The sequence below is a fragment of the Paenibacillus andongensis genome, assembly GCF_025369935.1.
In the GTDB taxonomy this organism is placed as follows: domain Bacteria; phylum Bacillota; class Bacilli; order Paenibacillales; family NBRC-103111; genus Paenibacillus_E; species Paenibacillus_E andongensis.
Genome location: NZ_CP104467.1, coordinates 428,186 through 543,528, shown reverse-complemented (window position 1 = coordinate 543,528; position 115,343 = coordinate 428,186). Strand labels below are relative to the sequence as shown.

At 47.4% G+C, this 115,343-nt stretch carries 97 protein-coding genes, 3 pseudogenes and 1 riboswitch (1 of these 101 cut by a window edge); of the genes and pseudogenes, 16 read left to right on the top strand and 84 right to left on the bottom strand.

Annotated features, from left to right (window positions below; all coding sequences use genetic code 11):
• On the top strand, nucleotides 1-1,226 hold the 3' portion of the coding sequence (locus tag NYR53_RS02530) for a copper amine oxidase N-terminal domain-containing protein (protein WP_261303786.1). Its footprint begins 376 nt before the window's first position; 1,226 of the gene's 1,602 nt are visible here — the last part of the coding sequence; the start codon falls outside the window, past its left edge; the stop codon is at nucleotides 1,224-1,226.
• A 65-nt stretch (nucleotides 1,227-1,291) separates the two neighbouring features.
• Here NYR53_RS02530 and NYR53_RS02525 read toward each other — a convergent pair whose 3' ends face one another.
• Nucleotides 1,292-2,647, bottom strand: a complete 1,356-nt coding sequence (locus tag NYR53_RS02525; RefSeq protein WP_261303785.1) for an 8-oxoguanine deaminase — start codon at nucleotides 2,645-2,647, stop codon at nucleotides 1,292-1,294.
• 62 nt (nucleotides 2,648-2,709) lie between these two features.
• Nucleotides 2,710-2,806, bottom strand: a riboswitch (purine riboswitch).
• Between the two features lie 227 nt (nucleotides 2,807-3,033).
• Between NYR53_RS02525 and NYR53_RS02520 the strand changes: the two genes are divergently transcribed.
• Both NYR53_RS02520 and NYR53_RS02515 read left to right on the top strand, forming a co-directional pair.
• Nucleotides 3,034-3,234, top strand: a complete 201-nt coding sequence (locus NYR53_RS02520; RefSeq protein WP_029196201.1) for a cold-shock protein — start codon at nucleotides 3,034-3,036, stop codon at nucleotides 3,232-3,234.
• 65 nt (nucleotides 3,235-3,299) lie between these two features.
• A complete protein-coding gene (locus NYR53_RS02515) occupies nucleotides 3,300-3,500 on the top strand; it encodes a cold-shock protein (RefSeq protein WP_261303784.1) in 201 nt (66 codons plus the stop codon).
• Between the two features lie 75 nt (nucleotides 3,501-3,575).
• On the opposite strand, the gene NYR53_RS02510 is transcribed toward NYR53_RS02515, so the two are convergent.
• The 16 genes and pseudogenes from NYR53_RS02510 to NYR53_RS02435 all read right to left on the bottom strand — a co-directional run bounded on the left by NYR53_RS02510 (nucleotide 3,576) and on the right by NYR53_RS02435 (nucleotide 19,208).
• Entirely contained in the window at nucleotides 3,576-4,424 is an 849-nt protein-coding gene (locus NYR53_RS02510) for an SDR family oxidoreductase (protein ID WP_261303783.1), read from the bottom strand.
• Nucleotides 4,400-5,496: pseudogene (gene uxuA, locus NYR53_RS02505) on the bottom strand (mannonate dehydratase). Before uxuA ends, NYR53_RS02510 begins: the two are co-directional and overlap by 25 nt.
• Complete coding sequence (locus NYR53_RS02500) at nucleotides 5,493-6,524, bottom strand: zinc-binding alcohol dehydrogenase family protein (protein ID WP_437180122.1); 1,032 nt, start codon at nucleotides 6,522-6,524, stop codon at nucleotides 5,493-5,495. The pseudogene uxuA and the gene NYR53_RS02500 overlap by 4 nt, the downstream one beginning before the upstream one ends.
• A 31-nt stretch (nucleotides 6,525-6,555) precedes the next feature.
• The gene (locus tag NYR53_RS02495; protein ID WP_261303781.1) at nucleotides 6,556-8,400 is read right to left on the bottom strand and encodes a TRAP transporter large permease; all 1,845 of its coding nucleotides are present in this window, start codon (nucleotides 8,398-8,400) and stop codon (nucleotides 6,556-6,558) included.
• A gap of 105 nt (nucleotides 8,401-8,505) precedes the next feature.
• Complete coding sequence (locus NYR53_RS02490; protein WP_261303780.1) at nucleotides 8,506-9,534, bottom strand: TRAP transporter substrate-binding protein; 1,029 nt, start codon at nucleotides 9,532-9,534, stop codon at nucleotides 8,506-8,508.
• Between the two features lie 227 nt (nucleotides 9,535-9,761).
• The gene (locus tag NYR53_RS02485) at nucleotides 9,762-10,457 is read right to left on the bottom strand and encodes a GntR family transcriptional regulator (RefSeq protein WP_261303779.1); all 696 of its coding nucleotides are present in this window, start codon (nucleotides 10,455-10,457) and stop codon (nucleotides 9,762-9,764) included.
• Nucleotides 10,458-10,621: 164 nt separating this feature from the next.
• The gene (locus NYR53_RS02480; protein WP_261303778.1) at nucleotides 10,622-11,002 is read right to left on the bottom strand and encodes a YflT domain-containing protein; all 381 of its coding nucleotides are present in this window, start codon (nucleotides 11,000-11,002) and stop codon (nucleotides 10,622-10,624) included.
• A 57-nt stretch (nucleotides 11,003-11,059) separates the two neighbouring features.
• Nucleotides 11,060-11,224 (bottom strand): DUF1328 domain-containing protein, encoded by a 165-nt coding sequence (locus NYR53_RS02475; RefSeq protein WP_082562263.1) that lies wholly within the window; start codon nucleotides 11,222-11,224, stop codon nucleotides 11,060-11,062.
• A gap of 110 nt (nucleotides 11,225-11,334) precedes the next feature.
• Complete coding sequence (locus tag NYR53_RS02470) at nucleotides 11,335-11,901, bottom strand: DUF1003 domain-containing protein (protein ID WP_261303777.1); 567 nt, start codon at nucleotides 11,899-11,901, stop codon at nucleotides 11,335-11,337.
• A 698-nt stretch (nucleotides 11,902-12,599) separates the two neighbouring features.
• Nucleotides 12,600-13,490: a CheR family methyltransferase gene (locus tag NYR53_RS02465; RefSeq protein WP_261306253.1), complete on the bottom strand. Its 891-nt coding sequence runs from the start codon at nucleotides 13,488-13,490 to the stop codon at nucleotides 12,600-12,602.
• Nucleotides 13,460-16,243 (bottom strand): CHASE3 domain-containing protein, encoded by a 2,784-nt coding sequence (locus NYR53_RS02460; protein WP_261303776.1) that lies wholly within the window; start codon nucleotides 16,241-16,243, stop codon nucleotides 13,460-13,462. The genes NYR53_RS02465 and NYR53_RS02460 overlap by 31 nt, the downstream gene beginning before the upstream one ends.
• Before the next feature lie 100 nt (nucleotides 16,244-16,343).
• A complete protein-coding gene (locus NYR53_RS02455; protein WP_261303775.1) occupies nucleotides 16,344-17,153 on the bottom strand; it encodes a PPK2 family polyphosphate kinase in 810 nt (269 codons plus the stop codon).
• A gap of 12 nt (nucleotides 17,154-17,165) precedes the next feature.
• The gene (locus tag NYR53_RS02450; RefSeq protein WP_261303774.1) at nucleotides 17,166-17,933 is read right to left on the bottom strand and encodes a sigma-70 family RNA polymerase sigma factor; all 768 of its coding nucleotides are present in this window, start codon (nucleotides 17,931-17,933) and stop codon (nucleotides 17,166-17,168) included.
• A complete protein-coding gene (gene rsbW / locus NYR53_RS02445; protein WP_261303773.1) occupies nucleotides 17,930-18,388 on the bottom strand; it encodes an anti-sigma B factor RsbW in 459 nt (152 codons plus the stop codon). The genes NYR53_RS02450 and rsbW (NYR53_RS02445) overlap by 4 nt, the downstream gene beginning before the upstream one ends.
• Nucleotides 18,385-18,756 carry an STAS domain-containing protein gene (locus tag NYR53_RS02440; protein ID WP_261303772.1) on the bottom strand — a complete coding sequence of 124 codons (372 nt, stop codon included), beginning with the start codon at nucleotides 18,754-18,756 and terminating at the stop codon, nucleotides 18,385-18,387. The genes rsbW (NYR53_RS02445) and NYR53_RS02440 overlap by 4 nt, the downstream gene beginning before the upstream one ends.
• Before the next feature lie 14 nt (nucleotides 18,757-18,770).
• Nucleotides 18,771-19,208 (bottom strand): DUF948 domain-containing protein, encoded by a 438-nt coding sequence (locus NYR53_RS02435; protein ID WP_261303771.1) that lies wholly within the window; start codon nucleotides 19,206-19,208, stop codon nucleotides 18,771-18,773.
• A 144-nt stretch (nucleotides 19,209-19,352) separates the two neighbouring features.
• Between NYR53_RS02435 and NYR53_RS02430 the strand changes: the two genes are divergently transcribed.
• Nucleotides 19,353-19,811: a Dps family protein gene (locus NYR53_RS02430; RefSeq protein ID WP_261303770.1), complete on the top strand. Its 459-nt coding sequence runs from the start codon at nucleotides 19,353-19,355 to the stop codon at nucleotides 19,809-19,811.
• A gap of 32 nt (nucleotides 19,812-19,843) precedes the next feature.
• Here the strand turns inward: NYR53_RS02430 and rsbW (NYR53_RS02425) are convergent, their stop codons facing one another.
• From rsbW (NYR53_RS02425) to NYR53_RS02395, 7 genes are all read right to left on the bottom strand, one after another.
• Nucleotides 19,844-20,278 (bottom strand): anti-sigma B factor RsbW, encoded by a 435-nt coding sequence (rsbW, locus tag NYR53_RS02425; RefSeq protein WP_261303769.1) that lies wholly within the window; start codon nucleotides 20,276-20,278, stop codon nucleotides 19,844-19,846.
• A complete protein-coding gene (locus tag NYR53_RS02420) occupies nucleotides 20,275-20,607 on the bottom strand; it encodes an STAS domain-containing protein (RefSeq protein ID WP_261303768.1) in 333 nt (110 codons plus the stop codon). Before NYR53_RS02420 ends, rsbW (NYR53_RS02425) begins: the two co-directional genes overlap by 4 nt.
• 130 nt (nucleotides 20,608-20,737) lie before the next feature.
• Nucleotides 20,738-21,436 carry a hypothetical protein gene (locus tag NYR53_RS02415; protein ID WP_261303767.1) on the bottom strand — a complete coding sequence of 233 codons (699 nt, stop codon included), beginning with the start codon at nucleotides 21,434-21,436 and terminating at the stop codon, nucleotides 20,738-20,740.
• Nucleotides 21,437-21,464: 28 nt separating this feature from the next.
• On the bottom strand, nucleotides 21,465-22,619 hold the full coding sequence (gene glgD / locus NYR53_RS02410; protein ID WP_261303766.1) for a glucose-1-phosphate adenylyltransferase subunit GlgD: 1,155 nt from the start codon (nucleotides 22,617-22,619) through the stop codon (nucleotides 21,465-21,467).
• A 14-nt stretch (nucleotides 22,620-22,633) separates the two neighbouring features.
• The gene (locus tag NYR53_RS02405; RefSeq protein WP_261303765.1) at nucleotides 22,634-23,818 is read right to left on the bottom strand and encodes a glucose-1-phosphate adenylyltransferase; all 1,185 of its coding nucleotides are present in this window, start codon (nucleotides 23,816-23,818) and stop codon (nucleotides 22,634-22,636) included.
• Nucleotides 23,819-23,825: 7 nt separating this feature from the next.
• Nucleotides 23,826-25,730, bottom strand: coding sequence for a 1,4-alpha-glucan branching protein GlgB (glgB, locus tag NYR53_RS02400; RefSeq protein WP_261303764.1), 1,905 nt, complete (start codon nucleotides 25,728-25,730; stop codon nucleotides 23,826-23,828).
• 176 nt (nucleotides 25,731-25,906) lie between these two features.
• On the bottom strand, nucleotides 25,907-27,040 hold the full coding sequence (locus NYR53_RS02395) for a PP2C family protein-serine/threonine phosphatase (protein WP_261303763.1): 1,134 nt from the start codon (nucleotides 27,038-27,040) through the stop codon (nucleotides 25,907-25,909).
• Nucleotides 27,041-27,305: 265 nt separating this feature from the next.
• On the opposite strand from NYR53_RS02395, the gene NYR53_RS02390 reads away from it, so the two are divergent.
• Together NYR53_RS02390 and NYR53_RS02385 are read left to right on the top strand one after the other, a co-directional pair.
• Entirely contained in the window at nucleotides 27,306-27,722 is a 417-nt protein-coding gene (locus tag NYR53_RS02390) for a YtxH domain-containing protein (RefSeq protein WP_261303762.1), read from the top strand.
• 69 nt (nucleotides 27,723-27,791) lie between these two features.
• On the top strand, nucleotides 27,792-28,205 hold the full coding sequence (locus tag NYR53_RS02385; RefSeq protein ID WP_261303761.1) for a hypothetical protein: 414 nt from the start codon (nucleotides 27,792-27,794) through the stop codon (nucleotides 28,203-28,205).
• Nucleotides 28,206-28,465: 260 nt separating this feature from the next.
• Here NYR53_RS02385 and NYR53_RS02380 read toward each other — a convergent pair whose 3' ends face one another.
• The 11 genes and pseudogenes from NYR53_RS02380 to tnpB form a co-directional block, all read right to left on the bottom strand.
• On the bottom strand, nucleotides 28,466-29,845 hold the full coding sequence (locus NYR53_RS02380; protein ID WP_261306252.1) for a PrsW family glutamic-type intramembrane protease: 1,380 nt from the start codon (nucleotides 29,843-29,845) through the stop codon (nucleotides 28,466-28,468).
• A 129-nt stretch (nucleotides 29,846-29,974) separates the two neighbouring features.
• Nucleotides 29,975-30,220 (bottom strand): annotated as a pseudogene (locus NYR53_RS02375) (cyclic nucleotide-binding domain-containing protein); the annotation flags it as partial.
• A 167-nt stretch (nucleotides 30,221-30,387) separates the two neighbouring features.
• Complete coding sequence (locus tag NYR53_RS02370) at nucleotides 30,388-30,996, bottom strand: hypothetical protein (RefSeq protein WP_261303760.1); 609 nt, start codon at nucleotides 30,994-30,996, stop codon at nucleotides 30,388-30,390.
• Nucleotides 30,997-31,291: 295 nt separating this feature from the next.
• The gene (gene dgoD, locus NYR53_RS02365; RefSeq protein WP_261303759.1) at nucleotides 31,292-32,440 is read right to left on the bottom strand and encodes a galactonate dehydratase; all 1,149 of its coding nucleotides are present in this window, start codon (nucleotides 32,438-32,440) and stop codon (nucleotides 31,292-31,294) included.
• Between the two features lie 81 nt (nucleotides 32,441-32,521).
• Nucleotides 32,522-34,138 (bottom strand): response regulator, encoded by a 1,617-nt coding sequence (locus NYR53_RS02360; RefSeq protein ID WP_261303758.1) that lies wholly within the window; start codon nucleotides 34,136-34,138, stop codon nucleotides 32,522-32,524.
• Nucleotides 34,135-35,889: a sensor histidine kinase gene (locus tag NYR53_RS02355; protein ID WP_261303757.1), complete on the bottom strand. Its 1,755-nt coding sequence runs from the start codon at nucleotides 35,887-35,889 to the stop codon at nucleotides 34,135-34,137. Before NYR53_RS02355 ends, NYR53_RS02360 begins: the two co-directional genes overlap by 4 nt.
• A gap of 114 nt (nucleotides 35,890-36,003) precedes the next feature.
• Nucleotides 36,004-36,819 carry a carbohydrate ABC transporter permease gene (locus tag NYR53_RS02350; protein ID WP_261303756.1) on the bottom strand — a complete coding sequence of 272 codons (816 nt, stop codon included), beginning with the start codon at nucleotides 36,817-36,819 and terminating at the stop codon, nucleotides 36,004-36,006.
• Entirely contained in the window at nucleotides 36,816-37,700 is an 885-nt protein-coding gene (locus NYR53_RS02345) for a carbohydrate ABC transporter permease (RefSeq protein WP_261303755.1), read from the bottom strand. Before NYR53_RS02345 ends, NYR53_RS02350 begins: the two co-directional genes overlap by 4 nt.
• A gap of 97 nt (nucleotides 37,701-37,797) precedes the next feature.
• Nucleotides 37,798-39,144, bottom strand: coding sequence for an ABC transporter substrate-binding protein (locus NYR53_RS02340; RefSeq protein ID WP_261303754.1), 1,347 nt, complete (start codon nucleotides 39,142-39,144; stop codon nucleotides 37,798-37,800).
• 525 nt (nucleotides 39,145-39,669) lie between these two features.
• The gene (fumC, locus tag NYR53_RS02335; RefSeq protein WP_261303753.1) at nucleotides 39,670-41,061 is read right to left on the bottom strand and encodes a class II fumarate hydratase; all 1,392 of its coding nucleotides are present in this window, start codon (nucleotides 41,059-41,061) and stop codon (nucleotides 39,670-39,672) included.
• A gap of 168 nt (nucleotides 41,062-41,229) precedes the next feature.
• Nucleotides 41,230-42,333, bottom strand: a complete 1,104-nt coding sequence (gene tnpB, locus NYR53_RS02330) for an IS200/IS605 family element RNA-guided endonuclease TnpB (RefSeq protein ID WP_261303752.1) — start codon at nucleotides 42,331-42,333, stop codon at nucleotides 41,230-41,232.
• Nucleotides 42,334-42,645: 312 nt separating this feature from the next.
• On the opposite strand from tnpB, the gene NYR53_RS02325 reads away from it, so the two are divergent.
• Nucleotides 42,646-43,038 (top strand): acyl-CoA thioesterase, encoded by a 393-nt coding sequence (locus NYR53_RS02325; protein ID WP_171644438.1) that lies wholly within the window; start codon nucleotides 42,646-42,648, stop codon nucleotides 43,036-43,038.
• Nucleotides 43,039-43,051: 13 nt separating this feature from the next.
• Here NYR53_RS02325 and NYR53_RS02320 read toward each other — a convergent pair whose 3' ends face one another.
• Nucleotides 43,052-43,621 carry a pyridoxamine 5'-phosphate oxidase family protein gene (locus NYR53_RS02320; RefSeq protein WP_261303751.1) on the bottom strand — a complete coding sequence of 190 codons (570 nt, stop codon included), beginning with the start codon at nucleotides 43,619-43,621 and terminating at the stop codon, nucleotides 43,052-43,054.
• A 296-nt stretch (nucleotides 43,622-43,917) separates the two neighbouring features.
• Here NYR53_RS02320 and NYR53_RS02315 point away from each other — a divergent pair, with 296 nt between their 5' ends.
• Nucleotides 43,918-44,085: a hypothetical protein gene (locus NYR53_RS02315; RefSeq protein WP_156410927.1), complete on the top strand. Its 168-nt coding sequence runs from the start codon at nucleotides 43,918-43,920 to the stop codon at nucleotides 44,083-44,085.
• A 357-nt stretch (nucleotides 44,086-44,442) separates the two neighbouring features.
• The gene (locus tag NYR53_RS02310) at nucleotides 44,443-45,051 is read left to right on the top strand and encodes a DUF3298 and DUF4163 domain-containing protein (RefSeq protein ID WP_437180157.1); all 609 of its coding nucleotides are present in this window, start codon (nucleotides 44,443-44,445) and stop codon (nucleotides 45,049-45,051) included.
• A 2-nt stretch (nucleotides 45,052-45,053) separates the two neighbouring features.
• Here NYR53_RS02310 and NYR53_RS02305 read toward each other — a convergent pair whose 3' ends face one another.
• Nucleotides 45,054-46,058, bottom strand: a complete 1,005-nt coding sequence (locus NYR53_RS02305; protein WP_261303749.1) for a TRM11 family SAM-dependent methyltransferase — start codon at nucleotides 46,056-46,058, stop codon at nucleotides 45,054-45,056.
• A gap of 61 nt (nucleotides 46,059-46,119) precedes the next feature.
• On the bottom strand, nucleotides 46,120-47,022 hold the full coding sequence (locus tag NYR53_RS02300) for a LysR family transcriptional regulator (RefSeq protein WP_261303748.1): 903 nt from the start codon (nucleotides 47,020-47,022) through the stop codon (nucleotides 46,120-46,122).
• 127 nt (nucleotides 47,023-47,149) lie between these two features.
• On the opposite strand from NYR53_RS02300, the gene NYR53_RS02295 reads away from it, so the two are divergent.
• The 3 genes from NYR53_RS02295 (at nucleotide 47,150) to NYR53_RS02285 (ending at nucleotide 49,701) form a co-directional block, all read left to right on the top strand.
• Nucleotides 47,150-48,220: a branched-chain amino acid aminotransferase gene (locus NYR53_RS02295; protein WP_261303747.1), complete on the top strand. Its 1,071-nt coding sequence runs from the start codon at nucleotides 47,150-47,152 to the stop codon at nucleotides 48,218-48,220.
• Between the two features lie 294 nt (nucleotides 48,221-48,514).
• Nucleotides 48,515-48,829 (top strand): transposase, encoded by a 315-nt coding sequence (locus NYR53_RS02290; protein WP_261300801.1) that lies wholly within the window; start codon nucleotides 48,515-48,517, stop codon nucleotides 48,827-48,829.
• A gap of 11 nt (nucleotides 48,830-48,840) precedes the next feature.
• On the top strand, nucleotides 48,841-49,701 hold the full coding sequence (locus NYR53_RS02285; RefSeq protein ID WP_261306251.1) for an IS3 family transposase: 861 nt from the start codon (nucleotides 48,841-48,843) through the stop codon (nucleotides 49,699-49,701).
• 194 nt (nucleotides 49,702-49,895) lie between these two features.
• Here the strand turns inward: NYR53_RS02285 and NYR53_RS02280 are convergent, their stop codons facing one another.
• The 4 genes from NYR53_RS02280 to NYR53_RS02265 form a co-directional block, all read right to left on the bottom strand.
• On the bottom strand, nucleotides 49,896-50,330 hold the full coding sequence (locus tag NYR53_RS02280; RefSeq protein WP_261303746.1) for a YkvA family protein: 435 nt from the start codon (nucleotides 50,328-50,330) through the stop codon (nucleotides 49,896-49,898).
• Between the two features lie 337 nt (nucleotides 50,331-50,667).
• Nucleotides 50,668-51,288, bottom strand: a complete 621-nt coding sequence (locus NYR53_RS02275) for a LysE/ArgO family amino acid transporter (protein WP_261303745.1) — start codon at nucleotides 51,286-51,288, stop codon at nucleotides 50,668-50,670.
• A 5-nt stretch (nucleotides 51,289-51,293) separates the two neighbouring features.
• Nucleotides 51,294-52,169 carry an N-carbamoylputrescine amidase gene (aguB, locus tag NYR53_RS02270; RefSeq protein ID WP_261303744.1) on the bottom strand — a complete coding sequence of 292 codons (876 nt, stop codon included), beginning with the start codon at nucleotides 52,167-52,169 and terminating at the stop codon, nucleotides 51,294-51,296.
• A gap of 5 nt (nucleotides 52,170-52,174) precedes the next feature.
• Entirely contained in the window at nucleotides 52,175-53,209 is a 1,035-nt protein-coding gene (locus NYR53_RS02265; protein ID WP_261303743.1) for an agmatine deiminase family protein, read from the bottom strand.
• Nucleotides 53,210-53,450: 241 nt separating this feature from the next.
• On the opposite strand from NYR53_RS02265, the gene NYR53_RS02260 reads away from it, so the two are divergent.
• Entirely contained in the window at nucleotides 53,451-54,086 is a 636-nt protein-coding gene (locus tag NYR53_RS02260) for an FMN-dependent NADH-azoreductase (RefSeq protein ID WP_261303742.1), read from the top strand.
• Nucleotides 54,087-55,060: 974 nt separating this feature from the next.
• Here the strand turns inward: NYR53_RS02260 and NYR53_RS02255 are convergent.
• Both NYR53_RS02255 and NYR53_RS02250 read right to left on the bottom strand, forming a co-directional pair.
• A complete protein-coding gene (locus NYR53_RS02255) occupies nucleotides 55,061-55,798 on the bottom strand; it encodes a metallophosphoesterase family protein (protein ID WP_261306250.1) in 738 nt (245 codons plus the stop codon).
• 20 nt (nucleotides 55,799-55,818) lie between these two features.
• Complete coding sequence (locus NYR53_RS02250; protein WP_261303741.1) at nucleotides 55,819-57,111, bottom strand: hypothetical protein; 1,293 nt, start codon at nucleotides 57,109-57,111, stop codon at nucleotides 55,819-55,821.
• 11 nt (nucleotides 57,112-57,122) lie between these two features.
• Between NYR53_RS02250 and NYR53_RS02245 the strand changes: the two genes are divergently transcribed.
• A complete protein-coding gene (locus tag NYR53_RS02245) occupies nucleotides 57,123-57,404 on the top strand; it encodes a hypothetical protein (RefSeq protein WP_261303740.1) in 282 nt (93 codons plus the stop codon).
• Nucleotides 57,405-57,945: 541 nt separating this feature from the next.
• Nucleotides 57,946-59,160, top strand: a complete 1,215-nt coding sequence (gene hmpA / locus NYR53_RS02240) for an NO-inducible flavohemoprotein (protein ID WP_261303739.1) — start codon at nucleotides 57,946-57,948, stop codon at nucleotides 59,158-59,160.
• A 28-nt stretch (nucleotides 59,161-59,188) separates the two neighbouring features.
• On the opposite strand, the gene NYR53_RS02235 is transcribed toward hmpA, so the two are convergent.
• The 3 genes from NYR53_RS02235 to NYR53_RS02225 form a co-directional block, all read right to left on the bottom strand.
• Nucleotides 59,189-59,692, bottom strand: a complete 504-nt coding sequence (locus tag NYR53_RS02235; RefSeq protein ID WP_261303738.1) for a Crp/Fnr family transcriptional regulator — start codon at nucleotides 59,690-59,692, stop codon at nucleotides 59,189-59,191.
• 473 nt (nucleotides 59,693-60,165) lie between these two features.
• Nucleotides 60,166-60,660 carry a hypothetical protein gene (locus tag NYR53_RS02230; protein WP_261303737.1) on the bottom strand — a complete coding sequence of 165 codons (495 nt, stop codon included), beginning with the start codon at nucleotides 60,658-60,660 and terminating at the stop codon, nucleotides 60,166-60,168.
• Between the two features lie 99 nt (nucleotides 60,661-60,759).
• Nucleotides 60,760-62,019 carry an ROK family protein gene (locus NYR53_RS02225; protein WP_367618611.1) on the bottom strand — a complete coding sequence of 420 codons (1,260 nt, stop codon included), beginning with the start codon at nucleotides 62,017-62,019 and terminating at the stop codon, nucleotides 60,760-60,762.
• A 93-nt stretch (nucleotides 62,020-62,112) separates the two neighbouring features.
• On the opposite strand from NYR53_RS02225, the gene xylA reads away from it, so the two are divergent.
• On the top strand, nucleotides 62,113-63,432 hold the full coding sequence (xylA, locus tag NYR53_RS02220) for a xylose isomerase (protein WP_261303736.1): 1,320 nt from the start codon (nucleotides 62,113-62,115) through the stop codon (nucleotides 63,430-63,432).
• 298 nt (nucleotides 63,433-63,730) lie between these two features.
• On the opposite strand, the gene NYR53_RS02215 is transcribed toward xylA, so the two are convergent.
• The 37 genes and pseudogenes from NYR53_RS02215 to NYR53_RS02035 form a co-directional block, all read right to left on the bottom strand.
• Nucleotides 63,731-65,986 (bottom strand): glycoside hydrolase family 88/105 protein, encoded by a 2,256-nt coding sequence (locus NYR53_RS02215; RefSeq protein WP_261303735.1) that lies wholly within the window; start codon nucleotides 65,984-65,986, stop codon nucleotides 63,731-63,733.
• 14 nt (nucleotides 65,987-66,000) lie between these two features.
• Nucleotides 66,001-67,737: a prenyltransferase/squalene oxidase repeat-containing protein gene (locus NYR53_RS02210; RefSeq protein ID WP_261306248.1), complete on the bottom strand. Its 1,737-nt coding sequence runs from the start codon at nucleotides 67,735-67,737 to the stop codon at nucleotides 66,001-66,003.
• A gap of 12 nt (nucleotides 67,738-67,749) precedes the next feature.
• Nucleotides 67,750-68,697 carry a sugar phosphate isomerase/epimerase family protein gene (locus tag NYR53_RS02205; protein ID WP_261303734.1) on the bottom strand — a complete coding sequence of 316 codons (948 nt, stop codon included), beginning with the start codon at nucleotides 68,695-68,697 and terminating at the stop codon, nucleotides 67,750-67,752.
• A 112-nt stretch (nucleotides 68,698-68,809) separates the two neighbouring features.
• On the bottom strand, nucleotides 68,810-69,832 hold the full coding sequence (locus NYR53_RS02200; protein WP_261303733.1) for a Gfo/Idh/MocA family protein: 1,023 nt from the start codon (nucleotides 69,830-69,832) through the stop codon (nucleotides 68,810-68,812).
• A gap of 27 nt (nucleotides 69,833-69,859) precedes the next feature.
• Nucleotides 69,860-70,939 carry a Gfo/Idh/MocA family protein gene (locus NYR53_RS02195; protein ID WP_261303732.1) on the bottom strand — a complete coding sequence of 360 codons (1,080 nt, stop codon included), beginning with the start codon at nucleotides 70,937-70,939 and terminating at the stop codon, nucleotides 69,860-69,862.
• Between the two features lie 128 nt (nucleotides 70,940-71,067).
• Nucleotides 71,068-72,747 (bottom strand): type 2 periplasmic-binding domain-containing protein, encoded by a 1,680-nt coding sequence (locus tag NYR53_RS02190; RefSeq protein ID WP_261303731.1) that lies wholly within the window; start codon nucleotides 72,745-72,747, stop codon nucleotides 71,068-71,070.
• A 57-nt stretch (nucleotides 72,748-72,804) separates the two neighbouring features.
• Entirely contained in the window at nucleotides 72,805-73,677 is an 873-nt protein-coding gene (locus tag NYR53_RS02185) for a carbohydrate ABC transporter permease (protein WP_261303730.1), read from the bottom strand.
• Nucleotides 73,678-73,697: 20 nt separating this feature from the next.
• Entirely contained in the window at nucleotides 73,698-74,552 is an 855-nt protein-coding gene (locus NYR53_RS02180) for an ABC transporter permease (protein ID WP_261306247.1), read from the bottom strand.
• A 694-nt stretch (nucleotides 74,553-75,246) separates the two neighbouring features.
• A complete protein-coding gene (locus tag NYR53_RS02175; RefSeq protein ID WP_261303729.1) occupies nucleotides 75,247-78,012 on the bottom strand; it encodes an alpha-mannosidase in 2,766 nt (921 codons plus the stop codon).
• Between the two features lie 26 nt (nucleotides 78,013-78,038).
• Complete coding sequence (locus tag NYR53_RS02170; RefSeq protein ID WP_261303728.1) at nucleotides 78,039-79,088, bottom strand: family 20 glycosylhydrolase; 1,050 nt, start codon at nucleotides 79,086-79,088, stop codon at nucleotides 78,039-78,041.
• 36 nt (nucleotides 79,089-79,124) lie between these two features.
• Nucleotides 79,125-80,078, bottom strand: coding sequence for a carbohydrate ABC transporter permease (locus NYR53_RS02165; RefSeq protein ID WP_261303727.1), 954 nt, complete (start codon nucleotides 80,076-80,078; stop codon nucleotides 79,125-79,127).
• 15 nt (nucleotides 80,079-80,093) lie between these two features.
• The gene (locus tag NYR53_RS02160) at nucleotides 80,094-80,999 is read right to left on the bottom strand and encodes a carbohydrate ABC transporter permease (protein ID WP_437180119.1); all 906 of its coding nucleotides are present in this window, start codon (nucleotides 80,997-80,999) and stop codon (nucleotides 80,094-80,096) included.
• Nucleotides 80,992-83,592, bottom strand: a complete 2,601-nt coding sequence (locus NYR53_RS02155) for a DUF5696 domain-containing protein (protein ID WP_261303725.1) — start codon at nucleotides 83,590-83,592, stop codon at nucleotides 80,992-80,994. Before NYR53_RS02155 ends, NYR53_RS02160 begins: the two co-directional genes overlap by 8 nt.
• A gap of 76 nt (nucleotides 83,593-83,668) precedes the next feature.
• Entirely contained in the window at nucleotides 83,669-85,732 is a 2,064-nt protein-coding gene (locus tag NYR53_RS02150) for a YIP1 family protein (RefSeq protein WP_261303724.1), read from the bottom strand.
• Between the two features lie 15 nt (nucleotides 85,733-85,747).
• Nucleotides 85,748-86,620 carry a carbohydrate ABC transporter permease gene (locus tag NYR53_RS02145; RefSeq protein WP_261306246.1) on the bottom strand — a complete coding sequence of 291 codons (873 nt, stop codon included), beginning with the start codon at nucleotides 86,618-86,620 and terminating at the stop codon, nucleotides 85,748-85,750.
• A 5-nt stretch (nucleotides 86,621-86,625) separates the two neighbouring features.
• Nucleotides 86,626-87,549 carry a carbohydrate ABC transporter permease gene (locus NYR53_RS02140; RefSeq protein WP_261306245.1) on the bottom strand — a complete coding sequence of 308 codons (924 nt, stop codon included), beginning with the start codon at nucleotides 87,547-87,549 and terminating at the stop codon, nucleotides 86,626-86,628.
• Nucleotides 87,550-87,615: 66 nt separating this feature from the next.
• Entirely contained in the window at nucleotides 87,616-90,567 is a 2,952-nt protein-coding gene (locus tag NYR53_RS02135; protein ID WP_261303723.1) for an extracellular solute-binding protein, read from the bottom strand.
• 73 nt (nucleotides 90,568-90,640) lie between these two features.
• Complete coding sequence (locus NYR53_RS02130) at nucleotides 90,641-92,032, bottom strand: ABC transporter substrate-binding protein (RefSeq protein WP_261303722.1); 1,392 nt, start codon at nucleotides 92,030-92,032, stop codon at nucleotides 90,641-90,643.
• A gap of 424 nt (nucleotides 92,033-92,456) precedes the next feature.
• Complete coding sequence (locus NYR53_RS02125) at nucleotides 92,457-93,575, bottom strand: GntR family transcriptional regulator (protein ID WP_261303721.1); 1,119 nt, start codon at nucleotides 93,573-93,575, stop codon at nucleotides 92,457-92,459.
• A 123-nt stretch (nucleotides 93,576-93,698) separates the two neighbouring features.
• Nucleotides 93,699-96,335 (bottom strand): transglutaminase domain-containing protein, encoded by a 2,637-nt coding sequence (locus NYR53_RS02120; RefSeq protein ID WP_261303720.1) that lies wholly within the window; start codon nucleotides 96,333-96,335, stop codon nucleotides 93,699-93,701.
• A gap of 477 nt (nucleotides 96,336-96,812) precedes the next feature.
• Nucleotides 96,813-98,042 carry a serine hydrolase domain-containing protein gene (locus tag NYR53_RS02115; RefSeq protein WP_261306244.1) on the bottom strand — a complete coding sequence of 410 codons (1,230 nt, stop codon included), beginning with the start codon at nucleotides 98,040-98,042 and terminating at the stop codon, nucleotides 96,813-96,815.
• Between the two features lie 89 nt (nucleotides 98,043-98,131).
• Nucleotides 98,132-99,358 (bottom strand): MFS transporter, encoded by a 1,227-nt coding sequence (locus NYR53_RS02110; RefSeq protein WP_261306243.1) that lies wholly within the window; start codon nucleotides 99,356-99,358, stop codon nucleotides 98,132-98,134.
• 122 nt (nucleotides 99,359-99,480) lie between these two features.
• Nucleotides 99,481-100,158, bottom strand: a complete 678-nt coding sequence (locus tag NYR53_RS02105; protein WP_261303719.1) for a pentapeptide repeat-containing protein — start codon at nucleotides 100,156-100,158, stop codon at nucleotides 99,481-99,483.
• 113 nt (nucleotides 100,159-100,271) lie between these two features.
• Nucleotides 100,272-100,937 (bottom strand): TetR/AcrR family transcriptional regulator, encoded by a 666-nt coding sequence (locus tag NYR53_RS02100; RefSeq protein ID WP_261303718.1) that lies wholly within the window; start codon nucleotides 100,935-100,937, stop codon nucleotides 100,272-100,274.
• Nucleotides 100,938-101,156: 219 nt separating this feature from the next.
• Nucleotides 101,157-102,176 (bottom strand): LacI family DNA-binding transcriptional regulator, encoded by a 1,020-nt coding sequence (locus tag NYR53_RS02095; RefSeq protein ID WP_261303717.1) that lies wholly within the window; start codon nucleotides 102,174-102,176, stop codon nucleotides 101,157-101,159.
• Between the two features lie 76 nt (nucleotides 102,177-102,252).
• Complete coding sequence (iolB, locus tag NYR53_RS02090) at nucleotides 102,253-103,077, bottom strand: 5-deoxy-glucuronate isomerase (RefSeq protein ID WP_261303716.1); 825 nt, start codon at nucleotides 103,075-103,077, stop codon at nucleotides 102,253-102,255.
• Between the two features lie 17 nt (nucleotides 103,078-103,094).
• The gene (iolG, locus tag NYR53_RS02085; RefSeq protein ID WP_261303715.1) at nucleotides 103,095-104,138 is read right to left on the bottom strand and encodes an inositol 2-dehydrogenase; all 1,044 of its coding nucleotides are present in this window, start codon (nucleotides 104,136-104,138) and stop codon (nucleotides 103,095-103,097) included.
• The gene (fba, locus tag NYR53_RS02080; protein ID WP_261303714.1) at nucleotides 104,135-105,007 is read right to left on the bottom strand and encodes a class II fructose-1,6-bisphosphate aldolase; all 873 of its coding nucleotides are present in this window, start codon (nucleotides 105,005-105,007) and stop codon (nucleotides 104,135-104,137) included. Before fba ends, iolG begins: the two co-directional genes overlap by 4 nt.
• A gap of 27 nt (nucleotides 105,008-105,034) precedes the next feature.
• Nucleotides 105,035-106,480 carry a CoA-acylating methylmalonate-semialdehyde dehydrogenase gene (locus NYR53_RS02075; RefSeq protein ID WP_261303713.1) on the bottom strand — a complete coding sequence of 482 codons (1,446 nt, stop codon included), beginning with the start codon at nucleotides 106,478-106,480 and terminating at the stop codon, nucleotides 105,035-105,037.
• A 31-nt stretch (nucleotides 106,481-106,511) separates the two neighbouring features.
• Nucleotides 106,512-107,522 (bottom strand): 5-dehydro-2-deoxygluconokinase, encoded by a 1,011-nt coding sequence (gene iolC / locus NYR53_RS02070; protein ID WP_261303712.1) that lies wholly within the window; start codon nucleotides 107,520-107,522, stop codon nucleotides 106,512-106,514.
• A gap of 7 nt (nucleotides 107,523-107,529) precedes the next feature.
• Complete coding sequence (gene iolE / locus NYR53_RS02065) at nucleotides 107,530-108,438, bottom strand: myo-inosose-2 dehydratase (protein WP_261303711.1); 909 nt, start codon at nucleotides 108,436-108,438, stop codon at nucleotides 107,530-107,532.
• Nucleotides 108,439-108,461: 23 nt separating this feature from the next.
• Complete coding sequence (gene iolD / locus NYR53_RS02060) at nucleotides 108,462-110,327, bottom strand: 3D-(3,5/4)-trihydroxycyclohexane-1,2-dione acylhydrolase (decyclizing) (RefSeq protein ID WP_261303710.1); 1,866 nt, start codon at nucleotides 110,325-110,327, stop codon at nucleotides 108,462-108,464.
• 161 nt (nucleotides 110,328-110,488) lie between these two features.
• The gene (locus tag NYR53_RS02055; RefSeq protein ID WP_261303709.1) at nucleotides 110,489-112,045 is read right to left on the bottom strand and encodes a response regulator transcription factor; all 1,557 of its coding nucleotides are present in this window, start codon (nucleotides 112,043-112,045) and stop codon (nucleotides 110,489-110,491) included.
• On the bottom strand, nucleotides 112,042-113,844 hold the full coding sequence (locus tag NYR53_RS02050; RefSeq protein WP_261303708.1) for a sensor histidine kinase: 1,803 nt from the start codon (nucleotides 113,842-113,844) through the stop codon (nucleotides 112,042-112,044). The genes NYR53_RS02055 and NYR53_RS02050 overlap by 4 nt, the downstream gene beginning before the upstream one ends.
• Before the next feature lie 155 nt (nucleotides 113,845-113,999).
• Nucleotides 114,000-114,215, bottom strand: a complete 216-nt coding sequence (locus NYR53_RS02045) for a YiaA/YiaB family inner membrane protein (protein WP_261306242.1) — start codon at nucleotides 114,213-114,215, stop codon at nucleotides 114,000-114,002.
• Nucleotides 114,216-114,257: 42 nt separating this feature from the next.
• Nucleotides 114,258-114,458 (bottom strand): annotated as a pseudogene (locus NYR53_RS02040) (YiaA/YiaB family inner membrane protein); the annotation flags it as partial.
• A 417-nt stretch (nucleotides 114,459-114,875) separates the two neighbouring features.
• The gene (locus NYR53_RS02035; protein WP_261303707.1) at nucleotides 114,876-115,337 is read right to left on the bottom strand and encodes a hypothetical protein; all 462 of its coding nucleotides are present in this window, start codon (nucleotides 115,335-115,337) and stop codon (nucleotides 114,876-114,878) included.
• Nucleotides 115,338-115,343 lie beyond the last annotated feature (6 nt).

Here is a 115,343-nt window from a genome sequence, read left to right as displayed (position 1 = left end):
CGCTTTTCTTTGACCTGATGGCGGCGCAATCTGGCTTAGCTGGCTCATCTTCTGCAGCGCTATCTTCCGATATGCAGCAGCAGCTTCTCAAGAAAGTAGAAGAATTGTTACCTTCATTGCTCAAATTCTTCTTAACCAATGCTCCTAATCCGGAACATTTCGCTGTTTCTTCCGTGTCCGAGCCTGTGAATAGTGAAACTCTATCTATGCAAAAGGCCCACATAGAGATTAAAGGCAATGAACTCGTAGGCCTTCTGAAAACATTCCTAACGAACATTCTCGCTGATGAAAAGGGTATGAAGGAATTAATTGGTCAGCTCTATGATGTATTGGTTCCTGTTATTAAAGAACAGATGAAAGCTTTCCCCGCTAAAGGTGGGTCAAGTTCTGAATTGCCAGACCTTATGATGGCTTACCTTGATAACAAGACGTTAGCTGTTGAGTTTGTTTACACAACCGTTCAGCAATTTCTTCGGAAAGCTCTCGACGATTGGGATACGAATATGCAGAAGACACTTTCCTCCGTATCCGACTCCCAAGTGAAGGCCTTACTGAGTGATAAAACCATGCTCAAGACAGACTTCTTCATCGATAACGATAAACAGATTCGCAAAGTTAATGCAGAGCTTACACTTCCCCTCACAGAGGTTAGTGCCGGAGTCAGTGGGCTTAAATTTACTTACACCAGTGAAATATGGAATATCAATAAGCCTGTTACAGCTAGTGTCATTGATACCTCTGGCGGAGTATTGAACCTAAGTGAGGTAGCGGCCAATAACGATTCCTTTCTTACCTATTTCAACAAAGATTCTAAGTTCTATTCGTTTCTGAGAGATGATTTGAAAATAGCCAAAAAAGACATTCACTTGCTCATGAGTCAGGGCAGCGATGACGACTATGAATTTGATTCCTCCCATCCTTTTATCAATGAGGATCAAGTGTCCATGGTGCCCGTTCGATTCCTTTCGGAGAGGCTTGGCGCGCAAGTGAAGTGGAACGCAGCATCAAAGGAAATCACAGTGAAAGACGAACTTAACGACAAGACGATTATTCTGACACTTAATAGTAAAACAACGAGCGTTAACGGATCTCCTGTTCAATTGGACAGTGCTCCGATCCTGAAGAATGGCGCCACTTTCGTTCCGCTTCGTTTTATCGCCGAGCAGCTTGGCTGTAAGGTTAGTTTCGATACTAAATCAGGCAGTGTAACCATTACTAGAGAATAGCCTGCTTTTAAGCCAAAAAGCTCGCCCTCATTCGGTCTATAAGACCGGTGTGGAGCGAGCTTTATTCATTGCCGGATGAATCTTTCGAACGAATCCTGACATTCTCTCGCTAATTGCTCATCGTCAGCTCCAACCAGTCTGCCGTTCTCGACGACAACCTTTCCATTCACAATCGTATAATCCACCGGACGTTTGAGTCCTACTGTACCTAGCCATGACTTCGGATCCGTCAGAGTCCCTACAGCGTCAATTTGATCTACACGCACCATGAACAAGTCAGCTGCCTTGCCAATCTCCAACGACCCGATGTCGCTTCTTCCTAGTATTGCAGCACCTCCTCTGGTTGCTACCTTCAAAAGATCATATCCAGTCGGAGCTTGACTGCTTGACTGAAGCCTGTGCAAGAGATACGAGACTCGGAGCTCCTCTAGCAGGTTCGAGCCATCGTTTGAGGCGCTCCCGTCAACGGCTAAGCCCACTGGAATCCCCATCGCAAGCATTTCGGGAACTCTGGCTATGCCGGACGAAAGCTTCATGTTCGAAATCGGGCAATGCGCGATTCCTGTTTGGGTATGTGCCAGCAGCTTCATTTCGTCATCGTTAAAATGTATCCCATGCGCATACCACACATCGGGGCCTAACCAGCCCAGACTTTCCATGTAGGCCAAAGGCCGCATGCCGAAACGTTCGAGCGTGTAGGCTTCCTCGTTGTTCGTCTCAGCTAGATGCGTGTGCAGCCGCACACCCTTGGACCTGGCGAGCTTCGCCGATTCCAGCATGATATCCGCGGATACGCTGAACGGTGAACACGGAGCGAGCACGACCTGCCGCATGGAGCCTGCGCCGGCATCGTGGTAGAGATCAATTAGCCTCTCACTATCGGCTAGTATCGTATCTATGTCTTGAACAACGCTCATGGGAGGCAGCCCTCCCTGATCCTTGCCAAGCGTCATGGATCCTCTCGAAGCAACGAAACGGATACCAAGGCGCTCCGCGGCTTCGAACTGTTTATCTATAAAATGGGCACTATTTTGCTGAGGGAACACATAATGATGGTCGAAAACCGTCGTACAGCCATTCTTCATCAGATCAGCGATCCCTGTAAGCGAGCTATGGTACACAGCGTCCGGTGTAATCCCTTTCCAAATTTCGTAGAGATAACGCAGCCAGTCGAATAACTCCAGCTTCTGCACCTGCGGCAGATTGCGCGTGAACGTCTGATACAAATGATGATGCACGTTAATGAGACCGGGGTATACGAACATTTGAGACGCATCAATCACCTGGTCTGCCTCATACAGGTCCTTCCCTATCTTCACGATCCGATTGTCTTCAATCAGGATATTCGCCTGTTTCAGCACACGATCCTCCGCATCCACCGTTACAATTGCTTTTGCACCACGAATCATCAATGAACTCATTCCATCTTCCTCCTCAACGTAAATGAGGAAACCAAAAAAAATCCTAACAACAAACACAATATATATGCATATATTGTGTTCGTAGTTAGGATTTAGGTTCCCAGTAGAGCCCCCGAACCGAATTATCGAGGTTATACGAACTATGAAGTTGTGTCTTACGACTTACAATTAGCCCCAGTATAGAGCAGAGAATGGCGGTAAGTCAACATTTATTGCTGCTACGACTTTGTGATAAATGTTTCGTTACATGAATTTTTAGTAAAAATGGAATAAGCTCCCCTATAAATGGATATATTATCAAAGCTGCGTTAACAAGCTATCGGGACCTATGTGGTCTTCGGAAACAGGAGCGCAGGCACAAATTATTGTTGGAGGTTTTTGTATACATGGAAACAGGCACGGTTAAATGGTTTAATGCAGAAAAAGGTTTTGGTTTCATTGAAATGGAAGGCGGCAAAGATGTCTTCGTTCACTTCAGCGCTATTACTGGGGAAGGCTTCAAAAGCTTGGATGAAGGCCAAAGCGTACAGTTTGAAGTTGTTCAAGGTAACCGCGGACCGCAAGCTGAAAATGTAGTCAAGCTGTAGTCCTTCACCACATATTGCTTTAACTGCTTGCGAGTCTGAGTCTACTATGACAAGGAGGAGTTCGATTGTACTTTTCAAAGAAATCGTTGGAACCTGTCCCCGAGGAGCAAACCAGCATCTGGACCTGCAGCACCGAACAGTGCTCATGCTGGATGAGAGATAATTTTTCATTCGCTGAGAGTCCTGCATGTCCAATTTGCAATTCATCCATGGTCAAGGATTTAAAGATGCTCCCAACCTTATCGAACACAAGCAGCAGGCGATGAATGCAAGAAGGTAGCCATTGATTTCACGAGAAACCCTTGCGTCTCCGAATGGAGGCGTTAAGGGTTTTTGTTTCCTCATACGCCAGAATAAGACATAAACCCGCCATCTACAGGAATCGTGATTCCAGTAACAAAGCCTGACATATTTTCGTCTGCTAACCAAATTAAGGTTCCGAGGAGGTCCTCGGAATGGCCGAATCTCCTCATAGGTGTATGAGATAATATCTTTTGTGATCTTTCTGTTAGGGAGCCGTCTTCATTGGTTAACAAACGTTTGTTTTGCTCGGTCAGGAAAAAACCTGGAGCAATCGCATTCACTCTGATACCTGCCTCCGCCATATGCACGGCCAGCCATTGGGTGAAATTTTCAATACCCGCCTTGGCCGAACTGTATGCAGGAACCTTCGTCATCGGGCTTGGCGCACTCATGGAAGACATGTTTATGACAATGGCCCCTTTTTTGCCCAGCATCTTTCTCGTAAACACCTGTGTCGGGATAAGCGTACCCAAGATGTTTAGGTTAAACACATAGTTGAAACCTTCTTCCGTCAAATCAAAAAAGGTTGTTATTTCTTTATTTGTGAGATCATCCTTTTTAAACGTTTCGTTCGTTGTGATTCCTTTCGGATGATTTCCGCCCGCACCATTGATTAGGATATCGCATGCTCCGAACGTTTCGGAGACGATCTTCTCCGCATCTTTGACGTTGTCAGCATTAAGAACATCGCAAGTGACAGCTATTGCTTCACCGCCCATGTTTCTGATCTTGTCAGCGACAGCTTCTCCCTTTTCTGCCGTCCGATTCAGGATGGCCACCTTTACCCCTTGCCTTCCAAGCTCTACAGCCATTGCTCCGCAAAGGACTCCGCCTCCGCCAGTAACAACTGCTATTTTACCTTTTAAATTTTCATTAATCGATAACATGTGCTTCCTCCCGTCTAGACCGCTCCAAAGAATCCCAGATTCCCCACAAATACATGATTCCAAGTGCTCTGTCATATAACCCATAGCCCGGTCTGCATGCTTCGTCGAAAATATGTCTTCCATGATCCGGTCGTGCATACCCCGTAAAGCCAATTTCATGATAAGCTTTCACAATTTCGCAAATGTCTACGGTCCCGTCCTGCGCTCGGTGGGAGGTTTCGATGAAATCCCCATTCTCGTAAACTCTTACATTCCTTATATGCGCAAAAGGAATGCGGTCTCCGAATTCTCTAACCATCGCAGGTATTTTGTTGGCCGGGTTTGCTCCCAAAGAACCGCTGCAAAGCGTAAGGCCGTTATATGGGCTATCTACCATTCTCAGCAATCTTCGAAAATTATCGGCGCTCGTCATGATTCTCGGCAATCCAAAAATAGACCACGGCGGATCATCCGGGTGAATCGCCATTTTGATATCATATTCTTCAGCCACTGGAATGATTTGCTCCAAGAAATACTGGAGATTCTCCCACAACTTCTCTTCATCTATCCCTTTATATGCTTCAAACAGTTCTGAAAGATACTTCAATCTTTCCGGTTCCCAACCAGGCATCGTGAAATTTGGATTTCCGGCAATTTTAGAAACGAGCTCCATGGGGTCCATATCGTCTACCTTGGCCTTTTCAAAGAAAAGAGCCGTTGAACCGTCCTCTAGTTCCTTGTACAGATCCGTCCGCACCCAATCAAACACAGGCATGAAATTATAGCAAATCACCTTCACACCAACTTGAGCTAGATTTCTTATCGTTTGTTTATAATTTTCAATGTAACGGTCTCTCGTAGGAAGCCCTTGCTTAATATCCTCATGGATATTTACGCTCTCTACGACCTCAATATGAAAGCCATACTGGTCGGCCTGCTTCTTCACTTCGTGAATTCTCTCCACAGGCCACAATTCTCCCGCAGGGAGATCGTGCAGAGCCCATACAAGGCCTTCAACGCCTGGAATCTGCTTAATGTGCCGCGGGGGAATGGGGTCGTTACCCTCCCCGTACCAACGGAATACCATTCTCACTTCTGCATCCCTCCGACTTCCAGAACTACTTTACGTACCTCATTCGGACTTGTTTCAATTAGTTTAATCGCTTGATGAATATCCTCTAACGCAAAGCGGTGCGTCACGAAAGAATTGACCTTCATATTGCCACTGTTAAACCACTCGATGACCTCAGCAAACTTATCCGACTGCAAACGGGAGCCCACAACGGTCAGTTCTTTCTTAGTAATGTGAAACTGAGCAATTTGGGAAGGTGCATCACTGAAGCCGAGCACTACAACTCTTCCTGCAACGGAGGTCATTTCAACAGCTTGCTCAAATGTCTTGACTGTACAAACCGCATCGATCGTTACATTAGGACCCACACCGTCCGTAATACGTTCGATTTCAACATTAATATTGTCCTTCAGGGGATTTAAGACATAATCGGCGCCAAGTGACCTAGCGTAGTCCAGCTTATCGTCGCTTAAATCCGAAATCATGCAGACAGCCCCTTTAATCTTCGCCACTTGCAATGCGCACAATCCGATCGGGCCGGCCCCCATAATAAACACGAAATCTCCAGCTTTAACATCGCCGCGCCAATTGGCCTGAGCACCGATGGTGAACGGCTCAACCAGAACCGCTTCATGCCAATCGAGACGGCTGTCTACTTTATGGACGATCTTCTCTGGAAGAACAATATACTCCTGGTAAGCCCCATCTTTGTGAACCCCGTATACTTCAAGCTGTGTGCATACATTTTTACGGCCGGACCTGCAAGCGTAGCAGGTTCCGCACCATTGGATGGGTTCCATAACGACCTTATCGCCAACCGCTAATCGTTTCACATCCGAGCCAATTTCAGCGATTTCTCCCACCATTTCGTGACCGATCACGCGTGGATATGTCGCTACCGGCGACGTACCATGATAAATATGCATATCGGAGCCACAAATGCCGACCAAACGAACTTGAATCAGCACTTCGTCTCCCCGGTTTATGCCGGGCATTTCCTTCTCAATAATTTCGATCTTTCCCGGAGTTACGACTTGTATGGCTTTCAATGCTGCTCACTCCACTCTCTATATCTAATTTCTAATTTAGATGCATTATTTTAGGTACAACGAGACTAAACCATGGTATGAAAGCTGCCAGAAGCAAGCCGATGAACAACACAATCAGGTACGGCACCATAGCTCGGGAAGTGTCTTCCACTTTTGTGCCGCTTACCGAACAAGCAATATAAAGTCCTATACCTATCGGCGGGGAGAAAGCTCCAAGTCCCATGGCAATGATCAATACGATACCATACTGCAAGGGATCAATACCGAATTGCGGCGCAAGCGGAACCAGAAGTGGAGCAAAGACTAACAGGGCAGGTATGCCTTCCAGCAAAGCCCCCATAATAATTAAGATAATGACAGTAGCTAACATGAAAATCAGGCTCGAATGCCCAGCCAAACTGACCATAAATTGGGCAATTTTTTGCGGCAGACTTGCCGCCGTTAAAGTCCAGGAAAAAGCGCTGGCGGCACTCGTAATGAAAAGAAGCATGCCAGCTTTCACAGATGTGTCCACCATGATTTCCCAGAGCTTCTTCCAGGTCAGTTCTTTATAAAACAAACCCGCCGCTAGCAAAGAGTAAACAACGGCGAAGCTAGAAACCTCAGTTGGCGTAGCAATGCCTGTGACGATCCCGCCGATCAATAAAACAGGAACCAGCAAGGCCGGAATAGCAATCACCCCACGCTTGCCGACCTCAGACAGAGGCACACCTCTCGTTCCCGGATATTTTTTAGCCAAACGTGCTTTGATATAAATCGCTACCATTAAACAAATGGCAATCATCGCAGCTGGCAAAAGCCCAGCCATAAACAGAGAACCTACAGAAATTGTCGTGATGGATCCCACAATCAGCATTGGCAGACTTGGAGGGATCGTTTCCCCCATAACCGTAGCGGAGGCCAGAACGGCAGCACCTTCGTTTGGTTCATATCCGTTATCTTTCAGCATCGGGTTCAAAGTTGAACCTACAGCTGCCACATCGGCTGCCTTGGAGCCGGAAAGACCAGCAAAAATATACATCGTAACGACCATAGATTGAAGCAGCCCGCCACGAATCCTCCCAACGATAGAGACAACAAAATCAGCCAGCCGTTTGCCTAATCCTCCTTCCGTCATGATATATCCAGCCATCATGAAAAATGGAATGGCCAATAAGACGAAATTAAGGACACCATTTTGCATAGTCATTGGAATCTGTGTCAGACTTCCTCTACCTGAAAGATATAGGTACATCATGGAAACAACAGAAAGCACGAAGCCAACGGGTACTCCAAGGGCGAGTTGTACGGCAAAGGATCCAAACACGATCCAATTTACGAGAGCAGAGTTTCCAAATGGTCCCCCTAAATGATTGATTAGTATCAATATTCCCAGCAAAACCAGTACGACGATAGCGCTTATAAGTACAGGAGGACGTTTCAAGCGCCATAATCTTTGCAAAGCGTAAACAGCGATTAAAGCCATCCCCACCGTTAGGGGAATAACAAACCAACCCATACGGAGGTCCAGAACTGCCGTATGTTCATTCCAACGCATTTTGATGACTGCAATAGAAAAGTAGGCACCTAGCACGGATCCTGTAAACACCACCCATTCGACAAACGCATCAATGGTCGGCCTCCATGCCTTCGGTAAACGGTCAATTACAGAGTGAACTGCAATGTACTCGTTGCGGGTATAGGCTAGAGCTCCACCCAAAAAAGCTACGGCCGTGAGAGCCAACTGCCCCAGCTCGTCAGCCCAAAGAACCGGTGCATGAAATACTTCCCTAGCAATGATGTTGCCGAAAATAATCACGAGTTCGCCAATAACGGCGAAGCCTACCAAGATACCTAGCACGGTGTCCAACCACCGTTTGAACGAGTTTTCTTTCATAAGTACTTTACACCGCCTGTTAAGAGAAGTTGCCAAGTTGACTTAGGCTCTGTTCCTTTGTGAAACCGAATGTCATGAAGGCAACTTCTCAATCATTTTGTTTGATTACTTTGTATCGACAATTTGCTGATACTGACCTGGAATCCACTTGAGGGACTTTTCTAATTGTTCTGGCAAGCCCTGCATCTTATCTAAAAATGCTTGGCGATCAACGTTAACAAATTTCATGCCCTTCTTCTCAAGATCCGTGCGGAATTGAGTTTCTCCATCTTTGACCACACTTATTTCGTAAGTAGTAGCTTCCTTCAGTGCATCATCGACAACTTTTTTCAGATCCGCTGACAAGCTGCTGTAAAATTTGTCACTGACAGTAATTAAATAAGGTCCATATACATGCTGCGTATCCATCACGTACTTTTGAACTTGGAAAAAGCTAGACGTAGAGATGATAGCCAATGGGTTCTCTTGTCCGCCAACAACCCCTTGCTGGAGCGCAGTGTAAAGCTCGGAAAGGTTCAACGCCGTCGGAATTGCCCCTAGCTTTTTCCATGTTTCCACATAGGTTGTCTGCGTTGGAACTCTTAGCTTATAACCTTGCAGATCGGCAGGCGTCTTAATCTCTTTATTTGCGGTTAGATATCGAGGCCCCCGCGCCCAGACCCCAACGAGACGAACACCTTTATCCTTAACAAAAGCTTCATTTAACTGTTGCCCGATAGGTCCGTTATAGACTTTAAGCATATGGTCCGTGTCGCGGAACGCGAATGGCATGGTCAATGCTCCAAACCCAGGCTCAAAAATGTTAACCGGTCCATCTCCGGATATTTCCATCTCCAGACTGCCGCTTTGCTGGGCGTTTATCATATCTTGGTCGCTTCCTAGCTGGGAGTTAGGGAAAGTTTGTACATCAATACGGCCCTTACTATTTTTGTTAACCAGTTCTTTGAACTTTTCGGCACCATTATCGGCATCACTGCCAGTGGATAGGATATATCCCACCCGAAGTACAATAGGCTTGGAATTGCTATTATTAGCGGAGGAATTATCTGCCGGCGCACTTTTTCCACAGCCTGTAAGCGCTAACGAAACAACCAGCGTAACTGAAGCCACTACAGTAAAAATTCTCTTTTTCATATACTCATGCTCCTCAAATGTTTAGTTGTTTTATCTGCTTTGGCACATCTATTAGATCCCCATTACACTTGGTTACTTCCAACGAACCTTTCTTCATTAGTATTCCGCATTCCCCCCTTCAATCTTTTAAATATACTAGTATACTAGTTTGCCCAATCGTTTATTTCGAAAGCATTCAAAATAAACGATTGGAACTGTAATCGTATTCATTTGATGAAAAAATTTCATTACATACGGAAATAATGGGTATATTTCTTGATAAGATCGTTCATACTTCCCTCAAGCAAGAGGATGTGTTCACTCAGCAAACGTTCTGTTAATTCTACGTTGTTGGAGATTATAGCACCAAATATACCCTCATGCTCAGCCACGAGTCGTCTCATATGCTTCGTTTCCTGAAGCTCCAAATATCGCATGCGATTCAAATGGCCCCTCATTTGGTTAATGATGGATATCAACGTGACATTTCCTAAAGTTTCAAGCAAGGTATAGTGAAATTTTTCGTCCAACTGAAAGAAAGTATCGAAATTTTGCTCGTCAACCATTTTCTTCTGGTCATCCAAAATTCCCTTCACTTGCGTATATAGGCTTTGAAACCTTGCTTCTTCCGGGTTCCACAGTTTGGCAACTTCCTTGAATGCGTTCGCCTCTAAGCTTATCCTGACAAAGCGGGCCTCATCGATTTTCTTCTTAGACATATAAGCGATCCGGGCGCCACGCTGCGGTTCGACTTCGATTAATTCCTCGGCCATCAACCTACGGAATGCTTCCCGAATTGGTGTACGGCTCACACCCAATGTGCTGCCTAGTTCAGCTTCATATACCATCTGTCCGGGCTCCAAGCGTAATGAGACAATGGCGTCTCTTATCACATGATAAGCGTTATCGGATAATGTTTCTCGTTTCGTTGTTATGTTTGGCAAATCCATGCTCTCACCTGATTTCTATTGTAAACGCTTTATAATTATAATACTAGCATACTTGTATACTAGTCAATACATTTATTTGAACTAGACAGAAAAGAGACCCCGTGAAGGAGTCCCCCTTGCATTCCTTTTATCATTCAATAGCTTGGATTAACGTTTCCTCATAAAATAGTGCGTTGAAAGTCTGCACCATCATACGCTCTAACCTCCGTGGAAGGGGTAGCCAGAACAAGGATTTTCCCCTTATCCAGCTCGCTTTCCAAACGACTGGCTTCCATTTCAGGCACACCGAGTGCTCTCATCTTCGCCCGCAGCTCTTCGCCGCGAGAACGGAACAGATTAGCGATCGACGTCAGTACACCCTCTTCCGCCATGGTAATCTGCTCAGCACCCGTGTAGTTGGCAACGAAGTCAGTACCCTCAGCACTATGCGTCAGCACATAAATATGCTCTCGCTCAAAGCCTTCTCTGTACAATTGCTGTACTTTATTCTGTGCCTCTTGAAGATTCGATGTCACACTCACTCTGGTATAAGTATTCATGGTATTTCCTCCTCTTTGGCTATAATTTATTGGGAAAAAACTGTGTAAAAGTTAGTATTAAAAGCCTTTGCGTCTTCCAAAAATCAAGGATACGACGAACATAATCAGGAATACGAAGAATAAGACTTTGGCAATCCCTACCGCTGCCGAGACAATCCCAAAAAATCCAAAAACACCGGCTACAAGCGCAATGATTAGAAACATAATGGCCCAACCTAACATAGGAAACACCCTTTCTTATCATCGAATTTGGTTGTTCTTGCTATGTTATCTATTAACCACATCGCCTAGTAATGAAACACTTTTCAGCTGAAAAATATGGCTTCAATCATTTAATGATCCTCTGTTATGTTATCTTCAGCTTGCCGTGTTAAGATTTGCTTTTCCATTCTTTCCAGCCTTTTATCAAGGCGGTCGAACAGTGCCTTAAGCTCCATATTCTCTTGTTCGGCTCGGTAATTAATCGCAAAATCAAGGATCGCCTCCTGCTTATCTCGCGCCGCTTGACGATTCTGACTCATTAGAATAACCGGTGCCTGCAAAGCCGAAATACAAGATAGAATCAAATTCAGCAGGATGAACGGTGGTTTATCAAACGCAAAGCTCATCAGATTAATGACCATCCAAATTCCCAAAAAAGCACAAAACAGCACTATAAATGTCCAACTGCCGCCAAAAGAAGCAATATGATCGGCAAGGCGATCAGCCCTTGAAGACTTCTTCTCCTGCTGTTCAATCAAATGGGACTTAATATTCCCTTGATATTCGTTCACCATGGCCGTTATGCGGTCTAGTTGGTCATTGTCTAGTTTGGTGCTCGGATCGTTGTCGAGTTCCTGAAACAACTTCTCAGGCGTGCAATCGCCTGTAGACTTCTTCTCATCGATATCTGCTTCCATTGGTTTCCCTTCTTTCTGAGTCTAAAGTACAATCTACTTTATATTTAAACGTTCCTCGTGGCTGATGAAACAATCCTTATTTTCACAACTTTAAACCCATAAACCTCATTGTGGTTGGTGCGGGCTAGTTGGGGTGGGTTCATTTGGGCTTTGTTGAGTTTGATTGACTTTGGTTAGCTTTACTAGTTGGATTGTTAGGTTATGTTGGGTTCAATTCAGTTTGGTTTGTTTGGTTTGGTTTGTTTGGGTTGGGTTGGGTTGGGGATATAAATAGCCTGATTCTACATTGTTTGGAGATGGATCCCCTTTAATAGCTGGCCATGGGAAGTGCTCCAATCGGAGGTTGTAGTAGAAATAGTTTCAAAATTTCGGTACTAAGCTGCTGATCTGAGGCTCGTGGGGAACGAGGAGACGCTATTTGGGTTAATATGTCGATATTGGGCTCCTATGCGGAACGTGGGGGCGCTAATTTAGCGTTTTTGCGGTTTTTACACCTCTGAAGCGTGAAATAACGGCTCCTCGTTCCGCGAAACCATGAAATACGCGGTTTCGAGCAAAATAAGGTATCTACGTTCCGCATGGGTTGGGGTTGTTATACTCGCCGCAGAATTCCCCCAATATTAGCTCGCATCGAGCAGGCTCCGCCCCCTCCATACTCAAACAAAAAAACACTCTCCAACGGAGAGTGTCCAGCGAAATCATCTTTTACGATAAATACGTTCCTGCGGCACGAAGTCATCGTATTGCACGCCTTCGGGCACGAAGAGGATGGATTCTTTTTTACCTAAGCCTAGATATCCACCTGGAGTTAAACTGCCATGAAATAGGCTGTGGACTTGCTGCTGCAGCTTCGTATCGAAGTAGATCATGACATTGCGGCACAGGATGACATGGAATTCATTAAAGGAGCCGTCCGTTACGAGATTGTGCTGCGCAAACATCAGGTTTTCTTTCATCAGCGGCTGAAAATAAGCGTATTGATGGTCGGTTGTATAATACTCAGAGAAGGCTTTGGTCCCGCCAGATTCCAAGTAGTTTTTCGTATAGACTTGCATCTGCTTCAGCGGGAAAGCGCCTTTTTGAGCGCTCTCAATCGCTTTCTCATTCATATCCGTCGCATAAATCTTCGTTCTCTCAGCCAAGCCTTCTTCCTGCATCAGGATCGCCATCGCGTACACTTCTTCTCCGGTGGCGCAGCCTGCATGCCAAATCCGAATTTCCGGATACTTCCTAAGCTCGGGAACAACTTGGTTACGAAAAGCGCTAAAAAAGCTTGGATCTCGGAACATTTCTGTCACTCGGATGGACATGTCGTTCAGTAATTGTTCCACGAAGCCAGGTGTATGCAGGACTTTTTCTAGCAGTGCTGTGATGGATGGCAATTTCTCTGCTTTCATGCGATTAAGAATGCGCCTGCGTAAGGATGAACGCACATAATGGCGGAAATCAAACCCATACATCTGATATAAGCCTTCCAGGAGCAGGTTAATCTCGATATTTTGCAGCTCATCGTAGGGCAGTTCATCTAATTCGGAGTAATGATCTAGTGACTGGCGAATCAATGTTTCTTCACCTGCTTCGTCAACCATACCCGCATAAGCGAGAATAGCTGATCCATATTCAGCGGCTTGGTGATATAGTCGGAAGCGCCGGACTCCAGACATTTCTCTTTCTCACTCTTCATGGCTTTCGCCGTCAGTGCAATGATGGGTAAATCGTGCAGCTGCAGCTGACCGCGAATCGCTTTCATCGCATCATAGCCCCCCATAACCGGCATCATAATGTCCATTAACACAAGGTCGTAGTCGGAATCTACGGATAAAAGCTCCAGGGCATGCTTGCCGTGATCAGCAATCTCCACGGTAACTCCCTTCGTCTCAAGTGCCGTGACAAGCGCGAAAACATTACGTGCATCATCGTCGACGAGAAGTACCCTTTTACCATGAAATAATTGGGAATCTGAGCTTATGGGTTCAGCTATTGGCTGCTCCGCCATCACGACACTAGGTTCTGTGGAAATAATTACTGTGGTATCTAGTTTCAATTCCTCGCTAGCTGCTGCAATTTCTCCCCGTGCATGAACGTTTTCCTCGCCCTCCGACTCCGATTCACGCGCATTTGGCACGTAGAGGGTGAACGTGCTTCCCTTATGAAGCTCGCTTTTCACGACAATGGATCCACCAAGCAAACGCGTAAACTCACGGCATATGGATAAACCAAGTCCTGTTCCGCCGTATTGACGATTCGTTGTACCATCTACCTGCTGGAACGCTTCGAAAATAACCTGCTGCTTATCGATCGGGATACCTATTCCGGTATCAGTAATCGAAATAGCCAGTACGGTTTCTTCCGGATCTCTATGAAGCAGCTCTTTGACTCGGGAAGGGTCTGCGAGCGCAATTTTCATGGTTACAGAGCCTTGTTCAGTAAATTTAAAAGCATTCGATAATAGATTTTTCACGATTTGCTGCATGCGTTGGCCATCCGTCAAAATCACATTGGGCACATTCGGTTCCAAAATGACCTCGAAATCCAACCCCTTCTTATCCGCTACGGGAGCAAACATGAGCTTCATTAATTGCGGAATTTCGGTCACGTTGACCTCGTCCGTCATAATTTCTATTTTACCCGCTTCTACTTTGGATAAATCAAGAATATCGTCAATCAGCGCGAGTAGATCATTGCCTGCAGCATAAACGACACGTGAATAGTCCACAACTTCCGACATTTGCATGTCACCGTTATTTTCCGCAAGCATTTGCGACAAAATCATAATGCTATTGAGCGGTGTTCGCAGCTCATGGGACATATTCGCCAGAAAATCGGATTTGTACCGTGAACTTGTCTGAAGCTTAAGCGAGAAATCTTCCAGCTCGTCTTTTGCTTTCTTCAATTCTAACGCTTTTTGCTCAGCGAAATGGTTCTGTTCCTCTAGATACTCATTCGTCATCCGCAGCTGTTCTTGCTGCATCTGGAGTTCTTCAGACTGTGTCTGCATCTCTTCCGATTGTGCCTGCAGTTCTTCCGTCAACATCTGTGACTCAGAAAGCAGACGCTCTACTTCCATACGGCTTCGAACACTCGTAATCGCTGTGCCGAATTTCTCTTGCAGCGAATCGACCAACGTTAGATGCTTCGATTGGAAAGGGTGAAGGGAAGCTAACTCAATAACGGCCTCCGCTTTGCCTTCTACCATGATAGGAGCAACCAGTAAGCTTCGAGGTGTGGAGACGCCTAAACCTGACGTTACTTTAATATGGTTCTCCGGAAGATTATCCATCAGGAAAATCCGCTTATCTATAGCACATTGACCGACTAAGCCTTCGCCTAATTGAAAACTAGCAGATGAAGGATCCACCCCGGATGCCGCATATCCTGCTATTTTCACAAACCGAGTCTCGCCCCCAGCGTTATTACGCAGGTATACAACACCATAGACAGCATCTAGCATAGGAGCTAGCTTATTCACAAAGGTTTCACTCAATTCTGTGATATCGTTAATCCCCTGATACAAGGTTGAAACTTCGGTGATATTGGTTTGAATCCAGTTTTGCTTGTCTAAGCTTGCCAGCAAATCATTCGTTGCTTCAGCCAGCACTCTGATCTCGTCATTGGTTCTCACTTCAATTCTTGCTTCTAGATTTCCTTCGGCGGCTGCAATATCTCGAATTGTCTTAATGACGCGATGGATCGTGCTAGTAATCGAATTCGACAAAAATATAGCCACCAGAACCGCAAAGATCGAAGTAATACCCAAAACGCTAAAAAGAACAACTCTAAGATTATAGTTGCTTTTGGCTAATTGATCGACTCTTGCAGCTGTTAACTGCTGTTCAACCCTAAGAAAGGAATCAAACTGCGTGCGCAGCTGATCCATCAATTTTCTTCCTGAATTTTGTTTGAAAAAATCATAAATGGCTACTGTATTGTTTTCTTTTTTCCACTTAACAACGTTATCGACATCATTCTTGATCCAGTTCTGAATCGTTGGTTTGATCTGCTCCAAGCTTTTCTGTTGTGCAGGATTATCACTTATTAATAGATTAAGCTTATTATAATTATCGAGCCATGCGCGGCTGCCGGCCTCATAGGGATCCAAGTACTGTTCATCCCCTGTAATGACGTAGCCTCGCATTCCCGTTTCCATATCGATCACATTTTTTTGTATAACATTAAGGAGATCGCGCACTTCAATATCATGCGACGATATGTAGTCTACTTCCTTCTGAAGAGAGGTTATTCGATCACTCACCACTAAGAGAGCAGCCCCTAAACATAGAATAATACAGACATATCCTAACGTGATTTTCGTCTTTATGTTGATAGGAATAGATGTAAACATGTTGGCCTCCTAGTACAGTTCGTAGAGAATGTTATGTTAACATTCTACTATTCTCACTATACCACATTAAGAGAGCTAGAGAGATACTGTGTGCTTACTTCTATAATTGATCAAGCAGCTGATCGAGCTCCGGATCGGATTCCGGATAAGCTAAATTCATGCTTTCTAACGCTTCTACAGCAATTTGCAAAACGGCCCAATCTCGATACCAGCGATGATTAGCAGGCACGACATACCACGGAGCAGAAGCCGAGCTGCACATCTTGAACACATCTTCATAAGCCTTCTGGTATTCGTCCCAGGATTCTCGCTCCACGAGATCATTCTTGTCGAATTTCCAACGTTTCGTTGGATCCGTTAGCCGATTCCGCAGCTTGGCAAGTTGAAAATCCTTGGAGATATGCAGGAAAATCTTAACGATTTTCACACCGCTGCTCTCCAGCAATTTCTCGAATCGGTTAATGTGCTTGAATCGTTTCTTCGCTTCTGAATCGCTAATCCAGTCGTGTACGCGGGTTATCAGCACATCCTCATAATAAGAACGAATGAACGCCCCGATCATCCCTTTAGCAGGCACAACCTTATGAGCTCGCCATAGGAAATCATGAGCGGCTTCCTCTTCGGTAGGCGCTTTGAAGCTGCTTACTTGAAAGCCCTGTGGATGCAATCCTCCGAGCGCACGCTTCACGACGCCGTCTTTGCCGCTGCAATCCATGCCTTGAATCACAAAAAGAACCGACTGCTTCTTCTCGGCGTACAGGATATTTTGCAAGACTTCTAATCGTTCACTCAGACGCTCTATGTTCGGTTCGGCTTCTTCCCGGTCGTGAAGGGCTCCGGTTTCATTAGGATCCATGCTTTCTAAGCGTACTTTCTTCCCGTATTCCAATTGAAAATGGTTGCCCGGCATCAAGGTGCCTCCTTATGTGCTCTGGTTTAAGATAGTCTTCAGCTTATCAATTGCCCGCTTCTGAATCCGGGATACACTCATCTGAGAAATCCCTAATTGGTCAGCAATGTGCCGTTGCGATTGTCCTTCATGATAAATAAGGCCAATAACCGTACGTTCTTCTTCTTTCAAACAAGTCATCGCTTCTTCCAGATCCATGCGTCTCTCGAGGGTTTGATAGTCATCCGTTGGACCAGCGATCATATCGCCAATCGTCGCACTATCCCCATCACTCGTAAGCGGAGTATCTAGCGATGTATAATTATAATAATCGCGACCTGCCAGAATCTCAATCGTTTCTTCCGGACTCAGCTCTAAATAAGCCGCAATCTCATCGATACTCGGCGAACGTTCCAACTTCATGGTCAGTTCATCCAGGGCACGCTGGACAAGCGAACCTTTCTCCTTAATTCGTCGTGGAACCTGTATGTACCATGACTTGTCACGCAAATAATTTTTCAGGTGACCAATTAAACTTTTCATGGCATAGGCTTCAAACGGAATCTCCATGGTACTGTCATACTGTACAAAAAGCCGCAGCATCGACATCTGTCCCACTTGAAATAAATCCTCATATAAATCGGGACGGCTCCGCGACATCTTGCCTACCGCCATACGAACAATGGGTTCATAGTGCAGCAGGAGCGCCGTAGCCGTCTCTTGACATGCGGTTTCCTTATAAATCTTCATTTTCGAATACATTTCATATAACGGTTTCGAGGATGATGCATTCGCATTCATACCATTTCCTCTTTTCTATTCAACTGACCTGCCAGTTGCTTCGTCAGAATAACCTCGGTTCCCTTACCGCTATGCGTCAGTACTTGTACATCATCCATTAAAGCTTGCATCAGGAACAGACCTAGTCCCCCCACGGTCGCTTCACTAATGGATTTATGGTGCATAGCAGCTGTTTCTACATCTGTTTGAATGTAGTTAAAGCTGTTGCCCTCATCCTTCACAGAAATTCGCAAATAGCCGTTGCTATGCTCAAATTGGATCTCGACGGTTCCTGATTGGTCATGAGAATAGGCATGCAGAATCGCATTATTACAAGCTTCTGCTACAGCAACTTTCATATCTTCAATATCTTCAAAAGTGAAGCCTGCTTTCGTCGCAACGCCATATAAGGTGAGTCGAACAATATCTAGATATTCCGCCTTTGCCGGTATCGTCAGGCCAATGTATGGGCTCATATGATTTCTTCTTTCCTTTCTGTACCACCTTGGTTTTGACCTCGGTCTTCACGATCTATCAAATAGCGGGCAATGCCAGTTAGCTCGAATAATCGCTGGATTTTGGCTGGGATATGATGAATACGGAAGGCTGCCTTCATCGCAGTTCTCACTTTAAGGACCGAGACAATCATACCGATTCCGGTACTGTCAATATAACGCAACTCTTTTAAATCCAACGTTAGAATCTCATTACCTTTATGAACAACCGAGTCAAGTACTGCCGCCAGCTCAGATGCAGCAGATAAATCGAGCTCTCCACTTAAGTATAAGATATTTTCTTTCCCATTCGATTGTTTGTAGACAATAAATTTACGTATAGCGTTCACAAGATGACCCCTCTCTATTTCGTAACACCGGCTTGCGATGATTTTTTGGCTTTCATTTTTTGCAGTATCTCATACGAGATAGCAGCTCCTTGCAAAATCGTCTTCCATTTGGTGCTAAGCGGCTGAGTTTGTTTAATCGCTGAGACTAGACTCGTGGCTGATTGTTTTACCGACGATGTTAACTCATGAATCACTTGTCCTACATCTTGAACCGAGCTGAACAGATGATTAAGCTTTGACAGCTTCATACGCACATCTATGGCCATCTCATTCGTATTGAGAATAACGTCCTGTACTTCCGAACTGATCTGTGTGACTTCATTCTTCATTTGGCCCATCGTTAATGTAATCTCATCTAATGAATTTTTCAGTGATTTCAAAGTTTGAATCAAATAGAAGACAAGGAATACAAACGCAACGGCTGCAATGATCGCACTAATTTGTACTAACATTTCAATCACCCCTATCTGCTTAATTACTTATTGTTTACCCCCGTTCTTAGCATCTGAAACAATGTATGGAGAAAGTTTCAAAAGGAATATCGCAGGGTAGATATATGTATGCACAACAAATTAATTAAGTGGAGGGATTTCACAATGGTCAAAACTGCAACGAAAGCAAGTCCGATTACAGAGATTCTTGACAAGCAGGTCGCTAACTTTTCGGTTCTTTATATGAAGCTGCATAACTATCATTGGTATGTAAAAGGCGAGAATTTCTTTACGCTGCATATCAAATTCGAAGAATTGTATACAGAAGCTGCCTTGCATCTAGACGTCATCGCGGAGCGGATGCTATCTCTTCGTGCGATCCCGACAGCAACCTTGCAGGAACATTTGGCCTCAGCGTCCATTAAGGAAGCCAAGAATGAGGAGACGGCTGAGCAAATGGTGAAGCAGCTGGTCAGTGACTTCACCCGCATTTGCTCGGAGCTGACAGAGGGAATTGAACTTGCTGAAGAGCAGACGGATCAACCGACAGCCGATCTGCTCATCGGGATTCGTTCATCGCTTGAGAAGCACAGCTGGATGCTGGATGCTTATCTTGGTAAATAGTTTGAAAAAAACCACGGACTGGCGGTTTCCCGTCAATCCGTGGTTTTGTTTTGAACATATTTAACGAGCGTGACTTCGGTTCCCCTGTCTGTGTTCACGATAACCTCATCCATCAGCGCTTGCATGAGAAATATGCCAAGGCCACCAGACTGTAATTCGCTGGGCGAAGCCCCAGTCAAAGGGACCGTGTTCTCTTGGCGTTCTTGATAATTAAAACCTGTGCCATCATCTTTCACTTTCACAGTCAATCTATCGTCTCCGGGCTCATAGCTAATTTCAATTTGCCCACTGCCACTCTGCGGTCCCCCGTGAAGTACAGCATTGTTGCAAGCCTCCGAAACCGCTACCTTCATATCCTCGATATCTTCATAAGAGAAACCTAACTTGGTAGCAACCCCATAGAGACTAAGTCTTACGATATCCAAGTATTCCGCTGCCGCGGGTATTTGTAAACGAATGACATTCATGCGCTTCCTTCGATCCCTTCGTTAAGGAATCCTGAGATTCCTGTAAGATCAAACAGCCGCTTGATGCCAGCCGGGATATTAATAACCGTGAACGGCGCTTTCAATTCATCCCGAATTTTCAAGGTCGAGACCACAATTCCAATCCCTGTGCTATCCATATACCGCAACTGCCCCACATCGAGGATTAATGCCTTATCCGCACGGTGAACAACCGCTTCGAGCGCATGGCGGAACGTTAAGGCCGCAGCCAAATCGAGCTCCCCACTGATACGAAGCTGTATAGATTTCTCCAATTCTTCTTGATCAACTTGGAACTTCTCTGCTGACATTAGCCACACTCCCTTACGTTATTCTTTCTTTAAATAGTAACAAGCCTCTACCTTTTACACAAGCTTTGCGTGAAATAGGAAGATCTTCCCCACATGCCTTCAAGCTGACCAAAGAGGCCAGCTGCAGACATTAGGTACTTGAAAGATCATAATAATCGATGGCTATCAATTCTTGTGTCTCCGGTGCAATAAAAAGTTTAATAAGTTCTTCTCCCCGCTGAAAGACGATACCATCCTCCGCTATGTAATCGGGTTCTCCCAGCAGCCGCTTCACATCAGTTATCGTCAACGAAATCCGTTGATCATTGATGTGAACGTGCCCAATCTCGGCTGGAATTTGCACAAAAGTCACGATACCATCTTGGAAACCAATATTCATATCCGGGTATTCATACGTAAAGACATCTATAAAGTGGGGATCCTGGACAAACGTTAGCGGGTACCCTTTCTTTGCAACGACTGCCTCCGTATTATCATCAAGTGAAATCCCCTCTAGGCTATGGAGTATCGGCACCAAAGTGCTAGGATCAGCTGCCTGCAAACTAGCACTATTAGCACTACCATCACTACTTGGCTCCGCTTGTACAGCAGCAAGAGTAGGTGGCAGGACGGGTATAAAAGTGTCCTCTGATCCTTTCGGAATCAGACTAATAATTTCCGGAGAAAGAATGATCTCCGGCTCACCGATATGTTCTGAAGTAGTCCAACTGACGATAATCATCGCTAGAATAACAACTAGAAAGAACAATGCTAGCTTATAGACACGGCTGCGGTAGCCCGTCATATGTGTTAACAGCTTAGCACCCTTATCACGTAACATTACGTTCATAACCGATCCTCCTACTCTCACCTTTGGATTAGATCACTTCACTTTTCTCCGCCACAAAAGGATGTGCGTACTGACCGCATAACACGGCTCCTTGCTCAACAACGACCTGCTTGTCCAAAATAACCCGGTCCAAATAAACGTTGGCCTCAATTGCACAGTCATGCATGATGACGCTATTTTTAACATTGGCGCCTTTGCTGACCGTTACACCCGGAAACAAGATGCTGTTCTCCACATAGCCTTCAATCCGGCAGCCATGAGCGACGAACGAATTGCGGATCAGCGCGTCATGGTTGCAGGCCGTTTCTTGTTCTTCCTCTTTTCGCGTATAGACAGATTCTTGATTCATCATGAATTGCTTCCAGCCTTGCGGCTGCAGGAGATCCATACTGTGCACATAGTAACTGTCTACGGAATCCATAATCGCCATATATCCATGATTGGCATAGCCTTGTACATGAATATCGGCCAGATGAGCCCAGATCACCTCTTTCAGATAAATCTCGCTCCCGCGCTTCAAGCTCTTCTCAACGAGATCAATCAGTAGGTTCCGCTCTATAACCATCGTGTCCAAATCGATATTTTGCGGAGTTAGGGACGGCAGAGCGTGATAAGTGGGCGAGGCGCTAACAACGCGGCCTTGATCATTCATCTCCAAGTTGTAAGCGCGACCAATATGCGCATGACGGTCAATCTCTGTCAAATGTTTAAAAAGGATCGTAATCTCCGCACCGCTGCTGAGGTGATAGTCGACCATATTTTCGAAATTAGAACGATAAATAACACTGGTAGGCGCTAGTAAAATATAGGTTTCTGTGCACGACTTTAAATAATCGAGATGACTGTATAGATGAAGGAGATCACCATGGTCGAAGGTACGCGAAGCACACGCGGGATCAATCCATAAGGAGAAAGGCGGGAGAATAGATACTCCTCCTTCATCCGAAGCATCTAAACCCCAGTGATGCCCGTCACCCACATGTTCAAGCAGCGAATCCGCCTTCGAATTGGCCAGAACGACGACTTTCTGAATGCCCGAATTGCTCATATTGGAAAGCGCAAAATCTACTAGGCGATACCGACCGGCAAAAGGCACAGCAGCAACACAACGATTGCGTGTAAGCGTTGATAAATCATCCTGTTCATTCATGAGATTGATCATGCCAAGAACATTTTTCATCATACACTCCTCCTCAATTAACCAAAATTCAGCCTTGTATCCGTCAGCTTAGCTGGTATCACAGCTGGATAGTGGCGTCCTACCACTGTTTTTTCACCTACCGCAGTAATCTCTACACCTCCTGGCTTACCAACAATAGCTCCATCTTTGATAATGGATCCTTCTCCAATAATGGCATTAAGAATAAGTGCATTTTTTCCAATCTGAACACCCGGCATGATGACACTGTTCAAGACCCTACTATGTTCACCAACCCTAACGCCATCAAATAGAACGGAATGACTTACATTCCCATAAATGGCTGCGCCATCTCCTATTACCGCATTGTTCACTCTGGCAACTAGTGAGACATGGCTTTTCGGAAGATCACGCTCTTGGGTCAGCACAGGCCATGTATCTTGATCCAATAGCAGCCTTGGCGTATAACCAAGCAAATCCATATGGGATTCCCAAAGGCTTTCGATCGTACCGACATCTTTCCAATACCCTTCAAATGGATAAGCGGATAAATGGGCCCCTGCTGCCAGCAGTCCGGGGATAATGTCATGACCAAAATCATGACTAGACGCCATATCTTTCGCATCCTGTTCCAAACATGCCTTAAGCACATCCCAATTAAATATATAAACACCCATCGAAGCTAGGTTGCTATCAGGTTTGGGTGGTTTCTCAACAAATCCAGTAATCCGGTAATGCTCGTCCGTACTCATAATGCCGAACCGGCTTGCCTCTTCCCATCTCACTGGAGTAACCGAAAGCGTTGCAGCGGCACCGGAAGCTTTATGATGCTCGATCATAGCTCTGTAATCCATATTATAAATATGGTCGCCAGAAATAATTAACACGTAGCTTGGATCATGTGCACGAAGATAGGAAATGTTTTGATAAATGGCATCCGCTGTCCCCGAATAAGCATTCGGCGCGCCAACCTGCCTTTCCAGAATGGAGATGCCGCCGCTTTCGCTCGTCATATCCCAGGCATCCCCATTGCCAATATGAGCATGCAAAACTGCTGGCTTGTACTGCGTCAGTACACCGATCGTATCGATACCGGAATTACGGCAATTGCTCAAAGTAAAGTCGATAATTCTGTATTTTCCGCCAAAATGAACAGCCGGTTTAGCGATATTTTTAGTTAAAGGCCCCAGTCTAGTACCTTCACCGCCAGCTAATAGCATGGCTACACATTCCTGCTTTTTCATAGTCATCTCATCCTTCCGAAGGGATATATTTGAGTACGATTGCTGCTAGGGGAGGTATCGAAACAGTTATGCTGTGCGGACAATCCTGACATGTCCACTCTTCGGTGACCAGCGTATTGTCGTTCGTCACGCCCGATCCGCCGAATTCTTGCCTATCACTATTGAAGACCTCCTGATAACGACCGGGCCTCATCAACCCTAATCGATACCCTTCATGTACCTCGGTCTTGAAATTACAAAGGATGACGAGCTGTTCATCACCGTTTTCCGAGTTCCGAATGAAAGACACCAGACCATCGCTTTTATCCTCAGCGTTAATCGGTTCGAAGCCGCTCGGTTCATAATCCAACTCCCATAAGGCTCGCTCCGCTATGTAGAAGTGATTCATCGTTTTCACAAAATGCTCAAATTGCTGATGTTCTTCGAATTTCAATAAATCCCATTCCAGCGAAGCTTCCGAATTCCAATCATCGATCTGACCGAATTCATTTCCCATAAAAAGCAGCTTTTTGCCCGGATGTCCCATCATATAGCTGTACAGTACTCGCAGATTAGCGAACCGCTGCCAGTTGTCGTCACCTGACATTTTACCGAGAAGGGATTTGCTGGAGTGAACCACTTCATCATGCGCATAGGGGAGAATATCATTCTCATCCCAAGCATTTAGCAGCGAATTCGTCAATTGATCTTCCTGACTGCTGCGTTCATCCTGGTTTTTCTTCATATATGCAAGTGTGTTCCACGTAAAGCCTAAGTTCCATTTGTAATTAAAACCTAGTCCGCCATTCTCGACGGGAGCGGTTACGCCTGGGTAAGAGCTCGTATCCTCCGCCATCATCAGGGCATTGGGATACCTAGAGAATACGACGGCATTCAGCTTCTGGAGGAACGCAATTCCTTCAAGATTCTCCTCGCCGCCCTGTTCATTCACAATCCGATCCTTTTCTTCCCGATCAAAATTCAGCGATAATATGCTATAAACCGCATCCACTCTTAACCCATCCATATGATAGACATCCATCCAAAATAGGGCATTGGAGATTAAGAAACTAAGCACCTCGGGCTTCGCATAATCGAATACCTGTGTCCCCCAAGTCGGATGTTCACCCTTTCGGCTGTCTGCATATTCATACAGCGGTGTCCCATCGAATCGAGTCAAGCCGTGAGCATCTTTGCAAAAATGTGCGGGCACCCAGTCCATAATGACGCCAATCCCCTTCTGATGACAGCGGTCTACGAAGTACATGAAGTCCTTCGGCGATCCAAATCGGCTCGTCACCGAGAAATAGTTGGTAACCTGATAGCCCCAAGACGCATCTAGAGGATGTTCCTCTAGCGGCATCAGCTCAATATGGGTGTAACCCCGTTCGTGCACATAGTCAACTAACTCGTCAGCTAATTCCACATAACTGTAAAATCCGCCGTCTTCCTTGCGCTTCCAACTGCCCAAATGCACCTCGTAGATAAGGAGCGGCTGTTGTAGAAATTGGTTGGACGTGTTGTTCGCCAGCCACTCCTCGTCCTGCCATTCGTAACCTTCCAATGAGGTCACAATCGAAGCCGTTCCGGGTCGAAGCTCAGAATGAAAGGCATACGGATCAGATTTTAGATAGCATTCATCATCCAATGTGACAATTTCATATTTATATAGCGTGCCTTCACCAAGTTCCGGAATGAACAGCGTCCATACGCCATCTGATAGCGACATCTGGTGATTGCTGCCATTCCATCCATTGAAGCTGCCTGAAACGTTAACCTGCTTGGCATTTGGCGCCCAAACGGCGAAGTTAACTCCCATCTGACCGCTGCGCTCTTCCACATGGGAACCCAGAAAATGATAACTTTGATACTGCGTACCCTCATGTAACAAATACAAAGCGTCTGAACTGGCTTCCGATGCCAATGTCGTCATCCCAATTCCTCCCAACGTGTTGAACTCATACTCCTTATTACACGCTAGCCTGTCTGTTGAAACAAAAAACGCACAAGTTTTATTCCCATTTTGGGATCAAACTTGTGCGTTTGTTATAGATATAAACCTTCTTCGCCTATATGTTGGCGTGAGACGATGTTTCTCATCGATAACAACTACGTCGTTATCATAACCAAGCACATATCGTCCTGTGGAGCACCCGTTTTCGCATACGGATAAATGCGCTCAACCAAGCCGTCGGGATCGTGCGTCGTCGTCTCCTTCAAGCTTCCCATGATTTTGGTGATGCCGTCCTCCTGCTCATCATCAAGCCACTCCGACAGACCGTCTGTAAACAAGACAATCCGTGCTTCCTTCTCATAAGGAATAACACCTTTGGTAATCTCAATCCCCTCAAAAAAGCCAAGAGCACAACAGCCTTCTGTCAGTAATTTCACTTCACCATCCAGAAGCGCGATGCCAGCAGGATGTCCGGCATTCACATACTCAATCGTGCGCAGTTCCGTATCCAGGACCATGTATATCGCCGTAAAATAATAATTAATCAGGTTATCGGATTGATGCAGCTGATTCATCCGCCCATTCAGTTCACGCATCACGCCGTCCGGATCACAAATGTTCGTGATGGTATCCTTCAAAGCGGAATAAATATACATGCAGACAAGCGAAGATGAAATGCCGTGTCCCATCATATCCAGCAAAATAATCCCATGCCGATTCGGTCCAATCGGATACCAGGCATAGAAGTCACCCGCGAGCTCAGAAGAGGGCTTATAGACCGCTGAGATCTGGATATGCTCCTCCTGAATGGGGCTGCTCAGCACACTAAGCTGCACTTGTTTGGCCAAATCGAGCTCATACTTAATCCGTTTGTCCCGCTCTTTGTGCCAATCCTTTTCATATTTCAGGCGGAGCGTAGATCGAATACGCGCAAGCAGCTCCACCTTATTAATCGGCTTCATCACATAATCGAGTGCACCGGCATCCAGCGCTTCAGCCAGCTTATTGGAATCCCCCATCGCCGTTACGAAAATAATCGGAATATCTTTGAACCTTTCATCGGCTTGAACTGTTCGGCATGCTTCCACCCCATCAATTTCCGGCATCATCATATCCATCAAAATCAAATCAACCGGCACTTCGACCGTGCTTGGTGAATCCATATCTAATAATTGATACAGCTCTCTGGCAGAAGACACCATGGCTAAATCGGTGTAACCGGCTTTAAGCAGGATTTTTTCAATAATAAGTAAATTCGTCGCGTTATCATCTACGATCACGATGCTCATGGCTTAAAAAACCCCTTTCGGGTAAAAGTTAACGGAAACCCTCATCGTAGTTTACCATAATTTATTATCCAACATGTTGAATCGTTTATTTTATCTACTACCCACTTGAAAAAAATTCAATCACAACGATACTTGGACTTCCTTGCTTATATAATGAAACTGAAATAAAAATGAGCTTTTTGTGTTTCAAAATAAACAAAGAAGGTTACATCCTAGTATGAAGCATGGCAACACCAAATCACCCAAACTAAAGGAGAGATGACTCATGAGTGAAGCAGTCGGAACAAACAAAGGCGGACTATTGTTAGGTTTAGTAATCGGCGGCGCTGTCGGCGCGATAACCTCATTGTTATTAGCCCCTAAAGCAGGGTCGGAGCTGCGTGAAGACTTGTCGAATACGTATCGCACGTTCAATGATAAAACAAGCCAATTGGCTTCCGCTGTAGGTCAGAAAACACAGGAAATAGTCTCAACCGTAAGTGACAAAACACAAGATATCGCGTCAGCTGTAAGTGAGAAGACGCAGGAAGTTGCTTCAGCAGTCAGTGAGAAAACTAAGGATATGGCGAGCTCCGTTAGCCATCAAGCAACAGAAGCCATTGATAAGGCTAAAGAAAGCAAACAGCTTGTAGCTGAGTCTTTACAGTCTGCCAAAACAACTTACCAGAACAATCAACATTAAGGGTACCACATCACATAGATTCGTAAGGACGGCCTACGTTTTGACGCAAGCAGGAAAGGAGGAATTACAATGGATAAAAGAACACTTCATCAACAGTTAACTGATTTAGGGTTAGAACGTATCGAGTACACGGAGAAATCGGTCTATAAACTCGATATTTACAACGATGCTACATCAGCCGCCTACCCGCTCACGTTAACCACATTCACCTCTGAGCACGGGAATACCACCGTACATTTCCATGAAGCCGACTTTCAAGAGAATGAATTCGTTCCTCTGCAAGTTCGCCGAACTGCTCTGGATAAACTAATTGAATTAGAGCGGCTCTGTAACGGTTCAGCAGGCAGATCCTTGTCAGAAGCCAACAACGGCTCTATGGCGCAGGATATGGATGAGATAAGGAAGCTGGGTAATGAAATGAAACATATGAAGACGAATAGTGAGCTGTTGGAAAAGAATCTGATTCCTGATCCGATTCAGTAGCTCAAGGATAAAAGAATAAGCGCGAAAACCACACTTAAAGCCAGATCTATGCGAGCCGAAGCCCGCCAACAGAGTCTAAGAAGCCGGAAAAATAGCAACAAGAACTGTTGATTTATAGCAAAAAAAGGGACTATTATCCGGCATCATTCATGCCTGCGGATAGTCCCTTTTCAAGCGTTAATCTGATTTTTTTGCTGCCGATCAATTTGGCGCTCAGTGATAGCAGCCCCGCATCAGAACCACTACTATACCAAGAGGCGTCAATTCCGCGCGGCCTCCACCCGAAGTGACTGCCCGCAGCGCGGACAATACCGTGTCTTTGGCGGGCACTGCGTGTCACACGCTAGGCAGTTTAGCGGACGATCGACGTCCACCTCCTCTTCCCCCGCATCGTCTATCAACCGGTCCGCGCTCAGTGCCGGATTCAGCAGCGTCAACGCTTGTATTTCTTCCACCGTGCCGGAACGGATAAGCAGGAATAGCAACAGGAGCCCAGCTGCACCGACTACAGCCATGCCAACCACCCTCAGCGGTCCGCTTGCGAATTGGAAGTCCCAGAGCGTGTGCAGCAGAATGCTCGCGCTAACCAGTCCCGCCACCTTTAGCCATACGCTTAACTTGCCAGACGATGTCGAGACCTTCGACAATCCGATCCCAATGCCTGCTGCCGCAATAGCCGTCCACGTTCCGTGCCCAAATGGTGATAGCAAGGCTCTCAACCATAAGACAGCAAGCATACTGCCGGTCTCTCCCGTTCCGAGAAAAGCCCAGCCATAGATCATATTTTCAACGGCAGCGAAGCCCATGCCCGCTGCGGCGCCAAAGACGACCGCATCCATTCGGAAACGCTGCCGCTTGCTGCGCAGGAAGAAATAGCAAATCAGCAGTTTCGATGCCTCTTCGATTAAAGCGACGGCAATCGGTAGATGAAGCTGAGTAAATGTATACGCGTCCGGCCCTTTTGCGAACAACCAGCTTTTCTCCAGCAGCATGGCCAGCGGTAAGGCGATGGCTGCTGATGTTACAAAAACGCCAAGCAGCCGGCTTATGCGATAGCCCAGCAGTTGCGAGCTTCTGGCATAGGCGACGAAGCTGACCGGTCCTGCCAGACAGCCCGTCACCAAAGCGGCATAAGTCCATATCGCGCCCTTCAGCCAAACGGACAGCAGCGTTGCGACCAGAAACAAGCCGCCCATCGCCATTAGCACATCGATCCAGCGCTGCTGTGCCGGCGGCCGAAGCCATTTCTGCCCGGCAGAGGCGACTTGTTCGGGTTGTTCCGAATCCGGCATCCATTGCCTGATGGCGATATCTGCGATATCCGGCCTGCGAATACGCAGGGCTGCCAGGAACTGCCGCTTCACCGGTTCGTGCCGCATCAACGTAAATCGGAATTCCTCTTCTCCAAGTGCTAACAGCTTGCCGTCCTCAAGTGCTGTAATCGTTGCCGTTGTAGATACACCCGTCAGCAGTGCAATCTCACCGAAATAGTCGCCCTGGTGAAGTACGGCTACACGCTTCCCTGATGAACGGACCTCGAAGCTGCCGGAGCCGATCGTATAAAACATATTTGAGGCATCATTCTCGTAAACAATGACTTGGCCCTGCTTCACGGTCCGCAGCACCGTGACCTCCGCCAACCCCCGCAGTTCCGAGTCGGGTAGGCTCGACCAGATCGACGCCTTGCTGAGCAGGCCGTGAATGTCCCTAATGCGAGCCGAATAGGTTAGGCTCTCGTGAAAAAGCGGACTTAGCGCAGCAAGCGTCCGAAACGCCTCACGGTCAAGACGCAGTGCTTGGACCTCACCTACGGCGCGTATCGTCGCCGTACGCCGCTCGGAGGTGAGCAACGCCATCTCTCCGATGAGCGCGCCAGGGCCGAGCGTAGCCAAACGGACACTGCTTCCTATCAGACCGCGGGCCGTCACGCTGATCTCGCCCGATAGGATGAAAAAGCAGTCATCCCCGACTGCGCCTTCTTTAAGAATCGTTGTCTTATCCGCGTAGGACACCATCTGCATCGTTGAGGTGGCTGCTGCTAATTCATGCTCCGGGACCCCGTGCAGCAGCGTATGATTTCTTAATACATCGGGAATATTCCCCATCAGCTTACGATCGCTCCTAGCATAAAAAAGGAACCCGCTTCGGCAGATTCCTGTTATTGGTATTGCTTTATAGTCAATTATCTCATAGTTCCGATGGCTTTGTCTCTGTTAGCTTTCATTTTCTCGATAAAATTGGTCATAGTCTCAAAAGCTTCGTTGCGCTTGTTGGTTAAACTTTGCATTCTGAGCATATCCATCTGCTGAGTGTTATTTAACGAGTCGATTTTACCTTTTATCTCAGTTATCGTTGTTTTCAATTCGTCAGCAGTTAAGGTCGCTTTGGAAGCGTTTGAAGCGCCTGCTTGCTGCAATTTCGTTTTTAAGTCTGCTGCCAACGTATAGGGAGCATTTCCTGATTGCAGTGCCATCACCTTCGCCAGTGTATCGTTCAATCCGGCGATGTCCTCATTCCGCTTTTTTATTGAATCCATTTGGTCTTTCAGCTGGTTTTCCAACGCAGCGGCGCGGTTAGCTTGCACAGCCTGCATCGCTGTTTCCAGATCCATGTTAGACACATTGACTGGCGTAATACCACCTACGCCAGCTACAACCGCATTGTTCGTAGCACCTTGCCCGATTGCCTGCTTAACGGAATCGTGCGCGGTATCATTGAGCATGATGCCCGCCCCCGCTACGACCCCCACCAATAATCCTAAAGTTGTTGTTCCAATAGTTGTTCTTTTCATTGCTGTCTCCCCCATACATTCAATTTTCCGTTCATCAAACGGGTTACGAAAACCTCGAATCCCATAAAGCGGAACTTTCATAATGTGAGTATACTACAGTCAAATAAAAGAATAATGAAAGAACCGGCCATAACTTAAAAAAAACCGCGTAGCATCAAGCTTTCGCGTTTTTTTGCAGATTAAGCACCTAATCCACAAACTGCGAAAATCATAATTTCCTATACAAAAACAAAGAGAGCCTCAATTCCATGAAAATGGAATTGAGGCTCATTCATGCTCTTTCCTGTTGTTCCACTTACCACTCGGCTACCGTACCATCGGCTTGGCGCCAAACGGGATTTTTCCAGTTATGACCAATCGCAGCCATCTCTCTTACTTTATCTTCATTGATCTCGATCCCAAGACCTGGCGCAGTTAGATTGGCTACGAAGCCTTCTTCATATTTAAACACAGAAGGATCTTTCAAATAATCAAGCAAGTCACTGCCTTGATTGTAGTGAATGCCGAGGCTTTGCTCCTGAATGAAAGCATTCGGAGAGCACGTATCCAGCTGAAGGCATGCTGCCAAAGCGATAGGGCCTAGCGGACAATGCGGCGCAATGGCTATATCGTAGGCTTCCGCCATCGCGGCGATTTTGCGTGTTTCCAAGATGCCTCCCGCATGGGAAAGATCAGGTTGGATAATGTCCACGATGCCTTGGGCCAGCAGCTCTTTGAAGCCCCAGCGCGTATACATCCGCTCGCCCGTGGCGATCGGACACGAGGTGTAGCGAGCGATCTCCTTAAGCGCTTCATTATTCTCGGGCAAAACAGGCTCCTCAATGAACATAGGCCGGTACGGCTCTAGTTCCTTGACGATGATTTTGGCCATCGACTTGTGCACGCGGCCGTGGAAATCGATGCCGATGCCAACATCTTTGCCGACGGCTTCGCGTACCGCGGCAATGCGGGCAATCGCTTCATCCACTTTGCTGATGGAGTCGATGTAGTGCATTTCCTCGGTGGCGTTCATTTTCACCGCCGTAAATCCAGCCGCGGCCTGCTGCTTGGCCGCTTGACCTACGTCGCTCGGACGGTCCCCGCCGATCCACGAATAGACGCGCGTCTTGTCGCGGCAAGCGCCGCCAAGCAGATCATAGACGGGCGCATTGTAGAATTTGCCCTTAATGTCCCAAAGCGCTTGCTCAATGCCTGAGATGGCGCTGGTCAAGATCGGTCCTCCGCGGTAAAAGCCCCCGCGGTACAGCACTTGGAACATATCCTCGATCCGCATCGGATCCCTGCCAATGATATGATCGCTCATTTCCATCACCGCGGCAGCAACTGTATCCGCTTTGCCCTCGACGACGGGCTCTCCCCATCCCGTAATGCCTTCATCCGTTTCGATTTTCAGAAATAACCATCTTGGCGGCACCTTAAACAGTTCCAGCTTCGTAATTTTCATGATCATCGTCCTCCTCTATTCCCTGTTGAAATTCACCGGGCGAGACCAAACTCCTCTCACCAATCAGCGATGATTTATTCGCTACGAATATTGATCTCGGTACTCTTGCGGAGTCATGCCATAATGCTTCTTGAACGCATGGTTAAAGGAATGCGGGCGCTGATAGCCAAGCTGTGTGGCGATTTCATAAATCTTATCCTGACCATTCTTCAGCAGATAAGCGGCTTTATCCATCCGTGCATGATTGACGTAGTCGCTTAAATTTTCACCCGTTTCGAGCTTGTAGATCTTCGAGACATACACCGGATGCATGTACACATGATCGGCAATCGATTGTAAGGAGACGTCGCTAGCCAGATGCTGATCGATGAAAGACCTGATATCCTTGATCAGCGTTGCACGGCTGTCTTGCCTTTCTTGATCCATATCCTCCTTCATACGCCTTAAGGAACGGATCGACCACTCGCGCAGCTGGTTCACCGTACGAAACGGTATACCTTCCATCATCCGGTCGTAATCACCGCCAATGAGCTGATGCAGCTGCCGGCCATTCTTATGTGCAATGTAAGCAAAAGCGGATGCGATCGAGAAATAAACCTCTAAAAGATGTTCTTGCGATTCGGAAAATCTGACTTCCATTTCATCAAAAATCTGAGACAACTTTTCCTCGGTATCTTCCCATCTTGCTGCTTCCAGCAAGTGATTGAGCGTTGGAGGCTCATATAGCCTTTGCAAGGCTGACAGTTCGGTCTGAACAGATTCATCGCCAAGCCGCATGAACAGCTCGTGCTCACTCCCGATACGTTTGCGAAAGGCGCTAAGCGAGCTATTGTACAGCGCATTTATTTCGGCCGGGAACTCGCCCCAACTGCTCAGAAGGATGGAAATTTTGCCTTTCAAATAATTCTTCACCGCCGATTGAAGCACAGAAGCGGTTCGTTCCAGCCAAGCAGCTTCTTCCTTGTCGGGTGTCTCCTGCTTATGCTTCATCACGAATACCAAATAATCATGAGCATCCTTCGTATGCCAGCTATCGAATTTTTCAGAAAATAATTCGTGGGCCATATTGCTAATCGCATATTCCATTAACGATAAATGACCGGTATCATATTCCAGAAAATTCGATTCCAACCGAACCATCATCATAACGCAAGCATGCTCATGGTAATCAGGGAGCTCTAGAATCTGCATTTTTTCTCGAAGGGATTGCTCCGATATTTGGTGCCCTTGAAGTAAATCACTCAATAAATTCCCTCGAAGTAAAGGGAGGTTTTCCTTGAATGTATACGTAAGACGCTGCGTAGAGATGACGGCTTCCCATTCCTTCTGCAGCTTTTCCATCACCCGGCTGACCGTAGCCAGCAAAGCTTGTTCCGTGACCGGCTTGAGCAAATAATCCTCCGAGCCCTGTAGAATCGCTTCTTTGGCATAGTTGAAATCCGAGTAACCGGACAAGAGAATACACTTGGTCTTCGCCCAACGACGGTTGATCTCGGCAATTAATTGCAAGCCGGAGATCCCTGGCATCTGAATGTCCGTAATCACGATATCAATCGACATTTGCCCCAGCAGCTCCAGCGCTTCTTTACCCGAATAAGCCTTGAAAACCTGCCCAATCCCAATAGATGCCCAGTCAATCGTAGACTGCAGCCGATCCACGACATGCGCTTCGTCATCGACAATCAACAGTTGAATCATCGTTTTATCACCTCTGTGGCTGGATCACTCTCCTGGGAATTATGTTTCCAAGTCAGTACTGCCCTTAAACCACCGTTATTTACTCGTTCAAAAGTAAGCCCGGAGCCTTCCCCGAACTGATAATACAATCGGTGGTGAACATTCCATGTTCCACAGCCAATCTCATCGGACATTGGAGCTTCCAGCTGTTTAAGCAGCTTATCTAATCCCGCTTCGTCCAGCCCTTCGCCGTTATCTTCCACAATCAGTCGGTTCCATCCGTCTTTCTGCTCACCCGTAATCGTAATGAGATCACCCTCTGCGCTGCGCTCAATCCCATGGACAATGGCATTCTCTACTAGCGGCTGCAAAATAAGTCGGGGAACCCGCTCGTTAAGCATCTCTTCCGGCACAGATATCTCATATTTCAACCGGTGAATGCGTAGGTTTTGAATGGTTAAATAATGGCCGACCAAGTCCAGTTCTTCCTGCAAACGCACGCTTTGTTTTTCCACCCTCGTCGTGTAACGGTAAAACTCAGCTAAATTCTGCGACATGGCTACGACCGATTCTTTATCTTCCATCTCCGCTGAATTGATGATGAAGAACAAGGAATTATAGAGAAAATGCGGGTGAATCTGCGACTGCAGCTGCTTCAAGGTCGCTTCACGTGAACGGATTTTCTCCGCATACACATCTTCAACAAGCACTTGAATTTGCTCGGCCATCTCATTGAATCGCTGGATGAGGAAATCAAATTCATTTTTGGCTCTATACGCAATCCGAGCCGATAAATCGCCTCGCTTCACTTGCTGTACACTTTGAATCATCTTGCCAATTGGAATCTGCACGTTGCGATACAGCAAGAAAGAAGCCAGAATACTCATCACAAGCAGCAGAGCAATAGAAACGTAAAACAATTTACGCGTCATCGTAATCGGAGAAAGTATCTTCTGCACAGGTACATAATCCACCAAGTACCAACCCAACTGTTCCGATTTGACAAAGCTGACCAAATACTGTTGATTAGCGATTTCAAATTGAACTTGGCCGGTAAGCGGTAAGCCTTGACCAGCCATTCTTTCATGAATTGTATTGGTAATCGACGGATTCGACGAGCTGTTGAAAATCGCCCTATTTTGCCCATCAACCAAAAAAGGATCGCTTCGTTTATCTTGCTTGTACACATCCAGCAGTTGAATCATATTCTGCGCGCTGAACCTTACTTGATACAGTACATTAGCCTGACTGGCAACCTGGGCACGGATCGGCTCACTAATTTCCCTAACGAACGACCCAACCCCATTGTCGCCCTTGCGTTCCTCATACGTCCATGTGCGTTTAATCGGGCTACTCCAAGGCCAAGCATCCGTCCCATTTACGAAAATACTGGAAGACAACACTTGCTTCCCGTGTGGAATCGCAATGGTCAGTTCATTCACCCATCCGCTGGAGACACTTTGGAGGCTAAGCTTCTGTATAATCCGTGACTGTTCTTTCAGCATGTCATAATCAGTCGACGCATTCCTGTCGATAAATTCCCTTATGTAAGGATCGCTGCCGAGAATAACGGGAGACATCGCTAATCGCTCCACATCCGCATCCAATTGATGCATGAAGAAGGACAGCTGGTTTAAATTTGATGACTGAATCTGGTCTTGAACTACGTTATTCGTTATCCGATTCGTATAGCTGTAAAGCAGCACAATAGGGATAAGGAGTAGAACCAATAGAATGAGAATTTTGCTGAAAATATTAAGTTTATACGGCACGCTGGGCTCACCTTCCATGCTTCTGCTAAGCTTTCTAACTTAGAATTAACTATACGAGAGAAGTCATCCAAAGAAAAGGTGACGACTGCCCTCGCATTCGTTATGCTTTCGTTATTAGCCTTTAACTGCACCAGCAGAAAGTCCGCTTACCACGTAGCGTTGTGACACTAGAGCAATGATCAGAACCGGAAGTGTAATAATGCAGGCAGCAGCCATCAACGCGCCCCAGTTGATTTCGGAATAAGACATAAAGTTAAACACAGCGATCGGTAACGTTTTTGTTTTGTCCCCTGCCAAGATCACCGAGAACATGAAATTGTTCCACGAAAAGATGAAGGAAAGCAGCGATGCTGTAATGACGCCAGGTCCTGAGATAGGCAAAATAATGCGTAGAAACACTTGATGATGCGTACATCCATCGATAAGCCCTGATTCTTCGATTTCCGTAGGAAGCGCCTCGAAAAAGGAGATCATAATCCAAATAATAAACGGTAATCCAACGAGCATATGACTAAGAATTAATGCTGTATACGTGTCTACCAAATGGATCTTGGAGAACAGGATGAACCAAGGAATCAAGAATGTGATTCCCGGGATAATTCTCGCAACTAAGATGAGAAGGCCCAACTTGTGAAGGTGATGTCTTGCAATCGCGTAAGCTGCAGGAAGCCCTAAAATGAGGGACAATAGCGTTGAACCAGCTGCAACAAGCAAACTATTCCAAATAAATTTCAGGAAATTGTACTCTTTGAAAACACTGACATAGTTATGAAAAGTCGGTTTGAAAAAGAAGATATTGCCTGTCGATAAAATCTGTGCTTGTGTCTTAAAAGAAGCCAATAACATCCAGATAAATGGAAAACCAAAGGCGATTAGGACGAGGAACGTTAGCAGCGTTAGGATAACTTTTAAGCCCTTCTTTGGCTTCATGATGAGGTTCCCTCCAATCGTTTGCGCATCCATATCATAAATAAAGTCAGTCCCATCACCAGAGCAAAGAAGATAACAAGTAACGATGAAGCCATACCCAGCTTAAAGTATTGGAAACCGAGCACATAACCATACAAGTTCAATGTCTCTGAAGCAAAATTCGGTCCACCTTGTGTTGTTGCATAAATAATATCGAACGTCTTGAGCACATCGATTAAGCGCAGCATCGCCGCTACAATAATCGTTGGTTTCAGCAAGGGCAGCGTAATGGAAACGAATTTTCTCCACGCTGTTGCTCCGTCCACATCCGCCGCCTCATAAGGATCGGTTGGCAGTGTAGCTAAGCCTGCCATAATAATGAGGGCAATCATTGGTGTCCATTGCCAGACATCTACAATAACAAGCGAAGGTATAACCTGATTAGGCGAAGCTAGCCATAGCAATGGCTTTAAGCCCATCGATTTGAGCATCATATTCGCTATCCCGATGGTTGGCTCATAGATGAGCATCCACACCAAGCCCATAGCCACCGGTGTTGCTACCATGGGCAGCAGGAAAACCGTTTTTACGAGGTTTTTGCCTTTGAATTCCCTCGACAACAGCAAGGCAATAGCGATTCCCAGGATAATTTCAAGCCCAAGGGCCATGATCGTGAAGTAGAACGTTGAACCTGTTGCATGCCAAAAGCGCTCATCTTTGAATAGGGCAATATAGTTTGACAATCCTACAAAGATTGGCGGTGTTGTTGCTGACATGCTCCACTCATAGAAGCTGATTCGGAATGTATAGATGATTGGAAACAACATCATCAACATGACGAAGATGACCGCCGGAAGTGTATAGATCCATTTTAAATTGCGGTTAAACCAACTGTATTGCATGACTTCATTCACCCTTCCTGATGAAAATTGTACCCTTATGCAAAGGGTGAAGAGGGCCACTTGAGATGACCCTCATTTGATAACATTCATACGGTATTTATTTCGTTTTATCTTTATCCATAATTGCTTGCAGAGCTGCATTTGCTTTATCGGCTACCGGCTGAATGTTCGTCTCACCCGTCATCCATTTTTGTACGATTTCACCAACCGCATCACGAGCTTCACCCACACTAATTACTGTCGGACGGTCGTGGTCAACACCGTTTTTGGAGCTTTCCTTAATGATTGGAACAAGATCAGCTGGGAAGCCTGTCGTACCTTCTGGTTTATCCCATACCGATGCGCGAGCGCCTGGGTTCCCTTTTTGCTGCGTTTTCAACACGATATCTTTGCTTGTTGCCCATTCAATGAATGCCCAAGTCGCATCTTTATTACCCGATTTGGCATTCATCGCAAGACCCCAAGATGTAATACTGTAAGGCTTAGAACCTGCTTTACCTGCTGGCATAACAGCAAAACCAACTTTGTCGGCGACTTGGGACTTCGCTGGATCTATCGCATTTTGGTACAGCGAGTTCGCATCCGTTAAGAAAGCAACTTTCCCTTGAGCGAAAATACCGAAAGCTTGCGGCCAAGACATATTGAGTACGCCTGGAGGCGCATAATCTTTAAGTAGAGTGCCGTATGTTGTGAATGCTTTGATCGCTTCTGGCGTGTTAATGGCCGCTTTGTCGCCATTCGTGAAGTCTGCCCCTTCTGAATACAAGTAGGAAGATACTTGCGTAACTAGTGGTGAACGTTGGCCCCTAGCCACAAAGCCGTACATTTCGTTTTTCGGATCATGCAGCTTCTTCACTGCCGCTTGCAGCTCATCTAGTGTTTTAGGTACAGCGATGCCGGCTTTTTGCAGCAAATCTTTGCGATAGTACAAAATTTCTTGCTCCGTGATGATCGGAATACCAGCTAGCTTAGCATCTACCGTTGTGGAACCAACAGCGGATTTAGCAAAATCGGCGAAGTCATAGTTTTTCGCTTTTTGAGCGTAATCATCGAGCGGTTGAAGCCAACCGTTTTTATAGAATAATTTACCCTCTTGCAGCGGACGATACATGAAAACGTCTGGTGTCGCAGAACCGGATGTAAATTGTACCGTTAATTTCTGTGTCAGCTGATCCTCGAAGAAGCTCTCCACATTGACCTTAATGCCTGTTTCCTTCTCGAAGTCTGGAAGCAAAGGCTTGATCGCCTCCGCCCAAGGATGGTTCGCTGCTACTAAAGAGATCGTCTTTCCTGCAAAAGGCTTCGCGTTAGCTGCGGCAGTTGCACCCGGTGAAGCTGCTGGCTGTTTCGCCGCCTCCGGCGTGCTTCCGCATCCTGCAACAACCGTTGCTGCCATGATAACTGTCGTACCAACACCGACCCATTGTTTCAATGATTTTTTCATCTGATATGTGACCTCCCAGGTAATCTGAAATGTATGTGCTTACATATCTAAGAGTACTTGATTCTTATATTCCGTTGATATAACGAAGATTAAACATGCATAACTACATGTGAAGGGAAAGGGTGGGTGGGGGTGCACAAAACATCAAATTCCTTTTCTTCGGGCATATCATGCATTTTTGCAGTTAAATTCGTAGAATAGAGCTGATTTTGGGAGTTAGCTGCATTTTGCAGTAGCTTTACCAAAAACAGATGAATCCGACCCATTTCGCTGAATTTGATGCACTTTCTGCATCAAGATGAAAAATTGATGCTGAATTTTCTCGGATTTGATGTACTTTCTCTTTTTGCAGTTAAGTAGGCAGAAGCGATCCTAGTTATGGACAAATAGTTGAAAAAAGCCCCCCATCGGCGAGACGATACGAAATGGCTTGGCACATGCGCAAAAAGAGGTTGAGCTGCAGTCCTAAACTGCGGCTCAACCTCTTTTGTGGTGGAGACACTTCCTCCGTCTCCCCATAGCTCTTCACGTTGCTTTCGGATGCACCATGTCTTCCGGACGTACGTAGCTGTCAAACTGCTCTGCCGTTAAGTAGCCGCTGAGCACGGCTGACTCCTTCAGCGTCAGCCCTTCTTTATGGGCTTGCTTAGCTATGCTGGCCGCTTTCTCATACCCGATATACGGGTTGAGCGCTGTGACCAGCATGAGGGATTGCTCGAGGTTGCGCTGAATCACCTCACGATTTGGCTCCATGCCCACGAGACAATTATCGTTGAAGGAGCGCATACTATCAGCCAGCAGACGCACGGACTGCAGGAAATTGTGTATGATCACGGGCTTGAACACGTTCAGCTCGAAGTTGCCTTGGCTGGCGGCGAAGCCGATGGCTGCATCGTTGCCCATCACCTGGCAAACGACCATCGTCATCGCTTCGCTCTGCGTGGGGTTGACCTTGCCCGGCATGATCGAGCTGCCGGGCTCGTTCTCCGGGATCGTGATTTCACCGATCCCGCAGCGGGGACCGCTCGATAGCCACCGCACATCGTTGGCTATCTTCATCAAGTTCGCCGCCAGCGCCTTCAGCGCGCCGTGGGCGTAAACGATCTGATCATGGCTGGTCAGCGCATGATACTTGTTCGCTGCCGAGACGAAGCGCGTGCCCGTCTCGCGAGACAAAGCTTCGGCGACGCGCGCGCCGAACTCAGGATGCGCGTTCAGCCCGGTGCCGACGGCGGTGCCGCCGATCGCCAGCTCGCGCATCGTATCGACGCTGCTGCGCACCATGCGCGCCGTCTGCTCCAGCATCGCCCACCAACCGCTGATCTCCTGCCCCAGCGTCAGCGGGGTGGCGTCCTGCAGGTGGGTGCGGCCGATCTTCACGATGTCGGTGAAGGCCGTCATCTTGCTGTGGAGCGTAGCCTGCAGAAGCTCCAGCGCAGGCAAAAGCTCCTGCTCCACCGCGATAACGCCAGCGACATGCATTGCGGTAGGAAACGTATCGTTCGAGCTCTGCGAACGATTCACATCATCGTTGGGATGTATGCGTTCCCCGCCATCCCCCAGCAGTTCGCTGCCTCGGTGAGCAATCACCTCGTTGACGTTCATGTTCGACTGCGTCCCGCTGCCCGTCTGCCAGACGACGAGCGGGAACTCGTCGTTCCAGCGGCCTTCCACGATTTCATCGGCCGCCTGCGCAATCGCCTCCGCCTTCTCGGGAGTTAGCCCGGCTAGCTCGCGATTCACCTGCGCGGCGGCCTTTTTGAGCAGAGCAAATGCCCCAATTAACCGCACCGGCATCCGCTCCGTGCCAATCTTGAAATTCTCATAGCTGCGCTGAGTCTGAGCCCCCCACAACTTATCCACAGGTACTCTGATTTCCCCCATTGTATCCTTTTCAACGCGATATTCTTGCGCCATAATGTACCGCCTCCTAGTCCTAGCTTTATGTAGATAAAATAAGTTAACCCATCTACTGACATCTTGAACCTCTCATGACTAAAGTCACGAGATTCTTGGGTAGTCCCTTCTAACGAAGAGAAATGTAACCAAGCTAACCCTGTCGTTCCGACAGTTCGTGTAAGGTGATTACACAGTAAGCAGTCTTTTACCTTCAGCAAGAATATTTAGACTTGCATTGAAGTCTCGATCATGGTGGGCTCCACAACCGGGACAGTCCCATTCTCGCAATCTTAGGTCTTTAACGTCTTTGTGCTTATAGCCACAACAGGAGCATAGCTGCGATGATGCGAATGTTTTGCCCACAACCTTAACTATTTGGCCATACCACTTCGCTTTGTACGCCAGCATCGAGCGAAACATCGACCAGGAAACCTCGCTAATTGCTTTGGCCAATTTGTGATTTTTCATCATACTGGATACTTGCAAATCTTCAATCGCAATGATGTCGTGATTTTTGACAATATGCGTTGAAATCTTGTGCAAGTAGTCCGTACGAGCATTCGTGACTTTCTCGTGAATACGCGCTACTCTGATGCGCTGCTTCTTCCAATTGCTGCTGCCTTTCATCCTACGTGAAAGTTTACGCTGTGCCCTTGCCAGTTTCTCTTCCAGTATGCGAAAGAATTTAGGGTTGCCGAACACTTCGCCGTTAGATAGAATTGCAAAATCTTTCAAGCCAACATCGATACCAACTTCTTTGCCTGTTTTGGGAAACTCATGAATGTTGGCTTCCGCAAGTACAGATACAAAATATTTTCCTGATGGATTGCGTCTAATCGTAGCGTTCAGGATACGGCCTTCGACTTCACGGCTTTTGGCAAACTTCACAAGTCCAAGTTTAGGTAACTTGATCTGATTGCCTGCAATTCCAATGTTTCCATTTGTGTAGTTAGTTTGGTAAGACTGTACAGGATTCTTCTTGCTCTTAAACGTAGGCGCATCGTTTTGTTTTTTGAAAAAGCGATGGTAAGCATCACTCAAATTCCTCAGTGCATTTTGCAGAGAAAATTTGTCCGGTTCGTTCAACCAGTCTATTTCTTGTTTTAGTTTGGTGAGTTCAGAAGAGCATGCTCCATAACTTAAACCTTTACCTGTCTCTTTGTATGTGTCGTTCCATAGGGCTAGAAAACGATTATACACAAAGCGACTGCATCCAATCGTCTTGTTAATGAGTGTTGTTTGTTCTGGCGTTGGGTAAATGCGGAATTTGTAAGCTTTGTGATGCAGCATGGTGAAAACGGTCTCCTTTCGTCTTGAAATATAATTCCATCATAGCACATATGTTCGTTAATCAGCATTGTTTGTACCCGTTTCCTTAACATGTGTCGGATAGTTGACGTGGCAAAAGCCACGCCCTATCCGAAGTTTTCTAACTCACGACTAAAGTCACAAGTTTGCAAAAACTTTTCATCAAACACGCAAGCCATAGTTTACCCACATTATGGAGCGATATGAGCCATTAACTGGTTTTCACACCCGTAGACGAGCTATAATGAACAAAAACACCTGCCCATGTCAGGTGTAAAGAAGGAGCTCATTTTCATGGAATCCAAGCTGGATATTATCGTCAGATCAACGGAAATTGATGTGAATGGACACGTCAATAATGCCAAATATTTGGAATACCTGGAATGGGGGCGCGAGGAATGGTATGAGCAGTCCCAGCTATCCTATGAAACCTTTGGCGCGATGGGGATTCAAACCGTTACCGTGAACATCACCATCAATTATAAAAAAGAATGCAAACAGGGAGATCAATTAACGGTCACCTGCCGCCCTGACAAAATGGGACGCTCCAGCTATGTACTAAAGCAAGAGATTTTCAACAAGCAAGGTGAACTGTGTGCTGACGCCCTTGTCACCAGCGTAACGATGGATAGCACGACGCGTAAAAGCCGGGAAGCTCCAGAGGCGTTGCGGAAACATTTTGAATAAAAAAAATGCGATCTTAAACAGTGTCTGTGGATAACTTTTGACCAAGTGTCGTCAGCAGTCCGTCCATGCTTGTTACGTTTTTTGCCTGCCAATAGTCATTCAGCCCTTGCTCGCCTTGTTTTGTCGCCCAGTTCTGCAGGGTATTCCGCTCTCCTTCATAGTTGTAAAAGGGAACACTGTAGCCGCATGATGTTTTGACCTCATGGACTTGAACGACGATGATTTGCCTAGCTCCTGGCAGCAGCGTAAAACGCGGAGATAGTTTCTCCCACGCTGGGGTCCCTGGCAAAACAACATGCCCCTTCCCGTACAGGCGCAGTATCATAGGAGGTCCTTCCACGGCCGTGAACATCAACGTAATTCGTCCATTCTCCTCCAGATGCGCACTAGTCTCATTCCCGCTCCCCGTTAAGTCCAAATAGGCCACTTCATTCGCTGATAAAATACGCAGCACATCATGACCCTTCGGAGAAAGATTCACGTGCCCTTCCGCCGATAGCGGTGCCGACCCCACAAAAAAGATGTGCTGCTTCGCGATAAATGCTTCATGTTCCGGCAGCAGCGCTTCGAATGATTTCCCCATATGCGAATCATCGCCTTTCCATTTTCTTCTATTATGCTCTCCCTTACGATATTTGTGAAATAGTTAAATTAGACTTTCTTTATAGTCTTTACCTATGATTTATAACTGCTGTATTCTAATATCAAATAAACAGCCTGTATGTTTACTGGAAAATAGAGACATACTTAGTTAGTCAAAGATAAACAGCCTACGCTGTCCTTTAGGACGAGTGCGTTTGTCAGGGTTGATGCATAAGTATAAGTTGCAATCTTAACTTTACTTACGAATCAGCTGAAACTTAGAGGAGGTGATTTCAAATGTCAACGACCAACAGCAGTGATGATGTGGTGAGCCATGGCATTAATGCCGCACAGGCCAACGCGGAAGATAGCGAATCTAAACAAAAAGTGGAGGAGTTAAACTCCTTGCTTCAAGGTACAGCAACAAACTCCAGCGCGAATGAAGAATCGTCTTCACAGGAGTAATCCGCTGCAACTCATTTTAGATGATTAAGAATTAACATCGTTAGATAAGCAATGCAAAAAGAGCTTTTCCTGCTGGTCTATCGAGACCGCCGCGGAAGAGCTCTTTTTTGTATTAAAGAATAATAGGTTGATGAATCGAGTGAACCCTGCTGCTTATTTAAAGACTTAGAGTGCTTTAGCTACTTCACTTCTCTACACTTGTTCAACCTATTCGTCTAGCCTTCTACTTCTTTACTCCACCTTGGTAAGTAATAGAAGCCTTTCGAGACTCTTATTCGGAAGCATTCCCAAGAACGCTGAACCAAACGCCCACCCGCGGAATAAATTGTAGCAAAAACGTAGGGATGGATGATGAAAATGGACGGATTGGATCAACCCGTTAGTATAAAGACGTATAAAGTGCTTCGTGATAAATTGAATCTGCTGTACCCGGCTGTTGAGAAGCACCTGCCTTACTCGGCCGAGCTTGCCATGAATACAGCGATTGTTAATGCCGTTAATAAGCAGCTTCGCGAGCAAGGCTATCCGCAAAATCCGCAGACAGACGTGACTGCTCACTATGAGTTAAAGACGAATGAACGAGGTATTCTGAGTTTGACTTTATGGAATTATGCTTTCTCGGGAGGAGCCCATGGACTAACGATCCAGAACGCACTGACTTTCAACACGGAAACGGGCAAAGCCTATGCGCTCAAGGACCTGTTTAAGCCTGGCAGCGATTATGTTGCCAAGCTTAGTGCCATCATTAAAGCTGAGCTTAAATCGCGGGATATTCCTTTGTTGGTAGAATTTAATGGCATTAAACCAGATCAGGATTTTTATATTGCCGATAAGGCTTTAGTCATTTATTTTCAAGTGTATGAGCTGGCCGCTTATGTCTATGGATTTTTGTATTTTCCTATTTCGGTGTATGCCATTCAGGATATTATCGCTGAAGATGGACCGCTGGGTAAAATGCTTTATTAGTGCTAAACGCAGACGATAATTTGTCTGCTGAAGCTGCCTTTGTTGACGGTGCAGCGCTCTGCAATGCGAAATCCCGCTTGGACGATGAGCGGATCGATCTGCTCCGTCGTAACGATAACCGCGCGCTTTGCTAATCGGCGGGCGCTTTGGAGCATTTGAAGCTGCTCATCCTCGGGCAGCTTCGAGCAGAGATTGTACGGCATGTCTAGGATGAGCGCATCATAGCGGACCTGCGGGCTGGTCGGTGACAGTGTCACCTGCTCGACTATGCCTCCGAGGCTAGTCGATGACGAAACCTGTTCACCTACCAAGCCTAAGGTCCGCATGTCCGCGATGCTCACCACGTTCGGCATGCCGAAGTGCTCGAGATTCACCCGCGCGCCGCGCACCGCCAGCGGGTTGATGTCGCAGCCCACGATGTCGATCCCCATCGACATCGCCTCCACCAGCACCGTGCCGATGCCGCAGCACGGGTCAATGGCTTTCGTGCCCGCAACAATGGGCACGGCAATGTTCACCACCGCCCGCGCTACGCGCGTACTCAGGGCGGTGGAGTAGTTCTGTGGCTTCTGCTGATGCTGAAGCCACACGGCTTCGCCGTATCTGCAGCGGCCGAACAACCACCTTGCTCCCAGCTCCGTCACGGCGAACCATTGCTCCGGCCGTCGCATCTCGGCTTTGCCGCGAAGATGCCGGCCTATTTCGCGAGCGACCTCGCGCTGGCGGTCCTTACTGACCGCAGCCTCCGTCTCCGCGAACGCAACCTTGAACGTTGACCCCTGCACGGTCAACGTCTCGACCATCGAGGCCAGCTCCGGCAAGCTGCCGGCCTCGAACAAAACATCCAGCCGCAGCTTCAAAAACGGGCTGCGGCTCGGCTCCACTTGGCGCGCGCTAACGGCGTAGCGCGCGCCAAGCACTGTCTCTGCGCCCAGTAAGGTGCGCAGCTCTAACTGGCACAGCGCCTGCTCGTCTTCGTGGCAGGCGTATACGTATATATGTTCCATACATCATCCCTCATTTTACATGTTAAATGCCTAATCTGTTTTGTCTTATGTCTAAAGTCTTTCAATTCCCGCTCACTGTGATCCTTCCTGTAGCCGCAAACTGCTGCATCAACTGCTTCATAAACATATCCATCGTCTTACATAGGAACATATCCTTACGATAAACAATACCGACATCCTTCTGGGGAATGGGATCTATGATTGGTATGCTCCGAATGCCGCCGCTGCGAATACCGTCCACATACGACCCCGGCAAAATGGCTCCGCCTACATTGTTTTTGGCCATCTGAAGCAGTGACTCCAGAGTCGAGAGTTCTATCGCCGGCTTCCATGCAAAACCCGACTGCTCACAGCAATCATCCATCATTTGCCGAACATAAAACTTGTTCTGGAGCATAGCGACCGGAAGCTGAGCCAAGTCCGCCAAACGAATGGCTTTCGCCTGGGCAAGCGGATGCTCGTCCGAAATAACAAGCCGCAGCTGTTCCTTGTACAACGGGATATAATGAAACTGTTCATCTTCATCAAGCAGAAAAACAACACCCATGTCAAGCTGGTTGCTCAGCAGGCGCTCCTTCGTCTCCTCGGTAGCTAGTTCCGTCACAGAGAGCTCGATTTTCGGGTAAAGGGCATGGAAGGCAATAATCGTTTCAGTGAGCAAATGATTGCCGGAGCAGCCAATACGCAGCCGTCCCCGCTGCATGCCTCGGATCTCATTAATAGCTGCCTGCGCTTGATCCAACTCATGGAACATGTTCCTGCTGTGCTTATGAAGGATTTCACCTGCCTCTGTGACGTAAATCTTTTTTCCGATCCGCTGAAAAAGGGGTGATCCTACCCGATGCTCCAACAGACGAATTTGTTGGCTGAGTGTGGGTTGGCTGATGCCAAGCTTTTCCGCTGCCTTCGTGAAGTGAAGTTCTTCGCATACCGCTAAAAAGTATTCCAATAACCGATGCTCCATCTTGGTATGCCTCCGATCATAGTTATTAACTATGATGGTAATTGATTATTCGCAATTGATCAATGATAGTTATTTATCTATAGTAACGATAACAGGTAAAACATATCGAAAAAGGTGGTTGATGGCCATGTATGGACAGATTCGAATCGAATGCAATCTGAGTAGTAAAACAAAGCCAAGTTTTGAAGAGGACCTAGGGTTTGGGCGTCATTTTACCGATCATATGTTTATGATGGATTTCGAAGAAGGAAAGGGTTGGCATGATCCGCGTATTATCCCTTATGGGCCCATTTCCCATGATCCTTCCGCGATGGTTTTTCATTATGGGCAAGCCGTGTTCGAGGGTTTAAAGGCTTTTCGTACGGAAAAGGATGAGATCGTTTTATTTCGCCCTGACCAAAATGCCCAGCGACTAAACCGATCCTCCGACCGACTGCAAATGCCTCAAATGGATGAGAATTTCGTCGTGGACGCCATTCGAACCCTCGTTCGTGTGGATGCCGAGTGGGTGCCGAGAAAGAAGGGATCCTCTTTATATATTCGTCCTTTTGTGATAGCTACCGAAGCTGGCTTAGGCGTGCGTGCCTCATCGCGCTATTCGTTCGTAATCATTATGTCGCCGGTAGACTCCTACTATGAAGAAGGACTTCAGCCCATCAACCTTTTAATAGAAAGCCATTATGCCAGGGCCGTTCAAGGTGGCACAGGCAATGCCAAAACAGCTGGCAATTACGCTGCAACACTCAAAGCACAAGCCCTCGCCAAAGAACACAACTGCGCTCAAGTGCTCTGGCTCGATGCCATCGAGAAGATTTATATAGAAGAAGCAGGCAGTATGAATGTCTTCTTCAAAATTAACGGGGAAGTTGTGACCCCAAGCCTTAGTGGCAGTATTCTGGATGGCATCACGCGAAAAAGCATCATTCACCTGCTCAAGGAGTGGGGCATTCCGGTTACCGAGCGGAAAGTTTCGATCAATGACCTTGTTCTTGCCTATGAGGACGGAACCCTGGAAGAGGCCTTCGGTACCGGCACGGCTGCCGTCGTGTCCCCTATTGGCAGTCTCTTGTGGAACGGCACGCCTATGATGATTAATCAAGGTAACATTGGTGATCTGGTTCGTCGGCTTTACGATACGATTACTGGGATTCAATATGGAAGGATCGAGGATTCTTACGGGTGGACGATTTCTTGTTAGACGCAAACTACAGTGAAAAAGACACCTTAGGGTGTCTTTTGTCATTTGGAAGTTATCGTCTATAGTAACTCTTTTTGGCGTTTAGATTACTTAGAGTAGCTTGCTCTTTCTCATCTGACCGCGAGAGTCGGATTGCAGGCAATACCCGATGCATCGTTGATGCAAAAAGTGCAGCATAATTTACTGTATATCGGGATTTTCAGGCGAGATCATGCAAAAATGCACCTAGAATTAAAAGTGGACATCTCTTAAGTGAAACTAAGATAATATCAATAAGAGGGAGAGGTGTCCGGGATGGAACGAAATCGTTATAGTGAAGAATTTAAGAAGCAGACAGTGAAGTACATCTTAGAGCAAGGTAAATCAATGCCGCAGATGTCCGAAGAGCTCGGGATATCTGCGGGTGTTCTGCACAACTGGAAAGCTACATACCGTGACGAATTTCAGACGGAGTCAGTAATTACTCCGGAAAGAGTGCGCCAGCTTGAGCAACAGTTACGTGAAAAAGATCTGGAGTATCAGGAGAAAGAACGCCAAAATCAAGATCTCCAAGAGGAACTCGCTATTTTAAAAAAGGCGCTGCACATCTTCAGCAAAGAAAAGAACTAAGGTTCCAATTCATCGAGGATCATCGCTCCGAGTTTCGATTGGAGAAGATGTGTGACGTGCTACAAGTGTCTAGGAGCGGCTATTACAAATGGAAAACTGTTGTTGTGTCCGAGCGTAACAAGCGCAAAGAGGAACTAACTAAACGCATTAAGTGGCATTTTCATGATTCGGATGAAACTTATGGCAGCCCGAGGATATTCAAAGAACTTGTGAAAGAAGGCTGGACCGTAGCGGAACGTACGGTGGGTCTTATTATGCGCGAACATGGATTACGTTCGTGTATGGCGCGGAAGTTCAGGGTCACTACGACAGATTCTAATCACGATCAGCCCATTGCTCCCAATATCCTTGAGCAAGACTTTAAAGCAACGAAACCAAATGAAAAGTGGGTAGCTGACATAACCTACATTCCTTGCCGTCAAGGGAGGCTCTATCTGGCTAGCATCATGGATCTGCACACGAAACAAATCGTTGGATGGAAACTTAGCGATCGAATGACGACTGACTTGGTAATGGATGCGCTAAATCAGGCATACGCCTCTAAGAAGCCAGGCAAAGGTCTTATCCATCATTCTGATCGCGGCTCCCAGTATGCCTCAAAGGAGTACCGTGAGCAGTTAGCAAGCTACGGTATGAAGCCAAGCATGAGTCGTAAGGGCAACTGTTATGACAATGCTTGTATTGAGGCTTTTCACAGCATCTTAAAACGTGAGTGTATCTATAGCAAACCCAAATTTAAGACGAAGCAAGAAGCGCAGGAGAAGTTGTTCCGATACCTCGAAATCTTTTACAACCGGAAACGATCTAACAGCACGATTGGTTACATGTCTCCGTTACGCTTCGAAAAGTTGTACTACCAGAACGCAGCTTAACTAAAGAAGTGTCCACTTTCTTGACAGAAGAGCAAAAGTGCAGCAAATTCGTCGATCACTCCTCGTTTTGGGCTAAAATGCGGAGATTTGATGCACAAAATGCATCATTACTACTTCAAAACAGAGGATAACGATGATTTCATGCACTTTATGCATGTAGTCGCCCGACGGCCCAAGAAGTCAATCAAAGCCCCCTATTTTGCACCTTGCTCATCACTCTCAGCTTCCTTTTCCTTCTCCTCCACAAGCTGCCCATCGATGTCGATAACATCCTTGCTGCTCATCACATCTTCACCGAGAAAATCCCTCAGCTTACTCTTCGCTTTGCGCTTTACATCGTCATCGATACTCTTTGCGACAGCTGCCAAAGCAAACCCCAGTGCACTTAAATCATCCACATACCCAACAATAGGCAGCAAATCCGGCACAAGATCCAGCGGCAGAATGAGATAACCCAGCGCGCCATAAATTTGAACTTTAGCTCTTATCGGCGTTTTCGGACTTTCTAAGGCATAGAAGAGCAGCAGTCCGCTGTAAAGAACTTTGACGCCTGCCTTTTTGGCGCCCTTTTTTAATTTCCACCAGAAGCCGTCGGTTGAGAAATATTTCTGATATTTGGAAGAGTTCATCGTGCGATCACTCCAATCATTTTTAAATATATAACCCATATTCAACAAAAATAAAGCACTCCAAGGCTGATAATCCATGTTGTTATTTTATTAGTGTGCTCTCCGCAAGGCCAAGAAACTCACGGTTCTACGCTTGCTCCTTCACCTAGTGAATCTATGCTGATTTTGTCACAGAAGTGCGTCCTATTGCAAGACGTCCATAAAGAAAAAGAACTAGTCCGGAGAGTGACCATGTTCCCCTTGCTCTCAAAATGTTGGCTATTTTGATAAATAGCGCATCGCATCGTAGTTCCTTTTGCTGCTTCCGAGTTTCACAAATGCTAAACAAAAAAAAGAGCTACTCCCCAAGGAGCAGCCCTATGATGGCTACCAAGCCAAACACGCTTAAAATAACACCGGATATTCGGTTAATCCATCCTAAAGCCGACACATGAATACGATCCCGAAACATCCCAATTACGAGACTTAGCGCAAGCCACCATAAGGCGGAGCCTACGAATACGCCGATCACCAGGACAACTGCTGAAGCAATGCCTGTCTGTGAATCGCCCATTCCTAAACCAGCAAAAGCGCCAAGAAAAGACATAATGGTCATCGGATTCGTAATGGTTAGCATTAGTGTGGAGAGGTATGATCTGAAAAGTGTATTGCCTGAGGCTTTGGCTGCATTGGCAGAAGGCTTAGAGCGGAAGGTCCGTACGCCCAAATAACAGAGGAACAAGCCGCCTACCGCTTGCAGCAGCGACTTTTGGTCTAGCAGGAAGCTGGTTATCAGCGTAAGACCGAAACCGGCGATAAAGCCGTAGAAAGCGTCCGCCGATGCAGCACCCAACCCCGACAAAAAGCCGTGCAATCTACCTAATGTGATCGTTCTTCGGATACATAAAATACCGATGGGCCCGACCGGTGCAGCGATCGAGAGCCCCAGTAAAATTCCTTTCAATAACGGAATGAGCATCTTGATTACAGTACCTGCTCACCATCATACGTAGCAATTTTCTTGTATAGATCCGGACGACGGTCGCGGAAAATGCCCCACTCGATACGCTGAACTTCGAGCTGATCGAGGTCGAATTCGGCTACAAGCACCGTTTCCTCATCACGGCCGGCTTCCTCAATCATGTTACCCTGCGGGCCTGCGATGAAAGACGAACCATAGAAGTTGATGCTGGATTCCTCATCTACTTCTTTCCCGATCCGATTCGACGCGATAACCGGCATCAAGTTCGACGCAGCGTGGCCGCGCATACACATTTGCCAGTGATCCTTGGAATCGATTGAACCATCCTGCGGCTCGGAGCCGATAGCGGTTGGGTAGAACAGCAGCTCTGCACCCATCAAAGCCATAACCCTTGCGGCTTCCGGGTACCATTGATCCCAACATACGCCTACGCCGATTTTGGCATAGCGTGTTTTCCAAACCTTGAACCCGGTATCACCAGGGTTAAAATAGAACTTTTCTTCATATCCCGGGCCATCAGGAATATGACTTTTGCGATAAAGGCCAAGCACTTCGCCATCAGCGTCGATGACAGCTAACGAGTTGTAGCGAGCGTAATTCTTTTTCTCATAAAAGCTAATCGGCAGTACGACCTGAAGCTCTTTGGCAATTTCACGGAAATGATTGATCGCTTTGTTATTCTCCAGCTCCGTTGCGTAATGGTAGTAATCGGACTTCTCTTTTTGGCAGAAATACGGTGTCTCAAACAACTCTTGGATCAAAATAATTTGAGCGCCCTTCGCGGCTGCTTGGCGAACCAAGGCCTCTGCTTTGCGAATGTTTTCTTCTATATTAGTGGAACAGCTCATTTGCGTTGCTGCTACGGAGACTTTTCTCAATGGAATCACCCTTTCTTGCTGGCTGGCATTTGTTGCGTCGTGCAGTGGACGTTGCCGCCTTCTTTGATAATGGACATGCCGTTAATTGTGCGAATTCTGCGATCCGGGAAAGCTGCGCTTAGCACCTCTACCGCCTTACGATCCGTCTCTTCCGCAGTTCCGCCGAACACCGGCAAAATAATGCCGTCGTTTACGAAATAAAAGTTCAAATAGCTCAGCGTCAGACGCTGCTCTTCAAAGAACGTTAGAGGTGGCTGCTCGATCTGAATAATTTCAAAAGAACGTCCCTTAGCATCGGTCGCATTGCGCAGAATTTCTAAATTCTCCTGTGTAATCGCATAGTTTGCATCCGCTGGATCATTGCAGACCTGCAAAATGATTTTGCCTGGAGCAGCGAAGCAAGCAATATTGTCGACATGACCGTCCGTTTCATCGCCGTCCAGCCCTTTATTCAGCCAGATCATTTTTTCGACGTTGACGAAGCTTTTCACAAGCTCTTCGATTTGTTCACGGCTTAGATCTGGATTGCGGTTCGTATTCAAGAGACATTCCTCGGTGGTCAAAAGCGTACCTTCTCCATCTACATGAATGGAGCCACCTTCCATTACGAGTGGAGCGTCAAAACGTTTCACTTCGTGATGCTCCAAAATTTGGGGAGCTACGTTATCATCAAGATCCCACGGCGCATATTTGCCGCCCCATGCGTTGAATTTCCAATTCACAGCTGCGATTTCCTGCTGTTCATTTAACAAGAACGTTGGACCGTTATCACGGAACCATGCATCGTTATGCGGAATAATGAGAAAATCAACGTTTTTTTCGTCGAACATTGCCTTTACATCCTCAGCATCCGCCGGGTTCACGATTACCGTCACTGGCTCGAACTCAGCAATTGCCTTGGCCAAATCTGCATAACCTTTGGATACAACCGCATGATCCTCCGGGTAAACCATCGAAGATTGAACGGGCCATGAAATAAATGTACGTTCGTGTGTTGTCCACTCTGCTGGCATTCTATAGTGTAAATCCTTAGGTTTCATCTCATCCATCTCACTTTATATATAAATTTGTTGGCAGCCATATGAAGGGCACAAATTGATGTCAATTGCACCGTCTTTCATCATATACCAAAAGGAGCTTAGGCTCAATGTACATAGGTTTACAAATTTAGCAATCGTTAAAATCAATTTGTTCTGCCCTGCATATTTTGTTTGCTTTTAATGAACATTATATATGGCTTTACTCGCTTTACCATGCAACCAAATGAAAGGACGGATCACATTGGCAACTGTTTTACACATCACAGCACATCCTCATGATCACCAAACATCATTCAGTATGGCTGTTGGCAAAGCCTTTATTGATACCTATCGGGAAGCCAACCCTAATGATGAAGTCATCCAACTGGACTTGTACAGTATGCAAGTGCCTCACATTGATGCTGACGTATTCAGCGGGTGGGGAAAATTACGAGGCGGCCAACAATTCTCAGATTTGAGCAAGGAAGAACAAACAAAAGTAGGTCGACTCGGCGAAATAACGGATCAGTTTGTAGCAGCGGATAAATATGTGTTCGTTACGCCAATGTGGAACTTTTCTTTCCCACCGCTAATGAAAGCTTATATCGATGCTATTTGTATCGCTGGCAAGACGTTTAAGTACACAGAAACGGGCCCTGTAGGCTTATTACCAGACAAAAAAGCGCTGCATATCCAAGCAAGCGGCGGTGTTTATTCGGAAGGACCTGCTGCCGCTATGGAAATGGGACATCGTTATTTAAGTGTCATCATGTCTTTCTTCGGTATTACGGATTTTCAGGGGATTTTTGTTGAGGGAATGGCTCAGACACCGGACAAAGCTCCGCAAATTAAAGAGGAAGCGATTAGCCGTGCGCAGGCATTAGCTAAAACGTTCTAAGCTTGACTTGAAGAAGGGGCTGTCTCAAAAGCCAATTTATTATTTTCAAGCCCCACTAAGAGTCTAATTTCATAAACAAAAGAACCTCCATCTCCTACTGTGCTAGTTGAATGGAGGTTCTTTTGTAATATTTGGGACGTTCTCTATCATACGAACATTTTTGAGACAGCCCCATTTTCCGTACTCGGGAGTGAATCCATATCCCCAATTCTGTGCCTGAGGATCCGTTTAACGCGTTCGATATGGAAAATAGGGCAACCGAAGCTGCTTATTTGTTCGAATAGCTCTTGTTATGGATACTTAAGCAAGCTATGTTTGCTTATTGATCGCTAATGCGCCCAGAAAGTCATGTATTTGTAGAACATTAGCACAATCTGTGGTCTTATCTCATGAGTTACCATGATAGTTAGAAGGAATTAGCACATCTAGCTTGCCTATTCATTCCCGATCACAATGTAGATATATTATGACCAAGACGAAGGCTATATTTGTACGCGAGATAGATATTGATATGTTTCACAGGCTAAATCGGCTATAAAGAACCTCCATCCCCCACTATGCTAGTGGAATTGGAGGTTCTTTTGCGTAAAATTCGGGACGTTCTCAATCATGCGTATACTTTTAAGACAGCCCCTTTGTTATCGATCAGTTGTCTTCCTAGGCCATGGCGGAATCGAGAGTTGGTTTCCTTCCGAGGATTCTCAAACCTCGCGAAAGGGAACGTCGATGCGTTATTTTGCTCGAAAATGGCTAAAAGGCTATCCTAGCGGAACCTCAGTGCGTTATTTCCACTTTGAGAACCGCGTTTCAGTCCAAAATGGAAAAATGACGCATCCATGTTCCCCTAAGGCTCAAAAATGCCGATATTTGCGCATTGTACTTCCTCTTGGCTATAGATAGAATCACTAAAAGCTAAGTAAACTGTTTAAAGTCTACTTAGCTTAGCTTAGTTTAGCTTAGCTTTGCTTTTTTTATTACTCTTTCGTCTTTTTCCCGCGATATTGACCCGTCCGCAATTCCAAGATATAGGCGTCCGAATCCGGCATCCGTTCATCTTTCGCATGTTGGACAGCGAGTTCAATGTCATAAGGCACTCTCACATGCTGCAGATTGAACGCTGCGGGCTGTTTGCTGTGGTAATTCCCCTCAAGAATGACATAGGAAGCTTGTGTCATATCTAGCGGATTCCCTACACTACCTGTGTTGAAAAGCATTTTCCCCCTAAGAACCTGCAAATACGCGTTGTGAACATCCCCATAGCCTGCCACATCAGCTTGCAAAGGCTCCCCGCACAAGTTCGAGGACTCGAACATCGACATTCTGCTTTCCATCGGGTCCCATGGCTGAATACGTTCATAAACACTTCTTGGCGAGGCATGGAATAACCGCACGAACTTCCCGCTCATCCAAAACTCATAGCAAAAAGGCAGCCCTTTCAAATAAGTCAACCGTTCGCGTCCAAGCCTAGTTTGCTGCCAAAGTAACACCGGATCTTCGGTAGGATTACCGATGAAATCATCCCAGTTTCCCATAATGACCGTTTGGCAAACTTCTCGCACGTGATCAACGATGAGATCCGAATGCGGACCCTTCCCTACTAAATCCCCCAGACAAATGACCTCTGTAACATGTCGATGCTGAATATCCTTCATAACCGCTTCGAATGCAGGCATATTACCATGGATATCTGAAATAATGGCTAATTTCTCCACCAACCCACCTGCCCCTCATGTTAATAGTGTTCGTTACGTGAAACAGACATTACCCTCCCGCTCGCTCTGCCCACTAAAAACGGATACATGAGGTACAACCCAACCACATATAAAAGGGCCGCTATATAAACAGGAAGTAAATGAACGAAGTCCATGTAGCCAATGTGAACATGCACCAGCAACCCGGCAGCAAAACCGGGAAGACCGCCCCACAGAAACGTCCACCACAACCAGCTTTCGCCTTGGTTGATCCCCCATAAAGCAGAGGCTGTAATCGCTACCGCAAGTGAAAAGAGCGCTCCGCCAAATCCTGCCCGGTCATGCGCAATGAGCGGAATGATGTGATTGTTCCAATCAGCAAGCTGCTGGGATGTCAGGCCCAGATAGGCTAAATCTGTCGGTACGAACACGGTCGTGATACCGACGAAAGATATCGTCAAGCCTCCGATGGCTAACCCAAATCCGAGTATAACGAAGCAGCATTGCCCCCACTGCGCTCTGCGCCAAACAGAATCATTCAGCATGCCTGGCTTTTTCCGGGAGGGATGATCTTTCAAGCCGCGCAAAGTGAGCAGCAGCATCGGCAGAAGCACGGCCGCTGCTGCGGCATGAAGAGGATCAAAATAACCATAACCGAGATAAAGGAAAAAGCTGCTGAAACCTACGGCACATGAAGTCATTACGGCCGTTCGCGCCCAGTGCAGCCCGCTTCGCAGGCCATGTCGAGCCAGTTGATAATAAAAGATACCTATCGAAATCATCGTTCCTGCTAACGTAATGCGGTCGTGGGACATGAAATGTATAATATGCCCATTAAAACGGTTTATGACACTTCGGCTCACGCCAAGAAAAGTTTCGTCGTAAGGCAAGAGGACACTTGTGGACGCAATAAGCCATGCGAGTACGCCACCAATGATCATGCCAATACCCAGCAGGCTCATCCAGCCCCAATTGGCCCAGAACGAAGGCGGCTGGGGCTCAGCGGTTTGCTTAATGCGATCATGAATGATCGCTTCGTTGACTCGCTTGGGCAGCCCTGGCCCCGCGTACACCAGCCCGCTGTGCAGCTGGACGCTATTCGCTCCGGCTGCCAACAGCTCCAGTGCGTCCTGCGGCTGATGAACGCCGCCGGCAGCGACAATCGTGCTCTGCTCGCCGAGCGACTCGCGGAGCAGCCGGACCTGGCTCAGCTGCGCGCCCAGCGCCTCCGCACCGCCGCCGACGCGTTCGCGGCGGGTGCCCGGCTCGCGCAGCGCTTCGCCGACAACGACACCGCTGAAGCTTGCGGCGGTGTCGATGAGTTCCCGCAGCATCCCGAGGGGAGTTGGCTGCGGCAGGTAGAGCAGCAGCGGCTTCCCCTGAGCCGCTGCTAGTTGGCGTACCTCACGGAGGTACGCTATGGCTTCATGCGATGGCCAGCCTTCGGCGAGGCCATCGATGTAGAACCCCGCCGCGTACGGCGCCAGCTTCGAGAGCAGCTCCTGCTGCTCGAGCAGCGCCTCGCGCGGCGAACTGCCCGGCATCGGCCGCAGCCGCACGAAGTGCGGCAAGCGATGCCCCGTGCCCTTGCGCAGGCGCGCGACGATCGCGTCCGCGCCGTCATTGACATAGCCATCGGGGTACTCGATGGCCTCCACGGCCGAGTCGCGCTCGATCGGCGCGTCACTGCGCACTTCTCGGACCGTCACAGGTCCGATCTCGATGAAGCCGAACCCGAACTGGGCCAGCGCCTTGTGCGCGGTCCCGTGCGGATCAAGCGTGCCGCTTAGGCCGATGGGACACTGAATCGGCACCCCCGCCAGCTCATCCTCGAGGATCGGCGACAGTTCCATGTGACCCATCGTTTTGATCACCAACGTTCCGCCTGGGACACGGCTTAATCCACCTATGGCATGAAGGGTCAGGTTCCGGGCTATGCGCCCCGGCAATCGAAATAGCAGCGGACGAAATATCGCGTGATAAGACCAATCAGGCATCGATAAGTACTCCTGTATTTGTTTATTTTATCCAGTATACCGCGAATTCCGCATCATGCCTACGACACAGATTGTTGCTATTCCCTGTGATTATAATCACATAGGCTCACTTCTATTTTTCACTATACTTAAGGCATCAAGATAATCTAGTTTGAAGTGAGGCGGTCCTTAATGTTAACTGAGCAAACCATCCGAGTTATTAAATCCACAGTTCCCGTACTGGAAGTTCACGGTGTAACGATAACCAAACGTTTCTATGATCGATTGTTCACAGAACATCCCGAGCTGTTGAATATATTTAATCATGCGAATCAAAAACAAGGCCGGCAGCAAACCGCGTTAGCCAACGCCGTGTATGCGGCAGCCCTGCATATTGATCGGCTTGAAGCCATTTTGCCTGCTGTGAAACAAATTGCCCATAAGCATCGCAGCCTAGGCGTCAAGGCAGAGCATTATCCAATTGTCGGTCAACATTTGCTTGCAGCCATCAAAGAAGTTCTTGGCGATGCAGCAACCGACGAAATTCTTCAAGCTTGGGCTGAAGCCTATGGGGTCATAGCGGATGCTTTTATCAGTATTGAAGCCGAGATGTATGATACGTCTGCGCAGCAACCGGGAGGCTGGAAGGATTTCAGACCGTTCCGAGTTGAACGCAAAAACAAAGAAAGCGACGTCATCACTTCCTTCTACCTGGCACCTCAAGATGGGGGCGCACTCGCAGCATTTGAACCAGGGCAGTATGTAAGTATTCGAATTCAGATTCCAGGGGAAGATCACACTCATATTCGGCAATACAGCCTCTCGCATGCACCCGGGAAGCCTTACTACCGCATCTCCGTTAAACGGGAGGACAACAATCCTGCTATTCCTGCGGGCAAAGCTTCGGTCTATCTTCACAATCAGGTGCAAGAGGGCGATGTGCTGTGGTTGTCCGCGCCTGCTGGCGATTTTACACTGGATCAAAAGGATACTCGGCCTGTTGTCCTTATCAGCGGCGGTGTTGGGCTGACGCCAATGGTCAGCATGCTTCATACTCTTACAACCACGTCGCCGAATCGTCAGGTTACCTTCATCCATGCCGCTCAGAACGGTCAGCACCACGCGCTGCGTAAGGAAGTTGAAGAACTCGCCATGCAGCATCCGCAAGTGGCTGTTGCTTGGTGCTATCAGCAACCGACGGAAGCCGACGCAGCCGAGCAAGCTTTTCATAAAGAAGGATATATCGATTTGCCATGGCTCCAAAGCATTGTACCGACTGTGGATGCTAGCTTCTATTTCTGCGGACCCGTACCGTTTATGAAAACAGTGAATCAAGCACTCCGTGAATGGGGTGTTCCCGATACGGACCGCCACTATGAATTTTTTGGTCCTGCGGGCACCCTGTAAACGAATGAGCGATCTGGTTTCTCATAAATTAAGGTCTTACATTCTCCCTCAGTAGACGATTCACGGTCTCCCGGCGAAGCCCGATGAACTGACCGATTTCCTCCTGCGTTAGCACGTCTGTAAGTTTCGACGTTCCCAGATAGTGCCCAAACCAGCTTTCGAGCTTCATCAGTTTGACTGCGGGCGTCACTTCGGTCAGTTGGTCAATACGCTGCTGCATCATGCGCAGCTTATCCTGTAATTGTCGTGCAATCGTGCGGAAATGCTCCGGGGTGCGCTCCAGCTCTTCGTACCACTGCGCAGCAGGTAGCACCTCAATGTCACAAGTGACAAGCGCTATCGCCGTACCGTAGTAAGGGCTTGGACTAATGAGCGAATGATGGGGAATCGTCTCGCCTGGCACAATGATATTCACAAGCGTCGTATTCCCGTCCTCATGAGCACGGACAATTTTCAACAGGCCAGTTTGAAGCCGGTACAGTGGCCCCGTGTCTCCTTGACGGAATAGGATTTCTCCTTTGTGCAGTTTCATTTATATTCTCCTTTTTATGAATAGGGTGTCGGTGCACAAGGAGATTTTAGCGTTTTAGCAGCTGAGCTGAATCCCCTAAGGCTTCACCAAGTTCAAGGAGAACTATTCTTCAACGCCTAAAATAACTGCGAAAGTGCAGGTATTTTGCTAAAATCGTTTCAGAAGTGGAAAAGCCTGCTAATATCAGGGATTTTCAGCTTTTCCATCGTGAAATTAAAAAAGACCGAAAAAGCCTGCACATTTGCAGGAATTTACGAATAAGAGCTATTTAAAGAAAAAAAGCATGTACAATTGCAGGTATACTCCTTCTCGTTAAAGTTCGCTCCAGCCCAAAACTTATTCTTTCTTATATGACTAAAAAAGGGGTAAGCTCCGCTTACCCCAAGCTCAATTTCTTATATGTTGTAAAAAAAACGACAGCATTCACCTGCTGATCGCTTTTTGTTTATATTTGCTAGCTAGCTGGTAACCAACTATAGCTCTTTTTTTAACGGCTCCAGCTTCGTGCGAAGCGGCGAAAGTGCCATTGTCAATCTGGCAAACCAATTCAACTGCTCGACCTTGCCAATGAGCCAAATCGACCCCACCAGCCCTAGTAAAGAAACGAAGACGGCTGCAGGCAAAGCCCAGAATGAGACTGAATGAGCAAAATAGGGAATGAACGAAACGGACAGAATCGGGGCCGCGTTCCATTTGAACCACTGAATGAGAAAGATGGTAAGTATAGCTGTTATGAAAAATGATATGGCGCCGTGGCTTATCGCATACATAGTACTGCCGAGAGTCACTGCTATGATAGCACCTATCGTGATGCGCCCAATGTCCTTAATTTGGTCCACCCGGTGCATAAAAAGAAAGCAAAATGCCCCAAGTGTCGGATAAAACACCATCTTCATTGATGGGAAATGATAGGATGCCCAGTAAGCCCCCATGAGGTAGCCGCACATCACTAGTGAACGTAGAAACATCGTTGGTTCCAGTCCTTTGTTCTCGAATTTTTGGCACTTTTCTCATTGTACAAAAGTGACCATCCTTCGGTCAATCACATGGAAGGAATCCCCATCATCTCAGTTCCGATCTACCGAAACCGTTGTCTCCACGAAAAAGGTGGCCACCGCAAAAGATGCCGCCCCAAGTACAGTCGACCGATCGCTCAGCTCGCTGAACGCCACTTTCAGCTGCTTGCGCGGATGCGGCAGGGAACGCTTCTCTAGCAAGGCCAGCAGCGGTTTCATCAGCCATCTCTCACTGCTTGCTAAGCGGCCGCCGAGAATAATATATTCGGGATTGTATCCGTTGATAATATTAACTACGCCTACGCCGAGATAATAACCAAGGCGCTCAAAAAGCGCGATCACTTTAGGATCTCCGGCTTCGGCTTTGCTCAGCAAAGCCTCCAGATCCACCGTGTCATCGTTAAGCTCGCGGCGCGCCTGCGTGAGGAGCGCGTGCTCCGACGCATACAGCTCCCAACAGCCTAAGCTGCCGCAGCTGCACTTGGGCCCGTCGTGCTGGATCGAGATGTGCCCGATCTCACCAGAGAAGCCGGTCGCTCCGCGGTACAGATCGCCCTTAATGATGATCCCGGCACCGATCCCGATGCCGATCGACACATACACCAGATTCGCCGTGTCTTTACCGGCTCCGAACTGTTTCTCCCCCACAGCTCCTGCGTTCGCTTCGTTATCAATAACAACCGGAATATTGAACGTCTCCTCGATTTGCTGCTTCAAAGGCACGTTCTCCCAGCCCAGATTCGGCGCGAACAGCAGATTGCCGCTCTCATCACAAATACCCGGTACTCCAATGCCGATTCCAATAATACCGTAGACGCTCTCCGGCGCGCCTTCGATCAGCCCGCGGATGGTCGTTTTCAACAACTGGACGACCTTTTCGACAGATGCATTGTCATGCTGCACTCTTACTTCGCGGATGATCTTACCGCTTAAATCTGTCAGCACCGCGAGAATATCATTAACCCCAAGATCTACCCCGATGGCATAACCCGCTGTCCCATTAAAAAGCAGCATCATCGGCTTCCGACCGCCGCTTGATTCACCAACACCGATCTCTTCGACGACGCTGCTCTCGATCAATTCATTAACAAGACTCGACACCGTCGCCTTCGTCAGCCCTGTAATTTCTGCAATCCGTGCCCGGGATATGGGAGAATTCGTGCGAATATGGTGTAGTACGATGGATTTATTTATTTTTTTAACGAGATTTAAATCGCCTGTTTGCTTCATGTTTTGCCCCCACACTGCTCTAATGGCTTGTCGCTCTTTTTCTAATGAACTGATTTTAACATGAAAGACATTTTCACGCATTAACTAAGTTTGTTTAATGAATTTACAAACTATTCATTTGGTGCTATGATGACTGCATAAGCAATTATTCCTTAATTTATGGAGGCTGAATTCATGAGCTACTTTGACAACATTCAACCGATTAAGTACGAAGGCCGCACATCGACGAACCCGCTTTCTTTTAAATTTTATAATCCCGATCAAGTTATTTTAGGCAAACCTATGCGTGAACATCTGCGTTTTGCAATCGCTTACTGGCACTCTTTTTCCGCTAATGGCTCTGACCCTTTTGGCAGTGGCACGGCGATCCGCGCTTGGGATCAATATTCCGGCCTTGAGTTGGCCAAAGCTCGCGTTGAAGCTTGCTTTGAGCTGCTGAACATTCTGGACGTTGATTACTTCGCTTTCCATGACCGCGATATTGCGCCTGAGGGCAGCACGCTGCAAGAAACGAACAAGAACCTCGACGAAATCGTTGCGCTAATTAAGGATAAAATGACATCCAGCGGCAAGAAGCTGCTTTGGAATACAGCTAATATGTTCACTAACCCGCGCTTCGTTCATGGTGCTGCTACGACGAATAATGCAGACGTTTTTGCTTACGCCGCTGCCCAAGTGAAAAAAGCCTTAGATCATGCCAAAGAGCTTGGCTCGGAAAACTATGTTTTCTGGGGCGGACGCGAAGGCTACGAGACTCTGCTGAACACGGACCTCGGCCTGGAGCTTGATAACCTGGCTCGCTTCCTGCACATGGCGGTTGATTATGCCAAAGAAATCGGCTACGACGGTCAATTCCTGATCGAGCCTAAGCCAAAAGAGCCTTCCAAACACCAATACGACTTCGATGCGGCTACGACGCTGTCTTTCTTGCAAAAATACGACTTGCTGCCGTATTTCAAATTAAACCTGGAAGCGAACCATGCTACGCTTGCTGGTCATACCTTTGAGCACGAGCTTCGCGTTGCGCGCATCAACGGCGTTCTTGGTTCTATCGATGCGAACCAAGGCGATCTGCTGCTCGGCTGGGATACCGACGAGTTCCCGACAGACTTGTACTCGACGACACTCGCGATGTACGAAATCCTCCTGAACGAAGGCGGCATCGGCCGCGGCGGCGTGAACTTCGACGCCAAGGTTCGCCGTACTTCCTTCGAGCCTATCGATGTTGTCTACGCCCACATCGCAGGGATGGACGCTTTCGCACGCGGCTTGCAAGTCGCTGCCAAATTGATCGAAGACCGCGTATTCGATAACATCCTCGACACGCGTTATGCTTCCTTCAAGTCCGGCATCGGCGCCGACATCGTGTCCGGCAAAGCCAACTTCAAAACACTTGAAGCTTATGCGCTTGAGAACAACAGCACCATTGTGAATCAATCCGGCCGTTTGGAATTGATTAAGGCCACAGTTAACCAATACTTGATTAACACTTAATTGTCGAAAATCCCGCTCCAGCCGTTAGGCGTGAGCGGGATTTTTTTGTTTGTCTGTTGGCTTGTGCAGAAAACACATCTTCTCTCTGTAACGATGTTTTCCACCGCTAACGTATAGGGAACGCAGAAATTTGACTCCTTAACGATATAAAACACGCTTAAAGTCGAGGGGAATGAGCAATAAATGACTAATTTGCCACACACTGCTTACAGCTGTCACGTATGTGTCACCTGCTCCCCATCTGTCCCTAACTGTAAGCAGGACTGGCTTCGAACCCACGGAACCAGCCCAATTAACCTTAATTCTTCTGCTCCTCCAGCTGCGACAGCCATCGCTTCAGCTTCACAACTTCTGTCCCAGCCAGCATCATAATGCCAACCCCATGGTTGTCATTCGTTACGGTGAGCAGGTCCTTTTTGTAATAATCAGCGGTAAAGGCATACCGCGAGCCGCTGCAAACACCATGCACATTGCCCTGAGCGTCGATGGCCATACGGGTCAAACCGTCCCATGCTTTCAACGAAGCATGGATGAACCTATAAGGCTGATCCAGCCAGCCGAATCGCACGCCTCTCGCAAAGGCATAGGCGAACATCGCGGTACACGAAGCTTCCTGATAGGCGTCGGGATCGTTCAACACTTGATGCCACAGCCCGCTTTCGGCTTGCAGATCGGCATATCCCGTGCACAGCTCGTTAAAGAAATGCACTAACTCCGGGCGAGCTTCATGCTCTGCGGGTAGAACCTCCAGCACCTCTGTCAGCGAGAAGAGTGTCCATCCATTCCCACGGCCCCAAGGAATGCCGGTAGCCAAGCCGTATTTGAAATCAAATACATGCGACATGATGCGCTGATCCGGCATGTACAAATACTTGCGGAATAACAGAAATTGCTTCGCTGCTTCATCCAGTGCTTTGCTGTTGCCGGTTATCCCCGCATAGCGGCACAGGAACGGGGTGCTCATGTAGAGGTCATCGGCCCACATCGTATTTTCCGAATACTCATCCTGACATATCCGGTAAAAGGCTCCGTCTTCCTTGCGCTCCAGCCGCTCGAGCATGAAGTCGGCAATTCGCGACGCAATCGGCAAGAAACCCTGATCCTTAACTTCTTCAAAAGCTTCAAGCATAGCAGAGCCGAAGGATCCGAAATTATCCAGCATTTTCATCAACACTAACTGTTGATTGATCGCCGGGAATCCGTACTTCTCTCGGTCCCATAAGGAGTATTCGAACATGTCTGTACAGCTTTGAACATGTCCTAGGGCATAACGGATAATATCAGGCCGCTCCAGCAACCTGCCTGCTTGCAGCAGCCCATAAATGGTCACGCCAAGCGGATAATCCCAGCGGGCATAATTCGTAACGTTGCCGACAGTCCATTTATTGCTCAGCATAGCGTTCTCGTAATACGGACGCAGCCAAGCGTCAGGTCCATCCAATCGCCAATACGTTTTGTCGCTCCCCCCCTGGGAGTGCGATTCCAAATGCTGAGGATAGACGCGATCAGTTCGGAGCAAATCCTCATAGGCTAGCTCAACGCTTGAATCCAGTGGCCCTAGGTAGAACCAGGACTCAGCTGAACCGTGAACCTTCTGAGGAGAGCTTAAAGGGACAACCTCTCCCCTAACAGAGGCACTCAGCGTGAAGCCCCACGCGTTGTTTCCACAAATACTGCGAATCAACAGATCATGTTTGCCAAAAGTAACCGGCACCTCCACCTGAAAGCTGCTTTCTTTCGCAAGCTCCAATACCTGCTTCCCATCCAGCCAAACGGTTATCGGACCTGCCGTATGACCCTTCAACAGGCAGGACTCCTCGCCTATACTTCTCTTGTCCAGCTTGGTCCATGCGTACGCTTGCTTACCAGGTAGTAAGCCGAATAAACGCTCACAGACAGGCTTCGCAAGCTCGCCTTCACTCCACTCACAGGTCGGCAGCCAGCGCAGTCCGTGCTCTTTCTCTGACGCCAAACCATCTGGCAGCGGACTACCCTCGAATACATCCCTGTCAATCGGTGCAGAGTAGACCCATCCAGCCTGACCACTCCTTTCTTCAAAAGGGGTAAGCACATTCAGAATCCGTACTTTGGCTTCATCCGATCCGAACAAGCAGCCAAAACCCGCCGCCGTATGCTTAGCTTTGATGAAAAGTCGGTTCCAGCCTTTCACAAAGTTCAAATTAAGCTTAACGCTGGCATCTGGCTTAATTTCATCGATTACGTTGGAGCGATAGGCACGCTCATCATTGAAATAGAACTCAATCGGCCCCAAACAGCGGAACAACACATCCAGATTTCGTTCACCATCACTCCACACTAGACCAAATGCATACGAAAATTGGCCGGGTCTTGCTTCGGGAAATCTCTGCCCCAGATTCAAATCAAACATCCCATCCTCGTTTTGCAAAACGCCAGATCGGTAAAAGGCCCGGAAAGCGAAAGGAACGGGCGGATTAGCCCCAATGTAGCGGTCCGCAAGCACCTTCAATGTTCGGTTGTCATCGTCTCCTAAGCGAGACTGTATACTCTCTTGTTCATTAAAATATGTCGTCATGTCGACCTTCCTTTCTACAGTAGGCGAACCGTAAATGTCCGGTCGAACGGCGTCACCAAGTTCACATGGACGTATTTGCAGCCAGTTGGATGTTGATCTTCACGAAGCACTGGCAGCAGATGCTCGTAGGCGCCTGTTGAAATCTCAATTGCATCTTCAGCCACCGCATATTTCATAGAGCCACTTTTCAAGAAATATTTCCCTGCCTCGGCTTGGGCGAGATCACTGCCGCTAACCGTACCCTCATCTCCAAAAATAAAGGATAACTGCGTGAAAACATCCTCTCTCTCATCGGAAAGGATACGAATCGTCCATTCCCCGTCTCCTTGCCTAATTTCCGCTTGAAGCTCCAGCTTTTGCAGATGTGTTATCGGCCTATGCTGATGCGGTAGCAAGTACCAAGGACTGAGTGTCGCTCTCTCCGCTGACTCCGGCAGAAATTGGCGCGGAATCGGTCCGTTATATCCTTTTTCTAATACGATTCCTAACTTATAGACGCCCTCCTCAGCAGTTAGATGTGCGAACTTCACAATCCCAGGTGAGAAGGATGTAGACAACTTAATGCCGAGCAGCCTTACTTTGCCATGGCGAAGGGAGAAGAATGACGGCGTTTGCGGCATAATCGTCACACTCTGATCCAGCTCCCGAATGCGTACAAGCGGAGCACCGAAGGCTAAGTGCATGCTGCTGTGCTCGATTTTCATTTGGTGGCCCACGCCATCGATTTGCGCCAAATGCTCGTTGATGGGGTGATGCTCATTTATCATTTTGACATAACGATCAGGTAGCGGAGTGCGTTCCAATCCGGAAATATCTACTTCGGGATACAGCAATAAGCCCAAGAGAGCATTGTTATTCACCGCTTCCGTACGCTTAATAAAAGTACCTGCATAGTCTGACATCGCAGCGAACAATGGATCTTTATCATGTGCAGCCATTAGACGATAAATGAGGAAATAGGTCGCCATATCAAACGTCTGTCCGAAATCCTGGCGACCCGAATAATCGGTTACCACCTCGCCGGATGGATGGATCAAATACACCATCATGCGCAGATTGCGGCGCACGCATTCTAATAATTCTGGGCGGTTAAGCACACGACCCGTATGGTATAACGCAATATCGCTGACGGCATTATAGATGCCGTTGCTGCGCTCCGTCCACTCGCCATCCTGTGTAATATCCATACCTTCTGCTAACCATTCATCCGCTCTGGCTATCAGCTCAGGCATTTGGAAAATCTCATACAGCAGCGAAAGTGCCGCAGTAATAACCCAGCGATGGTTCGGTGTATGACATCCGCCTGTCAGCATCGCAGGGAGCGTACGCTCCAGGAAAAGCCTCAGCTTAGCGGAGGCAGGCTTCACAGCCGCCCAGTCATGCGTCTCAAGCAGTTGATAAATTTGTGTAATTCCGCCTACGACAAAGGCTGTATCTGGAGGGGAATTATAATTAGTTGAACCTAACGAGATCGTTCCGTCAGCATGTTGACGGTTCAAAATAAAATTCGCTGCTTTGTCGAAAGCGGCCAAAAGTGTCTCATCGTGATAGTAACGTGAATCTGGATTAACAATAGCCGAAGCCCATACAGCCAAAACGTTTGGCGTGCTGAGATGATTAACACGGGCAATGCCTGTCTCATCGATAATCCCGCCAATATACTTCGATGTTGGATCAAGCACCTGCAGCTGCAGCGTATCTGCTGTATGTTCGTCATAAATGTGTACTAACTGTTTATAAGCAGCGTCCATGCTGATCACCTTTTAACCTTTCATAGCTGCAATTTTACTTGTAATAAGCCTGTGGCTTTCATCAATCTCATCCGGCTGGCAAACGGCTTTCAGTTCATACACCTTGACTTTGGCAAAATCAATTGCCTCCAAAAAATGATCAAAGTATTGCAGATCTTTACTGTGTACATAAGGACACCAGTGATCGGACAGCTCTAGCGTTTCATGGATATGTACGCCATAAATATAGCGTTTCACTTCCTGCAGCTCCTTGAGATTATCGTACAGGCCCATCCGATCCATCATCATGGCGTGACCGATGTCGTACCATAAGTAAACCGGACTGCCTTTCAGGTTATCGCAAATGGTTTTCGCTTCCATTAAGGTCGGCATCTGATAGGACCTCGAGCGTGTTTCGATGCCAATGGCTACTGACCATCCCTGTTTGGCTGCATGCTCGCTTACTTCCTCCAAACTGTCTTGAATCCGCTTGGTGTAGAGCGGGCTCAACCGCTCCCGTCTTTCGGACATGTCCTTCCAAAGCTTTTGATATTCCGGTGAATCCTTCCCGTGATCCCTGTACAGCTTTTTCAAATCCGAATCAATGTTATATTCAAAAGGCACTTCACCTGGATGTACGACAACGGCCTTCGCTCCGTAGCGGTTTGCATATTCCATAGACCGGATCAACAGTTCCACGGATCGCTTGCGCTTCACCTCATCATCGAAACCGAGCATAACGGAGTCCGTATCGTAATCCTTATCATTGATAAAAGGAAACACATTGTGGACACTGGATACGCCAATTTCCCCTTTCTCGATCATCGGCTCAATCGTCTTCATCATCTCTTCTGTCACGTTATAATTCAGTTCAACATTGCGAAAGCCGAGCTCCTTGATCTCCTCAATCATGTTCCTTCCAATCGTATGCTTCTTAATATTCCAGCAAGTAGAAAATGAGTATTCGCCTTTATCCAGCATGTCTGTTCCTCCTTAGAACTTTGTTGTTATCATTTCCTTCAAATGAAGAAAAGCCAGATTACCCTTATTTCTTTGCAGGGAATGATCTGGCCTTTCCTCAGGGAAAGTTTCTTTATTCCGCCAGGTCACTCAGCCTACATACAGCACCTGAGCGTGCCGATAAAGTCGAAGCTTCCATTAAACGGGTCAAATCAAGGGCTATTTGTATATTTTCAGAAGCCGTTGTTCCATTTTGAATATGTGCCACCCATTGTTCAAAGGGAGAAGGGAGATTCGCTGGCAGGTCCGTGAATGGTTGCCACCCTTTTGCTGCATCACCTTCGAGCTTATGGCCTCGTACTAACAGTTTGTCATCCGTTCTCGTATACATAAGGCTGCCTTCCGTTCCCTGCACCTCAATATCAAATTGTGAGTAGTTATTCACGAATCCCGCTTCAACAATGCCTATAGCCCCATTCGAATAACGCAATGTTGCTACCGCACTATCCTCTACCTCTCGCTCCGTGATATAACCGAAGCTTGCACTGACACTTTCCGGTAAACCCAGGAAGAGGCGTGTCAAGTACATCGGATGGCAGCCAAGGTCCATCAATGCCCCTCCCCCGCACTCCTCTAAATTGAAGAAATGAGAGGGGAGTGAACCATTCGGATTTTTCTCTGTTCGCAAAGCGCCGTTATGAGCAAGCCGTATACGAACCGTCGTTACAGTGCCAAGCTGACCACCCCGAATGAAGTTATGTGCAGCTTGTGTGAACCAGGTATATAGCCGGGGGAGAGAAACCGTTAGCTTGACCCCAGCAGTCTCAACCGCAGCCAATATCTCATTACATTCCTTCGTTGTGGTAGCTATAACTTTCTCAGTGAAGATATGCTTTCCCGCTTTGGCTGCTGCGATGATGACATCCCGGTGCCGATTCGTCGGCGTATCCACAATGACGGCATCGATATCCGGATTGGCCAAAAGCACATGCAGATCCTCATAAAAGCTAACGCCATGCTCCTCTGCCTTTTGTCGTCCTCGTTCGGGATCTTCATCCCAAACAGCTACGATTTCGGTACCCGGGTGCTCGGCGGCCAGGCGTGCATAATCCTTCGCATGCACATGCCAAAAGCTCAACATCGCTACTCTAATCATGAAAGAATGGCCTCTTTTCAGGTTATTTTAGTCAAAATAAACCGCTTTTCCCGTTCTATTGGATTCGTAAATGGCTTCAAGAATTTCAGAAACCACACACGATTGTTCTGGCGTTACAACAGGATCTTTATCGTTCATCACAGCGTCAATCCACAAACGGATTTCTTTATCCTGCATACTCTCTTTTTTGCCTTCGTAGAAGTCTGCGCCTTTGGCTTCGAACTGAAGCTGGTTGACGTACAAACGACTATGGTTTTCACCGTTAATGCGCAGGCCATCTTGCATATCGGCTCCGCCTTCCGTACCGCAAAGCGTACATTTCGCTTCCTTCGTATCCAATGTATTTAAGGCCCAACTCGCCTCTACCATCACAGTCGCGCCATTTTTCATCACGATCATCGCAAAGGCGGAGTCTTCCACCTTGAATTTCTCAGGATCCCAAGGACCCCAGGAATTAGCGGCATTTTCTTTCCGGGAAAGCTTATGATAAGCGGTGCCAAGCACCACCTTAGGTTCGTAGTTATTCATCATCCACAGCGTTAAATCGAGCGCATGTGTACCGATGTCGATCAGCGGACCTCCGCCTTGTTTGTCTTCATCCAGAAATACACCCCAAGTGGGAACCCCACGTCTGCGAACTGCATGCGCCTTGGCAAAATAGATCTCGCCCAGATCGCCGTCTTCGATTACCTTTTTCAAATGCTGACTGTCCGCACGGAAACGGTTGTTGTAGCCAATAGTTAGCTTCTTACCTGTACGCTTAGCAACTTCAACCATTCGCCGAGCATCAGCTGCGGTTTTAGCCATCGGCTTTTCACACATGACGTGTTTGCCTGCTTCCATAGCTGCGATCGAAATCTCTGCATGCGTATCATTCGGGGTACAGATATGAACGACGTCAATCGAAGAATCAGCAAGAAGCTCATAATAGTTCTCAAATACCTTCGCTCCGGGAGCACCAAACTTCTCAGCCGCTTGGTGCGCACTTGCAGGATTGACATCAAAAAAACCAATAATTTCTACTTGCTCAATTTTACTTAAGCTAGGTAAATGTTTACCTGTTGCAATACCGCCACAGCCAATGATAGCTACCTTAACCTTATTCATTCCTAGTTCCCCCCATAATGCGATCACCGACTCTAAGCTGACGAATAATGAATGAAGCTGGACATCTTAGCGATGTCTGCATGGGCAGGCACTCGCATATCCATGTCCAGCTCCCTCATTTAAATCAGTTACTTCACTTGCTCCATTTGCTGTCTCGCAATTGCCATAATATCCTTAGCAAGGAACGCTTTATCTTTATTTTCCGCATACCATTTGTTCATAAAGTCTTCAAGCTGCTTACCGCCGGCTTTATCCCATGCCGCTTGTGCGTCTTTAATCGCTTGTTCCGGGCTGTATTTTGCACCGCTGATGATGGCCTTAACAAAAATATCGTTTTGTTCTTTAAGAATTGTTGTATTAAGAGTTTGGAGATCAGCAGGATAGACCGGCATATGTTCCCCATGAGTCATTCCAGGGTATTGTCTTTGCGAATCGAAATAAATTTTCTGAAGTTCTTTATACATGTCCGAACCGGCTTTCTGTTCTGGTACTGCAGTATTAAATCCGTTTATCGTAAAGTTGCACTTATCTGTTCCTGAAGAGTAGAACATTTCGTAGTCTAAAGCATAGCCGACTTCATTTTTCGACTTCGTTGGATCGATGGTCTCACGACAGCCATTGGCGCTCTTCTTCCAATGTGTCCCTTCGTCTCCGTTAATAATCTTCAAAGCGGTTTCCGGCTTCATCATGAAGTCGAGATAGCGGCCGACAGCTTCCGGCTCCTTCGCCTTGGCGCTCACAACAGTCGTCATTTGCACAGGATTATCGACACCACCGGTAAATGTCCCCAGCGGCGATTGCGGATAGCCTAACGGAGCAATTTCCGCGCCTGCCACATTTTTCTTCAACGTAGCAAAGTCGTTCATAACAAGATCATACATGCCGCCGGAAAATTTAACGTAAATGCCGATTTTACCATTCAGGAAGTCTTGTTTTGCCTTTGCACCGTCTTTATCATTGATGTAATCTTTATCGATAATGCCATCGTCATAGAGCTTCTTCTTGAACGTCAGGGAGGCCAGCTGATTGTCCCACAGCGGGATTACTTTTCCATCTTTAGTTCCCCAGGCAATCAAATCTTTTGACGAATTTTCACCGAAAATCTCGTTGATGGCTTGTTCCGAATACGTGCTCATATTCATCCCGTACGTATCTTTCTTGCCATTGCCGTCAGGATCTTGCTCAGCAAATGCTTTGGCTACTTTCATAAGTTCTTCCGTTGTGGTCGGCATGCTCAAATTCAGCTTTTTCAACCAGTCGGTACGAATCAATAACATGTGCTGTATGACTGCTTCTTTTACTTTACCGACTTCATACAGCTTGCCGTCCGGTTTCGTCCCCGCTTTCTTCAACTGAGGATACTGGTCCAGCAGCTTCTGGTACTCAGGCATGTATTTTAAGATGTCGTCAATGGGAAGCAGCTGCTTTTGATCGTACAGGCTGTTACGAAACGGCGTGTTGTACTCGTTCACAATATCAGGCGCAGAACCGGAGGCAAAAAGAACATTCAATTTTTTCGTAGACTCGCTTCGGAGGACAGGTATGTATTTCACATTCACAGGACCGTTTTGATTGATCCATTTGCTCCAACGATTTTCCTCGTAGTTCCCCTCTGACGCAGGAACCCCTCCCCGATCATACATGGAAACGGTAACATTTCCGCGTTTGGCAGCTGCTGACTCCTTAGGAGCATTCGTAGACGTAGTACCGGCTGCCGCTCCTTCTTTCTTGTCGCTGCTGCAACCAACAAGCGTTGCTCCTAATGCTACAACCCCTATTGTCATTCCCATCCACAACTTTCTTTTCATGCGCAAACCCTCCTGTTTATATTGAAAAGTTTTGGTAAACGTGGAACCCCATTTGGTTTAACCCTTAACAGAACCGAGCATAACGCCTTTGACAAAATATTTTTGCAGAAACGGATAAACGATCAGCATCGGAACAACCATAACGACAACGCCGACAGATTTGACCATTTCCGTAGCAACCATTTGCTGTTCCTCTGATACCAGGGAAGGTGAATTCAAGATATCGTTCTTTTGCAGCATCGCTTGGACAACGACCGTCAAATTCTGCATGTCACTATTATTGATGTACATCAGAACGCTCATAAATGCATTCCAATAGTTAATTCCATAGAACAAGGCTAAAGTAGCCAGCATCGGAAGCGATAGCGGCAATACGATTCGAATGAGGAGCGATACGTCGCTGCATCCGTCAATTCGCGCTGCTTCTTCCACTTCATGCGGAATATTCTCAAAGTAGCTTTTCATGAGCAGCATATTATAGGTGCTGATAAACCCGGTGAGCCACAGAGACCAATAGGAATCGATTAAAGATAGGTTCTTTACGACAAGATAAGTAGGGATCAACCCTCCTGAGAACAACATCGTAAACACCATGGCAAGCACAAATTTGCGTCGTCCTATCAAATAGCTTCTCGACAACGGATAGGCAGCTAATACCGTCCCCGCCATACTAAGTGCAACACCGATAATTGTAATGAAAATGCTATTTCTAAAAGCAGAGAAAGCCGGGCTTGTTAGAAAGAAAACCTTATATGCCGTAAACTGTAAGCCTACTGGCCAGAAGAAGACATGTCCCGAATCTACGGCCGAACGCTCACTCATTGATAGCGCTATGATATGAATAAATGGCAGTAAACAGGTTAAAGCAATTGCCCCGAGTACAACATAATTAACTGCGTAGAAAACTTTTTCACCTTTTGTTGCTTTCATGCGGACGCCCCTCCTCGTTATCAGAATAAAGCTTGGTCGAATTTACGGGCGATCCTGTTAGCTACCAGTACGAGCGTACAGCCAATGACGGATTCGAACAGCCCCATCGCCGTAGTTACGCTAAATTGCGCATTTCCCAAACCTATTTTATAAATATAAGTACTTATGACTTCCGACACGTCAGCAACCGCTGAGTTCTGCAGGTTATAAATCTGGTCAAAGCCGACCTCCATCAATTGACCCATAGCCAAAATGAGCAGCAGGATGATCGTGTGACGAATGCCTGGAATCGTAATGTGCCAAATTTGCCGCCACTTCGAAGCGCCGTCCATACCTGCTGACTCGTAAAGGGCAGGATCGATGTTCGTCAGAGCGGCCAAATAAATAATTGTGCTAAACCCCATTTCCTTCCAAACCCCCGAAGCAACGAATACGGCAACCCAGGATTTCGACTCGTAAAGGAAAGTTATAGGCTCAATATTGAATAGCTTGAGCACCTTATTGATCGAGCCGTAGTCGGTTGCAAATAAGGACAACACGAGACCTGCGACAATGACCCAAGAGAAAAAGTGCGGCAGATAGACGATCGTTTGAACCCATTTTTTAAACCATGTCTTCCTTACCTCATTGAGCAGAATGGCCAGGAAGATGGGAACAGGGAAGCCAACCACCAAATTCAAAAAGCTGAGCCAAAAGGTGTTCCATATAATTTGGAGCGTACTGGCACTGGAAAACAAAACTTTAAAATTTTTCAGGCCAACCCATGGACTGTGTAAAATACCATCAGCAAAATTGTAATTTTTGAAAGCAATAACAAGTCCGCCCATCGGCCAATATTTGAACAGAATGTAGTAAGCAATGACAGGGAAAAGCATGATAAAAAGCGGAATGTTTTGTTTCAATTTTCTTCTTCGTCTCAATTGCAAAGCTTTATGCTCGCTTGTCGTTAAAGTGAGTCTAGGAGCTTCATTGATATTTCCGTTCAAGGCTGCTTCACTCCTTACTTCAATGTTATAAACCTATAATAAAAGTTTTGATCCTAAAAACCCTTAAAAAATTATAGGAAAAACTATAAATTCATTGGGTATGTGTCGTCGCCATTTCGGAACAAATGGGCTTAATCATTTTCCCAAAAACCAGAAAACAAAACACTGGGAAAATATAGTAAATCGACCTGCTTCCGGTACAACTCGCATTCGCTCTTACAAGCTGCCTTGCACAACCCACGCCTTCTACGAATAGCAGTTTAGCTAGAAATGAATAAGCAAGCTTACCTTGCTTATTCATTCTAATATCAGAGCATCTCGTCAAATAAGACCACAGCGCATGCTTATTAGCTGATAAGCGAGACTTCCAGGGTGTATTAGCCAACAATAAGAAAGCCTAGCTTGCTTATGCAATCATAGCCGGGTCATTAAGACAAATAAGCTACTTCAGTTGCCTTATCCGCATAATGTACTGCATAGATTACTCCAAAGCCTAAAACATATAAATTCTTATCCATTAAAAAAAGACTATTTCATATACGGACTTGGCATCCGCTTCTGAAACAGTCTTTTTTCTTTTACTTTATCGTTCAAAACTAATCGTCACGATCTCTGCTGGACGAACGGAAACGGACAGACGCTCCGCTCCCTCCTGCTGCAGACGATCCAATCGGCGTTCCAAAATATCGCTCTTATAAGCATGATAGAATTTCTCAGGGAGATCTAGCTGCAGATCTCTTTCTTGTGCAGAGATGTTATACCAACGCATAATCAGATCGCCTGTCTCCTCGGAAACTTTCAATGCGGAGAAGACCATAGCTTCACCTTCCCAGCCTCCAAAAGCGTAAATCGGCGGCAGTTCACCGTGATGAACCTCGGTTTGCTTTGCGGACCAAGGAATTTGATATTGATGGGCAGCCTGTATAGCATCGGAGCTATGAACTCGCGGATCTTCTTCATTCGTTTCGATAGGCACCGCATAAGGGATAACGGATAACTGCACGGTGTGTTCGCCGATACACTGCGCTTCTGGAGTTGGGAAGTATCCCCAGTCGCCTAATTCTCCAACAGCTCGAAGCAGCGTAACCGCAATGGTTTGGCCGCTGTCTTCTCGTACGATTTCATACTCGTTCAACCCACGGTTGGCGATAGTTAGCCCCTGCCGCGCCCCCGCCACAGTTACGAATGCTTGCTGGTGATGACAGTTGCTCGGATTTTTCCATTCGGCTGTGGTCGTATTGCTCCGCTCTGGCACTTCGAAGATGGAATCAGCAAAATGGCTTTCTGCTTCCAACCCCGTAGGAAACAGCATGCGCAAACGGTGATCTTTGGCGTGATTATTAAAAGTTGACGCAATATCAACGCGCTTTCCGTTTTTATCCAAGGATACGATGGTCGTGATTTTCAAAGCAATCTTTGCGTCAGATCGCGCCGACTTGCGCTGCGTAAACCAGACCAGTTCCTTCCTTTCTGATTCCAGCAATTCCTCGGCAGATGCCGGTATTTCCAGCTCGTGAACGATCTCTATGCTAGAACGGTAAGGCGTGTCTTCCTGAATGCGAATGGATGCCGGTATACCTCGAGTAGTCACAGCCGTGTCTCCACAAGCTTGGCGGTACATATACTCATTGCCGATATCTCCCGTATTCTCGTAAACGCCCAAGCCTTTGTAGACCGTTCCTCCAAGCTTCTCCGTTACCGTAAACGAGCCGTCATCCGCGACTTGGACACTTAAATAGTCATTTTCCATCGCATGTGTACCGACGATTAGAGAAGCCGGTGAAAGATGCTGCTTTAATGAGGCATCGCGGGTAATAGCATACGTTTTGTATCCCAAAGCAGGTACATTAGCCGCTTCGAAGGTCACACGGACAGCACGCGCGAAATAAGGCTGCCTGAACTTGTCGTCAGGTAAATCATACCCAAAGTGAATGCCCATATCCTCTAATCCGCAAGGAATTGAGTTACCCTTCACATCGACCAACACAACATCGTCCAAGCTCTTCTGCTTCACGTCCTGTCTCATATCCCGGAAATCCCTGCCATCACGGAAGTAGACCCTGTTTAATTCCAGCTGCACGGTTACGGTACCACTTCGTTCCCACCCTGTCGTATTCGTTACCAGAAAAGGCGCCGCCTCTTTGCCGTAGCCGGAAAATACAGACGTATCCACCCGTTCTGCCAACCAAGTCAGACTATCCTCGGCGATAGATTCGGCCACATGTTTGCTTTTCTCAAAACGCGTCAGCATTTCGGCATGCACTTCGTCGACACTGCACCCGCAAATACTGTCATGCGGATGGTTCTGCATCAACGTTTTCCAGGCATAGGTAAACAGATGATGGGGGTATGGGCATCCGGCTTGGAAAGCAAGGGCAGCCAAAGGCTCCGCCACTTTTTCCAAGAGTGTTTGGCCTTCTTGATTTTTTTGCTTGATGTAGACGCGGGAAGATGCCGTATTTACGAGCGTAGACCAGCCATCCGTATGCTGACTTCTCAGCTCTCCGCGAATGACGGATAGATCGCTCGGGATTGTCCGGTTCACTTCACTTAAATAATCTTCAAAATTGGAATGGATGAATCGAATGTCCGGATACTGCTTCTCAGCTGATCTGATGGCATCCGTCAGATCGGTCTGCACAGGCTGATGATCACAGCCATTCATGAACAACCAATGCGGCGTAGAAGCATATTTGGATACTTCCGCCAGTTTTCGATCCCAATACTTCGCTGCCGCTTCTGGATTCACAGGGATCTCATTCCCGTTGCTGTACCAATTGGCAAATAAAATACCAAGCACCTTGGAGCCGTCAGGCGCTTCCCAAAACATTTCTGAATACGGCGATTCATATGCCTGAGTTTCGGATACCTCGTTGTTAAAACCTGTCGGCTTCACACCGCGTCCGAACACGGCGTTCTCAATGTCTGCTTGCCGCAGCAGCTGCGGCGCCTGCCCCATGTTGCCGAAGGAATCCGGGAAATAACCCAACTTCGAAATGACGCCATAAGCTTTAGCATCACGGTGGCCAATTAACAAATTACGCACATTCGCTTCGCTGCTCGTTAGAAATTCATCCTGCAGGACATACCACGGGCCGATGTGGATGCGCCCTCCGCGAATCAATTGCTCTAGTGTCTCCTGCATTTCCGGCCGTATCTGCAAATAATCCTCTAATATGATCGTTTGTCCGTCCAAATGAAAGCTGCGGTATCCATCATCTTGCTTAAGAGTTTGAATCAGCGTATCTATTAACTTGATCAACAATACGTGATGCTTTTCATAGGGCAAATACCATTCCCTGTCCCAATGTGTATGCGAAATGATATGTACGGTTTTGGACTGTGTCATGGTGTTTTCTCCATTTCTATGTAATATCATCCCTTTGCTTCAAGATGCTCTGTCCGTAGTCGGAGCGCCTCCATGACCGTCTTCAACGTGGCTGCAATGCCCCGGATATCGCCTGTATCTTCGCCTAAATCCCCATCTCCCAGCAGCGCCGTCACCAGCGTAGCGCCGTTGGCATTCCAGCCGGTCACGAGCATGCCGGGCATGCGATCAATCACTCCACGCTCTTCTGCTTGACGGATAGACTGCTCGAGCAGATCAAGTGACGCTTCCGGTGTTTTCCAACAGCTAGGCCAAACCTCAAATCCTTTGCCCAGCAAATGCCCGACGGACGGATAAGCATTCAATTTATCGTAGTGCCAATCGCACAATATAATATCCTTCGGAATAAGATCCACAGCCGGCCACATGCCGTAAATGTCGCCGTCCCATTCTGAATACCCCATGCCACCCGCGTCAATCAACCGATCCGCCCACATGAGCATCTGGACCTTCCGATTGCGGACCAAATGCTCGTAGTAATCGTTCGTCGCTTTTGCAAACAATTCAGCCTTATTTTTCCCTCGACATCGCGGGCACCCATCGTCCGCGATGGCGAACACTTCGTCCATGCCGACGTGCAGCGCATCCGCTTCAAAAGCATCGATCAGCTCATCCATCAGATCGAACACGAGCGGATTAATGTCCGGATGAGATGGACACCAGCTCGGGCAATAAAACTCTGGCCACTTCGCATCCGTCGGCACATGCGGGGTTTCGTCGAACTCCGGATGCGCCCGCAGAAGCGAATTCCTCGCTCCGCCCCACCCTTGGTGCCCCAAACAATCAAACAAAGGGATCAAACGAATGCTGTGCCGCTTACATAAGGCGGACAGCTCCCTCGCATCTTCCTTCGTTAAGCTGCCACCCGATACTTCCGGATGAGATTGGAATTGAAATGAGGTGTTGCATTCCAATATCAAAACATTTACACCCATAGGCGCCAAAGCTTCCTCAATCACTCGCTTTAAATTTCCAACATCCTCATGCGATCCGAAGCGCATATGGAATCCTTTTAGCTGCCATCCATTTTTCGGCATATGTTATCCTCCAGCCTATCCGTATCTTTATTTTTATTAACCGACTAAGCCTGTTCGCTCTACGCTTTCCACGAAATAACGCTGAACGAACAAATACAACGCAATCAAAGGTCCCATCATCAGCAGTACGCCCGTGTTGAGCAGCATAGACTGGTACACAGGATCCGGCTCTTTCCCGAGGGCTGGTCCCATATCTGTCAGCTGTGTGGAAAGCACCTTCACTTTACTCAAAAACAGGGATACATAATAGCTGTCATTCCACTGCCAAACAAACGAGAACAAAACGACAGTGACAACAGCAGGAATAGCGTTAGGCAGCATAATGCTGTAAAAGGTTTTAAAAATTCCCGCTCCGTCCGCGAGGGCGGCTTCCTCGATTTCTTTGGGAATGCCCCGGAAAAACTGACGGAAAATATAAATGTAAAGCCCGTTCTTCAGCCCCATCGCTGTGCCGGAAGAAATAAGAAACGGCCAGAATGTGTCGATTAGATTGATACTGCTCTTCCCTGAAAATAACCCAACTAAACCGAAAAGATCAAAATACCGGTATGTTAAATAGAGCGGAATCATGATCGTTTGAGGCGGTACGACAATGGTGAAAATGACCAGACCAAACAACAGCCCGCTGCCTTTAAATTTCAATCTCGCAAAAGCGTATCCCGCTAACGCGCAAGAACAAAGCTGAATTAGCGTTGTCGTAGACGAGATAAGAAACGTATTCCATAAAGCTGATAAATAGTTGGTTGCTGAGATCGCAATCTTCAAATTTTCGAGTGTAAAATGCCGGGGAATCCACAGCACAGTTGGATCATAAATGTCGATTCTGCCACGAAAGGCCACCGAAAGTCTTAAAAAGATGGGAAACAAAATAATATAACAAAAGCCGAGCACCAAGACGGCGCGTATGATCTGCCATGTCCAATTTTTCGCCTTTTCTAACGGATTGCGCCTGCTAATCCATCCGTCCATACGTACAGCCTGCGATTTCATAGTCCTATCCCTCCATCAGTCGTAATAAAATACTTTTCTTGAGACAAGCGCAGTGGAGATTAGAAGGATGATAGCCACAACAAGGAAGTACACCCAAGACATGGCCGCACTTATACCGAAATCGAACGTTTTGAACGCCGTCTGCGAAATGAGGGTATTAATTTTATTCCTGCTGAAGGAATCAATAATGGAATAGACAAGGTTCGTTAAAATAAGCGGGGTCATCATCGGAAACGTCACTTTCCAAAAAATCTCGTATCCCGTTGCTCCTTCGATTTTGGATGCCTCGTACAAGGAAGGGGAGATCGATTGAAGCCCAGCCAAGAAAATCAAAATTTGCACACCGGAAGAGCTGATAATTTCATAAATTCGATCGACAGCACCCGTGATGTAATTGACAACGATAGGAGCCATGCCCGAATCCAGCAGCATTTTTTTGAGTTCGAAGCTTTGCAGCATATTAGAACCTTCTCCGCTCCCGCTTCCACTTAGAACCGAACCTCCTACGAAGCTGCTGATATCCAGATTAGCGAGGGCGCTCGACGCCAGAATAACCGGCAAAAAGAAGATAGCGCGCGCGAGGGCGCGCCCTTTGAACTTTTGATTCAACAGCACCGCTGCGAACAAGCTGAAAATAATGATGATCGGCACGTTCACAACCATGTTGACGACACCTTCCGCCAATAACCGGGGGTAATCCGGATTAGAGGCAAATAAGCTGACGTAGTTGCTAAATCCAGTAGGCAGTACGGCAAAGCCGCCCTCTACCATTTGTATGGTACTTAAACTGAACCGGAACGACTGAATGAGCGGCAGCAGAAAAAGCATGACCATCCCCAGGATGAGGGGAGATACGAATAAAACGCCGTACCACGCTTTCGTCTGTTCCAACGATAATCTTTTTTTCCGCAAATCACTCACCTCCTACCCAGTAGCTCATGGCCTCTAGCTGTTTATTGTTCACCTGTACCGCAGTATTGTTGTAATTGATAATAATCTTCTTCCCATTCTCGAAGGTCGTTTGAACCACACCCTCAGCCAATTTACGGTGATCGGTAATCACATAGGACCGAACCTCATTCAGCACAGTGCCAGCCTCTTTGTAGAAACCAGCCGCTTGATCCAGCCAATCCCCGTAATGCAGCGCATATAGCTCGTTATAATCCGAATCCTTAACCGCAGACGAATCGCTGTAGTACCACTGGTAATAAATATCTGACCCAGTCTCTAGCGCTTTCAACAGGGAAACACGTGGATGAGTTACGCTCTGCATATTAAACGGCTCTCCGGCAAGGTCATAAAAACCATGAAGCGCGATTTGATAAAAGGGTACGTCTTCGTCGGTCAGATTCAGGTGACTGCTTTTGGTCGGAGCATTCACAATTATATTGGCGTACGGCAGGCTGTAGGCATTGCCGCCATTCACCATGAGATCATTGGCTCGTTGCTTCAACTTCTCGGTTCCGCTGGCGGCTATATTTAGCGCTTCCTGCCGGTTAATCGAATGATCCGGGTTAAAGTCTGAGTTCACTTCATTGCCTAAATCCCTAAGAGATAAGCCTGTAAGGCCAAGCTTCATGTAGTCGGAGACAAATCCGTCCACTGTTTTTGCCAGCGCAAACGGCGATAACAAATAATGTGAAAACTTCGATGAATCTTTGACATACATGACAGGGTCATACTTATAGATTTTGGCCTTCTGTCTGTCTAAAAAGGTAGCTGCGTCTGAAGCTCCTTTATATTTTTCGAGAAAAGCTACATCTGGAAATAACCGAATGTTTTCCTTTGACGCATAATCGATCAGCTTGCTGAACCCCTTCTTACCACCTAACTCACTGACCACTTTAACGTCCGATGGAGATGTATGCCGAATCCCGTCATTGAACCAACCGACATAGCGGAGCCCGATATCCTTGACTCCTTTTTCTTTCAAAGTTGTTAATATCGACTGCGTTTCATCAAAGGTGGTCAGCGCTTCTGTTGATTGATACGGAATACCGACAAAAGACGCTTGTTTCTGGAACGCCCCCTCCACCTCAAGCAGGAAAGGACTTGCCTTAGCAGGCTCCAGCTTTTTCAGACCGTGTTTATTCACCAAATACTCCCTATACTTGCCTGCCATAGCCGTATAGTCGGATGCAGGTCCTGACAAAAAGTCATATCGAATCTGATAATCTCCTTGAAACGGCTTTTGCCCGAACATCGGTACGGAGCTCTTTTTGGTTCCTGATGTTAATGTGTAGAAGTCCATATCCATGACTCTAAACTTCCCGCCAACTGTGTTGTAGGAATCGTTTCTGCCGGAGATGTCTGCCGTGATATTGGCCAGCGCGTCTCCGCCTTCAATCATGCCAAGCATGGCGTGATCGTTCTGCTTGATGCCGAAGAGTGGCAGTCTTGTGATCTCATTCGTTTGAACTTTTTCTTTGACGTCGAAGGTGCCATCTGAACCGTAGACTGGCAGATTGTAGGCTTCCGCGCTCTTTTTGTTGTTATTCAGATGAATCAAGGCGCCAGACCCGTCAGGGACGAGCATGTAGCCGTCCTTTTTCTCGCCAGCAGCCCCGAAATATTTGAGCAGCTGCAGCATGGCAATCGGATAAGCATTCGTATATTGAAGCTCCTTGCCGGCTGTCTTCACAACAAGATGCTCCCCGTCCAAGGTATACTCCAGCGGAACCGTAAATCTCGGGCCTTCTTCTTGGACGCTGCTTCCCGCCCCATTGTCCTTATTGTCCTTGGCGGCTTCTTCATTCGTATAACCGATTGCCTCTAGCTTCTTGGACAGCTCCTCCGCCACAAAGTCCTGCAGCTTGCGGACTTCATATACTTGCTTCTGTTCGTCCAATTTGAATTTGAAAGCGACATCCTCACGGGTGTCCTTATCCGACAGCTTCCCCAGAATACGCTCCTCAAACCGCTGTTTACTGATCACCTTAGGAATATTGCCGTAATCTTTCGGAATATTTCCCAGCTGGTATACGATTTTGATCCCCTTATCCAAGCTGCTGATTTTAAATTGTTTCTTTTTTACGCTATCGTCATAGCTGTTCAATGTATTAAGCTGACCTTTTTCGTTGTAATACGTAACTAACAGTTGAGAAGAAAGTTCTGATTTATACAAAGGAGAAGCTTTGGGATCCTTCTCTCGATCCACTGGATTGGAAAACCAGATATAGCCGTCTCTTTTGTCCTTAACTGCAACCTCGGCTGTCTCGCGTTTGACGTAAAGCATGAGAGTTTCGTTCTGGACCACTAGCTCCATGGCTTGAAGAGTTTTCTGCTCCTCGGCTGTATTGGACGATACAGCAGCCATTCCACTTGCAGCACGAACCACCGTGCTTGCGGCAGTTACGGGATTTCCTTTACCTGCTTGATCTGGAAGAACCGATTTGACCTGGGATTGAGCTTCCGCCATGCTTACAGATTGATCCTGCGAGTAAATCATGATCAGACTGCTGGCCACCAAACCGGCGCTCAGGATGCCAAGGGATATTTTTATCTTGCTGGACACCTTCATCCCTCCTTAGCGTTTTCCGAAGGAAAACTATCTTCGTAAGCATAAGCCTAGTTAACTATAACGTGCACCGCTAAAATCTAAATGAGAGTTCGCGGTAAATGGATGTGATAAAATTGATCATTTGCTGCAGCATACTGAAGAACAATACCCCAAGGAAGATGATGATACCAATGACAACAAGCGTCAGAATCATCGTAACCACTGTCTTGGAAGCTGAATATTGATGGACCGTCATAGTGCCGACAAACAGCAACCAGATGAACCAGATGAATGCAATTGCATCGAGCAAATAATAAAACGTGCTTTCACTTCCAGTTATCACATTGCTGTAAAGCGTCTGCGGGAGATAGATCAGAATGAGCGGCATCAGCGCATAGCCTGTTGCCATGACAATTTCTTTAAACTTGCCTTCCCCATCCATCAAAGTGGTCAAAGACCAATTCGCAATGCACCAGAGCAGAAAAGGAAGAACGATAAATTTCAGCTCATTAAGACTGTTCAGCTCGAGCGGATTGTTCATATTAACGACAAAACCGCTGTACTGTCGTTTCATAATGGTGAAGAGCACGAGGAGAAGCAAGCAGAGGGCCACAACCTTCAACCTGCCTTTTTGTTCGTACTTCATCTCCCAAAATCCGTTAAACGGATGGACCATCGTGTAAAAAGGATTTTTCAACACGCCGATTTCCGTGTAATGCTTACCACGCATTCTTCGGCCGGCAATCTTGACCGTAGTATAACCAAGACCGAAGACAAGCGCGATACCGAGGACGATGGTGCCGAAATGTGCAAACACGACTTCTTTCCGGTATCGTTTGAAAGCTTCGGAATAATAGTCACGGTTATTTCCCAACTTGAAATAATTCATCGCCCCACGGTTATCGCCATTTTTCATAAGCGATTTACCAATCCCGATGTAGGCCACCTCAAAGTTGCCGTTCATTTGAAGCACTTGCCGCCATGAAGCGGTAGAAGCATCCGTTTTCCCGTTATAGAGCGACGTTACTGCTTCGCGTATCAGGCTTCCGTAGCGTGTAGGCTGGAATACAGACAAACGATTATTGTCCTTATCGAGCACCAGCACCTTGTCCCCGAGCATCGAGATCGCCGAAGGTGTGCGGAATTTCCCCTGTTCGCTGCCCAGTCCGCCGAATTCGTATAACAGATTGCCGTCTTTGTCGTAGGTGAAGATGCGGCCCCTTTTCAAATCCATTGCGCTGTACATGCCGCCTTCGTCCTTGGCTATATCAATGAAAATAGAGCTCCCAGGCGCGCTTCCGACGTCCAGTGTATGGATATCCCCTTTAGGCGGGAAATACCCTTTATCCCTTAAAATATCCACACCGGACGGGTTCAGCCGTTTGATCGGGTGATCCGACTTTTCCTCTGAAGTCGTCGTATAGATAAAACCGTCTTCATCCATGTCCAAGTTATTAAATTCCAGCGGAATGAATAGCTGCATTTGCTCGCGCTGCGCTTTGGTCGAAATCCGTTTCCAGAACAAATCCACGGGATTAAACTTCACGCGATTCGTACCAATAAACCCGTTGAATGCGCCATCGGTATCAAATTCCATAATGCCTTCGTAGGAGCCGCGACTGATGACATAGATCCGCTGTGCCTTATCGACAACCAGCTTGGTTGGCATGTATTGAAATCCTTCGCGCAGTAGTGTTGACTTCGGCTCGCCCATCACACGAACCAACGCTCCCTGAGAGGTCAATTCCACCAGCCTTCTGTTTTGCGTATCAGCGATAAGAAGATGACCGTCGGCCCCGTTATAGAACACGCCTTCCGGCTTGTTGAACGTTTCCTTCTTTCCGTTATTATCGAACCCGGAAATCACCTGAACGGCCCGAAACTGATCATCCAATACGACAATCCGATCATTTCCGGTATCCGCAAGATAGATGTGACGATCACTGCCGATGAATAGATCCTGAGGTGAAGACAGATTGCCTGTCTGCCAGTCTGTTCCATACATCACCTTTTGCAGCTCATAAGGACTAGGAGCCGGAACGGTCTTTCCCCAAAAATTGTAATTGTACGTATCGTTGTCAGGTGCGGCATATACAGGAGCGGCCATACCGATGAAAAGCATAGCGGCGAACATCATGATAAGTATTCTTTTCAAGTAGCTCCCCCCTGTTTACTCTTTCAGACCAGAAGTGGACATGGTTTGGATGATGTTGCTTTGCGTCACGATAAACACGGTAATCGGCACGGCCATCATTAGCAGGGTAACGGCTGACACCGGTCCCGTCCGTACCAGTCCCCCACTAGCGATTTGTCCGAACACATAATCAACGGTCTTCAACTGCTCGCTATAAATATATTTATGGCTCGTTACAGAACCAGACGTCCACAAATTTTGCAGCGAAAAAATGACCAGCGTCAGCCATGCAGGCTTGACGATCGGCATGACAATCTGCCAAAAGATCCGATATTCGCAGGCACCATCGATTTTCGCCGCTTCAAGAAGAGAGTCCGGAACTTGCTCCATAAATTGTTTCATCAGATACAATCCGAGTGTCATGCCGAAGGATGGCAAAATGATCGCCCAATAGGTATTAATCAGATGAAGCCATGAAATGGTCATGTAGTTTGGTACTTGCGTAACATAAGCCGTAAACATAAGCGACATAACGACCAGGTTGAACAGGATGTTTCTGCCTGGGAACTTGATTTTGGCCAGCGGATAAGCAGCAGCGGAAGCGATGATGACATGCCCCACTGTGCCGACAATGGCAATCAAAAACGTATTGAACACATAGCGCGAGAACGGCACCCATGAATCGGAGAAAATGTTTGTCAAATCCGTAAAGTTTTTTAACGTAGGATTTCGCACTAATAGCTTCGGTGGAAATACGAAGATTTCGTCTATCGGTTTAAAGGCGTTGCTAATAGTAAAAACGAGTGGCAGTGCCATAAAGAAGGCTATGCAGCCAAGCAGCAGGAACAGTAGTATATCAACCGCCCATGAGCGGTTCAAACGCTTTGGCATCTTTAATGTCAGCTTCATTCCGGTCATTCACCCACTTTTCCCAGCAGCTTACGCGTCAAGAAGTTTGTTGCAAACATGATGATAAACAAGACGGTGGCGATCGCGGAGGCGTACCCCATCTCGAAACGGATTGAACCATAGTCGACCAAGTGAGTCACAATCGTATGTGCTGCGTAATCTACGCTTGGGAAGCCGATCATGTAGATCGATATTTCCGCCACGGAGAAGGCAAGCGTGATTTGAATCACAGCGCCGAACAGCAGCTGCGGCCGCATAGCCGGCAGTGTGATGAACCAGAGCTCCTGCCAACGGTTGCGCACACCATCGATGGAACCAGCTTCATACAGCGTGCGATCCACATTTTGCAGACCAGCGATAAAAGCTAGGAAGGATGTTCCCAAACTAAGCCACAGCTGTACGAGGATTAAAATCGCGAGAACGAACCTCGGATCCTGCAGCCACTGAATCGGCTCCAGGATCATTCCCCATTTGATCAAAAATGAATTGGCGTACCCGTAAGAATCGCTGGCAAATAAGGTTTGCCAGATCAGGTACGTATTACCTGAAATCGAAGGCGCATACAGGATAAGCGTGAGCACAGCACGAACCTTTGGCCGCAGCTCGTTAATCAGCCAAGCGAACAGGAAGCAAGCCATGTAGCTGATCGGCCCGGTAATTAAGGCAAACAGCAGCGTATTTTTGAGTGCGATCAAAAAGATGTCATCCTGTACGAACAATCTGGCGAAATTTTGCCAGCCTACCCATTTGGGCGGTTCAAGCATATTGAAGCTCGTGAAGCTTAAACAAACGGACATTAATACGGGAAATACCGTAAATGTAAGGAAAATAAGAAAATATGGCGCTATTAAAATATAAGCATGCTTATGCTTTTTGAATTCACTGCCCAATCTGCCGAATTTACCTCGGAACGTCGAGTTCGTTTTCATCACAGATTTTCCAGTATCACGTGGCATGCTAGGGTTCACTGCAGGCTGTTGTTTCATGGCGCCCCCTCATTTCTCGTAGGGAAGATTGAACTCTTTCCGTTTTAAGGCAATTTCGTCGTTGATATAACGGACGTAATAATCCATCGTTTCGCGTGGATCGTCGCCTTGTACGACGACTCTGCGAAATGCGTTATCGATGTTGCGCCCCGTTAAATAACCACCCGGAACCTCGGGTATCCCTTTCACCCACTTCATCTGCTCCTTCAATCTGTCGAAATCTCTGGAAGGCCATGGCAGAGCGGCTAAAGCTTCCATGTTGGCCGTCGGGTATCTGGCCGAAGATCCCATGCGGATTTCCATTTGACGTCCAAATGCAATTTGAGTCTCTTTGCTCGTCCACCATTCCATAAACTTCCACGCTGCATCTTTATTTTTCGTACGTTTGAACATAACGACCCCTGATCCACCGCTTCCAACATCACGTCGAAGGGATCCGTCTGGCTTTTTCGTTGCTGGAACGGGGGCAAATTCCCACAATCCCTTAATTTCCGGGGCAAACACAGACAGCTTGTTGTACATCGTGTAATCAGCGATGCCAATAGGCATTTCCCCTGTACGGAAACGGTTGGCGAAATCCACAGTGATCGGAATTTTATAATTTAAGTAAAGATCTGTCCACTGCTTAAATTCCTTGATGGCCGTCTCCGTGTCAAGACCGCTGGAGGTTCCATCTTTACTATAGAACTGCCCATCATGCTGGTATAAAAACATGGCTAAGGCCGGATTCGGCGGAAGCGTGATGATATCCCTGGTTTCCAAATCGTTACCGAAGGTGTTGAGCGGTTTTTGCGGAAGCCCGAACTGCAAGTTATGCTTCTGCAGGGTAGGCAGCATCTCGTATACGTCCTCCCACGTTTGCGGAGGCTTCATTTTCAGCTCATCTTCCAAAATATCTTTCCGATAGAAGAGGACTGGGAAGGTTTGCGTTTCCGGCAGCGCATAATAACTTCCAGAAAACTCATACGGAACCATCGAGCTTTCGCTAAATCGTGATTTCACGCTGTTGAAATCTGGAAACACCGATAGATCCTGCATCGCGTTGCGGCTTGCATAATTGACAGGCAAATCGTTGGGAGCCTGCAGCGCTACGTCCGGTCCTTTGCCTGCTACCGTAGAAGGCAGCAAAATGTCTGCTGATACCAACTTCAAATTGATTTTTATTCCCGTCTTTGGTGTAAAGGATTCGTCAATCAATTTCTTGATGGTCTGCGCTTGGTCACGTGCTGAGGTCACCCATACCGAAACCGAATCAGCTCCATCCTTCGTGTTCGATATCTGATCGTAATTTTCAAAGAAGGAAGCGAGGAAAGCTGCTGAGCTGCTTTTGAATTTCTGCCACGCAGTCGCTTCTGGATTCGGCAGCTTGGCTTGCGGCGAACTCAGCGTCAAGTAATCAACGGCCAGAGGTTGTTCATTCACCGAAAGCAGCCACGCCCCGAGTCCCCCTACATTCGTTTTGAATTGATCAATCCGGGATGGCACCGTATCCGGTCTGTCGGCCATATCACTGAGCTGGTAAGCCAGCGTATTCAAGATCGCGGTACGCTCGTCGTTCTTTCCATCCTGCCCTTGAATTAACTTCGTAATTTTGTGGAGCAGGTCGCTTTGTTTCCGAAACTCCCCAGCCATCTCGGGAATTCTTTGCTCAAGCTGATAATCCCGGAACGAATCGGGTACCGTCCCCGTAAAGCTAATAATCTTACGATACAGCGCATTTAAGTCCAAAATGCTCGTTTCCACCGCACTCAGTATCGGGGCCAAATCCCCCAATGTCACTTCGAGCCGAACTTTGTGTTTGCCTTTCGTGAAATAAAACAAGTACGGAAGCTCAGCATCTTGGCCGATCACCGTCGTCTGCCATTGGCTATTGAATGGAAAGCCGACATGCTGAAGCTCCTGAAAGGGCATTTTGCCGTCGATGTACATCGTGCGAAGCGAAGCCATCCCGCGCAAATAGTTTTGATGATTTTTCACCGCGAGTTGATACAATCCGTCGCCAGGCACATCTACTTCCCATTCAATCCATTGGCCAGGAAGCCGCCATGCCCACCCACCCATTGCATTGTTCCGCAATTTAGATACATGATACGGCTCAACAGCGGGGCTGGAACGATCATTATAAGGCAATAGTGTTGGAGAAGATTTATATAAGGCGCGCTCGCCTTGAACTTGCAGCATCACATCTTTCGCAAGCTGGTAACCTTTTTGCGTATATGTGCTCGCCAACGTATCATACGAAGGCGTTGTTGCCGAGTTTGTAAGTCTCAATGAATGAATAACGAGCGGTTCTCTTACCGAAGTAAACATGATGGAGTGCTTGCCTTTTGAAAAATAAAACAGATACGGATCTTCATTAAATCCGGTCGCATCCTTTAATGACGATGCCTGCCACATCGGCTCTTCCACTTGTGATGGCACCAAATCGTTGCCCTGTTCATCACGCTCGAACTCATTTTTATCGTTTTTCCATATTCGTTGAAACGTTATGCTTTTCGCTTCTGCAAAAGGGACCGAACCGTCAATCCGCAATTCTCTTTCTATATCCGAATCTTTACCGCTTACTGTGTAGTATTGAATTCCAATGTTGTACATACCTTCTTGCTCGACTGTAAATTGCCATTCGATGGACCCCGTATCCGAAGTCAGAATGGACTTCCCGGATTCCCCTTGATAATTGTCTAGAACCGAAACTTTCATGCCTTGAACCGAGCTGAATTGTTCAGTTGGGATGACGGTTTCAGCGCTCGGGCGCGCCGCTTGTTTATACTTGGCCAAATATTCCGCATAGCTGCCTTTTTTATAGGTATCTGCCAAAGCCGACAGCGCTGTGCTGCTTATTGAACGCTCTTCCGCTGAAACGATTTGGCGGGAGCCACCGCCGAGCCACTGATACGGTACGAACCCGGTTGCAAAAAACAAAACGAAGATGAGGAACACTTTGGCGAATGCTCGGCGCATGGGTTTTCCCCCTTTCTAAGCTTTGCCCCTAATCCCTGCTTGCATGGAATTAGGGGCATGGCATCATGCGTGTTTATTTGCTATCCTCGAGCAGTTTACTGATCTTGGCTTCGAATTGCGGTTTCACTTTGTCTACCGCCGTTGCCGGAGATACTTTACCTTCTGTGATGTCTTTCACAATGCCTTCGAACAATTTTTCTCCATCAGGAATTCCATAGTAAGAAATGTAATTAATGTTGTTTGACATTTGCTTACGTGTATCCATGGACTCTTTGTTCGGGTAGGACTGCTGCCAAGATTGCTCGGAAAGCTTTCTGCCTTCTTCGTTCAAGCTGATTTCGTCCATAATATGCAGGGCAACTTCCGCATTTTTCGAATACTTGGAGACCATCCACATGTTGCCGAATGGCGTATAAGACACATATTTGTCGGCTTTCGGACCTTTCGGGAAGAAAACATAACCGAGTTCTTGACCCTTCATGTTATCCTTCAAACCACCTAGTTCCCAGCTGAAGCCCGCGTACATAACGCCTTTGCCGGCTACAAACTCTTTGCTGGCATCTTCTGGAATCGGCTGTTCGATTGATTTGTCCACGTTGAACAGATCAGATGCGTATTGCAGCGCTTGCATGGCGTTTTCACTGTTCAATGAGAACTTGATGGCCCCGCTCGCATCTTTATCTACAGATCCTTTATTCGTATATACCAATTGCTCCGTGAAAGCTTTCACTTTGCCATAAGCGCCTGTGATGCCCCATACGTCCGTTTTACCGTCACCATTCGTGTCCTGCGTCGCTTTCTTGGAGAACTCGCGGAACTTCTCCCACGTCCATTGGCCTTTTTGCTGCAGTTCGTACGGATCTTCCAGACCTAGCTTCTGCACCAACGTTTTATTATAGAAGATACCGTACGGGGACGGTGCGGAATCAACCAACCCGTATTGTTGGCCCTTGTAGCTGCCGCCTGCTCTCATCCAATCGATATATTTCGGATCAGATACCTTGATCCATTGATCGATAGGCTGAACAAATCCCTTGTTCACAAGCTGCGGGAACGACCAGAACAATTCCAGTCGCACGATATCCGCGAACGGCTGTCCAGAAAGCGAAGTGGTCGTGAAATTCTCAACGTATTTGTCGTAATCCCCGAATTTAACAAACTCGATTTTACAGTTATATTTCTTCTCAGCAGCTTCAATTAATTTGATTTGTGCTTCTTCGGCTGGGCCTTTCTCTTTCGCTGTTCTTGGGTCGGCTCCGTCATACCAGGCACCAATTTTTATGCTTTGACCTTTCAAATCAACTTTCTTTTCTTCCGGTTTCGCACTTTGCTGCGGCGTCGCTGCTGCTTGTGCAGTTGACTGTGGGGTCGGCGAAGTCTTGTTAACCGTGCCTTGCGAACAACCAACTACACCCGCGACCATCGTAAGAGCTACTGGAACTGCAAGTAATTTAAACGCTTTCATTCGAACCCCTCACTATCCTTTGGATTTGAAAAAATTAAAACGCTTACAAAACAATCTCTTTACAAGAACAAGTTGAATCCCATTGTGTAACACCCGAGTTATGTATGCCAACTAAAATAGTATGGATGTTTCATTCACCTTATTCAGAAGAATCGACACAATTAGATATATCTTTAACCTCGTTCTTTAATAAGATTATAGCGAAATGACCTATCTTTGTAAATAGTTAATATATCTTTTGTAAAAATAAATAACTTTAGTTATACTCAATTTATCCTGTGCACAATAAAAGGCTTACCCTATCCTTGATTGAGGACGTTAATATAGGTTGATGCAAAGCAGCTTCACCTAAGCCCCAAAAATTCTTTCGTGTAAATATAAAACCTTCCCGTAGGCATGCCTAACACCCGGGAAGGTTCGTTGTTTATAGTTGAACGGCTGGCAGATCAGTCGTATAAGGATTCGGACGTGGCCCAGTAGATTCGCGTTCTACCCATCGCACCGGAGTCTTAATTTTGTATTGCTCGGTATCCGCGTTCTCTATCCTCCGAATGATGATTTCCGCCGCCTGGCGCCCAATCGAGTAATAATCTTGGCCAACCGAAGATAAGGGAACTTCAACATGCCTGGCTATTTCATGGTCGTCAAAGCCCGCTATGGATAGCTGCTCCGGAACGCCAATTCCCATTTCCAAAGCGCTTTTGAGCAGATCGACAGCAAGATGATCATGCTCAACTTGAAGAGCAGTAACCTTCATCTGCCTCAATTTTGCAATCAACGATTGGTAAAATCCTTTCGCATTTGCCCCGTTCAACTCACGATAGAAATCCGTCAGCACGAGCTCGGAATCGATCGGCATCTTATGGTCTTTTAGCGCTTTGCAATAACCGAGGTACCTGTCTCTTACAGAACTGCGGTATTCAATGCTTACACTGGAGACAAAAGCGATTCGTTCGTGCCCAAGTTCAATCAATCTTTTGGCAGTTAAATACCCGCCTTCAAAATTGTCGGATACGACACTGCTGATAGGCAAGCTATCGAAATATTGATCGATCGTCACAATCGGATAATCGTTCCAATAGAGTGCATTAATCACATCGATGTTGCTGATCGTGCTAATTGGATACAAGATGATTCCGCTCAGGCCGCTTTTCGGCACCTTGGCAAGTATCTCTTTTTCTTTTTCCTTTTTCCAATTGCTGTTGTGTATGCTCAAATAATAGCCTTTAGAGTCCAAATAATCGTGGGCTCCCTTGATATAATCAAGCTCACTTGTAGCCATATAAGGCAATATCATAGCGATGATGGGGTGCGCTGTGTTTGGGATACCCGTATCGACGGCATCTTCCGGATATTTCACGTAGCTTCCGCTGCCGCGTTTGCGATATATCATGCCTTCCCGCTCCAGCTCGATCAAGGCGCGTTTGGATGTAATCCGGCTGACGCCGTACGACATCGCAAGCTCTACTTCGGTCGGAAGCTGCTGCTCAGGCACATACTCCCCGGATCTAATCTTTTCTTTCAAATCGCTCAAAATCTTCATATAAAGCGGTTTACTATCCAATTCCAACACATCACTTCCAGTCGTCCAGGCATCTCTTAGACAATTTGATATAAAAATCTATACCAACATTGTAAATTAAATATACCAAATTATCAAGCGTGCTTATTGGGCCCAAACAGACACTTCATCCAACTGCCTTACAACTTGCAGCGCCTCTTTACCGATACCCAGCTTATAACCGGCAGACAGATATCGGATGCGGCACTCGCGGTCCACCACAAAAACAAGCGGAAGATTGGATTGAAGCTCCGTCTCCGTCTGAATACCAGACAATACGGATTGCAGGCCTTTGCCGGAGACGTCTTTTGCAAAATCTGTTTCAGCAGGCATGCCTTCGTAAGCGTTCGGCTGAAACGCAGCAGTCACTTTATCATCCTCTACAACCAGACAAATAGAGCCACCCCATTCGTCATACTCCTTAGAAAGCTCTCGGAGCTCCCTGATCAAATGCTTCGTAGGTTCCCTATCCGGATCGATCCATGCCATGAGTAGACCGCGACCTTCGGCTAATTCCCCTAGCGCAGCTCCTTTACCATTGAAAAAAGAAAGAGACATTTCGGAATTAACCGCTCCCAAAACAGGTGCTTGAACGGATTCCTTCGTAAAAGCAGGCATAACTTCCGTAGTTCTATCTGGTAAAACAGTAAACATCGCGAATTGGACCCTAGCCGTCCCATCCGGCAATCGCGTACCTGTCGTTAACCGGTAATTGCCGGACTTCACAACAAGCGGCTCCTCATAGAAGTCCTTTTTGCCAGCGGTGAATTGAAGCGTCTTGTACTGGCCATTTTCAAAGCGCGCCAAAGAAAAGTTCCGGAAATATTCCAAATCATTATCGGCTGCAGCATTTGCCATGAACTTGATGCTCCCTATTTCCTTGTTATCTGACAAGTCCATCGGTTTATGGTCGCCCTGCTGCTTAAATACAACGTCCTTCCACGTCTCACCATCTAGAAATTGAGGACTCCGTTCACTTGGTTCAAGACGCGAAGGGATCCCTAAGCTTCGTGCCAGCGCTACGAAAAGAATGTCGCGACTCAAACGGTCGCCTTTTTGCAAGCGGAAGCTCCCTATGGGTGTCGCCATTCCCTGATAATAATTCAGATCTTCCACAATCTCAAAGTGCTCCGAAAGCCAATCAACCAACTTGACGGGATCCTCTCGAAAACTTCGTTGCTCCAAATCTGTGAATTGTTCCTGAAAAAATTTCCTATAAGGCCTTATCATCTCAAAATGAACTCTTGGACAAAGGATGTAACGCATAAACGTCTCTTCATCCCATTTATCATGATAAGCAGCGGACTGGACAAGATGATCGGCAAGCGTTGACCCTAAGGTATCCGTCAAATCTTTAACGTTCAAACTCTCTAGCAGTTTCAAAGTCCATTCGCCGTATTTCGGCGTATATTCTTGCAAAAAAGCAGCGATTTCGTGACTATTACCACGCGCCTTCTCCAATATGTCCCTGACCCTGCTCGCGGGTAAAGACAACTTTTTCGCCAATTCATCTGCCTGAAGGGCATCTACGAAGGAAGCTTCATATTTTTTCCTGATGCTCGCGCCCTCCTGAATACGACGGTTGTTCTCTTGTTTTTCGGCATCGGTGATAGCGTCTTCCGCTGCATCCGGCAGCTCCTGCGGGGGGACCATGTCGAAAACACTGATCCCATCCTGCGGCAGATTATCGGACAATTGAATCACGAACACATCGGCATCCTGCACACTAATTTTTTTCATCCCCCAAAGATGACCTGAGACCGAATGAATCAACAAATCACCAAAGCCTGCGGTTAAGAAAGCTTCCCCTCGCTCGTCTGACGGTATGGTAGCAATAGGAGAGAAATCAGCAAAGTTGTACACTTGGAAAATGACAGTAGCACCGGGCACCGGGTTTCCCTTCTCGTCCCTGACCCTGATCGTAATCTTTTTACTTGGGGCGTAAGGTCTCAACAAATTGATTTCAGAGTACCAAGGATGTGCTAAAGTAAGCTCCTCCGGACCTGGATAGTTGGCTGCAACGCGAGTGTTGACGAGCATCGCCCGCTTAGCCGGCCCTCGAAACCACCCCTCATTCAGCCGAGGCTCCGGCTCGCACGCACCAAGAAAATGCCATTTCCCGTCGGCCCACGCCTCCACCCAAGCATGATTCGAATCGCAATGCGCCCATCGCGGTGTATAACACTGACGAGCAGGAATACACAAACTCCTTAGTGCCGCCACCAATAGAGTCGACTGTTCTCCGCACCTTCCCAGCGTATTGCGGACCATCGTCAGCGGGGAAACCGTTCGCGGATCGCACCCGACATAAGTCGCTTTCTCATGGCACCAGTGATTGATTTCCAAAATAGCCTGTTCCATCGAAAGGTTCTTGACCCGATCAACTAATTGTCCGAAGAACCATCCCCGGCTATCCTCGATGTTTTCATTGTTGACTCGATATGGAAGCACAAAATGAAGAAACTCGTGATCGGGTACACGTCTTCCCCATTCCACATCTTCACGAATTTCAAGCGTAGTTCGCACATGGCTTAGAAAGAGACATCCCTCATAATCCGCCAAATCGTTCAGCGGCATGTACACATATAAAAATTTAAGAGCCCACAATTCTTCTTCCTTCATCGGCTTCTCAAAAATGTCGAAAAGCTCTTTCTCCCTGGCTTTCGCCACTGCCCGTTTGAATCGCATTTTATCTTCGATTCTCTGGACCGTAGTGCTGTCTAACGAAAAAACACTCGTCATCGTTGTGCCCACTCCCTTAGTCATTTTATAAGTGCCACATCCATAATGATATATCTTTTTAAATATATATTACAATATAGTATATCTAATTTAAATATATTTTTTTAATAAAGGATCAGAAGTTTGTTTGGGAACTGAGCGATGATATCTGTGACTCTGTCTGCTGGAACGGCGGTTATTGCACGGAAGTGGCAGCCAAGTAGATATATCCGATTGCCTGGTAATACAGAAAGGCTACATCTACCTTCCTTGGGTGCGTGGGTTTGAACATCAGCTTGCTTATCCGTGTAATGTTGTATTTCGTGCAACAATAGGCGAGAAAATCCACCACGCATGCCAAATAGGGGTAAGCTTGCCACTTCCCGTGGCGGTACCCCATGCCCATAAATAAGAAAAGTAGCAGCCAAAGACGAGAAAATAAAGTCCTGAACTGCTACTGTTTTATTAAATTTCCCCGTTAGTAAAGAACCATCGGTGTTAGTCTTCGATTGACTGGTAGACCGTGGTCCAGAAGTCTTGGATAACCCGCATCGCATCCGGAGTGGACATCCCAACCTGGGTGAGCAGGATTCCGGTAAGCTGTTTGTCCGGGTCGGCGTACGCCGAGGTGCCGGTTCCGCCGTCCCAGCCGAACTGGCCGATGGACGCGTAGTCGCCGAGGTAAGTGCGCACCGCCATCCCGAAGCCCCAGCCGCCTTGTATCCCTTGGCCGTGCGACAAGTGGACGTTATTTTTGGCCAGGTCATCTCGGAAAACTTGTTGCTCGGGTGTGAGGCAGTTGGTGGTCATCAGCTTGACAGCGGGCCGGGACAGGATCCGTTCGGTACCATGCATCCCTTGGTTCAATAGCATCTGTAAGAACGCGTGATAATCATCGACTGTTGAGAGCAGCCCCCCGCCGCCTGCTTGGAACACTGGAGGCTTGCTGTAACGTCCGCCTACAGCTTCGTCCCATACGTTGAACTCTCCGGTCTGCGGATCGGGGTTGAAGGCTGGCGGCAACCGGTCAATCTTACTCTCGGGCACGTAGAAGCCAGTGTCCTTCATCCCCAGTGGATCGAGGATGCGTTCACGCAGGAACGTCTCGAACGTCTGACCTGTGACCCTAGCAACGAGCACGCCGAGCACTTCATTGCTGACGTGGTATTGCCACCGTTCTCCGGGCTGGTAGCTCAGCGGGATTGTGCCAAGGCGGCGCATCCACTCGTCGGGGTCAGGCAACTCCATCCCTGGCATGTCGAATAGTCCATTCTCGAAGATCGCGTTTTGGACTGGGGAGCCCATCAAAGTCAGATCTACGCCGAGCCCGAATGTGGAGGACAACAGATCCCGTACGGTGACCGGACGACGCGCCGGTACAGTTTCATCCAGCGGTCCGTCGGCCCGTTTCAACACTTGCCGGTTGGCGAGTTCGGGCAGCCATGTGTCTACAGGGTCATCCAGATGAATCTTACAATCGTCGAGCAGGACCATTACCGCCGCTGCCCCAACCATCTTGGAAGTGGACGCCATCCGGAAGATCGTATCCCGGCGCATTGGCGCGCCACCTTCTGGGCGCATTGTACCTAGCGCAAGGGCATGCGTCTCACCGTTCCGGCTGACCAGGGCGACGAGCCCAGGAATCTTCCCGGACTCGACATGCCGTGACAGCACGTCGCTCATTTTGCGTAGTCCTATTTCGGAGAAGCCTCTGTTTCTTTGTCCCATCATCTTTTCCATTTCGTATCCCTCACTTTACTTTTTTATCAGTCCTATTGTTTTAAAGTATCAATTCTCTCCCGGTGGCGTTTTCCTCTTCACAAACCTCCTTTGATTGGAGCTTCTCTTACGGTCTTCGTTTCCTTCCGGCCGAGTTTAAATAAAGGCACGAGAAACAGCGAACCGACCAAGAACAATATTCCGCTTGCCGTGAATACGCCGGGAAGCGAGATCCCTTTCATCAAGATTCCCGACAGCGATAAACCGATGACCATAAAGCCCATAAACATCGGCAGCATTACACCGTTTACGCGTCCGACAAACGCTTCTTCCGTATTCTGCAAAAAGAGCGTATTGATACCGGTTTGAATGCAGGGGTATAAGAAGCCGCCCAAAACCATAAGCGCCATTGTAACAATCACGTTTTCCGACAATCCGATTCCGATCGTAGTGATCATGCTGCCGAACATTCCGATCGCCAGCAGCTTTTGCGGGGAAACCTTCTTGGCGATCACCATGACCACTCCGCCGCCGACGAGCATCGCCGCTCCGTTCGCCATGAGCATCCACTGCAGAAACTCTTTCGACTTTCCTAAATTTTCGATGGCGACAAAGATGTTTAGCGGCTGTGTCAAGCCAAAAGCCAGACCGGCCATGATAAAGGTGCCGATCAATGCCTTGAGCACTTTGCTAGCCCAAACGTACCGGAAACCGTCCGCCAACTCGCGCATGAAATGCTTACTGCCGGACGATGCTTCTTTTTCTTTGTCCTTAGGAAGAAAAGTAAGCACCAATGCAGACAGCAGAAACATCGTACCCATGACTCCGATCGAAATTTCAATGCCGAAACGTTGATAGACGAACGTTCCGATGATCGGACCGAGCACCATAAAGATCGCCACAAGCGATTGGAACATCGCCATAACACTTTGAAGCTGCTCTTCGGAAACATGCTGCTTGAACAGCTTCATGGCCGACGGCTGCGAAAACTGCGACAAGATGGACGAGACGAGCGTTGCCAAAAAAATCGCCTTCCAGTCTCCCCATATGAACGCCAACAGCACGGCACCGACGGATAACGCTGAAAGCAAATCTGAAATGACCATCGTCCGCTTGGGACGCCATCTGTCCGCGAACGTACCTCCAATGATCGAAAAGAGGAAGATCGGAGCGAATTCGACTATCGAGATGAGAGATACGTACAGCGGGTCGTTATTGGTGATTTCGGTTACGTAAAGCAGGATGGCAAAATTTCGGACCCAAATGCCGAGCTGGAGCAGTACATTGGAGCTCAAGATCGATGCTACGGCGCGATTTTTAAACAAAGCCAGCATGTTTTCTCCACCTTTCTTTTATTAACCGCGGTTCTATTAAAGAATCCGCTTTTGTTCTTTCACTGTAGAAGGATCTGAAACACTCAAACAATTCTTATGCTCGACAAGCTCACTTAAATGACTGTAACTTTTGACAAATCGGCATCCATGCCTTTGAGCAGAGCAAAGGTCAGTTTATCCATCGTTGCGCCGTCAAAGCAGATGGTTTTGATCATACGATAGTACTTTTTACTCAAAATAAACCCTGACTGGAAAGAAACATTTTTTAATGTAGCGCCCTTGAACGAAACGTCGGTTAATGCAGCCTTCTCAAACTTGACGCCGATAAACGTCTGTCCGTCGAAACGCTTCCCGCTTAGATCGGAGTTATTGAAGTCAACCCCATCAAATAAACAACCTTCAAAACTCGTATTTCTAAGATCGGTCATCGTTAGCGTGACGTCGGTCACTCTTACTCCTTTGAATTTGACTCCGTCAAGCTTAGACTTGCTGATATTGGTTTGTACAAGGATCGTCTTATTGAAGCTTGCATTTGTCAGGTCAAGCGCGGACAGGTTGCAGTTCGTCAGATTCGCTCCGTCAAAATTGGCTTCGCGTACATCGCTGCTTTTGAACGTACTGCCGGTCAAATCTGCGCCAGAAAAGTCGGAACCGTGCAGCGCGCTGCCTTTAAACTGTCCTTTATGGGCTGTAACGCCTGCAAAATCGCTTTTCGTCAGGTTGCTTGCGCTAAAGTTTGTCACTACTTGCCGTTCCATCGATTGGGAGTTCATTGTCAATTTTTGATTCATAACATTCACATCTCCTTAGAATAAGTTTTCTAACACACGTTTTGAACTTGGATCAACTATTCATACCAACCGATGGTATGAATAGTTCTAAAAATAAGCTGCCTTTCGGCAGTTTAGTTATCTATGCTGACTTCTCTAGCTGACAAACGAAACAGTTCCTCGTATCGTTGAAACATCTGCTCATCGAACAGCTCAAGCCCCAGGCCTTTCAATATTTCATGGAAAAACCTTACCTTGCGGAGCATCGCCTCGGGCGATGCTTGGATAACCGCCGGGTTTAGCCACAGGTTGGTGAGAATCAGCAACACTTCGCTAAGCTCTCTTGGATAGTCGGTTCGGATTGAGCCGTCTCGCACACCCTGTTCGATGATGGGCAGGATATAGACGGGTATGGCTTTTTCGAAGATGTTCTCGATCTGTGCCGCCAGAATCTTCGGATTGCGTAAGAGGTTCGGCGCCGCCGATGCCATTTCGTTTTGGGCGGGATTGTCGAGAGAGACGCGGGAAATCTTGCGGAGCTTCTCCAGGCCGTTCAGCCCATTGTCGTCCCGGACGCCGGACAGCATCTCATCAACGCCTTTGAACATATGCCCGATGACGGCCTGTAAGATCTCTTCCTTCGACTTGAAGTGATGGTAAATAGCTCCTTTTGTCAGCCCGCCCAGCTCATTGATGATATCCTGAACGGAGGTCTGCTCGTATCCTTTTTGAATGAACAGGTTAAGAGCCACGGTTAGGATTTGGTTGATTGTTTCTTCCGGATATTTATTTCTTGCCATTCGCCTTTTCCTTTCATACATTCGGTTGGTATGTAATTAATATATCCGATCAACCTTTTGATGTCAACCCCAAAAAAATTAAAATCTTTAGTTTTTTTGGGGTGCTTTGAATCACAACTGCTTTCGGCATGGTGGTCAGCGACAAAGGCTCCCTCTCCCCTAACCCAACAAAAAAAGCCGCCCCCCACAAAGGGAAGCAGCCTAATAAGCTACATTATATTAATCACAAACCGTTGGAGCCGCAGTTGATTGCCTAACAATCAGCTCTGGAGGCATCACAACACGCTGCTTGGCTTTCGCTTCTTTCTTCAATTCCTGGATTAGCAAATCCACGACCATTTTCCCCATCGGCTCAATCGGCTGAGCGACAGTTGTAAGCGGCGGGTCTGTGACTGAAGCCAGAATCGTGTTATCGAAACCGATCACGGACAGCTCCTCTGGCACGCGTAGGCCAAGCTGTTTGGCCGCCTGAAGCGCGCCAATAGCCAGCAAATCGTTACAACAAAACAGCGCGGTCGGCCGATCAGGGTTCGATTGATCCAACAGTTCAAGCGCTTCACGCTTCCCATCCGCTACAACGTAGTGGCAGTTGCGTACACTGTTTTCCGGCAGCTGAACCCCTGCTTCTTCCAGCTTGCTCTTGAAGCCGCGCACCCTCTCCCGGCTGCTGCTTACTTTCGAATGCTCAGCCAGAATGGCCATACGGCGATGACCCAAATCGAGTAGATGCGTTGCAGACAACGCCCCTCCGACAAAGTCATCCACGACGACCGTATGAACGTCGAGATCAGGCATTTCCCTCGCAATCATAGCTATGGGGATCGCTCTCTCCATCAATGGAGTCAGCATATCTTTATTGTCCATCCCCGTACCAATGATCATGGCATCCACGCTTTTTTGCTGGAGCAAATTCAGATATCGCTCCACCCGTTCATCTTTATTATCGCTGCTGCAAATGACCAGGCTATAGCCCATATGATGGCCTTGGTCCTCTACAGCTCGAGCAATTTCCGCAAAAAAGGGATTGGAAATATCGGGCACAAGCAGACCTAATGTATAGGTCTTTTTACCAGTTAGCGCTGACGCGATAACGCTAGGCTGGTAATTGAGCCGCTCCATAATTTTTATGATTTCACCGCGTCGTTCTTCGCTTATTTTTCCTTTGCCGTTCATGACCTGCGAGACCGCCGCAATGGACACACCGGCCTCTCTTGCCACATCATAGATGGTTGCCTTCATCCTACTACCCCATTTTTCTTGAAGGATACTTTTTTTCTTCCATTATGAAGGGGCTGACGGGAACTTGCAAACCGGCTTACGCTTCGCGGGGCTTCGTCATAATCCAGGCGTGCTCCGGATCATTATGAAACTTCCATGTTCGCGTTGGTCCCGCCATAACATTCAGATAATACACATCATAGCCAGGAGGCGCCGAAACAGGGTGATAGCCGCGCGGAACGAGCACGGTTTCGCCATTCTTAACAATCAGCGTCTCATCGAGCGACCTGTCGTCCGTGTACACACGTTGAACCGCAAAGCCATGCCCCGGATCGACGCGATAATAATACGTTTCTTCCAGAAACGATTCGTCCGGAAGCGCATCGCGATCATGCTTGTGAGGCGGGTAGCTCGACCAGTGCCCATTCGGTGTGAAGACTTCAACCACGAGCAAGCTATCCGCTGGCTCCTGCTCCGGCAGTATGTTATGGATTTGGCGCTCTATATTGCCATAACCACGAGTCTCTACTCCCACCTGATCAGGCGCAATCAGACGTGCCTGATGGTTGCCAGCGCCAGGAGCGGAGCAAATAGCAAGCTCCACCGCTGTCAGTGCGGTGACTTCGTAGCGATCATCATTTGGTACATAGACGGAATATGGCGGGATTTTCTCAAATACGCTCATCCGCTGCCCAATATTTTTCCACTCAGCTTGCTTGGTAACCACATCGGCTTTACCAGTGAGCAAAACCAGACAAACTTCCAGCCCGGCTGTCTCGCGGCTTACAGATTGCCCCTCCGCAAGCTGAATAACTTCGAAACCAACATACTTCCATCCTGCTGACTCCGGAGTCACTGTCAAAAGGCTGCCTTCCTCATTCGGCGAAGAGGCCGGCGTTACGATCAGTTTGGACCTGTTCATGTTAACGTCTCCCTCCCCTACTGAGATACCGAGGTCTGTTTAAGCAAATCTAACGCCTCGCTCACTTTCACCGGTCGGCCCAAACGGGAGGACAGCTTAGCGGCTAAGGCAATCCGCTCGGCCTGCATACCGTCGTTGCCACTCACAGGTACAGGCTTATCATTCAACAAGCAATCTATGAAAATTTGTGTTTCTTCCATATAGGCAGCCTGATAGCGTTCCAGGAAGAAATGCAGCGGCTTTTCGCTAACAATAGCTTCCGCCGTACTAATTACAGCCGTGTTAGGGTGATCGTTGGCAACCGCTACACTGCCTTTGGAGCCAAATACCTCAACCCGTTGGTCATAGCCGTATACCGCTTGACGGCTGTTATCGATGACACCAAGAGCACCGTTCTGGAACTTCAGCGTTACGATTGCGGTATCGACATCGCCGTGCTCGGCGAAAACCGGGTTAATGAGCACATTGCCCTGCGCATACACTTCCTCAACCTCGCTGCCCGCAACATAGCGAGCCATGTCGAAGTCATGGATCATCATGTCCATGAAAATACCGCCCGACACCTTGATGTAATCAGGGTGTGGTGGATTCGGATCACGGGACGTGATTTTCACGATATGCGGATCGCCAATTGTTCCTCCTTGAACAACCTCGCGAACCCGCTTGAAGTTGTGGTCAAATCTGCGATTGAAGCCGATTTGCAGCTTCACACCTGCCTGATTAACCGCTGCAATAGCCGCTTCGGTTTGCGTGATATCCATGCTGATTGGTTTCTCGCAGAAAATATGTTTACCCGCCAGTGCCGCCAGTTGAATGAGCGGGACATGCGTATCCGTAGATGAGCAAATAAAGATGGCATCGATGTCAGGGTTATCAATAAGCTCATGGCTGTCTTTGGTAACTGTCTTAATCTGACGTGCAGCAGCCCATGCCTCTAACTCAGGACCGGCGAATAAATCACTCACCGCAATAATTTCAACCCCAGGTATACGCAGCAAATTGTCTGCGTGGATTTTACCAATTCGGCCGGCACCAATAATGCCGATTTTAATTTTTTTCATCCTATGTTTCCTCCCGCTTTGCCTGTTGAACCGAATAATTGAATTTTAGCTCTAACGGACGCGATGATCGCTTCCCGTGCCGGCACTAAATAGTTTCTTGGATCGTATGCCTCCGGATGCTCATTCAAGAACGAACGGATAGCGGCTGTACAAGCGATTTGATTATCCGTATTCACGTTGATTTTGGCTGTACCGCAAGCGATTGCTTGACGGATCTCTTCATCTGGCAGACCGCTTCCGCCATGAAGCACAAGCGGCAGTCCTGTCAGTGTTCTAATTTCAGCCATTCGATCGAAACCGAGCTTTGGCTGTCCTCGATAAGGTCCGTGAACAGACCCAAGGGCAGGAGCTAAGCAATCGATCCCCGTCTCCCTTACTAAACGAACGCAGTCCTCGGCAACAGCGTACATGCCTTCAGCTTCGTCTACGACTAAGTCATCCTCACGTCCGGTAATCCGGCCCAGTTCCGACTCCACCGATACACCCAGCACATGCGCGGCTTGTGTCACCTGACGAGTGACCTCAATATTGTGCTCAAGCGAATGATGAGAAGCATCAATCATGACAGAGGTAAATCCGGCATGAATCGCACGGATACATAGGTCGTAGCTGGTTCCGTGGTCTAAATGAAGAGCTACTGGGACGGTTATCCCATAATGCTCAATCAGCGATTTCACCATGCCTACAATACAGTTCAGTCCGCCCATATACGGGATATAAGCTTCACTTACGCCGAGAATGACAGGCGCTTGTTCTTGCTGAGCAGCCTGTAGAATCGCTTGCGTAAATTCTAGGTTGTTCAAATTAAACTGCCCGACCGCATATTTTCCTGCCAAAGCCTGCTGCAGCATCTCTTTCATTGACACCATGAAGTTCACCTCTCCCCGAACCCGCTGTTACCAGCGAGCAGTGACCATTTTCTTACGCGTATAGAACTCCACGCCGTCCGTCCCATTCGCATGTAAATCGCCATAGAACGATTTTTTCCAGCCAGAGAAAGGGAAGAAAGCCATTGGTGCAGGAACACCAAGGTTCACGCCGAGCATACCGGCATCGATATTTTCACGGAATTGGCGTACATTGCTGCCATCCTTCGTAAAGAGACATGCGCCGTTGGCAAAATCGGAGCGATTGGAAAGCTCGATCGCTTCCTCAAGAGTAGCCACTCGAACGATGGAGAGAACAGGTGCAAAAATCTCGTCTTCCCAAATTTTCATCCCGCACTCAACTTGGTCAAAGATCGTAGGTCCCACGAAATATCCTTGCCCCTCAGAAGCAGCGTCCTTACGTCCATCGCGGACCAGAAGCGCTCCTTCGTTTTCGCCGATTTCAATATATTTTAACGTTCTTTCTTTATGCTGACCGCGAATAACAGGCCCTAAGAAAATGCCTTCTTCCAATCCATTACCAATCGTAATCCGATCAGCAGCTTCAAGCAGCTTGCTTACAAGCGTATCGCCCACTTCTCCAACGGCCACCACGACGGAACAAGCCATGCAACGCTCGCCCGCAGAACCGAAGGCTGCATTGACGATTTCTTTCACAGCAATATCCAAATCAGCATCTGGCATTACGATCGAGTGGTTTTTAGCGCCTGCAAGAGCTTGAACGCGTTTGCCATGGGCAGAAGCTGTTTTGTAAACATATTCGGCAACGGGCTGGGAGCCAACGAACGAAATAGCTTTAACTTCTTTATGTTCAAGCAGGCCGTTGACCACGTCATGCGCACCATGAACGATATTGAGCACACCAGCCGGTAACCCCGCTTCGTGGAACAGCTCAGCCAAGCGGTTGGCAAGATGAGGTGTGCGCTCAGATGGCTTCAGCACGAAAGTATTACCGCAGGCAATCGCAAGTGGGAACATCCAGCAAGGCACCATCATGGGGAAGTTGAACGGTGTGATACCACCGATTACACCGATCGGATAACGGTACATACCAGATTCAAGATTGGACGCGATATCCGGAAGCTGTTTGCCCATCATTAACGATGGAGCCCCAGCAGCGAATTCTACGCACTCGATGCCGCGAAGCACTTCTCCGTAAGCTTCATTGTAGCTTTTGCCGTTTTCTTGCGTAACGATCCGCGCCAGCTCATCCCAATGCTCAACCAGCAGCTGTTGGTATTTGAACAATACGCGAGCCCTGCGTGGTACAGGTGTGCGGCTCCAAGTTTGGAAAGCTTCTTGTGCCGTACGAACCGCATGATCCACATCATCTTTCGTAGAAATTGGAAGATGTGCAAGAATCTCTTCTGTTGCAGGGTTATAAACCGGTTCTGTTTGTGTGGATGTTGAAGCGATCCATTCGCCGCCGATCCAGTTTTTCAAAGTTGTTGTCATATGTGGACTCTCCTTTAGTAGTTCGAATTCATTAAGATGCTGTAATTTCACCGCGGTTGCAGCGCTCGATATAGTCATTTACTTGATCCGTCGTCGGCATCGCATCCGAGCAGCTGTGACTCGAAATCACGATACAAGCTGCGGCACTGCCGTATTCCATACTTTTCTCAATTGTCCAACCTTGCATGATGCCATAAATAAAGCCAGCCGCATAAGAATCGCCGGCACCAAAAGTTTTGATCACCTTAGCCGGGAAGCTCTTGGCACGATGACCAACACCATCAGGCGTATAAGCGATTGAACCTTCTTTGCCATGTTTGATAATGACAATCTTGGCCGAGTAATCGAACCATTTCGCAGCCGTGATACGGTCATTTTTCTCAGGGTTGTTCTCAAAACGTTCCATCATATCGAATTCTTCACGGGTACCCAGAATGATGTCACATTTCTCGGCAGCCAGATTGTAGTAGACAGCCGTTTCTTCCGGAGTCGTCCATGTGTATGGGCGGTAATCCAGATCAAAAATGATGACAGCCCCATGCTTCTTCGCGTATTCCAGCGCCTGAAAGACAGCTTCGCGGGACGGGCTTTGCGCAAGGGCTGTACCAGAGATCAGCAATACCTTCGCTTCAGCAATCAGTGATTCTTGCACTTCGGCCGGTGTTAGCAGCAGGTCAGCCACATTGTCACGATACATAAGGATGCTGCATTCTGTTGGGCTTTTGATTTCTGTAAAAGCTAGTCCAGTAACCGCGCCGGTATGATCTGTCACGACATTCGTGGTTTCGATGTTGTTCCGCTCTAAATAATCAGTGATGAAACGTCCCATTTGATCGTTGGCGATTTTGCCAATAAAGGCCGTTTTCATGCCCAATCTGGCCATGCCAATCGTAATGTTAGCGGGTGAACCCCCGACATATTTGGTAAAAGTCATGGTCTCTTCCATGGGACGATTAATTTCATTCGCATTCAAATCTATGCATAGTCTGCCAATGGCTACAAAATCCAGCGGCTTCGACTGCGGAAAGGAAACATAGGTCATAGGATCGTTACCTTCTTTCTGGTGGAATAAGGGATTCTATATAGTGGAGTGCTTGCTTCGCGTATTCATAAGGGTTGTGTGCAGCCGGATCCTGCTCGCCCTCCAACATCGCCCACCCTGCATATCCTTGTGTCAGCAGCTCCTCAAAAATAGGCGCAAAGTCGATACAGCCATCACCGGGAACGGTAAACACCCCTTTGCGGATACAAGTCACGAAGTCCACCTGTTCGGCGCGCGCTTCATCTAACACGGCTTGCCGGATATCCTTCAAGTGAATATAAGCAATCCGCTTCTCATGCTTGCGCAGCACAGTGAGCGGGTCCGCCCCGCCATAATAGGCATGACCGGTATCAAAAAGCAGGTGCACCAGAGAAGGATCCGTGAGTTCCATCAGCTTATCGATTTCCTCCGGACTTTCAACAACCGTTCCGCCATGGTGGTGATACGTCAGCTTCAGGCCGTACTCCTGCGCGATGGCTCCCGCAAGGTTCAGTCCTTCGGCTAAGCTTTGCCAGCCGGCTTCATCCAGACGAAGAACTTCCTTCTCGTTCGGGGAGCGGCGCGGGTCGAAGTGGAGCGAGCCCCCAACTTCCGCTGTACTGATGACCGTACTGCCCATTTCTTTGAGAAACTCGGCATGCTTCCTGTAGGCTTTCAATTCCTCGTCCCTGTAAGCAGGATCAGAGAATAGCACGGATTTCCACTGTGACACGAGGCCTATCCCCCGCTTATCCAGTTCCTGCTTCAACACCGCAATATCGGTCGGATATTTGCGGCCCATCTCGGTACCTTTCAGCCCCAACGCTTGAATATCATCTAAAATTTGTTCATATGTGGTATCCGCGCCATGTTCTTTGACGTCTTCTCCCACCCAATTAATGGGATGAATACCTAGCTTAAATGGCAGGTCTTTCATAGATCTGTTCCCTCCCCTTATCGTTAAATGGGTCTCGCCGCTTGGATGTTTTTCTTCATCTCTTCGTGCGCTGCAACCACTTTCTCGCTCTCGGAAACCTCTGGTACACCTACTTGCCACCAGGATTCATAACCCTGTGTGTTGGTTCCCGGAACAACAGGAATTTCGATCAGCGTTGTGACGGTTTCTTCCTTCGCTTTAAGCAGCGCTTCCTTTAGTTCTTCAGGTGTATTTGCTTTGTACGCCTTCGCGCCTAAACTGCGAGCATGCTCTGCGAAATCGATCGGCATATATCCGCCTGTCAACTTGCCCGTAGCGGCTTCACGATATCGAAACTCATTCCCGAAACCGTCGCTGCCGTGACCCCTTTGCAGATTATGGATGCATTGGAAGCCATGATTATCGAACAGCAGTACAGTGAATTTCCGGCCCTCTTGAAGGCTTGTAACCATCTCAGAGTGAAGCATCAAATAACTTCCATCACCAACCACGGCATAGACCTCGCGATTCGGCTCAGCCAACGCTGCCCCGAAAGCACCGCTAACTTCATAACCCATGCAAGAGAAACCATACTCCATATGATAGGTTTTAGGCTCCGATGAACGCCATAAGCGGTGTAAATCCCCCGGCAAGCTCCCCGCTGCGCAAACAATAACAGCTGAAGGATCAATCGTTTGATTAATGACCCCAAGCGCACGAGTTTGGGCAAAGCCTTCTTCGCATTCCGCATTGTACAAACGGTCAACCTCGCCATCCCACTCCGCCTTCAAAGAACCTATGTAACCGTTCTCGTAACCGCTAACATAACGCTGCGCCGTCAAAGCATCTTTCAGTGCACTTAACGCTTCCTTCGCATCAGCCGTAATGCCGATCCCGCTCAATTTCGAGGAATCAAACCCACTGACATTTATATTAATAAACTGCACCTTCGGATTTGCAAAAGCCGATTTAGATGCTGTTGTAAAATCAGAATACCGCGTCCCTACGCCGATAATCAGGTCTGCTTGCTTCGCCAGCACATTCGCTGCGAGCGCGCCCGTAACACCGATAGCGCCAACATTCAGCGGGTGGTTCCAAGGCAACGAGCTTTTACCTGCTTGCGTTTCTGCTACAGGAATCCCAAAAGCAGCTGCAAATGCCATTAACTCTTTCGTCGCATCGGCATAAAGGACTCCGCCACCTGCAATAATCAACGGACGCTGTTTGCCTGCCATGCAGGCCACAGCGCGATTCACTGCTTCTCTTGCTGGTGGACGTCTATCTAGATAGTGGACTTTCTTATCGAAAAAGGCTTCCGGATAATCGTACGCCTCTGCCTGAACATCTTGGGGTAACGCTAAGGTAACTGCTCCTGTTTCTGCAGGGTCAGTCAAGACTCGCATCGCCTGAATAGCCGCGCTCATCAACTGCTCTGGGCGAACAATCCGGTCCCAATATTTACTGACTGATTTGAAAGGATCGGTAGCCGACACGGTATAATCACCCACTACCTCAAGTTGTTGAAGCACTGGATCCGGCTGTCTTGAGGCAAAATTGTCTCCTGGCAGCAGCAGCACCGGAATCCGGTTGACTGTCGCTGTTGCCGCGGCGGTCACCATATTCAGAGCACCGGGTCCAATCGATGTCGTGCAGGCATAGATTTGCCGACGGTTTTGCTGTTTGGCGTAAGCCGCCGCGGCATGGACCATCCCTTGTTCATTCTTGCCTTGTATATAAGTAAGGTCGCCTGCGCTCCGTTCCAAGGCTTCTCCAAGTCCTGTCACATTGCCATGACCGAAAATCCCCATGACACCACGTACAAACTTGGTCTCTTGTCCATCCACAGACACGTACTGTTGGTCCAGAAAACGCAGCAGCGCTTGTGCCATCGTTAGTCGAATCGTACTCATGACCATCTTCCTTTCACGATAAAGGTTAAGCGCTTAATCTCACAAGGTTAAGCGCTTAATCCGATAGTACAACATATTGTTTTCAACCGCAATGCCTTTTACAAAAAAACTCATGGACGAAGAAATGGGAGCGGCAAAGTATCCTCCTAAAACTCTTAACCTTATAGTGTCGCTTTGCCATTCCTATATTCCTTGGGTGACATCTGGAACTGCTGTTTGAAGACATTCGTAAAATAATTCGGCTCATCAAACCCGATGGCGGAAGCGATCTCGAATATTTTCATATCGGTATTTCGGAGCAGCAAAGCCGCCTTATCCATACGGAAACGGGTGACGAAGCGCGTAAAGCTTTCCCCTGTTGCTTTCTTAAATACAACGCTGAAATAGCTCGGATTTAAATGAATATGCGAGGCCACATCGGTCAAGCGGCATTCTTCATTGTAGTGCTCCTCAATGTACTTGACGGCTCTCTCAATCAGATTGTCACTTCTGGCCGCTTGCCAGTTGTTAAATTGCTGCTGGAAGCTCTTCACTTGCTCGGCCGCCCATTGAAGGACTTCTTCAGAGGTCCAATGCGTCTGCGGCATCTCGTTAGGAATCCTGGCTAGCGCATGGTTATCGCCTGGATCAAATTGCTTCTGTATCGTTCCAAGCAAAGCAATGGAGAGAGATAACGCTCCTATTCGCATTTCCTCTGGCGATGAAAGAGCCAACTCTGCCAGCACCCGATCCAAAAGAACCTGAAGACTGTCCTCCTGACCGACCAGAATGGCGGACATCAGTTGAACTTCCATCTCTCTAACCCTTGCCTGGTTCAGCGATAATGTGATCCCGGATCCTGCTTCGCTTCCACTCTCAGGAAGGCTGTTAACAGGTTCGTAGACAATCCCTTTGGTCAAGTTATACAAATCCGCTAACGCATTAGCAGAAGGGCCAATCCCCATGGAAATGATATGCAAGCGAAATTTCAAATACTCGAAGGAAGCACTTTGAATGGCTTCTTGCAAGCTCTCCTCAAAACCATGTTGTGCCGAAACAAGTACAAAACTGTCATGCTCCACCAATAGAAGCTGCGCCTCCAGCCCCGCTCCATTCAGCAGCTCTAGGACGATATTGGAGAACGCAAACTGCAGCAGACTCGTATCGCTTTTCCCATACGCTTTATTTGCCAAATCCTCACTGTTCATTTGCAGAAGCCACAGCTCTTTACCAGCCAGACCGTCCGTTAGCCTTGCTGCTACGCTCTTCTCATAAGGTAAGTCCAGTAAAGCCGCTCGAAGTTCCTGATCTTGCTGGAGCCGCAGCTGCGCTTGCTGTTTTTGCTGTTGCGCATATTTCGTATAGAATCGCTCGGATGCCTTATTCATCACTTGACGTACATCCTGTTCCGTGCATGGTTTGATCAGAATATCCAGCGCACCATGTCGAACAGCCGCTTGTGCATACTCGAAATTTTTGTATCCCGTCAAAATGATGACAAGCATGTCGGGATGGCTCTGTCGCAAATGCCCTACGAATTCGATCCCGTCCATGATGGGCATTCGGATATCGGTCAACACCAAATCAGGTTTAAGCTCATCCAGCAGCACTAAGGCATCCTGCCCGTTGCTAGCTTCGCCAACCACTTCCCAACCCAATTCTCTGCTCTCTAACATCTTCATCAGCCCTTTTCGAAAATTCGGCTGATCTTCCACAATCAATACTCTCCCGATTCTCATGCTACTGAACCTCCTGTCTCAACATGGTTTACAAAAGGCAAAACAAGGCGCATAGTGGTACCGCTTTCAATCACGCTATTAATCTCCAAACGATAAGGCGTACCATATACCAGCTCGATCCTCCTTACAACACTGCGAACCCCGAGACTTTCTCGCCCATCTGAACGCTGCGGCAAAGATGATCCATCAAAGCCCAATATTTGCGAAATAGCCACCTCGTCCATACCGCAACCATTATCCGTTACTTCAATCTCCAGAAAGCCATCGCGACTGCTTGCTTTAATTAACAATACCTTATGCGACACTTTGTTGCGAAAGGCATGCATAAACACATTTTCTACCAATGGCTGGAGCAGCGACCTCATAACTTGGCCATTCAGAACGTCATCATCCGCTTGAATGATCGTCTCCAAGTCCGTTTCAAACAGTTCTTTCTGTACCTTTAAATAGTTACGGATCTGCTGAAATTCTTCCCGCACAGTGGTTAGAGTACGCACAGGCATCAACGAATACTTGAGCATCTCCGATATAGCCGCGATTAAAGCTGCCGTTTCAATCTCGTCTTGCAAATATAGCTTCCAATAAATTTCGTTAAACATATTATGCAGAAAATGTGGATTCAGTTGGGCCTGCAGCGCTTTAAGCTCCGCTTCCTTCTCACTTAACTGGGTTAAATACACTTCCTTAATCAACCTTCCGACTTGTTCGGCCATTGCGTTGAAGCTCTCTCCGATATAAGCCAGCTCATCTTTGGTTCGAATCTCGATGCGCGTATCGAAATCGCCCGATCTTACCTTGCGCAGACCCTGCAGCAAATCCTTGAGCGGCCGCAGCAGATTGCCCGTGGAGAGTACAATCAACACACTGGTGAGAAGGATGCTGATCAGGCCAGAGTAGACGATTTTCTGAAATAAATCTCGATTCTTGCTTTGGATAGCCGTAAGCGAAGTTCCGCTGACCAGCTTGAAAGAAGTCACTTTCGACTGTCCTTGAACGAACAGATGATGATCCATGACCTGCGTTTGATTCAAATTTTTCAGCCGTTCCTGTTTATCAACCGAGCTCTTCGGCGAATTGCTAAATAACAGCTCATTATTTTTGTTGAACAAATAAACTTCGCCCTCTCCATTCTTCGTCAGTTCTTTGAGAGAACCTGAGAAGAACGACTCGTCAAAAGCCATCACGAGCACACCATACGTATTCAAAGCACTATTTTTCATCCATCGGGCCACAATGATTGTGTTTCTGAACCCGCTTGGTTCAACGGAGGATGACAATGGCATATTAATCCATACGAGGTCCCCGTAAGTGTCGTTGATTTTGGATCGGATTGTGCTGAATACGCTCTCGCTCGGGATATTAATGGCCGAGGTCGTATAACTGAAATAAGAAGGATTCCCTTTGAGATCATATAAGTACATGCCAGTAATGTAGGGCGCATCCGATTTGATCTGGAAAATCTGTTCTTCGATTTGTTTTTTATTGTAATACAGATTAAATGGATCGGAATCTTCGCTCGAATTGATCCGTGTGATGACCTTTTCGATTTCAGGATTAAATACAACCGTTTGCGAGATCCGTACAACCTCCTGTACTTTCAGGTCCATCTTCGCCAATGCCTCTTCATTCGTACTCGAAAACTGCTTACTGATTTCTTCCTCAAACAGCGACAAATTATAACGATACGTTAAATAGCCCGTTACGCCGAAAGTCAGCAAAATGATGACGGATAGGCTGAGAATCAGTTTTACCCTGAAGCTGCGGTTAATGCTTAGTATAAGTCGACTCCATGATCTCATCTGATTTACCCCTATATCTTCGTATTGACCAATCCCTTGACGACATTATAGCAATATCATTCGCGTTCCTGCTATCCCCTTTAGTCACATAGGAAGAAATTGAAAAAAGCTTAGTTCATCGATGATGAACTAAGCTTCTTGGGAAAGTGCTGTGACTACAGCTCTTCAAATTTATTTTCTAATTTATTTTCAACTGGATGCAGGAGCTCATCATCGTTGTTGTCACGTACTGTTTTCTGGAGAACAAAGGAAGACATCGTCAGGAATAAGGCCGTAACCGCGTAATAACCTTTGACAGAAAGCAGCTGCTCCAGGTTAATAATCCCGATAAACATACCCAGAAGCGCTAGAGCGAACGAGCTCCATGCCAAGAAAGTAAAAGCTGCTGTATTACGTTTGCGCGAACCATAACCATCCTCTAAATTATCACGAATGACCTTCTGTAAAACAAAAGCCGACATCGTGAGGAATAACGCGCATACGGCAAAATAACCTTTAACACTCAGTGATTCTTCCAACGTATAAATCCCGATGAACATCGCCAGGAATGCCCCAATGAAAGATGCCCATGCCATAAAAGTAAATGCTGTCGTATTCCGTCTCCGATGATCCATCATCTCAAAAAGCCCCCTGTGGTTGCTGCCGCAACGCTTTAATGTCTTGCTCTTGTTTCTTAGTATAGGAGAAATTTTCCATTCCAGATAGTACTATTTACCAATAGTACCAAATGCATTGGCATATGCTAAGCGCGTTACAACGCTCTAGCCGTAAATGTTTAAGCATTCGTTTGCTTGGCAGGGGGGAATGTTGTACGTTGTACAACTTGGCTGCATAATACACATACACATACACACACATTCTCACTCCAACAAACAAACCAAGGAAGCATAGTCACTCACCAAATAATTATTCATTCTCTCCACACTCTCACTCAACTCAGCAAATCCACAGCTTATGCCTTACCACCTACCCCAACAAATCAAAAATAACCCGTTCGAGCGTTAGCTCGGCACGGGTCTATCTTTTTTACTTCATTCACATATAGCTACTCCAAAGGCATGATGCTCCCAGAAGACATCCTGAATTTGCTTGGTTTCTTCTCTATCGCAAGCGACGAGCACCACAACTTCCGTTATTTTGTTTCGGGATGGGAGATTTGTTTTCGCTTTCTTCTTTTTTTTATGAGCAATATCAATGAAGAACCCGATGGTGAAGCCCACAGTTGCACCAATAAGGCCCCAAAGAATGGCCCCTCCTTTTAAAATAAAGCCATAGGTAGAGCCAATTACCGTGAGCGCTGTTGCTAGGACTGTCCCAGCATCAAATAAACTAACGCCATCGGAGCGATGGATCGTGTCGAACATCTTTGGTTTGTTGGGTCTCCCTTGCAAAGAAACAGCATAAATGTGCTCCTTTGGAATACCCGCCTCTTCAAGAGCAGTAATCGCCAGCTCCAAATAGATCGAATGTTCAAATGATGCTATTACATGCATGGTGGA

What these genes read in the sequence shown, in the direction of transcription:
- NYR53_RS02525 (WP_261303785.1), bottom strand. Translation starts at nt 2,647, where the DNA reads ATGAGTTCATTGATGATTCGTGGTGCAAAAGCAATTGTAACGGTGGAT.
- NYR53_RS02520 (WP_029196201.1), top strand. Translation starts at nt 3,034, where the DNA reads ATGGAAACAGGCACGGTTAAATGGTTTAATGCAGAAAAAGGTTTTGGT.
- NYR53_RS02510 (WP_261303783.1), bottom strand. Translation starts at nt 4,424, where the DNA reads ATGTTATCGATTAATGAAAATTTAAAAGGTAAAATAGCAGTTGTTACT.
- NYR53_RS02495 (WP_261303781.1), bottom strand. Translation starts at nt 8,400, where the DNA reads ATGAAAGAAAACTCGTTCAAACGGTGGTTGGACACCGTGCTAGGTATC.
- NYR53_RS02490 (WP_261303780.1), bottom strand. Translation starts at nt 9,534, where the DNA reads ATGAAAAAGAGAATTTTTACTGTAGTGGCTTCAGTTACGCTGGTTGTT.
- NYR53_RS02480 (WP_261303778.1), bottom strand. Translation starts at nt 11,002, where the DNA reads ATGAATACTTATACCAGAGTGAGTGTGACATCGAATCTTCAAGAGGCA.
- NYR53_RS02475 (WP_082562263.1), bottom strand. Translation starts at nt 11,224, where the DNA reads ATGTTAGGTTGGGCCATTATGTTTCTAATCATTGCGCTTGTAGCCGGT.
- NYR53_RS02470 (WP_261303777.1), bottom strand. Translation starts at nt 11,901, where the DNA reads ATGGAAGCAGATATCGATGAGAAGAAGTCTACAGGCGATTGCACGCCT.
- NYR53_RS02465 (WP_261306253.1), bottom strand. Translation starts at nt 13,490, where the DNA reads ATGGTTGACGAAGCAGGTGAAGAAACATTGATTCGCCAGTCACTAGAT.
- NYR53_RS02460 (WP_261303776.1), bottom strand. Translation starts at nt 16,243, where the DNA reads ATGTTTACATCTATTCCTATCAACATAAAGACGAAAATCACGTTAGGA.
- NYR53_RS02455 (WP_261303775.1), bottom strand. Translation starts at nt 17,153, where the DNA reads ATGCCGGGCAACCATTTTCAATTGGAATACGGGAAGAAAGTACGCTTA.
- NYR53_RS02450 (WP_261303774.1), bottom strand. Translation starts at nt 17,933, where the DNA reads ATGAATGCGAATGCATCATCCTCGAAACCGTTATATGAAATGTATTCG.
- rsbW (WP_261303773.1), bottom strand. Translation starts at nt 18,388, where the DNA reads ATGAGCCCATACATTGGCCTGACGATACCGGCAAAGGCGGAATATCTA.
- NYR53_RS02435 (WP_261303771.1), bottom strand. Translation starts at nt 19,208, where the DNA reads ATGTTAGTACAAATTAGTGCGATCATTGCAGCCGTTGCGTTTGTATTC.
- NYR53_RS02430 (WP_261303770.1), top strand. Translation starts at nt 19,353, where the DNA reads ATGGTCAAAACTGCAACGAAAGCAAGTCCGATTACAGAGATTCTTGAC.
- rsbW (WP_261303769.1), bottom strand. Translation starts at nt 20,278, where the DNA reads ATGAATGTCATTCGTTTACAAATACCCGCGGCAGCGGAATACTTGGAT.
- NYR53_RS02420 (WP_261303768.1), bottom strand. Translation starts at nt 20,607, where the DNA reads ATGTCAGCAGAGAAGTTCCAAGTTGATCAAGAAGAATTGGAGAAATCT.
- NYR53_RS02415 (WP_261303767.1), bottom strand. Translation starts at nt 21,436, where the DNA reads ATGAACGTAATGTTACGTGATAAGGGTGCTAAGCTGTTAACACATATG.
- glgD (WP_261303766.1), bottom strand. Translation starts at nt 22,619, where the DNA reads ATGATGAAAAATGTTCTTGGCATGATCAATCTCATGAATGAACAGGAT.
- NYR53_RS02405 (WP_261303765.1), bottom strand. Translation starts at nt 23,818, where the DNA reads ATGAAAAAGCAGGAATGTGTAGCCATGCTATTAGCTGGCGGTGAAGGT.
- glgB (WP_261303764.1), bottom strand. Translation starts at nt 25,730, where the DNA reads ATGACGACATTGGCATCGGAAGCCAGTTCAGACGCTTTGTATTTGTTA.
- NYR53_RS02395 (WP_261303763.1), bottom strand. Translation starts at nt 27,040, where the DNA reads ATGAGCATCGTGATCGTAGATGATAACGCGACGAATTTACTTATTATT.
- NYR53_RS02390 (WP_261303762.1), top strand. Translation starts at nt 27,306, where the DNA reads ATGAGTGAAGCAGTCGGAACAAACAAAGGCGGACTATTGTTAGGTTTA.
- NYR53_RS02385 (WP_261303761.1), top strand. Translation starts at nt 27,792, where the DNA reads ATGGATAAAAGAACACTTCATCAACAGTTAACTGATTTAGGGTTAGAA.
- NYR53_RS02370 (WP_261303760.1), bottom strand. Translation starts at nt 30,996, where the DNA reads ATGAAAAGAACAACTATTGGAACAACAACTTTAGGATTATTGGTGGGG.
- dgoD (WP_261303759.1), bottom strand. Translation starts at nt 32,440, where the DNA reads ATGAAAATTACGAAGCTGGAACTGTTTAAGGTGCCGCCAAGATGGTTA.
- NYR53_RS02360 (WP_261303758.1), bottom strand. Translation starts at nt 34,138, where the DNA reads ATGATTCAACTGTTGATTGTCGATGACGAAGCGCATGTCGTGGATCGG.
- NYR53_RS02350 (WP_261303756.1), bottom strand. Translation starts at nt 36,819, where the DNA reads ATGAAGCCAAAGAAGGGCTTAAAAGTTATCCTAACGCTGCTAACGTTC.
- NYR53_RS02345 (WP_261303755.1), bottom strand. Translation starts at nt 37,700, where the DNA reads ATGCAATACAGTTGGTTTAACCGCAATTTAAAATGGATCTATACACTT.
- NYR53_RS02340 (WP_261303754.1), bottom strand. Translation starts at nt 39,144, where the DNA reads ATGAAAAAATCATTGAAACAATGGGTCGGTGTTGGTACGACAGTTATC.
- fumC (WP_261303753.1), bottom strand. Translation starts at nt 41,061, where the DNA reads ATGGCGCAAGAATATCGCGTTGAAAAGGATACAATGGGGGAAATCAGA.
- tnpB (WP_261303752.1), bottom strand. Translation starts at nt 42,333, where the DNA reads ATGCTGCATCACAAAGCTTACAAATTCCGCATTTACCCAACGCCAGAA.
- NYR53_RS02325 (WP_171644438.1), top strand. Translation starts at nt 42,646, where the DNA reads ATGGAATCCAAGCTGGATATTATCGTCAGATCAACGGAAATTGATGTG.
- NYR53_RS02320 (WP_261303751.1), bottom strand. Translation starts at nt 43,621, where the DNA reads ATGGGGAAATCATTCGAAGCGCTGCTGCCGGAACATGAAGCATTTATC.
- NYR53_RS02315 (WP_156410927.1), top strand. Translation starts at nt 43,918, where the DNA reads ATGTCAACGACCAACAGCAGTGATGATGTGGTGAGCCATGGCATTAAT.
- NYR53_RS02310 (WP_437180157.1), top strand. Translation starts at nt 44,443, where the DNA reads ATGGACGGATTGGATCAACCCGTTAGTATAAAGACGTATAAAGTGCTT.
- NYR53_RS02305 (WP_261303749.1), bottom strand. Translation starts at nt 46,058, where the DNA reads ATGGAACATATATACGTATACGCCTGCCACGAAGACGAGCAGGCGCTG.
- NYR53_RS02300 (WP_261303748.1), bottom strand. Translation starts at nt 47,022, where the DNA reads ATGGAGCATCGGTTATTGGAATACTTTTTAGCGGTATGCGAAGAACTT.
- NYR53_RS02295 (WP_261303747.1), top strand. Translation starts at nt 47,150, where the DNA reads ATGTATGGACAGATTCGAATCGAATGCAATCTGAGTAGTAAAACAAAG.
- NYR53_RS02290 (WP_261300801.1), top strand. Translation starts at nt 48,515, where the DNA reads ATGGAACGAAATCGTTATAGTGAAGAATTTAAGAAGCAGACAGTGAAG.
- NYR53_RS02280 (WP_261303746.1), bottom strand. Translation starts at nt 50,330, where the DNA reads ATGAACTCTTCCAAATATCAGAAATATTTCTCAACCGACGGCTTCTGG.
- NYR53_RS02275 (WP_261303745.1), bottom strand. Translation starts at nt 51,288, where the DNA reads ATGCTCATTCCGTTATTGAAAGGAATTTTACTGGGGCTCTCGATCGCT.
- NYR53_RS02265 (WP_261303743.1), bottom strand. Translation starts at nt 53,209, where the DNA reads ATGAAACCTAAGGATTTACACTATAGAATGCCAGCAGAGTGGACAACA.
- NYR53_RS02250 (WP_261303741.1), bottom strand. Translation starts at nt 57,111, where the DNA reads ATGCTGCGGGAACTCATCGACACCGCCGCAAGCTTCAGCGGTGTCGTT.
- hmpA (WP_261303739.1), top strand. Translation starts at nt 57,946, where the DNA reads ATGTTAACTGAGCAAACCATCCGAGTTATTAAATCCACAGTTCCCGTA.
- NYR53_RS02235 (WP_261303738.1), bottom strand. Translation starts at nt 59,692, where the DNA reads ATGAAACTGCACAAAGGAGAAATCCTATTCCGTCAAGGAGACACGGGG.
- NYR53_RS02230 (WP_261303737.1), bottom strand. Translation starts at nt 60,660, where the DNA reads ATGTTTCTACGTTCACTAGTGATGTGCGGCTACCTCATGGGGGCTTAC.
- NYR53_RS02225 (WP_367618611.1), bottom strand. Translation starts at nt 62,019, where the DNA reads ATGCGTGAAAATGTCTTTCATGTTAAAATCAGTTCATTAGAAAAAGAG.
- xylA (WP_261303736.1), top strand. Translation starts at nt 62,113, where the DNA reads ATGAGCTACTTTGACAACATTCAACCGATTAAGTACGAAGGCCGCACA.
- NYR53_RS02215 (WP_261303735.1), bottom strand. Translation starts at nt 65,986, where the DNA reads ATGACGACATATTTTAATGAACAAGAGAGTATACAGTCTCGCTTAGGA.
- NYR53_RS02210 (WP_261306248.1), bottom strand. Translation starts at nt 67,737, where the DNA reads ATGGACGCTGCTTATAAACAGTTAGTACACATTTATGACGAACATACA.
- NYR53_RS02205 (WP_261303734.1), bottom strand. Translation starts at nt 68,697, where the DNA reads ATGCTGGATAAAGGCGAATACTCATTTTCTACTTGCTGGAATATTAAG.
- NYR53_RS02200 (WP_261303733.1), bottom strand. Translation starts at nt 69,832, where the DNA reads ATGATTAGAGTAGCGATGTTGAGCTTTTGGCATGTGCATGCGAAGGAT.
- NYR53_RS02195 (WP_261303732.1), bottom strand. Translation starts at nt 70,939, where the DNA reads ATGAATAAGGTTAAGGTAGCTATCATTGGCTGTGGCGGTATTGCAACA.
- NYR53_RS02190 (WP_261303731.1), bottom strand. Translation starts at nt 72,747, where the DNA reads ATGAAAAGAAAGTTGTGGATGGGAATGACAATAGGGGTTGTAGCATTA.
- NYR53_RS02185 (WP_261303730.1), bottom strand. Translation starts at nt 73,677, where the DNA reads ATGAAAGCAACAAAAGGTGAAAAAGTTTTCTACGCAGTTAATTATGTT.
- NYR53_RS02180 (WP_261306247.1), bottom strand. Translation starts at nt 74,552, where the DNA reads ATGCTTTTCCCTGTCATTGCTTACTACATTCTGTTCAAATATTGGCCG.
- NYR53_RS02175 (WP_261303729.1), bottom strand. Translation starts at nt 78,012, where the DNA reads ATGACACAGTCCAAAACCGTACATATCATTTCGCATACACATTGGGAC.
- NYR53_RS02170 (WP_261303728.1), bottom strand. Translation starts at nt 79,088, where the DNA reads ATGCCGAAAAATGGATGGCAGCTAAAAGGATTCCATATGCGCTTCGGA.
- NYR53_RS02165 (WP_261303727.1), bottom strand. Translation starts at nt 80,078, where the DNA reads ATGAAATCGCAGGCTGTACGTATGGACGGATGGATTAGCAGGCGCAAT.
- NYR53_RS02145 (WP_261306246.1), bottom strand. Translation starts at nt 86,620, where the DNA reads ATGAAGCTGACATTAAAGATGCCAAAGCGTTTGAACCGCTCATGGGCG.
- NYR53_RS02140 (WP_261306245.1), bottom strand. Translation starts at nt 87,549, where the DNA reads ATGAAAACGAACTCGACGTTCCGAGGTAAATTCGGCAGATTGGGCAGT.
- NYR53_RS02135 (WP_261303723.1), bottom strand. Translation starts at nt 90,567, where the DNA reads ATGCGCCGAGCATTCGCCAAAGTGTTCCTCATCTTCGTTTTGTTTTTT.
- NYR53_RS02130 (WP_261303722.1), bottom strand. Translation starts at nt 92,032, where the DNA reads ATGAAAGCGTTTAAATTACTTGCAGTTCCAGTAGCTCTTACGATGGTC.
- NYR53_RS02125 (WP_261303721.1), bottom strand. Translation starts at nt 93,575, where the DNA reads ATGAAGATTTTGAGCGATTTGAAAGAAAAGATTAGATCCGGGGAGTAT.
- NYR53_RS02120 (WP_261303720.1), bottom strand. Translation starts at nt 96,335, where the DNA reads ATGACGAGTGTTTTTTCGTTAGACAGCACTACGGTCCAGAGAATCGAA.
- NYR53_RS02115 (WP_261306244.1), bottom strand. Translation starts at nt 98,042, where the DNA reads ATGGGACAAAGAAACAGAGGCTTCTCCGAAATAGGACTACGCAAAATG.
- NYR53_RS02105 (WP_261303719.1), bottom strand. Translation starts at nt 100,158, where the DNA reads ATGAATCAAAAATTGACAATGAACTCCCAATCGATGGAACGGCAAGTA.
- NYR53_RS02100 (WP_261303718.1), bottom strand. Translation starts at nt 100,937, where the DNA reads ATGGCAAGAAATAAATATCCGGAAGAAACAATCAACCAAATCCTAACC.
- NYR53_RS02095 (WP_261303717.1), bottom strand. Translation starts at nt 102,176, where the DNA reads ATGAAGGCAACCATCTATGATGTGGCAAGAGAGGCCGGTGTGTCCATT.
- iolB (WP_261303716.1), bottom strand. Translation starts at nt 103,077, where the DNA reads ATGAACAGGTCCAAACTGATCGTAACGCCGGCCTCTTCGCCGAATGAG.
- iolG (WP_261303715.1), bottom strand. Translation starts at nt 104,138, where the DNA reads ATGAAAAAAATTAAAATCGGCATTATTGGTGCCGGCCGAATTGGTAAA.
- fba (WP_261303714.1), bottom strand. Translation starts at nt 105,007, where the DNA reads ATGGTGTCAATGAAAGAGATGCTGCAGCAGGCTTTGGCAGGAAAATAT.
- NYR53_RS02075 (WP_261303713.1), bottom strand. Translation starts at nt 106,480, where the DNA reads ATGACAACAACTTTGAAAAACTGGATCGGCGGCGAATGGATCGCTTCA.
- iolC (WP_261303712.1), bottom strand. Translation starts at nt 107,522, where the DNA reads ATGACCTATGTTTCCTTTCCGCAGTCGAAGCCGCTGGATTTTGTAGCC.
- iolE (WP_261303711.1), bottom strand. Translation starts at nt 108,438, where the DNA reads ATGAAAGACCTGCCATTTAAGCTAGGTATTCATCCCATTAATTGGGTG.
- iolD (WP_261303710.1), bottom strand. Translation starts at nt 110,327, where the DNA reads ATGAGTACGATTCGACTAACGATGGCACAAGCGCTGCTGCGTTTTCTG.
- NYR53_RS02055 (WP_261303709.1), bottom strand. Translation starts at nt 112,045, where the DNA reads ATGAGAATCGGGAGAGTATTGATTGTGGAAGATCAGCCGAATTTTCGA.
- NYR53_RS02050 (WP_261303708.1), bottom strand. Translation starts at nt 113,844, where the DNA reads ATGAGATCATGGAGTCGACTTATACTAAGCATTAACCGCAGCTTCAGG.
- NYR53_RS02035 (WP_261303707.1), bottom strand. Translation starts at nt 115,337, where the DNA reads ATGCATGTAATAGCATCATTTGAACATTCGATCTATTTGGAGCTGGCG.